Consider the following 114,145-nt stretch of genomic DNA (forward strand, 5'->3'; position numbering starts at 1 on the left):
TTTCGACGGTTTCGAGGCGCGCGCCCGAGGAGTCAGGGCCATGCTTCCGCATGTCGACGAGTTCCGCCCGATCCACAATCTCGAATCCGTCGCCGATCTGGTGAAATCGCTGTCCGGCCGCGGAGCGCGCGATGCCGATCCGCGGCGTTTCCTGAACCATGGACGGCTTGCCGTTGACCGTGCGCCGGCGAATGCGTCACAGTGAAGTGACTTGATCCGATGCAGGATCATTGCCTGAGTGCAGTTTTCGGAGTTGCAGCATGCAGAACGAGCCGAACATCCTCGATCCTTTGGCTGTCGCCCAGACCTGGCATGAGCAAGGTCGTTCCGTGGCCCTTGCGACCGTGATCGAAACCTGGGGCTCGGCGCCACGCTCCGTCGGAAGCCACCTGGTGATCGACGGGGAAGGTAACTTCCAAGGCTCCGTTTCCGGCGGCTGCGTCGAGGGCGCGGTCATCGCGGAGGCTGCCGACGTGATTGCGTCCGGTACCCCGCGGGTTCTCGAATTCGGCGTCGCCGACGAGACTGCGTGGCGCGTCGGGCTTTCCTGCGGTGGCCGGATCCGCGTCTATGTCGAACGAATTGACGGCTGAACGATGGAACTGAGCACACTGCAGATACTCAATGACGCCCGCGCGTCACGCCGCGCCGCCGTCGTCGTCAGCGATCTTTCGGACGGCAGCAGTCAGGCTTTTGTCGAAGGCGATCGCATTCCCCCTGAATGGGCCGCGCCCGTCTCCGAAGTGCTGCACTCGGGCCGGCCCCGCCTTCTGAACCTCGAGGAAAGAGCGCTTTTCTTCAACGTTCATCTGCCGCCCCCTCGTATCGTCGCGATCGGAGCGGTTCACATTTCGCAGGCATTGGCGCGTCTGGCGCCGGTCGCAGGTTTCGACATGGCGGTCATCGACCCGCGCACCGCCTTTGCAACGGCCGAGCGTTTCCATGGCGTCGAGCTTATTGCCGACTGGCCGGAAGACGTTCTGCCCGCTCGACCGCTCGATCGCTATACGGCACTCGCCGCCCTCACGCACGATCCGAAGATCGATGACTATCCGATCAGCGCGGCACTGGAGGCGGGATGCTTCTATGTCGGCGCGCTTGGCAGTCGCAAGACCCATGCGGCTCGGACCGAACGCCTGCAGACGCAAGGAGTGCCGGGGGAGGCGATCACGCGTATCAAGGCCCCCATCGGCCTCGATATAGGTGCCGCGAGCCCGGCGGAGATTGCGGTTGCCGTGTTGGCAGAGATCATCGGGGCCCTGCGGCGTCGCGACGTGAACCTGCCGGCGGAGGGCGCCAAGTGAGGTTCGGGCCCGTACCGCTTGCCGAGGCCGAAGGCGCTCTCCTGGGCCATTCGGTAAAGATCGGCACGATGAAGCTGTCAAAGGGGCATCGCCTGAGCGCCGACGATGTCGCGGCGCTTGCCGAAGCGGATGTCACGGAGGTCATTGTCGCGCGGCTCGAGCCGGACGACCTGCCGGAGGACGAAGCCGCAGCGCGCATAGCTGCGGCAATCGCTCCGGATCACCTGCGGTTCTCGCGGGCCACGACCGGCCGGGTCAACGTCTATGCTACCGCTGCCGGCCTTTTCGTTGCCAATCGCGCCGTCATCGATCGGCTGAACCGTATAGATCCGGCGATCACGCTCGCCTGCCTTGCCGATCATGTTGCCGTCGACGCCGGCGACATGGTGGCGACGATCAAGATCATCCCTCTTGCCGTGCCGCAAGCGCTCGTGGAGCGAGCGCAGGCACTGCTTCGGGCGGATCGGGCCTTCGAGGTCAAGCCGTTCACGCCGCGGCGCGCGGCCCTGGTGGCGACTGAGCTGCCTTCGTTGAAGAGCCAGGTTATGGACAAGACGCGCGCCGTCCTCACCGCAAGGCTCCTGCAATCGGGCAGCCGCCTCGATAGCGAGCAACGCGTGGCTCATACTACCGAAGCGGTCGCCGCCGCGATCTCGGACGCTGCCGATTCGCACGACCTGATCATCGTCTTCGGCGCTTCGGCCGTGGCCGATCCGGACGATGTGATCCCTGCCGCCATCCGGCGCGCGGGCGGCGTCGTAGAGCACGTCGGAATGCCGGTCGATCCGGGCAACCTGCTCGTCCTCGGACGATTAGGGGAAATCCCGGTCCTCGGTGCTCCCGGATGTGCACGAAGCCCGAGGGAAAACGGTTTCGATTGGATTCTCGACCGGTTGATCGCGGGCGAGTGGCCGAGCAAAGCCGACATTACCGGGCTCGGCGTCGGCGGGTTGCTCAAGGAAATCCCGACGCGTCCGCAGCCGCGGGAAGGGAGCGCCGGCAAGCGGCCGGGTCCCGTCGGGATCGTGGTGCTCGCAGCCGGCCAGGCGAGCCGGATGGGGCCGGATGGCCGTCACAAGCTGCTCGCGGAGTTCGGAGGCATGCCGCTCGTGCGCCGGTCGGTGGAGACCGCCATCGCGGCGGCTCCGGGCAGAGTGATCGTGGTAACCGGCCACCGGGAAGCGGAGATCCGGGCCGCACTCGCGGGGCTGCAGACCACATTCGTCTCGAACCCCGACTACCGGAGCGGGATGGCCTCTTCGCTGATTGCCGGTCTCTCCGCCCTGGATGCCGGCGCCGGCGGGATGCTCGTCATGCTTGCCGACATGCCGGGCATTACTTCGGCACACCTGGCAAAGTTGATCGCTGCCTTCGAAACCGAATCCGGCCGTGCTGTGGTGCGCGCCGTCGCCGGCGGTCAGCGCGGCAATCCGGTCATTCTGCCGAAGGAAACTTTCCATGCCGTCCGGCAGCTCGTCGGCGACGTCGGGGCGAGGCACATTGTCGAGCGCTGCGGCTTGCCGGTGATCGACGTCGAACTCGGTGCTGCGGCGCGTCTTGATCTCGACACGCCGGAGGCGATAGTGGCTGCCGGCGGGCTACTGAGGGATTGAGCGATGGACAATGCGGCAATCGAGGAGATCTTCGAAACACTCGGCCCGATCAAGATTCGCCGCATGTTCGGCGGCAAGGGCATCTATTTCGACGGCATCATTCTTGCGTTGGAAGTGAACGGCGAAATTCTTCTGAAGGGGGATGCCGAATCGGCGCCGGCGCTCGAGGAAGCAGGCGCCCGGCAGTGGGCCTATGAAGGCAAGGGCAAGCCGGTGAAAATGCCCTATTGGAGCATCCCTGAGCCGGCCTGGGACGATCCGGATGAAATGGCGCGCTGGGTTGGACTTGCCTACGAGGCCGCGCTCAGGTCCAAAAAGTAGAGATGATCGTCCCGGGTTTCAGGCGAGCGCCCGCACCGCATCTGCCGCAAAGCGGGATAGAGGCTGGGGCAGGGCGGTCAGGTCGAACCAGCGGATGTCGGAGAGCTTGTCCGGCTCGGTGAGACGCGGCTCGCCGGAAAAATTCTCCGTCGCATAGATCAGCGATATCCAATGTTGCCGATCGGCTTCGATCATCTGCTCGCTGACGCACAGAAAGCGGGTCGAGTGGATGGAAAGGCCGCTTTCCTCCTCGGCCTCGCGCCGCGCTGCATCCTGTGCACGCTCCATATGATCGACTTTGCCGCCGACGATGCTCCAGTGGCCGGCTTCCGGCGCCTTCAGGCGTCGGCAAAGGAGGATCTTTCCATCCCGCAGGATTGCCAGACCGCAGCCGAGACCGGGGAAATCGATACCGGGCAGTGCCATGAGCGAAGAATCAGGCCTTGCCGACGATCAGCATGAAGGCCGGAATGTCGTCGCCGAAACCAACCGGCGTCGGGCCGTCGTCATGATCGCGGCGGTTGCGCTGGCGACGGTCGCGATTGTCGTCATTGGCTGCATTTTGCGCGCGGCCGGGACGGTCGCTGCGGCCGTTATGACGATCCTTGCTGTCGGCATTGCGTTCGATCTTCACCGCGTCGACCCTTTCCGGGACTGTTTCGAGTTCTTCTGTATTATTGCCTGAGGCTGTGACAGGTTTGCGATCGGCGTGAACCTTGCCGGGACGCTCCCTCTTCCGGTCCTTGCGCCCGTCGCTGCCGCGGTCGCGACGGCTGTCGTGGCTCTCCATCGGCTCGGGAAGCTCCGAAAGGTCGCCGTTGAACCATTCGACCTTCTGGCCGATCAGCTTCTCGATGGCATCGGAAAACTTCGTCTCGCGCTTTGTGACGATCGTGAAAGCGGCGCCGGAACGCCCAGCACGGCCGGTTCGGCCGATGCGGTGGACATAGTCTTCAGCGTGGATCGGCACGTCGAAATTGAAGACATGGCTGACGTCGGGAATGTCGAGTCCTCGCGCCGCGACGTCGGAGGCGACCAGCAGCTTGATGTTGCCGTCCTTGAAGTTGGCAAGCATGGCCATGCGTGAACGCTGATCCATGTCGCCGTGCAGCGCGCCGACCGAAAAGCCATGGCGATCGAGCGAGCGGAAGAGCTCGGCGACATCCTTCTTGCGATTGCAGAAGATGATCGCGTTCTTCAGGTCCTCCTGGGACCGAATGAGTTCACGAAGCACGGCACGCTTCTCGTAATCCTTGCCGTGTGCGGCTACGAAACGCTGCGTAACGGTTATGGCCGTCGAGGACCGGCGTGCCACCTCGAGCCGCTCCGGATTCTGCAGGAAGCGATCCGCAAGCTTCTGGATTTCGGGCGGCATCGTCGCGGAGAAGAACAAGGTCTGCCGCGTGAAGGGAATGAGCTTCGCGATGCGCTCGATGTCGGGAATGAAGCCCATGTCGAGCATGCGGTCGGCCTCGTCGATGACGAGGATCTCGACCCCCGTCATCAGGAGCTTGCCGCGCTCGCAATGGTCGAGCAGGCGGCCGGGCGTGCAGATCAGCACATCGGCGCCGCGCTCGAGCTTGCGGTCCTGCTCGTCGAAGGAAACGCCACCGATCAGAAGCGCGATGTTGAGCTTATGATTCTTGCCGTATTTGTCGAAGTTCTCGGCAACCTGCGCAGCGAGTTCGCGCGTCGGCTCGAGGATCAGCGTACGCGGCATGCGTGCGCGTGCGCGTCCCTTTTCCAGAAGGGTCAGCATCGGCAACACGAAGGATGCGGTCTTGCCGGTTCCGGTCTGGGCGATGCCGAGAATGTCGCGGCGCTGAAGCGCCGGCGGGATGGCACCAACCTGGATCGGTGTCGGTATCGTGTAGCCCGCATCGGTAACTGCGGAGAGAACTTTCTGGCTCAGGCCAAGGTCAGCGAAATTGGTCAAAGGGGAAACTGTTTCCGTTCCGGTTCTGATGAACTCTGATCGATCGTTGGAAAATGCAGCAGCATGTGGCGGCGCTCATACGACCAAAGGCGCCGAAAGTCAAGAAATCCAGCACGTTGAAACACTGGAAGTTGAATCCGCCCGATTCTCATGCTTTTCGCGTCAGGCGCGGGAGAGGTAGCTGCCCGCAGGCCCATTGTCAATCGAGATAGCCGGCGAGCTCCGTTCCGGCCCTCAGGAAGCGCGCCGGATCGACGGCGTGCCCGTTCAGGCGAACCTCGTAATGAAGATGCGGGCCCGTCGACCGTCCGGTGCTTCCCGACTTGGCAATGACCGCGTCTGCCTTCACCACATCGCCGACATTGACCAGGATGGCGGACAGATGTGCATAGCGGGTCGAGACGCCGTTGCCGTGATCGATCTCGATCATGTTTCCATAGCCGCCCGCAGGACCCGCGGCCGTGACGGTGCCACCCGCGGTCGCGCGGACTCGCGTGCCGGTCGGTGCGCGAAAGTCCGTTCCGGCGTGCAGCGCCGGACGGCCGAGAAATGGATCCAGCCGATTTCCGAAGCCGCTGGAGACATCGGCTGCCGGCGCCGGGCTGGCGAGAGGAAGTCTTTTTGCTGCGTCACGGGTCTGCTCAAGCTCCAGGAGAGCGCTGTCGAGACCGACCAGGAACCGATCGAATACGTCTCCATCCTGCGGTTCGACGAAGGGACCGCCGATTCCGGCTTCCGCGGCCGTATCCGCGTCGAGCGCTTCCCCGGCTTCCGGGAGCGTGAAGCCGGTATCTTCCACGATCGCCCTGATTGTCGCGGACGTCCTTAGCGCGCTGTCCGTCATCTGCCGGAGATGCGCCATCTGTTCGCGCTCCACGCCCTTGAGCGAAAGCGTGACGTTGGAAAACATACGGTCGGCCCGGTCGGAAGCGCTTTCGCCACCCACATTCCCGGAGGAGACGGGTGCATAGCCGAGTACGGCGGGGCGGGGAGGCCGGTCGTCATCCTTGCCGGCGATGCCCATGATCGTCTCGATGGCCTTGACGCCGCCCCGAGCTTCTTCGCGCCCGTCATAGGCCAGCGGTTCCGTCGCAGGAAAAGTGTCTTGCTGCCCGGTATGATTCAAGTCCGCACCGTCTTCCGGGAGTGCGCCGAACCGGCCGCTTCTCGAGGTCAGTGCCAGCTGCCGCTGCAGAAGTTTCTCGACCTTCTGTTCGACAACCTGCTGATCCAGCAATTGCCGGCTCGTGACACGGTCCACCTGCGCTCGCAGTGCAGTGATCCGGTCCTCGTATTCATGCTGCATCCGCGCCTGCCGTGCGATCGTTCCGCCGATCAGGTCGTCGCGAAGCACCAGATATGTGGTTGCGGCAAGATATCCTGTGCCGAACATGCCGACGAAACAGATGGCCAGGGTCGCCATCCATGGGCGGACCGTCATGTGCCGGACCCTGTCGCCGCTCGCCAGGATCAGGACGTGACTTTGCCTGCGCTTCCCGAAGGCGTTTACCGAACCAACAGACACCACACCACCCCCGCCGATGCGCCCCAGTTTGCGCGTCCGGAGGCGCGCTGCGCTGTAGTTCGCGTTGCTCGACGGCAATTACACTTTGTTAGGGTTAATAAAGCGTGTGTGCGAGGCGTTTTCTCAGATGTTGGTGGAGGCGGTCATCGATCGGTAGAAGGAGGGGGTCAATCCCGCCTCCGCCCGGGCAATGTCGTTGAACGGAGGCTTCAGCGGTCCGCGGAAATTCGCCCGCACGAGCGTTTGAAAGGTTGCGGCGGGGTCCTTCTTCTGCCGGGCGCAGAGAAAGCGGAACCATTTCGCTCCGACCGCGACGTGGCCCTTCTCGTCCTCGTAGATGACGTCGAGGACGGCAGCGCTCTCATCGTCGCCGGTCTCCCGCATCTTTGCGCGCAATGCCGGAGTCACATCAAGTCCACGGGCCTCGAGAATCAGCGGAACCACGGCCAGGCGGGCGGTCAGGTCGTTGCGCGTGTCGTGCGCCGCCTGCCAGAGGCCGTCATGGGCGGGAAGATCGCCATAGTCGGCGCCGAGGTCGTTCAGCCTTTGCCGTACCATGCGAAAATGCTTGGCCTCTTCGAAGGCAACCTGCATCCAACCGTCAAAGAAGGAATTCGGCACCGGCTCGGATGCAAAGCGTGCGACGATGTCGAGGGCCAGATCTACGGCGTTCAGTTCGATGTGGGCGATAGCGTGCAGCAGAGCGATCCGCCCTTTCAGCGAGCCGAGCGAGCGCCGCTTGACCTGCGTCGGTGGCGTCAGAACGGGCTTGGCCGGCCGGCCGGGCCGCTCGGGCACGGTGCGGTCCAAAGGCGAGCGCAAGGACAGCGTTCGCGCCTGCCAGCGCCGCGCCGCCTCCTGCGCGACCTCTGTCTTGACGGCAAGATCGGCGGCACGGATCGCTTCGACGGCCGCCCCGCGCAGGCTATGGAATTGCGGAAGTCGCGTCATGGTCTTGCCGTATCTGCTCAAAGCGTCTTTGCGGCGGCCAGAACCTCGTCGGCGTGGCCGGGGACTTTGACCTTTTCCCAGACGCGGCTGATCACGCCCTGCCGGTCGATCAGGAAGGTGGTCCGCTCGACCCCCATGTATTTACGGCCGTACATGCTCTTCTCGACCCAGACACCGTAGGCGTTTGCCGCGGCCTTGTCCTCGTCCGCGCCAAGGGCGACCGTGAGGCCGTGTTTTTTTGTGAAACGATCGTGGCTCTTGGCCGAATCGGGCGACATGCCGACGAGCGCAATCCCGGCTTCCTGGAATTCCTTCGCCAGAGCCGAGAAGGAAATAGCCTCCTCGGTGCAGGCTTTCGTATCGTCCTTCGGGTAGAAGAACAGAACTATCGGCTTTCCGCGCAGCTCAGCGAGCGAGATCGAACCGCCGCCATCACGAGGAAGTTCGAACTCCGGGGCGACATCGCCTTGTCCCAATCCTGCCATGATCAAACCTTTCTTACGTCACGTTTTGTGGGCATTCCGCGGTTAATGCATGTCCCCAAAATCGTGCATCGTCTTCGGGATCGAATGCAACGCGCTTGAGGGCATATCGGAGATCGCCGAAGCCCGTCCAGCAGAGTTGTGATAGATTTGACAGGTGCCGGACGGCTTCGTAGCTACTGTATGATCCTTTAACTCGGATTCGAGCGGAGGTGAAATCGTGCAGGCTCAATGCCATAAGCAATCTTGCGCAAAGGGGAAATGGCGAGCCTTCTCGCTCCCGCGAGAGGCGAAGCATGGTGATTTGGTGAGACGAGTATCGATCTAAATGGGGCGAATGAAAGATCCGGCCATCGCTTGCGTCGCGGCGGCCCGATGGGAAACATGCAATGGGGCAATCAGGTCGGACGCTCGTGCCGATGACTGAAATCCGCGGCGAAAAAGTCGACTTTCGCAGGGAAGACATCGTCGCGCTGCATGCGTTGCCCTCGGCTCAAGCGCATGATCCGGTCATTGTGCACACGCCGCGTCCGGGCGGTGCCTGGCGCTTATGCGCACGGCTTTTCCTGTGCTGCTCGCTCCTCGTCTTCATCGCCGTTGCTTCGCTCGTCGCCATCATAGAAAGCGGGATCGTCGACGGACCGTTGAACGCCCGGGCACGTACGGCACTCAATGCGGCGCTGGGTCAGGGATACAGCGCCGATGTCGAAAGCACGGTCATCCGCTTGACAGGCGGCGGCGCTCTTGCGCTCAAGGCGCGCGGCGTCACGCTGAAGGAGAGTGGCTCGGGCCGGCACCTCGCCAGGCTGGGTGCGATCTCGATCGCGCTCGATCCGTTCGCCCTGGCGACCGGCCGCATCGACGTCTCGAGGCTCGAAGCGGAAGGCGGCGAACTCGACACCGGCCTATTGCCGCGCGGCGAGCCGATCGATCTCACCGCCATCCGCATCGCCGATGTGGGCAACGCGCTTGAAGAGCTGTTCGCGCAGGGCGACCGGATGTCACGGTTGACCGCCGGGCGAGCGACGCAGACCGTCGTGCTCTCGAATTTCAGCCTGAAAGTCAGCGGCGTCCGGGGGCGCGTTGTTCCCGTCGAAATCAAGACGCTGGAGTTCAGCCACGATCCGGACAGTTCGATGCGCGTTGACGGCACGATCGCAGTCGATGGGACAGAATCGCTGCTGACGGCAAAGGCCCTCGGCAACAATGGGCGCATTGCCGCCTTCGAGGCTCGCCTCGACGCGCTCTCGCTCTCGCCGTTCCTCTATCACGGCAAATCGGCCAAGGAGGAGGCCTTCGGCATCGAGGCCGCCGCCGATGTGACGCTCAACGCGGCTCGCGCGACGGACGGCAAGAAGCCGGCACTCACGGCAACCGTCAAGACTTCCAAGGGCGCCTTCCACGCCGGCGGACTCGTCTCGACTCTCAATTCCTCTGACCTCAACCTCTCTTACGATTTCGAGCGGGCCTCTGTCGAAATTTTGTCGTCGATGGTCAGGATCGGCCGTTCGAGCTTCCCCTTTACCGGTGCCCTGATCGACCTCGACAAGGTCGCCGGCGCGGACCGGAAGGGCTTTGCGGTCGACCTCCTGCTCAAGAACGCCAGTTCCGATCCCGAGGACCTGCAGGAGCGCCCGCTTGCCTTCGATGCCAAGGCGAGCGGCCGTTTCGAGTCGGACAGCCACCGGCTGATTTTCGATCAGCTGGCAATATCGAGTCCGCTCGGTTCCATGGCGGGGTCCCTCTCGGTCGATTTCGGCAAGACATCGCCGCGGATCAGTTTCGCCGCACTCAGCGACAGGATGCATTCCAGGGTGGTCAAGCAGTTGTGGCCGTGGTGGCTTGCGAAGGGTGCTCGCCGTTGGGCCCTTGCCAACCTCTACGGCGGCACGGTCACCGATGCCCGCATAGAGGTCTCCATCCCTGAAGGGCGCATCGCCAGCAGCGGCGGTGAGTTGCGGCTGAACGAGCGGGAACTCAACATCAATTTCGCCATCGACGATACGCGCATCAACATCGCGGGCGAGATCCCGCCGTTGCGCGACACGGCCGGGCATTTCAGCCTCAGCGGCGAACGGATGTCCGTCGCGGTCAAGAAGGGTGCCGCGTTCTTCCCCTCCGGCCACTCCGTCGCCTTGAATGGCGGCGATTTCGTCATTGCCGACGTCTATAGCAAGCCGCTCATGGCGGAGATGAAGATCGAGGTCGCGGGCCAGGCGGATGCGATAGCGGAGCTCGTCCGCTACAAGCCGATCCAGGCGCTTCAGAAGACGCCCTTCACTCCGGAGGATTTCACCGGCCCGATGAAGGCGCTGGTCGGTGCGCGATTTGGGCTCATATCCGACCAGAAGCCGCCACCACCGCTGTGGCAGGTGGAAATGCAGCTCGAGAACGTCACGATAAAGCGGCCGATCGCCGGACGTTCGATCGCCAATCTCGACGGTACGATGCGGATCGACAATGAACGTGCCGTACTTCAGGCGAACGCCCTGATCGACGGCGCGAAGATGCGCATCGCGCTCACCGAGCCGGTGGATGCCTCCGCCGATGTGAAGAGAACGCGGGAAATCTCCGGAACGCTCGATGAGGCGGCGCGGGCGAAAATCGCTCCGGCCCTATCCGGTATGGCCAGTGGGCCCGTCGGCATCGACGTATCGCTTGCGGAAGATGGCAGCCAGTCGGTGAAGGCCGATCTCGGTAAAGCCGTCCTCTCGCTGCCCTGGATCGGCTGGAGCAAGGGATCCGGCATCGCCGCAGAGGCGCATTTCACCATTCGGGCTACCGGCGGCATTACGGAAATAAACGACTTTCATCTCACCGGCGAAGGCTTTGGCGGCAATGGCGAATTGCGCGTCGATGAGTCCGGCCTCGTATCGGCCCGCCTGAGGGGCGTGCGCCTGGCCAGCGGCGACGACTTCGCCGTTACGGTGGATCGCAGCAGGGGCGGCTATTCGATAGACCTCACAGGCACGGCAGCGGATATCCGACCGGCGCTTGCCCGGGTGAAGGGCGGGGCCGCTGCTAAGGATGGCGGCAATGTGAAGATCAATGCGCGGCTCGATCGGGTCACCGGTTTCAACGGCGAGGTTCTCTCGAATGTGAACCTGGCCTATTCGAGCCGCGGCCAGCAGATCGACGATGTCGACCTTTCGGCGGTAACGGCAAGCGGTCAGGCCGTCGTCGCCAGATTGGTGAAGGCCGGAGCGGACAATACGCTGGAACTGACAACGAGCGATGCCGGGGCATTTGCGCGCTTCATCGACATCTACCGCAATATGCGCGGCGGTCTCCTCAATCTGCGTCTGCGTGATCGGGGCGCCAATTCCTGGCGCGGAACCGTGGACATCCGCAAGTTCTCGCTCGTCGGCGAACAAAGGCTGCAATCGATGGTCTCGACGCCGGCGGGGCAGGACGGGCGCAGCCTCAATCAGGCGGTTCGGCGCGATATCGATGTGAGTACGGCTCAGTTCGAGCGTGGTTTCGCGCAACTCCTGCTGGATCAGGGCGCGATCCGCGTCGGCAGCGGGGTCGTCCGCGGCGTCGACGTCGGCGCGACGTTCCAGGGTACCGTCCGCGACTCCAATGGCCGCATGGACATGACGGGAACGTTCATGCCGGCCTATGGACTGAACCGCCTCTTCGGCGAGCTGCCGCTGATCGGCGTCCTGCTCGGAAACGGCCGCGACCGCGGTCTGCTCGGCATCACGTTCAAACTCACCGGTCCGTTCAGCCAGCCGAACCTGACCATCAATCCGCTGTCGATCATAGCGCCGGGCGTCTTCCGCAACATTTTCGAGTTTCAATGAAAAGGCCGGCGCTGCGGCCGGCCTCCGGTAACCGAATGTCTCGCCCGCTCACACTGGCCGAACGAGCAGGTGCTTCTTCTTGCCGAGCGAGAGCTTGATGACGCCGTCGCCGGTCACGTCGCCGCTTCCAATGACGCGGCGTTCGTCGCTGACCTGATCGTCATTGATCCGGACGGCGCCGCCCTGAACATGGCGGCGCGCCTCGCCGTTCGAAGCGGCGAGGCCGGCGCGGACCAGAAGCGTCAGCAGGCCAAGCCCCGATTCGAGTTCGGGAGCCGGGACTTCGACCGAGGGCAGGTTCTCGGCAAGCGCACCTTCCTCGAAGGTCTTGCGCGCCGTTTCGGCTGCCTGTTCCGCCGCCGCCCGCCCGTGCAGCATGGCGGTGACCTCGGTTGCCAGAACCTTCTTGACCTCGTTGATCTCGGAACCGCCGAGCTTCGACAGCCGGTTGATTTCAGCCATCGGCAGGGTGGTGTAGAGCTTGAGGAAGCGTGCGACGTCGGCGTCCTCTGTGTTTCGCCAGTACTGCCAGAACTCGTAGGGGCCGAGCATATCCGTATTGAGCCAGACGGCACCGCTCAAGGATTTGCCCATCTTCGCGCCGGAGGCGGTGGTCAGCAGCGGCGAGGTGAGGGCGTAGAGCTGCGGCGTTCCCATCCGGTGGCCGAGATCGATGCCATTGACGATGTTGCCCCACTGGTCCGAACCGCCCATCTGGAGCCGGCATCCGGTGCGCTCGTAAAGCTCGACGAAATCGTAGGCCTGCAGGATCATGTAGTTGAATTCGAGGAAGGACAGCGACTGCTCGCGCTCGAGCCGCATCTTCACGCTGTCGAACGACAGCATGCGGTTCACCGAGAAGTGGCGGCCGACGTCGCGGAGGAATTCGAGATAGTTGATGCCGAGCAGCCAGTCGGCATTGTTGATCATCAGCGCGTCCTTGGGGCCGTCGCCGTATCTCAGGTAGTTCGAAAAGACCGTCTTGATGCTCGCTATGTTGGCGGCGATCGTTTCGGGCGTCATCAGTTGCCGCGCCTCGTCCTTGAATGACGGATCGCCGACCATGCCCGTGCCGCCGCCCATCAGCGAAATGGGTCGGTGTCCGGTCGCCTGCAGCCAGTGCAGCATCATGATCTGAATGAGCCCGCCGGCGTGCAGGCTCGCAGCCGTGGGGTCGAAGCCGATATAGGCAGTCACGGTTTCCGTACGGAACAGCTGGTCGAGACCGGCATCATCCGATGTCTGATGGATGAAACCGCGTTCGCTGAGAGTATGAAGGAAATCGGACTTGAACTCGGACATAACCTGTCTCTTTCGGCTGGGTAGAACGTGTGCGCCGGGCCTTTATCATTGTTTCTTCGAAAGTGCACGTTTTTGCTTGCCGGGTGTTTTGCTATGAACGCAGATGCGGGTCGGAGGCGGCGCGCGTTCGGCGGAGGATAATGCATGGGCAGAGTATTGACGGCGATCGGACTGATGAGCGGCACGAGCATGGACGGCATAGATATCGCAGTCGTGCGAACGGACGGCGACAGCATCGTCGATCGCGGCCCGTCTGCCGGATATGCCTATGATCCGCAGTTCCGGGAGCGCCTGAAACAGGGCCTCGAAGACGCCCGGTCGATTGTCAAACGAGAAGAGCGGCCGGGTACCCTCGCAGACCTCGAGCGCGACCTGACGCTGCGGCACGCACTCGCGGTTCGGATGTTTCTCCAGGAAAACAATATTCTGCCGGATAATGTTGATGTAACAGGTTTTCACGGACAAACCGTCCTGCATCGCCCTGATCAAGCGTTGACGGTACAGCTTGGCGATGGCGATCTGCTGGCGCGGGAAACCGGAATCGACGTGATCTACGACATGCGGGCCAATGACATGGCCCATGGAGGCCAGGGCGCGCCACTCATTCCCGCCTATCACGCCGCCCTGGCGCGCGGTCTCTCCAAAGTCGGGGAGATCGCCACCCCCGTCGTCTTCGTCAATATCGGCGGCATTTCCAATCTCACCTACATAGGCGCAGGCGAAGAAATCGTCGCCTATGACAGCGGACCCGGCAATACGCTGATCGATCAATGGGTGGAGGCTCACGCCGGCATTCCCTACGACCAGGGCGGCATGATCGCGAGCGAGGGCGGCGTCCTGCGGGAACTCGCCGACCGTTATCTTTCTCACCCGTTCTTCAGCGCTGAGAAACGCCGCTCGCTCGACCGTAACGATTTCGCGCCGCCGGCGGCAGGCGATGCCAGCCTCGAGGATGGAGCGCGTACCCTCGCTCATGTAACGGCCGCCGGCATCGTCCGGTCCGCGCGCCATCTTCCGGCAAGTCCGGCAACCTACATTGTCTGCGGCGGCGGCCGCCTCAATTCCGTGATCATGAGCGACCTTCACGCGCTTGCGGAAGCGGAGGGCGCGCGCGTGCTTGCCGCAGAAGCGCTGGATCTGAACGGCGATTCGATGGAGGCCGAGGCCTGGGCCTATCTCGCCGTGAGATCGCGATACGGCCTGCCTTTGACCTATCCCGGAACGACGGGCGTCAGCTGTCCGGTAAGCGGGGGTAGGCAGGCCGCAAAACACGCACAAGCCGAGTCGGCTTAATGAATTCTTCGCGCGCCTTCGCTAACCTACGCCACGACAGCGGAGAGCCGTGGGCTCGTTGACCGCGGAAGGACTTTCGGAACTTCGATGGGTGGTGCACTTTCACTTCTGGCGGTGAATTTCGTCATTGCCCAGATATTCGCGGCGGCTTTTCTCGTCATCGCCGCGAAACGCCGTCCGGGGCGGCCGGCAGCCTGGTGCGCCGCTGGATTTGCCATAGCTTCTCTGGCTGCGATTTGTGAAGCGGTTCTGCCGTTTACGCCTGTACCCAAGTTGTTCGCCGTCGGGGCTTTCGCAAGTGTCCTTGCCGGCTTTTGTCTTCTGCGTTTCGGCCTCGGGCTCTTTTATGGCGTACCGTCAAAGCCGTGGGCGCTTGCCGTTTTCTTCGCCGCTTCGGTAATCCTCGATCTGTTTATCTACTATCTTCCGCGCGGAACGTTGCAGCACGCCTTCTTCTACCAGGCGCCGTTCTTCCTCATCCAGGCCTGGACCGCAGCCGCGGTTATCCGTTCCCGGCGCCGCTCCTACGCGGACTGGATCCTAATTGGCTTCCTCGCGATGAATGCGCTCCATTTCCTCGTCAAGATCTATGCGGCCGTCGCCGCGGGGGCGGGCACCACGGCTTCGGACTATCTTCAGAGCCCCTTCGCCTTGATTTCGCAGGCGTTCGGCGCCGCGCTGATCGTCGGGACCGGCGTCGCGATGTTGGGCGTCATGGTCAAGGACATCGTCGACAAGGCACGCGCCAGCTCCGAGACCGACGCCCTTTCGGGTCTCCTGAACCGGCGCGGCTTCATCGAGCGCGTCGCCCCTTTGCTTCCGACCCGCAACGCCGAGGGTCCGGGCGCGCTGATCCTTACGGATCTCGACCGGTTCAAGGGCGTTAACGACACCTATGGCCACCACACGGGCGACGAGGTAATCCGCCAGTTCGCGCGTGTGCTTCTCGAACTCATGCCCAGCCGTGCTGCGGCGGCACGCCTCGGCGGCGAGGAGTTTGCGGTGTTTCTTCCCGGCGTGGGCCTGAGCGATGCGCGTGTCGTTGCTCAGGGAATGCGTGCCGCCACCGCCTCAACGCCTATCCCCGGGCTCCCGGAGACGGCGACGATCACCGCAAGCTTCGGTGTGGCGGCGATCGAACCGGGAGAGCCGCTGGAAACGGCGCTACAGAGGGCGGATAAGGCGCTGTACGCTGCCAAAGCCGCGGGGCGCAATCGTGTCGAATCCGCAGAGCGGTCCGCGCGTGTCGTGACCCCCGCTGTTTCCCAGTGGATCAGGCATTAGATCGCCACTGCTTACGACGAAGCTTCGCCTAGGGGAAAACGAAAGACCAAGGCATGTTCCTGTCACAGGAATCCAGCCAGACCAAGTCCTTGGGCTGAAAGAACGCTTCCCGCGCCGCAGACGCGGCGCTGCTGGATCCCTGTGACGAGCACAGAGATGAGGGTAGAGAGGGTGCGGCCCCTTGGCGTGTTTCCCTCAACCGTGAAAATAGCGAGGCGACACGGCAGGTCCCGGTCACGCCCGTGTACAGCGTCCCGCTTCGCTTCGATGCGAGAATGTAGACGTGACCTTTCATTGCGTGACAGGTTGACCATTCCCTCGCATATTAGCAAGCTTAAGTTGTGATAGCCGCACATCCCCGATCCTTCATTCCTGTGCTTGTCACAGGAATCCAGCCAGCCCAAGTCCTTGGGCTGAAAGAACGCTCCCCGCGCCGCAGACGCGGCGCTGCTGGATCCCTGTGACGAGCACAGGGATGAGGATGAGAGAGATTGTATGCCGCCGAAAAATTTCCTACAGCGCCGCGCGTCTTATGAGACGCGCAAAGGTCGCTGCAGCACTTTGAGTTGCTGCATGTTTTTGCCATTGATCGGCTACGATCAACGGAAACAGCACGCTCGGTACTCAAGGGAATCAAGCGCATTGCCATGCGTGCCGACAAAACCGACCCGAGCTTCAACGCCATTATCCATCTCGCAGCCTAAACTCAAAATGAATCTCAACAGGCACTAGACGCACGGCAAGCGACAGCCCGGGAAACGTGCAGGATTCCCGGGCTGCCTCATGGAATGGCGCCGTTCAGCGAATGCGCTTCGCTGCCGGCTCAGGTACCAGTTCGCCGTTGAGACGGCGGTCGAGATAGTCTTCGCATTCGGCCATGAGGGTTTCGACCTGGCCATTGAAGAAGTGGTTGGCGCCCGGGACCGTCTTATGGGTGATCAGTATGCCCTTCTGCGCCTTGAGCTTCTCGACGAGCCCATTGACGTCCTTCTCCGGCGCGACCTTGTCGGAATCGCCGTTGATGATCAGGCCGGAGGAGGGGCAGGGCGCCAGGAAGGAGAAGTCGTAGATGTTCGGCTGCGGTGCCACCGCCATGAAGCCCTCGATTTCCGGACGCCGCATCAGCAGCTGCATGCCGATCCAGGCGCCGAACGAGTAGCCGGCGACCCAGCAGCTCTTGGAATCCGGGTGCAGGCTCTGCACCCAGTCGAGCGCGGACGCCGCGTCGGAAAGCTCGCCGGCACCATGGTCGAATTCGCCCTGGCTGCGACCGATGCCCCGGAAGTTGAAGCGCAAGGTGGTAAAGCCGCGCTTCTGAAACATGTAGAAGAGCTGGTATACGATCTGGTTGTTCATCGTGCCGCCGAACTGCGGGTGCGGATGCAGGATGATCGCAATCGGTGCGCTCTTCTGCTTCGAAGGCTGATAGCGGCCCTCGAGGCGACCGGCCGGTCCGTTGAAGATGATTTCGGGCATTGGCTCTCCGGGAGTGCTTTGGTTCAATTCCGTCGTTCTTGGTGCCGATCTGTCTTGACTAAACCAGTCAGCTTTTCTAGAACCTACTTTAGAACCGTTCAAAACTTTGGTGCGGGCGTCCGCATGAGCTTCGTCTCTTAAGGCAAGCGGCGCGGAAAATTCAAGGAAAATGCAACGGGCCGCTCGAAGCGGTCGCAGCAGGCCTAGCGAAGGAATCGATGTCGGGATCGCGCATCTACATGGACTGGAACGCCACGGCGCCGCTTCTGCCGGAAGCGCGCGAGGCGCTCCTGTTCGCGCTCGATCAACTCGGCAATCCCTCTTCGGTCCACGGCGAAGGGCGTGCGGTGCGCGCCCTTGTCGAGAGCGCCCGACGCGATGTTGCCACTCTCTGCGGCGCGCAACCCGCAGCGGTCGTCTTTACCAGCGGCGCGACGGAAGCGGCGAACCTGGTGCTGACGTCTGAGTTCCGCATGGGGCGCACGCCGCTGAAGGCAGGCAAGCTCTATGTTTCGGCCATCGAGCATCCGGCAGTGCGCGAGGGCGGGCGTTTCGCGCGCGAGGATGTTTGCGAGATAGCGGTGACAAACGCCGGGATCGTCGACTGCGCAGCGCTAGAAGATCTGCTTCGGGCCCATGACCGTGAGACCGGTCTGCCGATGGTGGCCGTGATGCTTGCCAATAATGAAACGGGCATCATTCAGCCGGTCGCCGAGGTTGCGGCGCTCGTGCGCGCACATGGCGGCATCCTGGTCGTCGATGCGGTTCAGGCTGCCGGCCGGCTGCCGCTTTCGATCTCATCGCTCGGTGCGGACTTTCTGATCCTGTCGTCGCACAAGATCGGCGGCCCCAAGGGAGCGGGCGCACTCGTCGCCCGCGGCGAGATCATGATGCCTTCTCCGCTGATCCGCGGCGGCGGACAGGAAAAGGGACACCGTTCGGGGACCGAGAATGCGGCGGCGCTTGCGGGCTTTGCGGCTGCGGCCCGAGCCGCGGCCGGGGATATCGACGGGCGCATGGCCGCCATAGCCGCGCTGCGCGACGGCCTCGAGGCGGAAATGCAGTCCTGCGCCCCCGATGTGGTGATCCACGGGCGCGACCAGTCCCGCCTGGCAAATACATGCTTCTTCACGCTTCCGGGGCTGAAGGCCGAGACCGGACAGATCGCTTTCGATCTCGAGGGCGTCGCCTTGTCGGCAGGCTCGGCCTGCTCGTCCGGGAAGGTCGGGCAAAGCCATGTTCTGACCGCCATGGGCTATGATCCGCGCCAGGGTGCGCTGAGGATTTCGATCGGTGAGGCGACCACGCAAGCGGAAATCGAGCGTTGCGCGGCGGTATTCGCGAAAGTGGCGGCGCGGCGACGCTCGGCCGGACAGGCGGCGTGAAGCGGAGAGCATTGAATGAAATTGCGGAAAAGCAATTTTCCGCTTGGCAAATGGGGTGAAAAACGCCTTTTAGCCATTACATAAGCGGTGCGCGAATACTTGCATCGTATTGACAAGCTGCCGGACCTTGGATCCGGCGAGATTGGAGAACGACATGCCTGCCGTGCAGGAAACCATTGATCAGGTCCGCCAGATCGACGTGGACCAGTATAAATACGGCTTCGAGACGACGATCGAGATGGACCTTGCTCCGAAGGGGCTGTCCGAGGATATTATCCGTCTGATCTCGTCCAAGAAGAACGAACCGGAATGGATGCTCGAATGGCGCCTCGAGGCTTATCGCCGCTGGCAGACCATGGAGGAGCCGACCTGGGCGCGCGTCCGCTATCCGAAGATCGACTTCAACGACATCCATTATTACGCGGCGCCGAAGGGCACGACCGGGCCGAAATCGCTCGACGAGGTCGATCCGGAGCTCCTCAAGGTCTATGAGAAGCTCGGCATTCCGCTGAAGGAACAGGAGATTCTCGCCGGCGTCGAGAAGTCGAAGATCGCCGTCGATGCGGTGTTCGATTCGGTCTCCGTCGTCACTACCTTCAAGGAAGAGCTGAAGAAGGCCGGCGTCATCTTCATGTCGATCTCCGAGGCGATGCGGGAACATCCGGATCTCGTGCGGAAGTATCTCGGTACGGTCGTACCGCAGTCGGACAACTTTTATGCGACGCTGAACTCCGCGGTCTTCACCGACGGTTCCTTCGTCTATGTGCCGAAGGGCGTTCGGTGCCCGATGGAGCTCTCGACCTATTTCCGCATCAACGAGAAGAACACGGGCCAGTTCGAGCGTACGCTCATCATCGCCGACGAAGGCGCCTATGTCTCCTATCTCGAAGGCTGCACGGCGCCGCAACGCGACGAGAACCAGCTTCATGCGGCAGTGGTCGAACTGATTGCGCTCGACGATGCCGAGATCAAGTATTCGACGGTGCAGAACTGGTATCCGGGCGACAAGCAGGGCAAGGGCGGCATCTATAATTTCGTGACCAAGCGTGGCGATTGCCGCGGCAAGAACTCGAAGATCTCCTGGACTCAGGTCGAGACCGGATCGGCGATCACCTGGAAGTATCCGTCCTGCATCCTACGCGGCGACGGTTCGCGCGGCGAGTTCTACTCGATCGCGGTTTCCAATGGTCACCAGCAGATCGACTCGGGCACGAAGATGATCCACCTCGGCAAGAACACGTCGAGCCGCATCATCTCCAAGGGCATTGCGGCCGGTGTTTCGGAAAACACCTATCGCGGTCAGGTCTCGGCGCACCGCAAGGCCGAGAACGCCCGCAACTTCACGCAGTGCGATTCGCTTCTGATCGGCGACCGGTGCGGTGCGCACACGGTGCCCTATATCGAGGCGAAGAATTCGACTGCGCAGTTCGAGCACGAGGCGACGACGTCCAAGATTTCCGAGGACCAGCTTTTCTACTGCCTGCAGCGCGGCATTCCGGAAGAGGCGGCGATCGCTCTGATCGTCAACGGCTTCGTCAAGGAAGTCATCCAGGAACTGCCGATGGAATTCGCCGTCGAGGCGCAGAAGCTGATCGGCATCTCGCTCGAAGGCTCCGTGGGCTAAGGCCCGCCCGAATACCGAACCGGCGCACGGAATTCGTGCGCGATAGACGATTTCGTTTCCCAAGAGGACGAACACACATGCTTGAAATCAAGAACCTGCACGCACGCATCGCCGAGGACGGCACCGAGATCATCCGCGGCCTGAACCTGACGGTGAAGGCTGGCGAAGTCGCGGCCATCATGGGGCCGAACGGCTCCGGCAAGTCGACGCTCTCCTACATCCTGTCCGGGCGCGAAGATTATGAAGTGACCGAGGGCGACATTCTTTACAACGGCGAAAGCATCCTGGAGCTCGACGCATCGGAGCGAGCTGCGAAGGGCATCTTCCTCGCCTTCCAGTATCCGGTCGAGATTCCGGGCGTCGCCACCATGCAGTTCCTGAAGGTGGCGTTGAACGAACAGCGCAAGTACCGCGGCGAAGAGGAATTGACGACGCCTGAATTCATGCGCCGCGTCAAGGAAGCTGCCGCCGAGCTGAAGATCGCGCCCGAAATGCTGCGTCGTCCGCTCAATGTCGGCTTCTCGGGCGGCGAAAAGAAGCGCGCGGAAATCCTGCAGATGGCTCTGCTGGAGCCGAAGCTCTGCGTACTCGACGAAACCGACTCCGGCCTCGACATCGACGCGCTGAAGATCGTTGCCGATGGCGTCAACGCGCTGCGCTCGCCCGATCGCGCGGTCGTCGTCATCACGCACTACCAGCGCCTGCTCAACTACATCGTTCCGGACACTGTCCACGTCCTCTACAAGGGCCAGGTCATCAAGTCCGGCGACAAGACGCTGGCGCACGAACTCGAGGCCAACGGCTACGCGGATATCATCGAGGCGGCAGCCTGACGCCTGTCGAAGGAGTGTTCGAATGAATATGCAACAGGCCATCAAGATGACGGCGGCCGAAACGGCGCTCGTCGATGCCTATACGGCGCAGATCGGTGATCTGCCGGGCGACGGGGCCGTGCTGTCGCTTCGCGACACGCTGGTTCACGAGTTGAAGACGGCAGGTCTGCCGACGCGCCGCGTCGAAGCCTGGCACTATACCGACCTGCGCACGCTGCTGCGAGCGGTGCCGGCGGCCGATCCGACCGCCTTCGCCGATCGCGTAGAGCCGGTCGTTCCGGGCTCGTCTGTTCTGTCCGTGCGCAACGGCCAGGCGGATATCAAGAGCGTTCCCGAGCATTTGACGGCGCGCTCCTATACCGAGAGCCTGCTCGATGGTTCGGCGGTAGCCGGGCTCTCCGTCCTCGGCTCGGACGATGCGATCGGCCGGATCAATGGCGGCCTCGTGCGCGGCGGACTGGAAATCACCGTCGCCGCCGGCGCGCAGATCGAAGCTCCGATCGAAATCCAGGTGGTTCAGAGTCATGGTCAGGCGCATACGCGCTTTCCGGTTTCCTTCGGCGCCGGCGCGAAAGCGACCGTGATCGAGCGCCATCTGTCGACGAATGCCGAGCCGAGCTTCGTTTCCTCGGTAAGCGACGTGACGCTCGCCGACGGCGCCGACGTGATCTGGATCATCCTGCAGCAGCAGGGTCCGGCCGATACGCATCTCGGCCAGATCCGCTTCGATCTCGGCAAGGACGCGAAACTGCACCTCTTCGTCATCAATGCCGGCGGTAAGCTGGTCCGTCAGGAGCTGCATGGCCGTGCGAGCGGCGAGGGCTCCGACCTCACCCTGCGCGGGATCAACCTGCTCGGCGGCGACAGCCACACGGATCTGACGTTCACGCTGAGCCATGACGTGCCGCACACGACATCGAGCGAGATCATCCGCAACGTCGTCTTCGATCGGGCGAAGGGCGTGTTCCAGGGTAAGATCCTGGTCGCGCAGGACGCACAGAAGACCGACGCGAAAATGTCGTGCAACACGCTGCTCCTTTCCGACGACGCCGACTTCTCTGCGAAGCCGGAACTCGAAATCTTTGCAGATGACGTGCAGTGCGGTCACGGTGCAACGGTCATCGATATCGATCACACGCAGCTCTTCTACCTTCTCGCTCGCGGCATTCCGGAAAACAAGGCGCGCGCGATGCTCGTCAATGCTTTCGTCGCCGAGATCGTCGAGGAATTGGAAGACGACGAGGCGCTGGTCGAGGCGCTGGAAGATATAGTCGCGGCCTGGCTCGAAAAGCACGCCTGATTGGATAAAGACATGGAACATCCTGCGCCGCCGGTAGCGGCATACGACGTCGAAGCGGTCAGGAAGGATTTCCCGATCCTTTCACGGACGGTCTATGGCAAGCCGCTTGTCTATCTGGACAACGGCGCGTCGGCGCAGAAGCCGCAACTCGTCATCGACGCCGTTGCCCATGCCTATTCCAACGAATACGCCAACGTCCATCGCGGTCTGCATTTCCTGTCGAATGCCGTGACGGAGGCCTATGAACAGGCGCGCGAAAAGGTTCGCCGTTTCCTGAATGCCCCGTCGGTCGACAACATCATCTTCACCAAGTCCTCGACCGAGGCGATCAACACGGTCGCCTACGGCTATGGAATGCCGAAACTCGGTGAGGGGGACGAGATCGTCATCTCGATCATGGAGCATCACTCCAACATCGTTCCCTGGCACTTTATTCGTGAGCGGCAGGGCGCGAAGCTCGTCTGGGCGCCGGTCGACGACGACGGCGCATTCCACATCGAGGACTTCGTCAAGTGCCTGACGGAGCGGACGAAGCTGATCGCCATCACGCACATGTCGAACGCGCTGGGCACGGTGGTTCCGGTCAAGGAGATCTGCCGCATTGCCCGCGAGCGCGGCATTCCGGTGCTTGTCGACGGCAGCCAGGGTGCGGTGCATATGCCCGTCGACGTCCAGGACATCGATTGCGACTGGTATGTGATGACCGGTCACAAGCTCTACGGTCCTTCCGGCATCGGCGTGCTCTATGGCAAGACCGGAAGGCTGAAGGAAATGCGCCCCTTCATGGGTGGCGGCGAGATGATCGAGGAAGTGACCGAGGACCGCGTCACCTACAACGATCCTCCGCATCGCTTCGAGGCCGGCACGCCGCCGATCGTCCAGGCGATCGGGCTCGGCTATGCGCTCGACTACATGGAGAAGGTCGGCCGCGAGGCGATCAGGGCACACGAGGCGAGCCTGACGGCCTATGCCCGCGAACGCCTGTCCTCGGTCAATTCGCTGAGGGTCTTCGGCGACGCGCCCGGCAAGGGGAGTATCTTTTCCTTCGAGATCGCCGGCATACACGCCCATGACGTATCGATGGTCATCGACCGTGCCGGCATTGCGGTGCGCGCCGGAACGCATTGTGCGCAGCCGCTCTTGAAACGGTTCGGCGTCACCTCCACATGCCGGGCGTCCTTCGGTCTTTACAATACCCGGGCCGAGGTCGATGCGCTGGCGGACGCGCTGGAACACGCACGCAAGTTTTTCGCTTAGGGAGACGGACATGGGTCTCGAGCAAACACAAGAAAAAGTCGACGTCCGCGAAGGCATCGTTCATTCGGCCATTCCGCCGGAGGAACTGGCGCGCCTCAGCGACGACATCATCGCGGCGCTCAAAACCGTCTATGACCCGGAAATACCGGCGGACATCTTCGAACTCGGTCTCATCTACAAGATCGATATCGAAGACGACCGGATGGTGAAGATCGACATGACGCTGACCGCGCCGGGCTGCCCCGTGGCTGGTGAGATGCCGGGTTGGGTCGAAAATGCCGTCGGCACCGTCGAGGGCGTTTCGGGCGTCGAAGTGTCGATGACCTTCGATCCGCCGTGGACGCCTGACCGGATGTCGGAAGAGGCGCAGGTTGCGCTCGGCTGGTATTGAGCACCTGCCGATATTGATCCGTTGGCAAGCGGGCATTACATTCAGTCTGGAAAGCGCCGGGCCTTTAACCCGGCGATACGAAGGAGATGGAGCCTATGGGCTTTGCCGTAATGAGCCTGACCGATGCCGCCGCCAGCCGGGTCCGGTCGATCGTGGAAAATGCCGGAGGCGAGGCCAAGGGCATCCGTATCAGCATCAAGAAGGGCGGTTGCGCCGGCATGGAATATGCCGTCGATCTCGTGAGCGAACCCAATTCGAAGGACGACCTGATCGAGCACCAGGGTGCGAAGGTCTGGGTGGCCCCCGAGGCCGTGCTTTACCTTCTGGGCACGCAGATGGATTTCGAGACCACCACGCTGCGCTCTGGCTTCACCTTCAACAACCCGAATCAAACGTCGGCCTGCGGCTGCGGCGAGTCGGTGGAACTGAAGCCGGCGGATCTCGCAGCACTTGCCGAGCGCGGCGACGCGGTGGTCCGCGCCAGCTGATTTCGTAGCCGCTGCGTTTCGAAACGCCCCTCATCCGGCCTGCCGGCCACCTTCTCCCCGTTTTAACGGGGAGAAGGGACAAGCCGCGAGCGCTCGCCCTACATCAAATCGGAGCAAGACAGCAGCCGCGATTCCCCTTCGCCCCGCTTGCGGGGAGAAGGTGCCGGCAGGCGGATGAGGGGCGAGTCTTCGTCTAGGTGTCTAGTCCCGCCGTCACTCCGCCTTGATCTCTCCCATGCGGTTCCAAGCGTCCAGGCCGGCAATCTTGTATGCCTCGGCGAGGGTCGGGTAGTTGAAGGTGTTCTCGACGAAATATTCGACGGTGCCCTTCAGGTTCAGGACGGCCTGGCCGATATGGACGAGTTCGGTCGCACCTTCGCCGATGATATGGACGCCGAGCAGCCGCCGCGTCCTGAGCGAGAAGATCATCTTCAAGAGTCCCGAATCCAGGCCCATGATGTGCCCGCGCGAAGTCTCGCGGAATCGGGCGATGCCGCATTCGTAGGGAATCCCGCGCTCTTTGACCTCTTCCTCGGATAGGCCGCAGGTGGATATTTCCGGCACGGCATAAATGCCGTAGGGGAAATATTTCTGCGGCTCCTTGGCGATTGCGCCGACCGCAACGCGGGCTGCGACGCGGCCCTGTTCCATAGAGGTCGAGGCGAGGCTCGGAAAGCCGACGACATCGCCGGCGGCGTAGATATTCGGAACCGTCGTCTGGAACGTTTCCGGATTGACCTTCAGCCGACCGCGGGCATCGGCCTCGAGACCTGCCGCGGGAAGGTTGAGCGCATCCGTCGCGCCCATCCGGCCGGCGGCGAAAAGCACCATCTCCGTCGTGATCTTGCGGCCGTTGTCGAGGGTAAGCAGCACCTTGCCATTGTCGAGCCGCTCCACTTTCTCCGCCTTTTGGCCCAGGTTCAGTTTCATCGCGCGGTCGCGCAACTGATAGGTGAAGTCCTCGACGATCTCCCGGTCGATGAAATCGAGCATGGTGGTCTTCGGGTCGATGACCGTCACCTGGATGTCGAGGGCGCTGAAGATGGTGGCGTATTCAATGCCGATGACGCCGGCGCCGATCACCACAAGCGAGCGGGGCAGTTCACGGATGTCGAGCAGTTCGTCACTGTCGACGACCGTCCTGCCGTCGAAAGGCATGTAGTCGGGCCGAAAGGGCTTCGTTCCCACGGCAAGCAGGATGCTGGTGCCGGAAACGAGCATGCTCTCGTCGTCGTCCTTGGAGATCTCGAGCGTCGTCGGCCCGACGAAGCTCGCCCTGCCGCGGATGTGCTGCACGCGGTTTCGCGCGAACTGGTGCTCGAGCACCTCCACCTCGTGGTTGAGCGTGATGATGAGACGACGGCGCAGATCTTCGGCGCTGATTTCCTGCTTGACCCGGTAGGAGCGGCCGTAGAAGCCGCGCTCGCGCCAGCCGGTGAGGTTGAGCGCCGTTTCACGCAGCGTTTTCGACGGAATGGTGCCGGTGTGGACGGAAACGCCACCGACCCGTTTTCCCTGTTCGATGACGAGCACCTTCTTGCCAAGCTTCGCGGCCTGGATGGCTCCCCTGCGCCCGGCCGGACCACTGCCGACGACGATGAGATCGTACTGGTTCATGAACGCTTCCCCTGCTCGCGTGAGAATCGTTGTGCGATGCGGCATCTTTCGCGCAGGCACAGCTATATCGTCAATCGCACCGTTTGATGACGTGCAATGCCGTAGCGCCCTGTTCTGGATGCGTCTGCTGCATATTTTCCATCAGAACAATCGAAACCCTTTGAGGCTGACATGGCCGTCCTTGCCGATGATGACGTGATCGTGAAGCGCAATGCCGAGCGGCTTGGCGGCCTCGGCGATGAGCTTGGTCATGTCGATGTCGGCGCGTGACGGCGTCGGGTCGCCGGAGGGATGGTTGTGCACTAAAATCAAGGCGGTAGCGGAAAGCTCCAAGGCGCGCTTGACCACCTCGCGGGGATATACGGGCGTGTGGTCGATCGTTCCTTGCTGCTGCACCTCGTCGGCGATCAGCGTGTTGCGCTTGTCCAGGAAAAGGATGCGGAACTGCTCCTTCGTCTCATGCGCCATCGCTGCGTGGCAATAGTCGATCACGGCGCTCCAGGAGGACAGAACCTGCTTGTTGCGCAATTCGCTCCTGAGCATGCGGTGGCTGGCGGTGGCGACGAGCTTGAGATCGAGCGCAACGGACTCTCCGACGCCTTTGACTTCCTGAAGGAGGTGCAGGGGAGCGCCGAAGACGGCCGCAAGCGTGCCGAAGCGGTCGAGCAGCGCCTTGGCGATCGGCTTGGTGTCGCGGCGGGGGATGAGGCGGAAGAGGATGAGCTCGAGAATTTCGTAATCCGCCAGCGCCGCATCCCCGTGTTCGCGGTAGCGGGCTCTCAGGCGATCCCGATGGCCGTGATAGTGCGTATCGGTTGCCGGCGCCGGCGCGGTTGCGGGGCTGTTGCGGGTCCGCTTCTCAGGGAAGAACCCGCGTTCGTCCGCGGCGTCGAAAAGCTCGTCGGGTTCGCCGGGCGGGATCTTCGTCACGCGTCGCCCGCGACGTGAATGCCGGGCTTGAAGAGACCGGCCGGTGAGAGCGTGAATATTTCACAGCCGTCCGACGTGACGCCCACCGTGTGCTCGTATTGGGCCGACAGGGATCGATCGCGCGTAACCGCCGTCCAGCCGTCCGAGAGGACCTTCACATGCGGGCGGCCAAGATTGATCATCGGTTCGATCGTGAAGATCATGCCTTCCTTGAGCTCCGGCCCGTCATTGGCGCTGCCATAGTGAAGGATGTTGGGCGCGTCGTGAAAGAGCCGGCCGACGCCGTGACCGCAGAAGTCGCGCACCACCGAACAACGCTCGGCTTCGGCATAGGCCTGGATCGCCTCGCCGATTGCCCCCGTGCGCGCGCCGGGGCGAACCGCCGCTATGCCGCGCATCAGGCATTCATGTGTTACGTCCAGCAGGCGCTCGGCGGCACGCTTTATCTCTCCGACCGGATACATCCGGCTTGAATCACCGTGCCAGCCATCGACCACATAGGTCACGTCGATATTGACGATGTCCCCTTCGCGCAGCGGCTTGTCGTTGGGGATGCCGTGACAGACCACGTGATTGATCGAGGTGCAGGAAGATTTCGTGTAGCCGCGATAATTGAGGGTTGCAGGGAGCGCGCCGTGGTCCATGCCGAACTCGAAGACGAAGCGGTCGATCTCGTCCGTCGTCACGCCCGGGCTCACGCGCGCCACGAGCTCGTCCAGGCAGCGTGCCGTCACCTGACAGGCCCTGCGCATGCCTTCAAATCCCTCCGGCCCGTAAAGTCGAATGACACCGGTGTTCTTGTAGGGAGCCGCGTCGGCCTCGATGTAAGTTACCATTCCAGACTTCCGTTGTTTCAGGCGATTTTCATAAAACAGCAGGGACCGGTTCGTCCACTACGATCGGTCCTGCCGCCACGATTTGCGCCGGCGATACCGCGCACTTGACCGCATAGGCCTCGACCCCGCGGGCGCTCGCCCTTTCGAAAGCGCGAGCATAAACCGGGTCGAGCTCGCGGCATATGCGGAAGCGACTGCAATCGCCTCTCTGGACAAGATAGAGCATGATCGCGCGGTGTCCCGCCTCGACCATATCGCCCAGTTCCTCGAGATGTTTCGCGCCGCGTTGTGTCGGGCTGTCCGGGAATTCGGCGAGACCGCGGACGCGGCTGAAATGGACGTTCTTCACCTCGACATAGGCGAGGCCCTTTTCCGCATCGCTGAGCAGAATGTCGATCCTCGAATTGCGGCCGTATCTCTGCTCGCGCCGGAGCGTGCCGTAGGTGTGGAGATTGCCCACCTGTCCGGCCATGATCGCCTCTTCGGCGATCCGGTTCGGCAATCCGGTGTTGATGCCGACCAGCGTGCCGTCCGCCTCGACGATCTCCAGCATGTGGCGATACTTGCGTGTCGGGCTGTCGTGTTCCGAGAGCCAGACCGGCGAGCCCGGTGTGGTCAGGCCACGCATCGAGCCGGTATTCGGGCATGAACCGGTGATTGCCGTTCCATCGGCCAGAATAGCGTCGAACAGGAAGCGCTTGTAACGCTGCACAAGCGTCGCAGGGACGAGCGGGCGAGGGAAATTCAAGGGGATTGCACTCTCTGCGGCCAGTCGTTGCGGTCAGGCGCGCACGCGCACGTAGGAGCCGGGCGCTTCCTCGATGGAATTGAGCGGACCTCCGGCCTTCCGCGCCGGAACCCTGCGTTTGTCGAGCCGTTCGACCCAACCCTGCCAATGCGGCCACCAGGACCCGGCCGTCTCCTTCGCTTTACCCATCCAGGTCTCGATGTCGCCCTTCGGCGCCCCTCCCGTCCAGTATTGATACTTGCTTCGGGCCGGAGGGTTGACGACACCGGCGATGTGCCCGGAGCCGGAGAGCACGAAGGTCACCTTGCCGCCGAAGCTGCTGCTGCCGAGGAACACGGATTTCGCCGGCGCGATGTGGTCCTCCTTCGTAGCGAGATTGTAGATGGGAATCTTGACGTCGCCGAGGGATACGCGGCGGCCGGCAAGCATCATCTCTCCCCTGGAGAGCCGGTTTTCCAGATAGCAGTTGCGCAGATAGAAAGAGTGGTTGGCCGCGGGCATCCGCGTCGAATCGGAGTTCCAGTAAAGCAGGTCGAAGGGCAGGGGATCCTGGCCCTTGAGGTAATTGTTGACGAAATAGGGCCAGATCAGTTCCGAAGCCCGGAGCATGTTGAAGGCCGACGCCATCTTCGAGCCTTCGAGGTAGCCGGTGGCGCTCATATTGGCCTCGAGGTGGCGGATCTGGTCGTCGTCCACGAAAACCTTGAGATCGCCGGCGTGGGTGAAATCCACCTGCGTGGTGAAGAGCGTCGCGGAGCGAATGCGTTCGTCGCCTTCGGCGGCATGGAGCGCCAGGGTGGCGGCAAGCAGCGTCCCGCCGACGCAATAGCCGATGGAATTGACTTCGCGCTCGCCGGTTGCCTGCTCGATGATATCAAGCGCGAAGCCTATGCCTTCGCGTGCATAAGCTTCCCAGTCCTTGGAGGCATGGCGTTCGTCCGGGTTTACCCAGGAGATGACGAAGACCGTCTGACCCTGGTCGACAGCCCATTTGATGAAGGACTTCTCCGGGTTGAGGTCAAGCACGTAGAATTTGTTGATCCAGGGCGGGCAAATGAGCAACGGCCTCTTCAGCACGGTCTCGGTACTCGCCTCGTATTGCAGCACCTGGCAGACATCGTTCTGGGCGATCACCTTGCCCGGAGTGATCGCGATGTTCTCTCCGATGGCGAACTTGCTGGTGTCCGTCTGGCGGAGCCGAAGCTCGCCGCGCCCGGCGGCTATGTCTTCCGCCAGCATCTGCATGCCTTTCACGAGATTGGCGCCGCTCGACGCCACGGTCTCGCGATAGAGCTGCGGATTCGTCGTGATGAAGTTGGTCGGGGAAAGAGCGCTGGCAATCTGGCGAACGTAGAAGGCCGCCTTGTGACGGGTATGATCATCAAGGCCCTCGGCGTCCCTCACCATGCGCTCCGCCCAGTCGGAGGTGACGAAGTAGGCCTGGCGGATGAAATCGAAAAACGGGTTCTTCACCCAGTCTTCGTCGGCGAAGCGCTTGTCGTTGTGCTGAAGGTTGGCCGGGTCCTCCACGGCGTCGCCTGCCATGCGCTGGAGTGTCCGCGACCACATATCGAAGAAGCTGCCGAGAAGATGGGTCTGGGCTTCGAGTGTCCGCCGGGGGTCGGAGAGCCAGTATTCCGAGACCTTGGAGAGGGTCTTGACCATGTCGGAGACCGGCTCGGCGAAACTATCCGTCTTCTCGCCCGCTTCGCGGGGGGCGAGCCATGCGGAAGCGGCTTTTCCGAGCTGCTCTGCCGCGCGAGCCATGTTGATGGCCAGGCTTTCGGGATCCTTGACGATGTAAGGCTCGACCGATTTCGGGTCGAAGCCGGCAAAGCCCGTAGCGCCCTCAGCCTTCTCTGCTGTCACCCGGCGTCCTCCACAGCATCTTGTTTGTTTTGTATTTTTACATTCTGCCCGAAAATGATTACAAGGGCTACTGCATGTTCCCTTGATCGTAGCCGGTCGAAGGACAAAAACATGCAGCAGATCAAAGTGCTACGGCGACCTTTGCGCGTCCCAGGAGACGCGCGGCGCTGTAGCGCATCGTCGCGCCGCAGAAACAGAGGTCATCGCCAGCATGCTTGCCGTCGGAAAACAGCGTTCGCTTTCTTGGATGTCCGCACTGATTCTCGCAGGCGTGCTCGCGGGCTGCAACTCGACGGCGGACCTTGCCACCTATCCCTCTGTTTACGGTCAGAAGCCCGCCGCCATGCAGCAGATGACCAGTGAGGAGGCGCTGAACATGCAGGGCCAGCTGACCGCACTTGCCGGACAGCGCCGGTCCGGCGCGATCTCCGAAGCCGAGTATCAGCGTCGCCTTAAGGAATTGCAGCTTCTGGCCGAGCAGCACGGTGCCGACACGCTGAAACAGATCGAGAATTAGCGCTTGCCTTTCTCGTGATTTGGCCGCAAAGCGTTGAATGGCCGCGATGGCGGCCGTTCACCCCGCGCATGTCGAGCGAAGAGCCCAAGGGCTGGCAAAGACGCGCGCCAAATGAGGTCTGGAGATGGAAGAGTTTCATAAAGTCCGGCGTTTGCCGCCCTACGTTTTCGAACAGGTCAACCGTTTGAAAGCTAGCGCGCGAGCGGCCGGTGCTGACATCATCGACCTCGGCATGGGCAATCCGGATCTTCCGACCCCGCAGTCCATCGTGGACAAGCTGTGCGAAGTCGTCCAGGACCCGCGGACGCATCGTTATTCGTCATCGAAGGGCATTCCCGGGCTGCGCCGTGCGCAGGCCGCCTATTATGCACGCCGCTTCGGCGTCAAGCTCAATCCCGAGACGCAGGTCGTCGCGACCCTCGGCTCCAAGGAAGGCTTCGCCAACATGGCGCAGGCCATCACCGCACCCGGCGACGTGGTCCTTTGCCCGAATCCGACCTATCCGATCCACGCCTTCGGATTCCTGATGGCAGGCGGTGTCATCCGCTCGATTTCGGTCGAGCCGGACGAGAGCTTTTTCCCGCCGCTCGAGCGTGCGGTCCGGCACTCGATCCCGAAGCCGCTGGCGCTGATCCTCAATTACCCGTCCAATCCGACGGCGCAGGTCGCCACGCTCGATTTCTACAAGGATGTCATCGCCTTTGCGAAGAAGCACGACATCATCGTGCTGTCGGATCTCGCCTATTCGGAGATCTACTTCGACGACGCACCGCCGCCTTCGGTTCTGGAAGTGCCGGGTGCGACCGATGTGACCGTCGAATTCACGTCGATGTCGAAGACCTTCTCCATGCCCGGCTGGCGCATGGGCTTTGCCGTCGGCAACGAACGACTGATCGCGGCGTTGACGCGCGTGAAGTCCTATCTGGACTACGGCGCATTCACCCCGATCCAGGTGGCGGCGACGCAGGCACTGAACGGTGACGGCAGCGACATCGCCGAGGTGCGCGCCATCTACAAGCGGCGGCGCGACGTCATGGTGGAAAGCTTCGGCAAGGCCGGTTTCGAGGTGCCGCCGCCGCCGGCGACGATGTTCGCCTGGGCGAAGATCCCCGAGAAGTTCCGCCATCTCGGCTCGCTGGAATTCTCCAAGCTTCTCGTCGAGAAAGCGGATGTCGCCGTTGCTCCGGGTATCGGCTTCGGCGAGCAGGGGGACGACTATGTTCGTCTCGCGCTGGTGGAGAACGAACACCGAATCCGCCAGGCCGCGCGCAACATCAAGCGCTTCCTTTCTTCGGCGGACGAGACGATGCACAACGTCATCTCGCTCAACGCACATCGGTAAGGAGCCGGGCTGTGCCCGTTTCCGCACCCAATTTGCCCCGCCCGGTCTGGCGGGGCGCCTCTACGTGTTAGGAACTTGCTATGGCAGATGCCCTCAAAATCGGCATTGCGGGCTTGGGGACCGTCGGTGCCTCGCTCGTGCGGATTCTCCAGGATCGTCAAGAGACGATGGCGACCACATGCGGCAGGGCGATCGAAATTACGGCGGTAGCGGCAAAGGACCGGTCGAAAGATCGCGGAGTGAAGCTTGCGGGAATTGCCTGGTTCGAGGACGCTGTTTCGCTGGCGTCGGAAGCAGACATCGACGTCTTTGTCGAACTGATGGGCGGTGCCGGAGATCCGGCCTATTCCTGCGTGAAGGCGGCGCTCGCGCGCGGCGTTCATGTGGTGACCGCCAATAAGGCGCTTCTGGCAGCACATGGTATCGAACTGGCGGAAATTGCCGAGCAGCATGGCGCGCTTCTGAATTACGAAGCTGCGGTCGCCGGCGGCATTCCCGTCATCAAGGCGCTTCGCGAGTCGATGACCGGCAACACGATCTCGCGCGTCTACGGGATCATGAACGGCACGTGCAACTACATCCTGACGAAAATGGAGAAGGAGGGGCTCTCCTTCGAGGAGTGCCTCAAGGAGGCTCAGCGTCTCGGCTATGCCGAGGCCGATCCGGCCTTCGACATCGAGGGCAACGACACCGCGCACAAGCTCTCGATCCTGACGAGCCTTGCCTTCGGCACCGCGATTGCTGCCGACGACATCTATCTCGAGGGCATCACCAACATCTCGATCGAAGATATTCAGGCGGCTTCCGACCTCGGTTACCGCATCAAGCTTCTCGGAGTGGCCCAGCGAACCGATAGCGGCATAGAGCAGCGCGTCCATCCGACCATGGTACCCCACGACACCGTCATCGCGCAGGTCGACGGGGTGACAAATGCGGTTGCGATCGAATCCGACATCCTTGGCGAGCTCCTGATGGTGGGCCCGGGCGCCGGCGGGGACGCGACCGCATCGGCCGTGCTTGGCGATATCGCCGACATTGCCAAGAGCCGGCCCGGCGCGCAGCACGTGCCGGCATTCGGCCGTCCGGCGAAGGCGCTGCTGCCCTATAAGCGCGCCCGGATGCAGAGCCATGAGGGCGGCTACTTCATCCGGTTGAAAGTGGTCGACCGCACCGGCGTCTTCGCCAATGTGGCGAAGCACATGGCGGAGAACGACATCTCGCTGGAATCCATCATGCAGCATTCCAAGCACTATGCCGACCCGGCCGAGCCGAAGACGATCATCCTCGTCACGCATGCGACATCAGAGGCTTCCGTGCGCAAGGCGATCGCCTCGATCAAGGGGGAGGGATATCTCGTCGGCGAGCCGCAGGTCATCCGGATCGAGCGTCCGAAGGCCTGGTGACCGCGCGTCCCCATCAAATCTGTTGAGAAGCCGCTTCAACTCGCGACTTGCAGGCCGAACTGCGCCCCCGCCGGTTTTTCAGTGCCGAAATCTTCGTTAAGAACGGAGGGACTTCGGGCGGGTAGACAGATGGACGTTTTGGCGGATCCGATCCAGCGGGCATTTCTCGGCGTTGAACGCTCGGTCAGCGGTCAGCGCTGGGTGTCGCGCCTCGATCAGGCGGGCCAGAACCGTGCGCTGGCCATCAGTCAGGTCCACGGCTATTCCGAACTCATCGCCCGCGTGCTTGCCGGACGCGGCGTCGGACTGGACGACGCGGCGGCATTCCTCGAGCCCACGTTGCGCGCACTGATGCCCGATCCCGACACCCTGACCGACGGCCGCAAGGCGGCCGAGCGACTCGCGGATGCTATTCGTCGCCGCGAGAAGGTGGTGATCTTCGGGGACTACGATGTCGATGGTGCGGCCTCATCCGCGCTCATGGCGCGTTTCCTGCGGCATTTCGATATCACGGCCGAGATCTATATTCCCGACCGCATCTTCGAGGGCTACGGACCGAACCCGCAGGCGATCGATCAATTGATCGATCGGGGCTCCGAACTGATCGTCACGGTCGACTGCGGCTCGACGAGCCATGAAGCGCTGGCGGTGGCGGCTGAGCGCAGGACCGATGTCGTGGTCATCGACCACCATCAGGTCGGCTCAGTGCTGCCGCCGTGTCACGCCCTGGTGAATCCGAACCGGGAGGACGATCTGTCGGGGCAGGGGCATCTCTGCGCCGCGGGCGTCGTCTATCTGGTACTCGTCAATACATTGCGCGTGCTCCGCCTCAGGGGCGACCCGCGCGCGGCATCCTTCGACCTTCTGTCGCTGCTCGATCTGGTGGCGCTTGCGACCGTCTGCGACGTGGTGCCGCTCAAGGGTCTCAACCGGGCCTATGTCGTCAAGGGACTGCTTGCCGCACGGCACATGGGCAATGCGGGCCTTGCCGCACTCTTGCGCAAGGCGGCGATCGGCGGACCCGTGACCCCCTATCATCTCGGCTTCCTGCTTGGCCCGCGGATCAATGCCGGCGGGCGTATCGGCGACGCTGCGCTCGGCAGCCGTCTGCTGACCCTCGACGATGCCGCGGCGGCGGAAGCCATCGCCAGCCAGCTCGATGAACTCAATCGCGATCGCCAGGCGATGGAGGCGGCGATGCTTGCGGAGGCGGAAGCCGAGGTGCTGGCGGAATACGGAACGGGCGAGGGCGCGTCGGTGATCGTCACAGCCAGGCAGAACTGGCACCCCGGCATCGTCGGTCTCATTGCGGCGCGCATAAAGGAGAAATTCCGCCGGCCGGCCTTTGCAATTGCGTTCGATCCGAACGGCCGTGGAACCGGATCCGGCCGTTCGATCAACGGTTTCGACATGGGGCGGCTCGTCCGTGCGGCCGTCGACAACGGCCTGCTGGTCAAAGGCGGTGGGCACGCAATGGCTGCCGGGCTGACGGTCGAGCGCGGTAAGCTCGGCCAGCTTCGGCAATTCTTCGAAGAGCGCGCCGAAACTGCCATTCGCGATCTCGTCGCCGTCCAAACGCTGAAGGTCGATGGCGCGCTGGCCGCCGCCGGGGCGACGCTCGACCTCGTCGATCTTCTCGACCAGGCGGGCCCATATGGCTCCGGCCATCCGCAACCGCTCTTTGCCTTCCCGCAGCATCGGCTGCGGGATAGCCGCCAAGTCGGGGCCAACCACGTGAAGGTGACGCTCGAGGGGCAGGACGGCAGCCGCATGGAAGGCATCGCCTTCCGCGCGGCGGAGACGCCGCTCGGCGATTTCCTGCTAGGCAACCGCGGCGCCACCGTTCATGTTGCGGGTTCCGTGTCAGCGGATCTGTGGCAGGGGACACGCAAGGTTCAACTGCGTGTGACGGACGCGGCGAAGGCTAACTGAGGCGTGATCCGACGCGGCGGTTCCCAGCCGAATCAGCCTCTTATGAAATTCTCTTAAAGACTTTGAAGAGGAATGGCACGCCCAACGGGAATCGAACCCGTGTTTCCGCCGTGAAAGGGCGGCGTCCTAGACCGCTAGACGATGGGCGCCTGCTGCAGCGTTTTGTGCTCCGAAAGGCGCACGCGCTGTAAGACAAGGCGGCTTATAGAGAGCGCTTCGGATTCTCGCAAGAGACCGCGAGCGGTAAATTTCGATTTTCCGTGGAAAAAGATCGGGAGCAAACGCAGGCGCTATTCGGAAGCGAAATGGTGCGCTTTCAGGGTAAGAAATTGGTACGCCCAACGGGACTCGAACCCGTGTTACCGCCGTGAGAGGGCGGCGTCCTAACCGCTAGACGATGGGCGCCTGCTAGTGACGATCAGCACCATACTATGAAAAACATGAAATGGAAAAGAGGTGGAATGGCACGCCCAACGGGAATCGAACCCGTGTTTCCGCCGTGAAAGGGCGGCGTCCTAGACCGCTAGACGATGGGCGCCTGCTGCAGCAACCTTTGTACCTCTGAAAAGGCGCAAGCCGCTGTAAGACAAGGCGGCTTATAGAGACGGCACCGGGTTCATGCAAGTGATGAGAGGCGATTATTTTGTTTTTTCGGCAAGAGATTCGCGCAGGTCACCTCGTTCCTATGGTGACGGAAAGCATAGGCGTCTCATTCGCGCGCAAGGCGAAGTACCCACAAGTATAAGAGGGGGAAGTGGCACGCCCAACGGGAATCGAACCCGTGTTTCCGCCGTGAAAGGGCGGCGTCCTAGACCGCTAGACGATGGGCGCCTGCTGCAGCAACCTTTGTGCCTCCGATAAGACGCAAGTCGCTGTAAGACGAGGCGGCTTATAGAGAGGGCTTCGGATTCCCGCAAGTGGCAGTTTTCATTTTTTCTCGGAAAAATCGCCTCTGACCACGACGGGCCTTGTTTGAATGTAGCGATCGCCGATCAGCCTTTGCGACGGCGACAGCGCCAGTTCCAGTCGCGCTGGGGGCCGATGTCGATATGGACGGAGTTGGTATGGCAGTAGGTGCCGACGCCGCCGCGGCCGGGAACGTTGCGCAGGAAATTCGCGAGCTCCCATTTGCTGACGCCCGCCACCTGGATATCCGCCGCCTCGCAGCGTGTGTGGAGAGACTGGCGCTTGCGGTTGACCTTGATGGCGCGCAGGCCCGAGGTGACCATGACTTTGCGGCCGTAGTGACCCTCCACCGTCTTCAGGATATCGAGAAGCTCCGGTTTGAAACAGCCTGTTTCCACCTTCTCCGTTTGCAGGATGAGTCCGCTCGGCGTGAGTCGGGCAAGGCCGGAGAGGTTCGCCACTTCCACGGGCGCGTCGTCCTCGTCAGCCTCGTGCGCTTCGTGTTCCATGCTGAAAAGCGGGTTCATATTGACGCCGGGCAGTGAGGTATAGGCGAGGGAAGCCACCTGCGGCTGTCCCGCATTGTTTGCGGTAATCGTTTTCTTCTCGCCTGCCGGCACAGCGCGTATCGAGTCGGACCGCGGCTTTTCCCTGCGTTTCGGCGCAAACAGGCTTGCGAGGGTCCAGGTCTTCTTCGTCTCTTGAGTCTCTTTCTCGCCTTGGGTGGGGCCTGCCGGTTGGGTGGCATCCGGCGGCGTCCCCGAGGCGACTTCGACCGGCTGCAGGGCTGCCGCCGTCGCGCCTGATAATGCGGCCTGCGCGCTCAAAGGCAACGGAACGGCCGCGGGCGTATCGCTTTCGCCGGTGGCTGCCGGAGTTGCAGCGGAAATCGCTTCGTTTGCCGCTGGAACGTCGCCTGCCGCGCCCTGTTGCGGTTGAATAACCGGTTGGGCCTCGGATTGCCCGTTGCTGAAGAGGCTATTGGCCTTTGCATTCATGGTCGGTGATGCGCCGGCCGGCGGCGTTGCCGTCGGCTGGCTGCCTGGGTCCGGCTGCGCTGCCCCGGACGGGCCTGCTGGCGATTGCCCGTAGATGCTCGATGATGTCGCGCGCAGCGCAGTGCCCTGCATGGCCAGGCCGGGCTGCATGGCGGCGCTGCTTTGGCCTGGTGCGCCGTCGGGCGCCTGCGCCGTCGTGCCGGCACCAGGCGCAGGCTCTTGCCCGTCTTGCATCGTCTCCTGGGATGCCGCCGGCGCTGCTTCCGCCACCTGTTGGGATTTGAGCTGACCGATTGTCTCGTTGTCGGCGACTGCCGACACACAACCGGCCAGTGCCAGCAGCGATACGGATAGTGCCGCGGCGCGTCCGATCGTCAGGAGACTGTATCCTGGTTCCAGATGTTGCAACGCCTTTTCCCCGCTCTCCGTGCATGCGGGTGGCTTTGCACCGCGCACACAACACGTCCCGGTTCCGAATACTGTCCGGAACGGCACAACAATTTCACGCGGAGGGCACTAGGCTCCCCACGGGAAAGGTCAGGCAAGTATAGGGCTTTCCCCGCAAGTGACGACGAAGCAGAGCCCCGTTTCAACGTCTGCGCGGCAAGGTAATGAACGCCGCGTGTTTTGTAAACCTGCACCAACCTATTTCAGCTTCGCAAAATATAAGCGAAGGCCCGGCAATAGCCGGGCCTGAAGATCATCCGCTGTTCTATTGATCCTCTTGCGCCGGCCAGTGCCGCGCCGCTCGGCAGAGCCGGCGACGGCTGACGATTAGCCGGTGGCAGTTGTGCGAGGCTTACCAGACCCCCGTATTGGCCATCGAAGCCCAGGGTTCCTGGGCCGCCAGGTGTTCGCCTTTCTGCAGGATCTCGATCGAGATGCCGTCCGGCGAGCGGACGAAGGCCATGTGGCCGTCGCGCGGCGGACGATTGATCGTCACGCCGTTGTCCATCAGATGCTTGCAGAATGCGTAGATATCGTCGACCTCGTAGGCGAGGTGGCCGAAGTTCCGCCCGCCGGCATATTCCTCGGGATCCCAATTATAGGTGAGTTCCAGGCAGGGCGCGGCTTCATCCTTGGCGCGGTCGACATCGCCGGGGGCAGCGAGAAAGATGAGCGTGAAGCGGCCTTTCTCGTTCTCGTACCGGCGAATCTCTTGGAGCCCGAAAAGCTTGCAATAGAAATGAAGAGCCTGGTCGAGGTCTTTGACGCGAACCATTGTATGCAGATACCGCATTGGAGAATGTCCCTGTTTCGTGGAAGATGGCGTATAGTGAGGCGACGGCAAGCCAGACGCAAGGCTGCGTGCCTATAAACGTCTCAGGCCAAAATATGTCGAGGGGCTTGCACACGCGCAGCGGGACGATGTTATTCTGGCCCATAAGAATCAGTTAACCGTATCGAAGTGTTGCGCGTAACGAGGGGCTGCGAGAATGGCTGACAGGACATCTTCGAAAGACGTCATCCATAATGGCGAATTTGGCAACGACGCCCTTGATCTCATCGAAATTACCGGCGTTATCAAGTGGTTCGACGTTGCCAAGGGTTTCGGCTTCATCGTTCCGGACAACGGCATGCAGGACGTTTTGCTGCATGTGACTTGCCTCCGGCGCGACGGATATCAGACCGTTCTGGAAGGTGCCCGGGTCGTCGCTCTCATTCAGAAGCGGGATCGTGGCTACCAGGCCTTCCGCATACTCTCGATGGACCAATCGACGGCCGTTCACCCCTCCCAGCTGCCACCGGTCAGAACACATGTTCAAGTCACCCCGACGAGCGGTCTCGAGCGCGTGCTCGTGAAGTGGTTCAACCGAACCAAGGGATTCGGCTTCCTGACGCGCGGGGAGGGCACCGAAGACATTTTCGTGCATATGGAAACGCTGCGCCGCTTCGGCCTGACGGAGCTGAGGCCCGGCCAGGTGGTGCTCTGCCGTTTCGGGGACGGAGAGAAGGGCCTGATGGCTGCGGAGATCCATCCCGACGGACCGACGCCGACCACGCGGTCGCACTGATGTCCGGAGTCGTCGGCATAGCTGCAAGAAGCGCCCTGACGGCGCTTTTTTTGTTGTTGCTGCTCGTTGCCTCAGCCATGGCCGAGGTTTCCTTTGCGAAGGAGCGGGTGCGGCTGATAACGGCGAGCGGACGCACGCATGATCTGACGGTGGAGCTCGCGGTCGACCCGAGTCAGCGCGAGCAGGGGCTGATGTATCGCCGGCAGATGGCGCCGGATCACGGCATGCTGTTCGATTTCGGCGAGACGCGGCCGGTGATGATGTGGATGAAGAACACCTATCTGCCGCTCGACATGCTTTTCATCGCAAGTGACGGCACGATCCGCACCATCCACGAGAACGCGGTTCCGCATTCCGAAGCGATTATCGATTCCAGGGAACCCGTGGCCTATGTGCTCGAGCTTAACGCCGGAACCGTGAAGCGGCTCGGCGTCAGCCCCGGGGACAGGCTCGAAGGCGCGGGACTTCCGGCGACGAAGCGGGCGAACTGAAGCATCCGCCGGCTCCGCGTCAGCCGCGAAATTTGCTGTTGCAGCAGCAGGGCGAAGCGTGTATCTCCGCCTTCGTGGTGCGGAGTGTAGCGCAGTCTGGTAGCGCATCTGGTTTGGGACCAGAGGGTCGGGAGTTCGAATCTCTCCACTCCGACCATCCAATCACGTGAAAACATTGATCTCTTGGTCAACGGGAGCCGTTCGAAACAATGTCCGCGAAGATCTATCGTCCCGCAAAGACAGCAATGCAGTCCGGCAAGGCCAAGACGCATCTGTGGGTGCTGGAGTTCGATCAGGAGAGACCGCGCACGATCGACCCGATCATGGGCTATACGAGTTCCGCCGACACGCGGCAGCAGGTTCGCCTGACCTTCGAGAGTGCTGAGCAGGCGATCGCCTATGCCGAGCGCAACGGCATCGAGTATCGCGTGATCGCGCCCAAGGATGCGGCTCGCAAGAATGTTTCCTATTCGGACAATTTCCGCTTCAACCGGATGCAGCCCTGGACCCATTGAGGCTCACGTGCTGAGACGGCCCCTTAGCTCAGCTGGATAGAGCACCTGCCTTCTAAGCAGGTTGTCGCAGGTTCGAGTCCTGCAGGGGTCGCCAACCATATAGCCCGACTCATCCGTTGATTGAAACGACGATCCTTTGCGATTGATCGAATCAACGGGTGAGAATCGGTCTCTTCGCATAGCGTGACCACCGCCGCAACTGCCGCAAGCGTGGCACCGTCAAAGAACTGCGGTCACTTCACACTCCAGATCATTGCAATCCACATCCTGGCGGTTCTGCTTTCAGACAACTCGTCTTCGCGCTCTTGGCTGTATTAAAACCTGTTTGAGATCGCCTTGCTTGCGGATACTTAGCCCGCATGTCTTTCCACGTTAATCTTGCCGCGAGTTGTTGTGAATGCGGATGAACTAGATAGAGTTTTTTTGACTGATTCTATGCAAGGTTGAGGCGGCGCGGCAGAAAATGCTGAAATATCCCGATAAATTTCTGGCAGTCCGCGCAGACTGTATCAACCTGCCGCCTTTCTCCGCACTATGTGCAGGTTATGACAGCGACCATTGGCGGGCGAAACCGTTTGCTGATCACCTCTTCCAATGGTTGCCGTTTGCGGCGTTAAGCCAGGAAAACCAGCTAGCGTTCGGAGCCAGTAATTTTGTCGAGATGCTCCAGCTCGCCGCTGCACACATCTACAATACGAAGAAGACGGCGAGCCGAGGCGAAATTGGCGAGCTTATTTTCCATTTAGCGTGCATCTTACACTTCGGCACCTCTCCGGTGTTGTGTAAGCTCGTGCTCAAGACCTCTTCCAATGACACGGTGAAGGGGTTTGACGGCGTTCATATCCTGCCGAAAGGCGACGATTTCGAAATCTGGCTCGGAGAATCGAAGTTTTACTCCGATCCCTTGCGCGGAATCCAGGACGCTGTCAAATCAGTCAAAGAGCACCTCCTCCCGGCCTTTCTCGACATGGAAAAGACCATGATTCTAGGTCACGTCGCGGAAGGAGTTCCCAACAGGGAAGCCGTTAAAAAAGCCTTCAAGCCCCAAACATCCAAGGATGAGCTGCTAAAGCGGGCGGTTTTTCCAATTTTGATCGCGTACAACAGCGACACAGTGGCCTCTCATAAGGTTCTTTCGGCGAAATACACCGCTGAACTAAAGGCCGAAGCGGAGAAGCTGCGGGGTTATTTCGCTGACAAAGCAGCGGGCCTGACCGCCCGTTTCGTGCTGATGTTCGTGCCAATGAACGACAAGAAAGCAGTGATCGACAGTTTCGACAAAAAGCTTGAGGCCTTTCTATGACGATTTTGGAACGTTTGCGCACGCTGGAGCCAGCGGCAATGTTAAGTGCCGACGACATTTTCGACGCAATGGCCAGCGCAGGAAGCCTGCTTGCAGATTCCTCGGACCGCGAGGACGACGCAGCACTTGAAATATCGATCCGCCTTCTGGAGGCCCGCCGCCAGGGTCAAATCCCTAAAGACTGCCTCAACGTCGTGGAGATGCTGGCCGAGGAGTGTGGACTGTATCCTTACGTTGACGGCGAGAAGTTCAGCCTATTCGGCCAAGCCGTCATTGAGGCCCATGCTGTCCAACTTGACGAGAAGCTTTACCTGCACTCCAAGCAAATGGAGATTTTGCTCCACCTGCTGGCGGGCGACAATGTCATATTGAGCGCTCCGACAAGCTTTGGCAAAAGCATGCTCGTCGATGCGTTTCTCACGTACAAGTCGCCACACACGGTTGTGATGCTGTTGCCGACAATTGCGCTGATCGATGAAACGCGACGGCGTCTCACCCGGCGCTTTAGCGACAGATATGATATCATCACGACCGTGACTGATGGTTACGATCCCACCGTCCCAACGATTTTCGTTCTTACGCAGGAACGGTTCTTGCAACGAAAAGACGTCAAGAAAATCGATCTGCTTTTCGTCGATGAGTTCTACAAGCTCGATCCCACACGCAAAGATGACAGATACGAGAACCTGAACATCGCGCTCTATCGCGCGCTACCGAAATCAGCGCAGTGCTTTATGGCAGGGCCTCACATCAAAAACATCCTCTTGGGTGATCAGTACAGAGGAAGTTTCCGCTTCGTACAGACAGATTACCGAACCGTATCGGTCAATATCTTTGACCGGTCGGCTCGTGAGGACAAAAAGGATGCGCTCTTGGCTGATTTGGCCGGTGTCGCAGATGAAAGCTCCATCGTCTTTACGGCAACTCCTGGCTCAGCTCAAAATCTTATGAAGGAATTTATTGCAGCGAAGCTAGGGACAGATAGCCGCATTGGAACGCTGCTGAAGACCTGGATTGCTGAGAATTATCATAAGTCCTGGCCAGTGGGAGAGGGTACCGAAAAAGCAATCGCTGTCCACCATGGAAGGCTTCCTCGTTCTCTCGGTCAGCTCTTCATCCAGCTTTTTGACCGTGGCATGATCAAAATCCTCATCTGCACGTCCACGCTGGTGGAAGGTGTGAACACGTCAGCGGCCAACGTTTTCATTTTCGACAAAAAAATCAACCACCGGGCCGATCTAGACTTCTTCTCGTTCGCCAACATTCGCGGACGTGTAGGCCGGATGATGAGACACTTCGTCGGGCGAGCGTTCCTTTACTACACCCCGCCAGAAGTCGTGGAAACCAATGTAGAGATACCGGTTCTTTCCGACCCCGCTTCGTCGTCAGACTACATCCTCATGAACATCGAGAACGACGAGCTGCCGCCTGCGGGTAAAACTAGAAAGGACCAACTGCGCGCCACCACAGGACTGTCAATCGCTGTCCTCAAAGAGCATGGGGCTCTTGGGGTCGACAACCTCGTTGCAGCAAATGACCGCATCCAACAAACTCTAAAGAACGATCCCGCCTTACTGATATGGAAGGGCTTCCCTAATAAGGAGCAAAGGATCGAGGTCGCCGAGATTGCTGTCATAACCGCCAGAGCTAGAGGCGATCAGTTTGGCATGGGCAGTGGGAAGCAGGTTGCTTGGACATGGGCGCAGCTTCAGAAGATTTCAACGTTGCCGAAGTTCCTTCGCTGGTTCGAGCGGACTTTCTCTCCAAATGATAAAGGGAAGGGCGTGGATGACGCTTTCCGCTTCCTCCAGGCATGCGAATTCGCATTTCCCAGGTCGCTCGCCGCGATTGAAGCACTGGTCCTGATGAATGAGCCCCGAGAGGACGCGAACTATGGGCCGTATATCGCGTCATTGGAAAGCTGGTTCCGGCCAGCGTGGATGAAACAAGTCGATGAGGCTGGCATTCCATTGCCCCTAGCAGAGCGGCTGGCAAGGCATCTGAAAGCTCCAGCGGATCGCCACGATGCCCTTCAACAGATAGCGCAACTCGATCTGGACGGACTTGGATTTGACGAGATCGACGAGCTTTTGATTGAGTTGGCTGCCGAAAAGTAACACACGGTCGCAATCTGAGAGGTCTGTTCAACGTGTCAGACCTGGGCCCATCAACTTCACCTGAATGAATGCTTTCAAGCCTTGGTGCCTTCTCAAAGCTCTGACCGATGGTCCTAATCTGCTGCCCACTGGCAAGCAGCTTCAGCCTCCGGGTTCAGGCTTTTTCCTTCGGGGGCCACGCGCAGTGGACAGGTTGTTGCGCAATTTCGTCCAAAGTTTTGAGTCTATACTGGCGATCTCTGTCTCATCCGTTTCCCCAGACCGGTCGTGCTCAACAATCGGAGTACCATACTTGCCTGTTCCACCGATCATCCGGAACCACTTTTTCATCTCGCGTTTTCGGCTCCGATAGGCCTTTGTATCGTAACCCATGGTCTCAACGACGACAGTGGAGTTCAATACTAGTGGTCCTTGGGCACTAACAACGAAGTCGGGAATGCATACCGGCCGCTCTGTCGGGAGACGCGGCCCCATGTCGGATAGCGGCTTCAAGATTTGACTTCGAGGCCGAATGTTTCGAGGTATGTTTTGCAATCAATTACCTGGTCTAAGGTTGCCTTCTCCAGCGCACTGTCAACGAGAGCAAAATGGGTTTTTCCTAGGCAAGGATGTGCATACGCTCTGATTACCCTCGGAGTGTCCTGGGCCAAGACTGTTGCTAAGGATATTTCGCAAATTCACAGTGTTCTGCGTGAGGGAAATTTCGTGCGTAAGGCTCGCGTTGTATTCCGTTCTTTGCATGAGGGTGTAAAATTGGTGGGCGAGCTGTCTCGCCCTGACAGTCGCATGCAAGCCAACGATGTTTCGCGGCGAATTTAGACGCTACCTTCAGACCTCTAGTTTTGGCTTTAGTTTGTCTGAATTTACCAAAAGCTCTTTTCAGACTGAGGTAGTCTCTACAACTGACCGGCCCCAGTTGCTTGAGCGAATTTTTTACAACCACATTTAGCAAATTGGTGTCTTTCAGGCCCAGGTTCGATGCACTCGTAAACTGGGAGACTTAAAAATGCTTTTGCCACCAGGGTATGAATTTTATTCAAACTTTCTTTTCAGCTTTGGACCCTTAGGTATGCAGGAACCGGACCTGACTCTCTCGGTCAGGAATGAGCGACCGCATAAGCCGTACATCATTGGGCAACTCTTTGACGAAGCGCAATCCTTGCGACGGACCACAGACCGGAGTCGCACAACACAGCAACTTCGACTAGGCTTAGCAAAAATTCTAAGAGAGGTGGCTCCAGAAATCGCTGCGACCGCAGAATGTCGATTGGCTTATCTTGGGCTGCAAGCAGGGTTCGTAGAAGCAGTGTTGCAAGAAATCGAACACTACAGGCAATAGGGCTGCTTGTGCAGCAAGGTCGGCTCAACGTCTTCGCCGACATCGCCTGACGGCGTGGCTCAACATCGCTGAACTGGACTCGAACAGGCGACGACAATGACCCCAATGCTCAGTTGGCGAAACGCAGCAGTCCACCAACGGATTAGCGCGCTCCTTCAGGACTACCGCGACATGCCTTAGTGTGGGACGATCTCTTTTAGAGCTGAAGTTCCGTCGTACACGAATGTCACGCTGTAGCGGGCCCTGGTAACTCCGACATACAGCTCGGGTTTGACACCGCTCACAAGCTCATAGTCTCCCGTCTTCAGCCATTTCTGCGCCTTCTTATGCGGGAATATTAGTATTCGGTCGAAAGTCATACCCTTCGACTCTCCAAAGTTCAGGGCTGGAAAACCAGCGCATTCCGTTTTCACAGATAATCGTAGGACCTGCGGCTTAAACTTGTTGATGTACTCGGTAACGTGACCTGTCTTTATCGAAAACACGCCGTCATGACCGGTCATGTCCTTGTTTCGCGACCGTGTCTTTTCGTGGTCGGGATAGAAGCTGTCGGCTAGGTCTGCAATCATTTGGTTGCACCGGTGCGTCTCGACCTGACGCTGCAGTTCAACGAGCTTCTTTTTCTCCCACTCCCGAAATTTCTTGATGATATCGGGTCCGCGAAAGCCTTTGTGACGATTGGCATTGTTGGTCGTGAAGGTGGATTGTCGGGGATCGCCTACAAGAACCACCTCAAGATTGGACCTGAGCAGTAGTTCGAGGATGTCGAGGTCGTATCCAGCGAAATCCTGAATTTCGTCGATATAGACGCGTTCAAAGCGCTGCTCCAACCGACGCACGATCGCGTTGTCGGATATCGCGTTACAGTCGCAGACGAACTCCGCGAGCTTGTTCGAGTAGATGTTCGACGAATTGCCGAAATAATAGCGACCAGCGTCCGATTTGGGAGCAAACCGGTCGACGGTCGTCTCTGTCCAAAAAATCCCGTCGATGCGTTTTCCGTATTTGTGGTTCCTGTACGGCCGAGCCATTTCTCGCAGAAGGAAGGTGTACCAGGGAATTATTTCCACATGGGGCGGGATGGCTTGCCCACGCTGATAGAACGTGGCCTGAATCTCGCGAACGTTGTTTCTGGTGTAGGTGATGATTGCCGACCGGACCGACTTGTCGGCCAGCACCTCGTCAACGATGCGTGTTGTCTTTCCACCACCTGCAGCGGCAATGACGATCCGGTTAGGCGACCGCACGGTTGATATACTCCGGTACGTTCCACGCTTTATCGGTTTCAAAAAGCCGTAGAGCGACCTCGGTTTTGTTATTCTGCATGAACTTCAGCAGGTCTTCATCCGTGGTGTACGTGGTGCCCAGGATATCATTCAACACAGCCCGGTCATTGGCCTTGAGAAGTTGGGGCTCCAATGTCCTCGCATTCTCGTCGGGTCGTACTGAACTGCGATGTGTTTATGCTTGAGATAATCGGCGTATTTTTGCTGCAGCCGAGCCACGTCCCCATCGTTGTCGGTCACCACGTCGACCTTGGTATTCAATATGTCAGCGATTTCCAAAAAGCGTTTGAATGCGAGAGAGCTGACACTGATGACATCGACGCCCGCCTCAATGGGCATCTTTCCGTGCCTTCGATGAAAGGCCTTCTGCACAATTAGCTCATCGGAAGGCCCTTCAACCAAGATCGCGCGCTTTGATAGCACCAGTCGAAGCGTGTCGTAGCCCGGCAGTTTCAGGAAGTAATCCCGGGTATTCGGGTCGAGCGCGGTTAGCTTGGTTGCGATGCCGTTCATGAACATCAAAACCGAATCGACTCCAAGCTTGTTCATCACGTAGCTGCTGTGGGTGGTTATCAGGAGCTGCCGGTCTCCGCGTTTGGCGGCGATATGAGCGATCAAGCTTGCGAGATTTGTAAATGAAAGATGGTTCTCAGCTTCCTCGATCAAGAAAACGTGGGAGCTGTCCGCAACATCCAGGGCTAGCTTGATTTTGACGGAGCTTTGTTCACCTTTGCCAACAAGCGTCATCGGAATCTCATCAAGGTGCGGCATCACACCTGACTCCCAGCTTGCCCGAGCCGAACTGTCGAGCGACACGGTGATCGCCTTGTCAGAAACATGCCCTTTCTTCGCTTCAAGACCTGAATTGATCGCTGCCACCTTAGGGTCGGCGAGGAAGCGATCTTTCATCTGCCGATATGAGAGAGCGAGACTGACCTGCTCCTCACGCGTCAGGCTGTCCTTGACCACATCCAGGACATATCGATTAGCAACACCGTTGTTCCGCAGGGTGCTCGCGTCGATGTAGCTGGGTCGAACCGGAATAGATCGTGCTGTCACATCGTTGTCGGCGAAATCGCGCCACCGGACAATGTAATGCTCTACTGGAACCGTTCGAATGAGCGAGGGATCGGCGATATAGTCCTCATACTCAGCCCGGTAGCCTTCGTTGAATTCGATCAGCATTCTGACGCCTGGAACGTCAAGCTTCAGGGAGTTTATCCGTCCTTTCAGCTTCGTCAGGTCGGGATTGTCCGAGAAATATAGCTCGATCAGAATCGGAGGCGGCGGACCGACATACTTCTTGTGCAAGGCCGCGATGTATTCGGTGACCACCTTGGAATTGAAGAGGTAAGGGTGCAGTTCCCCCTGAATAGCACGGCCGTTGATCTGCCCACTCAAGGCAAGGTGTGTTGCTTCCAGAAGGGTCGATTTCCCGCATTCATTGTCGCCGACAATGACGTTCAGGTTCGGATTGAGATCAATCGTCGAGTCCGGCAAGCACCGGTAGTTTTTGATGACCACTTTTGTAATGTGCACCGAAATCCCCGCGACCCATCCTGAAAGCCGACGAATCGGTTCAGATTCAAATATGGATTCTTACCGTGGGGATCGTGGATGATACAACTGGTGCGTTAAATCTGCGGCTTCAATTTGCCTCGCCGTTCTGCCAGTTCAAGGTATAAACGCGGGATATGGACGGGGTCATCACCCTTAACATGATGACCCCGGTGCTTCTATAGCCGGTCACCGCCCGTAGGTCGCGGCCGTCTCGAACCGAGGCTCTTCCAGTTCAGCAATCGGACTGATGTTGCGCCCGACATGCTTGATCATCGGGAAGCCCTGCTTTGTAAGCTTTTCCATAGCATCGAGATCGCCTTCAGAGGCGGCCACGACTAATGGTCTCGGAGCGTCTATGTACCTGCTGTTGACTGCTCGAGGCTGATAGACTTGATCGCAGTTAAAGGAAGAAATCGTCGACCCTGAGGCTCGTGGCGCCGTTCACCCTTACCTGGAAATCAGCGTAGCCATCGCCATTGACGTCGCCCGAGATGATTCCGGAGCGGAAGTTGAGCTCTCCAGCCTCGCCCGAGAAGGCATTCCCGCCGATATAGGTGAAGCTCTGGTTTCCGCTCCAGGTCGTGTCCGCATCGATTGTGGAAAGATCGATGACGTCGAATTCCGACCGATGGAAATCGGTGATCACATCGCGCCGGCTGCCTACGGCCGATTCGCTGATTGAGTTGAAATCGAAACTGTCGGTGCCGGTTCCGCCGACCAGGTAGTCGAAGCCGGTGCCGCCGCGCAGGATGTCGGCGCCGGAGCCACCATAAAGGTCGTCGTCGCCGCTGCCGCCGTCGAGAACATCATTACCGCCGAGGCCCTCGATAATGTCGTGGCCGCCGAGCCCGCGCAGGGTGTTGGCTACGGCGCTGCCGGTTATATCATCATGGCCGTAATTCGTGCCGGTGGCGTTTTCAATGCTGATGAGGTCCTCACGCCGACCGCTGCCGGTAGTCGCATAGTTATAGCCGAGGTCGATCGTCACGCCCTTGCCGCGCTCCGCGCTCCAATCATCCTGGAACTGGTAGCTGATAGTGTCGGTGCCCGTGCCGCCGTTGAAGTAGTTGTTGAAGCCGACTGAGAAGAAGGTGTCGTTACCGCTTTCGCCGTAATAATCGCTCGCATAGCCTTCGATCTCGAAACGGTCATTGCCGCTGCCGCCATAGACAATGTCGTAGGAGCTGGCATCGCGTGCGCGAATGTCGGCGACATAGATGTCGTTGCCGCCACCAAGGTAAATGTCGTTGCCTCCTTCGTAGGAGTTCACCACGAGATCGTTGCCGTAGCCCGCATCGACGAAATTGTATCCGCCGTAGCTGTCAGTCCGGTTCAGGTAGATGTCGTCGTCGCCATCGTAGGCGTAGATCTCGATCGCGATATAGCCGTTCTGCTTGATGATGTCGGCGTAGTTCGTTCCGTAGATGCGCGTAGCCATTGCTCGACCTTTCGGCAAAACCATTGAAATCTCAGGCTGATCATCGATCAGCATAGCTGAATGGCCGGTGAACTGATTGCGGCGCTTTCGTGATTTTATCGTCCATAGGGCAGGCAGTTCCTCCCAAACGGCAAGGTGGCAAAATTGCTCGGGATACTCTTCCCGTCGCCCCCGATATTCGGGGCCGTGGCTGGACTGAAACGTTCCTTAAGCAGGAGCGTTTCTTAGCTAGGGGCGCACCAAAGGAGGAATGCGATGCGTCCTTCCGAACGCGTCAAGGTTATAGAATGGGTCGCAGCTTTCGCCGCAGTCGCTTATATCGCCGCGCTTCTTGTGGCGGTGCTGCCTTGAGGGCGTCTTTCAAGCAAGCCCCGACAATTGCCGCTGCTTGCGAATGCAAGCGATTGCGGCTGCTTCAAGGCTTTTGCACTCCGTTTCGGACCTGAGCAGGGCCCCTTCGTCTTTCAGGGCTGAGCAGCGAAGGAGGTCGCGCCGCAAACACGCATGCTCGTAAGCCTCGCAGAGCTTCCGAAATGCGGGGCTTTGCATCATCCACGCGCTGCCGCGGAGATCTGGTGCTGCCAAAAACAGCCGTGCCATTCCTGCCTTTTGCACATCCATGTCGGCGCTCGCAAACTTCGTCGAGCTAACCGTTGCAACAGATACTGTTAGGAAAGGTTCCACGCGGCACATCTGCAGCTTCGCCGGCTTTGATTAGGTCGATGCCTCCCACAGGAAGACCGCCAACGCGGTTCCAAGGGCGGTCATGACGGCCAGCTTTAAAGCTTTCATTCTGCGTGTTCTTTTGCCGCTCCAGTCGTAATCCATCTTGGTCACCGTGCCGGCGAGGTTGGCCGCCTCGGCGGCGGCAGGCCTCTGACCGCCTTCGTGTCAGCCCCAGGGCGAGGCCAGCCGCCAGAAGCGCCCGACCTCTAACCGCCTCCTCCCCGTGCGAGACGGCTGAAAGAACCTAGCGCCTCACGCCTGCTGAGGGCCATTAGCCCATCCGTCGTAATCCCACACCCCATGGTCGTAATCAGGAGATACCAAAGAGCGCCATCACCGCGCAGCAGGTTCGCTCTGCCGCAAAGGGCGAAGTGCGCTTGGCGTGACTTTGCTGATGTCGTCAAGCGCGGCCTGGCGATACTTCTTCGGGGAGGGTGACGCCGCGTCCGGCTTATCGAAGTGACAGCCACCTTCTGCCGAGATATTCCAGCGCCTTCAGGCGTCCGGGATCGGCATCGCGGATGACGCCAACCGACTTCCGCCGCTTCGCAATCGTTTTCTTTCCAGTTTCTAGTCCCGTATTCTCTTCGGATGATGCACTTTGCTCCGGCAACGCGTGGTCGTCTCTGTCTTGCATCAATCAATTCCCCAATGCGCTGTAGTTGGTGGAGCCTCAGAGCTGCGGAGAAGGGACAATCTTTACAGCTCTGAGGCCATCACTCACCCAAGCGGCTGGGTCGCCGCTCGAGGGTGACAACTCCAATATGCGTGAAAGGTTTCGCTCGGCGGCGTGCCTCAGACCTTTGTCATTGATCAACCAGACAAAGGTCCGATACTGCCTCTTGAACCCGCTTTCGCCCTCACTATCTCCATAGCAGAAGCGACGTTCGAAGCGGTTCCCTTGGATGGAACGGGGCGAATGGGCCCAGCTAGTTGATGGCAACGTCGTAATCGGAGCTGCAGCGGATCCGGCCAATCCAACTGCAGCTCTGTTTGCGTCAGGCCATCTCGCGATCTTGAGGAGCGGGGCTGCCGCCGTCGTCGTCCCCGCCGTCATCGTCAGGCCACCAGCCCTTCCAATCGTCTCCCGGCGCTTCCTTCGCCTGGCGTCCGTCCAGACGGGCGATGAGCATCTTCACCAGCTCGTGTTCCGAAACTCTCTGGATCATTGATCGAGTAGCAGGCATTGCGAAACTGCACGTCAGTGGGTTCGCCCAAGCACATCGAGGAGCCAAACGAGGCCGCCGTCCATGAGCGCTGCCTTCGGCGCAACCGCCTGAATGGTGGGCGCGCCGAGATCCAGCGGCAGCTTTGCAGTAGCGACTGCGAAACGCTCCGCATGCATCTCGACGAACCGTTTCGGCAGAACGCAGACGAGCTGCGTCTTGGTGAGGAGATCGAGCGCCAGCATGAAATTCGGCACGGCCAAGGCCACGCGACGGGAAAGGCCACGGCTTTCGAGCAACTCGTCGACGATGCCCGATGGGTCGCCTCTCGGCGCGACGAGCAGGTGCTGCATGCGGCAGTAGTTCTCGAGCGTCGGGTTTTTCAGAAAGGGATGGCGGCTCTGCGCGGCGATCACGAAGTCGTCCTCGTACAGCCGTTGGGCGGCGAATCGGGCCGGCAGCTCGTAAAAAGGTGCGATCGCCACATCGATCAGCCGCCCGTCGAGATCGGAAAGCGCCGTCTCCATCTGCATGTGCCGGACGACGAGATCGATGCCCGGCGCAGTGCGGGCGATCTCGTCGAGCAACGGTGGCAGGAAAACCGAAAAGCCGTCGGCCGTGCCGATCGTGAAGCGGCGGCGGGAGCGCGCCGGATCGAAGGGTTCGGCGGTGGAGATGACAGTTCTCACTCGCGCGAGGACATCGCGGATCGGCGCCTCCAGTTCCTTTGCCCGCTCGGTCGGCACCACACCCTTCGGCGTCTTTAGGAATAGCGGATCGTTGAGCAGGCGCCGCAAGCGGCCGAGACCGTGGCTGACGGCGGACGCGGAGAGGTTCAGCCTTTCCGCGGCGCGACCGACATTCCTCTCGTCGAATACCGTTTCGAAGAGCACCAGCAGGTTGAGGTCGGCGCGAGAGAGATCAATTTCGTTCAGCATAATGGTGAAATCATATCAGTTCATTCAGCATCGGCAAAAGCGTAGTCCTTCGGCGTGCCGAGGCCTTGCGGTCTCCAACCAAGCGGAGGAACAAATGAGCGATTTCATCGGCTACATCGAAGCCCTGGCGCTGCGCAACTCGCAGCCTGCAGAGGAGCAAAGCCGCGCGCCAGCACCTGCTGATCGGGCCTTCAACATGCGACTGCGCGAGGCGCTTGCGGGGAGCGACGAGGCAGCGGCCATCATTCGCTTCTGGCGCGAAGCGGGGCCGACGCGGTGGTTCGCCAAGGAGGCCGAATTCGACCGCGCCTTTCGCGAGCGCTTCCTCACAAGCCATAAGGCGGCGGCACGCGGTGAGCTCCTGGACTGGACGGTTTCGCCGGAGAAGACTCTGGCACTCATTCTTCTTCTTGATCAATTCCCCCGCAACGCTTTTCGCGGCACGCCACGCATGTACGAGACCGACGCACTGGCGCTCGGCGTTGCACGGGCGGCGATCAACGCGGGTTACGATCTCAAGGGACCGGCCGACCTGAAGCTCTTCTTCTATCTTCCCTTCGCCCACTCGGAAAGGCTCGCCGATCAGGAACAATCGGTCGAGCTTGCGCGCCGCCTCGGCGAGCCGAGCCTTTCGCACGCCAAAGGCCACCGCGACATCATCCGCCGCTTCGGCCGCTTCCCGCACCGGAACTGGATACTCGCAAGAGCAATGACGGAGGATGAGCAGCGGTTCCTGGACGAGGGCGGGTTTGCGGGCTGAGGTATAGGTGCCGTGACGGACTTGTGGAGGATCCATAAATCCAGGCGAGCATGGAAAGGAAGTGCAGGGCCATGCGCGACGGGTGCCTCCGGATACCTCCCGGAGGACTGCAATCTCACTCACCCTCATCCCTGTGACGAGCACAGGGATGAGGAGATCAAACAAGCGGCGGCGGGTATCTCAACACGCCCAATCATCAGAACACTGCTACTGCTACCCGAATGGGTGGGTTAACTCCCCGGCAATCGGAGCGTATGCTTTGTAAGACGGCATCTTTCCATGCCGCCATCCTTTTGGGGAGGATGCCATGGCCAGACTTCTGACTGCCATGTTCGCCGTGTTCGGTATTTGCCTCTTCTCGCTCGCCTCTGCCAGGGCCGACCCGGGCGACGACGTAAAGGCCGCCTACTCGGCGTGGGACGCAGCATTCAACAATGCGGACGCAAAAGCCATCGCGGCGTTCTACACGGACGACGCTATTTTCTTGCCTGCCACCCATGACGTGATCAAGGGACCTGCCGGGGTTGAGAAATTCTTTGGCGGGATCTTCGGCATGGGCGTGACAGGCCACAAGCTTGAATTGATCGAGGCGCAAGGCGAGGGCAACCTGCTGATCGGCACAGCGAAATGGTCGGCCAAGGGCAAAGACGCCAAAGGTGCCGATCAGCCATGGGCTGGAGTGGCAACCCATGTCTTTGAGAAACAGGCAGACGGCAGCCTGAAACTCAGAGTGCACACGTTCAACTGAGATCCACGCGTCCCGCGAAGCCAAGTGCGACAGTGTACTATCTTGCAAATGGCCTTCGGCTTCTTTGGAGCCGCCGACAGCCATGACGGGTTCGGACGGCTGGGGCGATGATCGACCCGGTGGGCGGCGCCTCCGGTTCTCGCTCGACCGCAAGTATGCTCATCACGATAGAGATGAGCACGAGTATGAGCACCAGAAAGGCGAGTCCCGCTTTATCCATCCCCCATCATGGCAAGGTGAATGCGAGCAAACCGGGGCAAACATCGACGAAGAAGGTCACCGACGCCTGTCACGGTTAATTTTATCTGAATCAACCTGCTCCTGCCGCAACCGGGCATCTCGACGCCGGACGGCACACAGTTTTCCCGCGAATGCTCCGGACGGCTGCGATCCGTTCCGGCCGATCGTTTGCCACGCCCGCGTCAGGAATGCAGCGTCAGTTTTTTCAGTATCTCGATCCTTCGCTCGCCCGATTGATAGATCGAGATCAATCTTGCGGCCAGCGCCTCCGCCTGGTCGCCGCAGTTGGGTACCTGACGCTCTTCCAGCAGTTGCTCGAACACACGGCCGAGTAAATCGATTTCGCCGGGATGAAAGGCTTGGGGAGAGTAGTTCCGGGATGCCGACACAGCGCGCAACTCCTCGGCTTGGGGCGAAAGCGCTATGATCTCCCGGCCATCGGCGCCCGTGCCACATGCCGATGATCGTGAAGCCTACGCTCATTTGCGCAATTGGCGACGCCTCGGCGGTTGCAAAGGATATCGACAAGGCCGAGCCGCGCAAATTCAGCCCCTAGATCACGTCGGGTCGACCTCAAAACATGAACGTGATCGATTCCAAAAAGTTGAGACGCGGGATGCGGGCGGAAAACCGCACACACTTTTCCTCATCCCGCTCTGGCCTTAAGCTGCGGCGCACCGCGCCTCGGTCACTGCCGCCCGAACATGGACGTGGTGGCGCAGAATGAGCACATAGATCGCCGCGTAAATGCCGATCACGATCACGCCCACCCATTCGATCCTGAACGGCGTGAACTGGTAGGCCATGACCAGGCCGAGCTGAAGAAGGAAGTGCAGCGGATAGTATGCTCTCGCTCCGAGCCGCGACTTCGTCCAGCCGAGATTGAGGCCGTAGAGACGGATCAGGGAGTCGAGCGAATTCACGACGAAGATGATGCCGACCGTGACCATGAACCAGTTCAGCCAAGCCGGGATAACGATCTGCTGCTGGAAATAGATGTAAAGCACCGCGAACCACACCGCCAAGGGGATCGAAGGCAGGAGGATCATGGCGACCGCCAGCCGCCATGTCCTCAGCCCTCCGACGAACATGGAAACGAACTGACCGATCATGATGCTCCAGGAGAACCACCAGAAAAGGTAGAACTCGTGATATTCCGTGATCGGGCTGACGAAGCGGTGCAGATTGGCAAAATAGTCCGACAGCAGGCCCATATTCGACGCAAGGCCGCTGATGCCTATATCGCTGTAATAATAGGCGGCTGCCAAAAGCGCCACGACAGCCAGGGTCACGAACATCCATGTCGAGGTGACGGCCAGCCATTTCATGAAGCTGACGTTGCTGCTGGAATAGACGGACGCCGCGATGACGGCGACGACGATAGCCCAGCGCGCCGGCATCGAGATTCCCTCGATATAGCTCGGCAATGCCGTGAGGAAGAGATAGCAGGTGAATGCGCATGTCGCGATGACCGTGAGATTGTAGACCCATTTGACGAGGGCGATCTCGAAGATTCTGAGCCGAGGCTCGAGCACCACGAAGTAGAAGGCCGAGAGGAAGTACATCATCCAGACCAATGGTCCCCACATGCCGAACTCGATTGCGAGGGGATTAGTGAAGCCGTAGGCGCTATCAGCCGCATAGGCCGGAAACTCGGTCAAGGGGAGCATGACCAGGCCCATATCCAGTCCAGCCGTGAACAGCAGCGCCACGAAGGTGTATATGCCGACAGGAGTTTGCCCGCGACAGTGGACATTGCCCCAGCGGACGATGACGAAGATGGCGCTGAGAAGAACCGCCGCATAGGCGGTGCTGATGATATAGCTCACGGCAGATCTCCCCCTCTTGTCGTCCCGCCGCATCCGATCGGACGGGAGCGGCATGAGGCCACAAGCATGCCGATTTCAAACGTCCATGAGCGACGCGGCGCTAATCGTGAACGACGCGCCGCGGCCGTTTCGAGCCGCAAGCGATCGACAATGGCCATGAGAGTGCGCAATTCGAGAGGCTCACCGGAGACGCGTCAAATCCACAGGGCGGTTGTCAATGATCGCTTCCATCGAAAAGAAGCCCGTCACGGTGGCGAGGTCGAAATTTGTGATGAGCTTCTGATAAAAGGCGTCATAGCCGGACATGCCCCTGGTGACGACTTTGATCAGGTAGTCCCATTCCCCGCCGATGCGGTAAAAATCAATGACTTCTGGAAGTTTCTCGACATGCGCCCTGAAGCCGTCGCTCCACTCCTTGGAGTGGTGACGGGTGCGAATCATCACGAACACGATGAGATCGAGGCCCAACGCGCCGATATCTATATCGCTATGGGACCCGCGGATCATTCCGATCGAGTGAAGCCGCTGGAGACGGCGCCAGCAGGCATTTTGCGACAACCCTACCTTCTCGGCCAGTTCGCGCTGCGAGAGGTTCGAATCCTTCTGCAGCGCCGCCAGAATCTTCAGATCGAATCCATCGACTTTAGCTTGAGATTCGATCATGTGACACAAAATCCGGGATGAACTGCAGAAAATAGGTGAACATTTCGACGGTGCGGCAGAATACAATCGATGTCAACATCCAAGCCTCGGAGGTGATCGTGCAAGCTGTCCGCTATGAGCCAAAAGACAACGTCACGCCTCTTGAGCGGTTTCGCCGAGGGCTGGACCGCAGCGGTGTTATAGAATTCCTGCGGGATGATCTCGTCGGGGCCACTTCGCAGATTGAGGGGCCCTACGGCATCAGGAACCTGGTCTATGCCGACTATGTTGCATCCGGCCGGGCGCTTCTAACAGTTGAACGTTTCATCCTGGAAGACGTTCTGCCATTTTACGCCAACAGCCATACCGAGGCTTCCTACTGCGGCGGTTTCATGACCCGCATGCGGCGGGAGGCGCGGGCGTTGATCGCCGAATGCTGCGGAGCGGATGAGAGACATGCGGTCATCTTTACCGGATCCGGCGCGACTTCAGGGCTGAACCGCCTCGTCAAACTGTTCGGCGTCACCGAAGCGATCGCGGCAGGGAAGACCGTACGGGTCATCATTGGTCCGTACGAGCACCACTCCAACATACTTCCCTGGCGCGAAAGCGGGGCGGAAATCGTAGAGCTGACCGAGTCGCCCATGGGCGGGCCGGACCTTTTCCTTCTGGATCAGGCGCTGCGAACCGGATCTCCCGACCTGACCATCTGTACATTGTCCGCGGCCTCGAACATTACGGGAATCACCAGCGACGTCGCGGCGATTACCGACTTGGTGAAATCGGCCGGGGCCAAGATGATCTGGGATTATGCAGGGGCCGGTCCCTATGTACCGATTTCGATGTCGCCGAGCGGCTCTGCGGAGATCGACGCCATCGTTCTCTCGCCACACAAGTTCATTGGCGGCCCGGGCGCTTCCGGCATTTTGATCGTCCGGCGCGGCGGCTTGGCAACGAACAAGCCCTCCTGGCCGGGTGGGGGGACGGTGAAATTCGTCTCGCCGGAGACGCATGACTACAGCGACAGCCTCGAAGCCCGCGAAGAGGCGGGGACGCCGAACGTCGTCGGCGACATCCGGGCGGCGCTCGCCTTTGTCGTCAAGCACGCAATCGGGTTGGAGGAAATGGCGCGGCGCAATCGCCAACTTACCGTTCGTGCCTTTTCCGCGTGGAAGGATGTCCCACAATTGGAGATACTTGGACTTCCTGCGCTGGACCGGCTACCGATTTTTTCCTTCCGCATCCGCAACGGCAAGGGGGGATATATGCACCAGCAACTCGTTACTCGCATGCTGAGCGACCGGTTCGGCATTCAGGCCCGTGGCGGTTGCGCCTGCGCCGGGCCCTATGTTCACAGGCTGCTGTCGATCGATGCGCAGCAGTCGGAGCAGATGCGCCAAGCCATTCTCGCCGGCGACGAAATAAAAAAGCCGGGCTTCACCCGGCTGAATTTCAGCGTTCTGCTCTCGGACGAAAAGGTGAAATTCATCCTCGATTCCGTCGCGAAACTGGCTGCCGACGCTCCGGCGTTCGAACCGGATTACGACTTCGATCCGGCACGTGCGATCTTCTTCCCTCGTGTAGCGGCCGAGAACGGAGGGGCACATGCACAGGCCTGATGTAGCTGCCTTTTACGACGCGGCCACGGGCAGCATTCAGTATGTCGTGGCCGACCCGGAAACGGGAAAATGCGCGATCATCGATCCGGTGCTCGACTTCGATCAGAAGTCGGGTTCTACCGCGACGACGAACGCCGACGCCATCCTCGATCATGTGGCCAAGCAGGGTTTGAGTGTCGAATGGATACTGGACACCCATCCGCATGCGGATCATTTCTCGGCGGCACGCTACCTCAGGGATCGAACGGGGGCGCCGACGGCCATCGGCGAGCACGTGAAAGGCGTGCAGCAGATCTGGAAACAGATCTACAATTGGCCGGATTTCGTGTGTGACGGTTCGCAGTGGGATCGGCTGTTTCGCGACGGCGATATCTTCAATATCGGGAATCTCGCAGTCCGCGTACTGCACTCGCCGGGGCATACACTCGCGTCGATCAGCTACATCGTCGGCGATGCGGCCTTCATTCACGACACGTTGTTCATGCCTGACAGCGGTTCCGCCCGGGCCGACTTTCCCGGCGGCAGCGCCGAGAGCCTGTGGAACTCGATTCAGGCCATTCTTGCCCTTCCGGGCGAGACCCGCCTCTTCACCGGACATGACTATCGGCCAGGCGGCCGTGACGCTCTGTGGGAAAGTACGGTGGCGGAACAGAAAGCCGATAATAAGCATGTCGCCGGAAAAACGCAGACCGATTTCGTCAGCCTGCGGGAGGCGCGCGACAAGACCTTACCGATGCCCAAGCTTATCCTCCATGCCCTGCAGGTAAACATTCGCGGCGGAGAACTGCCTGCCGCCGAGGACAATGGCCGCCGCTACCTCAAGATACCGCTGGACGCCTTTTCCGGTGCCGTCTGGGAATGACGAGGGCAGGGACGATCTTCGTATGGATTCCATGGATCATTAGAGGGGGCACGTATTGTCCCCGCATCGCCGGGGAGCGTTCGCCCCTCATCCGGCTGCCGCCACCTTCTCCCCGCAGGCGGGGAGAAGGGACAAGCGGCGCCAACTGAACCCCGCATTCACCGTCCGCCCGAGGGAGCGAACGGGCGCGGCATATCCCTTCTCCCCGCCTGCGGGGAGAAGGTGGCGGCAGCCGGTTGAGGGGCAACCCCGACCGAGCGGGGTTGAGGCGGTTGGGTTCCCGAGGGATCCCCTTCATGAGCAGTATCCGCCGCACCGGCGCGCAAGAGATATGTGCATGCCGTAGCATCGAAAATGGAGAAGGTGCCGGCAGGCGGATGAGGGGCGGCTTCGAATCCAATGCTGCCCATTGGCCTCTGAGTTAGCGGAGACCGGGTTCGCCGTCCTTGGCGAGACGCAGCCGGCAGCCGAGCTTTTCGAGAAGGGCGCGTGCCGATCGGTCGAACTTCGTTCCTTCCATCCGGATCCAATCGGTAAACAGGCGGACCGGGCGGCGGTTGATGTGCCGGCTCGGACAGACGATCCAGTAGGCGGGAAATTCGACGACCTCGAACGCGGTGGACAGCGGCACAAGGCTGCCGCGCTCCAGTTCCTCTTGCGCCAGCGTTGCCGAATCCAGCACGATCCCGGCGCCGTCGCGCGCAAGCTGGATCGCCATCGAGGAACGATCGAAGCGTAACGGGGCCTGCTCCGTCGGCGGGTCGATGTTATGGACGACAAGCCAGACGTCCCATTGGTAAAGCGCCTTCACCGAATGGATGAGCCGCGCCTGGGCAAACTGCAGCACCGGATCGTCGCTGACCGAACGCAGCCGGTCGCGATAGTCGGGGCTGCACATCGGCAGGACGAAATCGCTGATGATGCACTCGGTACGCAGCCCCTCCCAGGCGCCGGAACCGTAACGCAAGTCGAGGTCGATCACTTCGGTCTCGAAATCGGAAAAATCCGGCGTTGCATCGACACGAACGCCCCAGTCGGGATTGGCATCAAGGAAGCTCTTGAGGCGCGGTGTAAGCCAGCGGACCGCGAAACTGGGGCTGGAGCGCATCGTCAGCTGACGGCTGTTGCGCTGGCGCAGAACTGCCGAGCGGGCGTCGCGAATCATCCGGAAAGCACTCGTCGTCGTCTGGAAAAGCAGCTCGCCGTCGATCGTCAGGCTGAGCCGCCGGTCCTTTCGGCGGAACAGCCGTACGCCCCATTGTTCTTCCAGCTGCTTCAACTGCTGGCTGACGGCCGCTGCCGAGACCCCCAGTTCCGCGGCGGCAAGGGAAACGCGGCCTGTACGGGCGACCGCCTCGAAATAGGCGAGCGAGTTGAGGTTGGGGTTGATCGGCAAGCTTGCCTCCGGGGCGGAGTTCCGCCGCGCTGACGGAAGGATGATGCGCAGCCATCCGTCAATTGCTGCACGCGCGCCGTTTATGTCAAGTGATGCCGTTCAGGCGTCGATAGGCGGCAATCACCTGGCTGTCGTCCTCCAGGCCATTCCCGCTGCCGCTTTCGGCCAGGAACATCTGATGGGCGGCCGCCGCAAGCGGGAGCGCCATGCTGACCGACCGCCCTGTTGCCAGTGCGATGCCGAGATCCTTGACGAAAATATCAACGGCACTGGTTACGGGCGGCGTTTCCGTGATCATGCGAGGTCCACGGTCCTTCAGCATCCAGCTCGAGGCAGCGGAGTTGGAGACGATTTCGAGCAGGGTCGCGGCGTCGACACCTGCCTTTTCGCCGAGCGCCAGGGCCTCAGCCGCGGTGGCGAGGTGCACGCCGCAGAGAAGTTGGTTGATCGCCTTGACGACGGCGCCCTGGCCTTGCTCCGGTCCGCAATGGAAGACCTTGTCGCCCATCGCCCGAAGCACAGGCACAACCGCGTGGTACGCCTCTTCGGGAGCCCCCACCATGATGGTGAGCGCGCCCGCCTTTGCCCCGACCACGCCGCCGGAGACCGGGCAATCGACGAGGACCCTGCCGCTCGCTTCCACTTCGTCAGCCAGTCGCTTGACCTCATCGGGCGGGCAGGTTGCCATGAGGCAGATATGAGCACCTTGGGGCAGAGAGGAAAGAGCGCCGGATTCGAGGAGCACCGAACGCGCCTGTTCCGCATTCACGACCATCAGCACGAGAACGTCTGCTCCCGAGCAGGCTTCTGCGGGGTTTGCAGACCTGATCCCGCCAGTAGCAGCGAGTGTCTCCATAGCCGCGGCCCTAACGTCGAAGCCGCGCACCGTATGACCCGCCCTGATCAGATTCTCGGCCATTGGCAGTCCCATGGAGCCGAGGCCTACGAATGCAACTCTCTTCTTATCATTCATGATCGGTCCTCAGTAGATCGTCAGAGCGGGAACATATGACATCAGCACCAGGACGGCTGCTGCAACGATGTAGAAGGGCCACAACTCCTTGACCACCGCCCCGATCGGCACGCGGGCGATCACGGCGCCAATGAAAAGCGTAATTCCGATCGGCGGCGTAAACAGTCCGATCGAAAGATTGATGCAGATCATCACGCCGAGCTGGATTGGGTCCATGCCGATTGCATGACCGATGGCGACGAAGGTGGGCCCGAGCAGCAGGATTGCCGCGGGCAGGTCGAGAAACATCCCCACCACCAGCATGATGAGATTCATCATGAGGATGATCAGGATGGCGCTTCCGAGCGTTTCCAGTGCCCAGTTGGCCACGATGGTGGGCACACGCTCGGTAATGAGGACGTGGCCGACGAGGCTCGATGCGGCGATGACCAGCATGACGACGCCGGTGGTGATCACGGTTCCGACCAGGGCTGCGTAGATCCGCTCCCAGGTCAGGTCCCGATAGAGCAGCAGGCTCACCAGCAGCGCATAGAAGACGGCGATCACGCTGACTTCGGTCGGCGTTGCGATCCCCGCCCGCAGCAACAGGATGATGAAGAACGGCATGGCCAGTGCCGGCAGTGCCGACAGCATAGATCGGCCGAAGGACTTCAACTGCCCGGCATCCGTCAGGCGGGGGAAGTTCCGAATGCGCCCGGACAGGTAGCAAACGATCATCATCCCGCCGGCGAGCATCAATCCCGGCAGGACTGCAGCCGAAAACAGCGATGCAATCGAGGAATTTGCCACCGTCGAAAAGAGGATCAGGGGAATGGACGGCGGGATCAGGCCGGCGATGGTCGAGGAAGAGGCGGTAACGGCCGCCGCAAAGCCTGCCGGATACCCCTCTTTCTTCTGCCAGGGGATCAGCATCGATCCGAGCGCGGAGGCTTCGGCGACTGCCGAGCCGGAGACACCGCCGAAGATCGTGGATCCGACGACCGTGACCTGACCCATTCCGCCGTGGAACCGCCCGACGAGTGCTGCCGCGAACTGCACGAGTTTCTGGCCAAGCGTGCCTGACATCATGAGTGAGCCGGACAGGATGAAAAAGGGTATCGCGAGCAGCGGAAAGCTCTGGGTCGGCTGGAACAGCTTCACCACCGCCAGCACGGTTGGCGTTCCGCCCTGCCATAGGATCGCTGCGCCCGCAGCGATGATCAGCGCGTAACCGACTGGAACCGAGATGGCCAGCAATGCGGCGAAGAGGCCGGTCATGATCGCGGTCATGTCATATGCTCCGTTTCCGGTTTATCCAGCGTCCTCGGGTCGTCGCAAAATGCGACGCGTATGAGGTTGACCAGGGAGGCGAGCGCGATGCCGCCGAAGCCGAACAGCAAGGAACTATAAGCCCAGGCCTGCCCCAGTCCGGTCATCGGAAAGACCTGCGCCCTGGTGATCGAGATCACCTGAAGCGACAGGTAACCGAGATAGGCAAAGGCCACGGCGACCAGGAGATGGATCAGCATCAGCAGGATGCGCAGCTGCTCGGTGGTGAGCAGGCTTCGGAATGCTTCGGCGGCGATATGAGATCCCCGATGCGCGCCGAGTACGATGCCTCCCATGATGAGCCATGGGAACAGCAGGTTCGGCACTTCGTTGGGCCAACCGAGGCTCGCATGGGTGAGATAGCGCACGACGACCTCGGTCATGAGGGCGAGGAAGATTGCGACTATCGAGGCGACGGCAACGACGATCGCGGCCATGTCCAGAACGAGGCCGACCCGATTGGCGATGCGCAAGGCGGGCAGGTCCGCACTTGCGCCGCTATTGCGGACGTTGTCCATCGCCATCACTGGACGGCCGCTGCTTTGGCGGCCCCGACGAGTTCGTCGACGAGGTCGGGATACTGTGCCCGCCATTTGTCATAGACCGACTGCGTCGCCTGGACGAACGGCGCCGGGTCGACGTCGTTGATCTTCACGCCGGCGGCTTCCAGCTCGCCGCGCAGGCGGGTGGTCTGTTCGCCGACCATCTGCCGGTTCAGTTGACCGGCTTCCCGGGCGGCGTCGCGGATGATCTGCTGATCTTCCGGCGGCAGCGCGTCGAACACGATCTTCGAGGCCAGGAACGGCGTCGATTCATATTTGTGGTTGGTCATGGAGATATAGGGCTGCACCTCGTGCAGCTTGGACGAGTGTATGTTGATCAGCGGGTTTTCCTGTCCGTCGACGACACCCTGCTGCAATGCGATGTAGAGCTCCGAGAAGGCCATCGGCGTCGGCGAGGCGCCGAGCGCGGTGAAGATGTCGACGGTCATCTGATCCGGCGGTGTGCGGATCTTCATTCCGGCGAGATCCGACGGCGCTGTGATCTGCCTCTTCGAGTTGGAGGTTTCGCGAATGCCGTTGTTCCACCAGGCAAGCACGACCAGGCCCTGCTGTTCGGCGGCGGCGGCGATCTTGTCGCCGACGGGTCCGTCCATCACGGCCTCGGCCTGTTTCAGATCCTGGAACAGGAACGGCAGGCCAAGGAGCGCGATTTCCGGCACCACGGCCGATGTCGTGCCCTGGGAGTTGGCGGAGAAGGCAATGGTGCCGAGCCGCATGTTGGTAATCGTCTCGGCGTCGTCGCCGAACTGAGCGCTGCCGCCGACGTCGATCTTGAGACGTCCTTCCGATTTCTGTTCGACGAGCTCGGCGAATTTCAGCGATGCAACGTCCTTGGGGTTGCCCGCGGCGGCATTGTGCGAAAGCTGATAGGTCTGGGCGCCGGCGGGGCCTGCGCAAAGCGACAGCACGGCAGCGGTCAGCAGATGACGAAGGTTCATTTTTTCTCCTCCCTGAGAATTTTCTGTCCCGATCGGCGAAGAGAATCGTCCGCTGCTGCACGAAGCCGGCCCTGTGCTCGACATCCCTGGGAAATCGTTCAGAGGCAACTCGCTTTAGCGGCGCACTGCATGCAGTTGAGCGTCCTCCTCGCTCCGCCTGGGCTTGACCATCGCCGATCTTCGCTGGGGCGTCACCTAAGTTTTGCTTAACAACTTGTTCGATCTGCTTAATTGCCGGCGGCCCCTGCCGCGTTCAGTAATTACAGCGCTGACGTCTTTTGCGCCGACAGGTGAGGGGAGGAACCATGACCAGCCAAAGCCCGGCAGTTCAGCTGTCGAACACGAGCCTTGCGCGTCGCGCCTGGGAAATCCGGCGCAAGGCCGTTCGGATGGGCGAGGTTCAGGGACAAGGATATGTGGGCCAGGCGCTCGGCATCGCCGATGTCCTCGCGGTTTCGTATTTTCATGCGTTGACCTATCGAAGGCAGGACCCGGAATGGGAGGGGCGCGACCGATTTCTACTGTCGATCGGACACTATGCCATTGCGCTTTACGCGGCGCTTATCGAAGCGGGAATCCTTCCTGAACAGGAACTCGAGACCTATGGCACAGATGACAGCCGTCTGCCGATGTCCGGCATGGCAGCCTATACGCCGGGAATGGAAATCACCGGCGGTTCGCTGGGCCAGGGACTTGGCATCGGCGTCGGCATGGCGCTCGGGTTGAAGGCCAAGAAAAATCCGGCCTTCGTCTATAACCTGATGTCGGATGGAGAACTGGGCGAAGGCTCGACCTGGGAAGCGGCGATGTCGGCCGCTCATCACAAACTCGGCAATCTGATCTGCCTCGTCGACTTCAATGACCAGCAGGCGGACGGCAAGTCGACCGAGATGCTATGTTCGGAGCCGCTCGGCGCAAAGTGGGCCGCCTTCGGCTGGCATGTTCAACGGGTCGACGGCAATGACATTCCCGCCCTCGTAGCCGCCTTCGATGCGGCACGTGCGCTCGAAGAGGCCATGCCTCGCGTGATCATCTGCGACACCTTGATGTGCAAGGGCGTGCCGTTCCTCGAACAACGCGAGGTGACGCATTTCGTCCGGGTCGACGCAGACGAATGGCAGAAGGCGCTGGCCGCCCTCGACGCGAACCGGCCGGATTGAGGAGAACAGACCATGAGCGTCAACCGCAACTACGACCCGCACCGCAAATGGGAACCGCGCCCGCCGCCGAAGAGCGGCAAGGGAGGGCGCACCTCCGCGATGATCGCCTCGCTGGCGGCGGAGGGCTATGAGACGGTTTCTGCCCCGTTCGGCCATGCCCTGGTCGCGGAAGCTCGCCGCAATGATCGGATCGTGGGCCTCACGGCCGATCTCGCGAAATACACCGACCTGCATATCTTCGCGGAGGCCTTCCCGGAGCGATTCTACCAGATGGGCATGGCCGAACAGGTGATGATCTCGGCGGCGGCCGGGCTGGCGCGCGAGGGGTTCATGCCTTTTGCCACCACCTATGCGGTCTTCGCCTCGCGCCGGGCCTATGACTTCATCGCCATGGCGATTGCGGAGGAGTATCTGCCCGTCAAGATCGTCTGCGCCCTGCCGGGCCTGACCACCGGCTATGGGCCGAGCCATCAGGCAACCGAGGATATGGCGATCTTCCGCGGCCTGCCCAACCTGACGATCGTCGATCCATGCGATGCCATCGACGTGGCCGAGGCGATACCCGCCATCGCAGCCCATGAGGGTCCCGTCTATATGCGGCTCTTGCGCGGCAAGGTGCCGTCGGTGATCCGCCGGCATTGCCCGGATTACAAGTTCGAGCTGGGCAAGGCGAAGCTTCTGCGCGACGGCACCGATGCGCTGATCATCGCTTCGGGCTTCATGACGATGCGGGCGCTCGATGCGGCGGTCGAACTCGGCGAGCAGGGTATCTCGGCTGCGGTCCTCCATTGCCCGACGATCAAGCCGCTCGATACCGGGACGATCCTTGCCGAGGCTCGGCGGGCGGGCCGGCTGGTCGTCACTGCGGAGAACCACACATGCATTGGCGGACTGGGCGAGGCCGTGGCGGCGACGCTCCTTTCGAACGGCGCGACGCCGGCATTCCGAATGATCAGTCTGCCGGACCAGTTCCTGGATGCCGGAGCGCTGCCGACGCTTCATGAGCGCTACGGAATCTCGACCAAGTCGATGGTGCAGAAAATCCGCAGCTGGCTTTGACGCGCCGTTTCGACGCATTAACCCCTTCGCTCCGGCGATCTGCGCCGGACCTTCCGGAAAACAGGAGAATTTCAATGGGAACCGCTCTACTCGAGGGGAATTTTGCCGTGATCACCGGTGCTGCATCCAGGCGCGGCCTGGGCAAGGCCACCGCCAGGCTTTTCGCCGAACATGGCGCCACGGTCGCCATTCTCGACCTTGACGAGGCCGCTGCCAGGGAGGCGGCCGCCAGCCTCGGTCCCCGGCATGTCGGCATGGCATGTAATGTGACCGACCTCGCGAGCGTTCGCACCGTCATGGATGCCTTGGTTTCGCAATGGGGCCGGATCGACATCCTCGTGAACAATGCGGGGATCACCCAGCCGCTGAAGATCATGGAGATCGCGCCGGAGAACTACGATGCCGTGCTCGACGTGAACCTGCGCGGCACGCTTTACTGCAGCCAGGCGGTGATCCCTCATATGCGATCGCGCAAACAGGGCAAGATCGTCAACCTTTCCTCGGTCTCGGCGCAGCGCGGCGGCGGTATATTCGGCGGTCCACACTATTCCGCCGCCAAGGCGGGCGTCCTCGGCCTGACGAAAGCGATGGCCCGCGAGTTGGCACCCGACAATGTGAGGGTCAACGCGATCTGCCCCGGTTTCATCGCGACCGACATCACGGGCGGCCTGCTGACGCCGGAGAAACTGGAGGAGATCAAGGCGGGCATTCCCATGGGGCGCCCGGGAACCGCGGATGATGTGGCCGGTTGCGCGCTCTTCCTCGCCTCCGACCTTTCGGCTTACGTCACCGGCTCGGAAGTCGACGTGAATGGCGGCTCGCTGATCCATTGATCGGGAAGCGGCGCCTCGGCAGGCACCTTTTAAATTTTGGAGGAGTCCATGAAGCTCGGACTGGGGAGTTATGCCTTCCGCTGGTCGATAGGCATCAAGGATCTGCAGCCTGTCCGGCCGATGACCGCGATGGAGGTGCTGGAGATCGCCCACGCTCACGGCCTGAGCGTGGTCCAGTATGCCGACAATCTGCCGCTCGACCGCCTGACTCCCGCCCAGCAACTGGCGCTCAGGGAGCGCGCCGACAGCTACGGTATGGCGCTGGAGCTTGGTACGCAGAGCTTCGACGCGGAGGAACTCGGCCGCTATATCCCGATCGGCGAGCGGATCGGTTCCGGGATCCTGCGCGTCGCGCTTGATGCCGCCGATGCGCAGATTCCCGTGCACGAACTGGCTGCCCAGATCCGGGAGATACTCCCGGACGGGAAACGGTCAGGCCTGCGCTTCGCCATCGAGAACCACTTCAACTATCCCTCTCCGCGAATGGTGGAGCTGCTGGAGGCTGTTGCGGACGAATCACTCGGGGTCTGCCTGGACGTGGCAAATTCGATCTGTGCCGGCGAGTGGCCCATGACGACGATCCGGATGCTGGCGCCCTACACGATCAACCTGCATCTGAAGGACTACCGGATTACCCCCGATCCCTATGGCGTCGGCTTCCGTATCCATGGCACGCCGCTTGGCGAGGGCCGGGCGGAGATCGAGGAAATCCTCGCGTGCCTGTCGCATTGCCCGGACGACATGAGTTGCATTCTCGAGCACTGGCTGCCGCAGACGGAGGACATGGAGGCAACCCGCAGGCTGGAGCACGAGTGGCTTGGTCGGACCGTTGCGGCCGCAAGGCGACTGATACCCGGTGACCATAGGGCCTAGGCTCGAAGATGAGGCCATGGTTCATATTATGGACCCGTCTTAACAAGAATTACCTCGTGGTTTCAGTGTCTTGTATGAACGTGTTGATTGGTGTTTTCCTTTCACCTACAAAATGGACCTGATCGAAAGTCGCTGTGGAGGGCGGCGGACGATCAGGAATGTCGTTCCGATGCCGCCATTGGTTTCGGTCGACGCCTCTGGGGAGGAGCTTTGACGCCGTTCGATCCGCCGTGATGCGCACGACTTGCGCGCGCAACGCGATCGGACGGTTCAAAAGGGAGGAAAGCCGATGACCACCACGACGGAGGGCGTTTCCGAATTCGCCGTGCTCGCAGAGACGATGGAGGCCCGGCCGGGTTCGCGGCTGATGCGCCCCGTCGAAGCGCTATCCGCCGTTCTGCTTGTGGCGATTATCGCCATGCTGCTCTCCGGCGTGGCTTTTCGCTATGGCCTGTCGAGACCGATCGTCTGGATCGATGAAGCGGCGTCGATCGCCTTCCTGTGGCTTGCCATGCTCGGTTCGGCCATCGCGATCGACCGTTGCGAGCATCTGCGTCTGACAATCCTTCTCAATGCTCTCGGCGAAAGGGCGCGGCAGTTCACCGAAACGCTCGGCATGGTCGCCATCATGTCGTTCCTTCTCGTCCTGCTGCCGGCAGCCTACACCTATGCCGCCGGCGAAATGGACATCACTTCGTCGGCATTGAACATCCCGGCGGGTTATCGCGCCGCGGCCATCGCAGTCGGCATGGTCCTCATGGTGCTGCTGGCCGTCGCTCAATTGCTCAGAACCGCCAAGCCGCTCGACGTGGTGGTTTCAGTGGCGTTCGTGCTCGGGGTTGCTTTGGTGCTCTGGTTGCTGACGCCTGCGCTCAGCTCGTTCGGCAACGGCAACATTCTGATCTTTCTCGTCGGCGGTGCCGCCGTCTGCCTCGCGATGGGTGTTCCGATCGCCTTCTGCTTCGGCATTGCGACGCTTCTGTTTCTCGCCTTCACGACATCGATGCCGCTGGTGGTCATGATCGGCCGCATGGATGAGGGCATGTCCAGCCTCATTCTGCTTTCGGTCCCGGTCTTCGTGCTTCTCGGCTGCATTCTGGACGCGACCGGGATGGGCAAGGCGATCGTCGATTTCCTTGCCTCCATGCTCGGCCATGTCAAGGCCGGCATGTCCTATGTTCTGTTGGGCTCGCTCTTTCTCGTGTCCGGCATTTCCGGGTCGAAAGTCTCGGACATGGCGACGGTTGCCCCGGCGCTGTTTCCGGAAATGAAGCGCCGTGGTCACAAGCCGAAGGAGATGATAGCGCTCCTGGCGACCGGGGCCGCCATGGCCGACACCGTACCGCCGAGCATCGTGCTGATCGTTCTCGGCTCGGTGGCCGGCGTGTCGATCGCGGCGCTGTTCACCAGCGGTTTTGCCATCGCACTCGTGCTGCTGGTCGCGCTTGCCGCGCTTGCACGCATCAAGGCAGCCCGCGAAAATGTCGACGGCGTCGTGCGCCCGTCGCTGAAACGCATCGGCGGCACGGCGCTGATCGCGGCGCCGGCCCTGGTGCTGCCGTTCATCATCCGCAGCGCCGTCGCGAGCGGTGCGGCGACCGCGACCGAGGTCTCGACCATCGCGGTCGTCTACGCCTTCATCATCGGCACTGTCCTTTATGGCGGCATCGGCATGCGGCGAACCTACAGGATGCTGGTCGAGACCGCCGCGATGAGCGGTGCGATCCTCCTGATCCTCGGTACCGCCGCGGCGATGGCCTGGGCGCTCACCCAGACCGGATTCGCCTTCGAGCTCACCGACATGATGAGCGGCCTGCCGGGTGGATGGTTCACCTTCATGCTGGTCTCGATCGCCCTGTTCATGCTGCTCGGCTGCGTGCTCGAAGGCCTCCCTGCGATCGTGCTCCTGGCGCCGATCATGTTTCCGATCGCGCGTGCGATGGGGATCCATGACGTCCACTATTCCATGGTCATCGTCACCGCGATGAACGTCGGACTGATGGCACCGCCGATCGGCATCGGCTTCTACATCGCCTGCAAGATCGGCAAGGTTTCGCCCGACGAGGCCATGGGAGCGATCTGGCCCTATATCGGCGCGATGGTGCTCGGCCTCTTGCTGATCGCCGCCGTGCCCTGGTTCTCGCTCGCATTGCTGTGAGCCCGCCACCCACATTCATCATCGACGATCAGGAGGAGAACAGAGCGATGAAAATAACCCGTAGGACGATGCTGCTCGGCACCGGAGCAGTGGCGCTTGGGGCTTCGATCCGCACCAAGGCCCATGCAGCGGACTTCACCTATAAGCTGGCAAACAACCTGCCGGTCACCCATCCGCTGAACATTCGCCTGAAGGAAGCCGCCGACAAGATCCTGGAGGAGACGGGCGGGCGCCTGAAGATCAACATCTTCCCGAGCAGCCAGCTCGGCAACGATACCGAAACGCTTTCGCAGCTTCGCAACGGCGCAACCGAGTTCTTCTCGCTCTCACCGCTGATCCTCTCGACCCTGGTGCCCAACGCCGCGATCAGCGGCATCGGCTTTGCCTTCCCCGACTACGACACCGTCTGGAAGGCAATGGACGGCGAGCTCGGCGCCTATGCGCGCGGCGAGATCGAGAAGAAGGGTCTCGTGCCCATGGAGAAGATCTGGGACAACGGCTTTCGCCAGATCACCAGTTCGAACAAGCCGATCAACACGCCGGAGGACCTCAAGGGGTTCAAGATCCGCGTTCCGCCGAGCCCGCTCTGGCAATCCATGTTCACCGCCTTCGGCGCTGCACCGACCACGATCAATTTCGCGGAAGTCTACACGGCGCTCAGCACCGGCACCGTCGACGGCCAGGAAAACCCGCTGGCCATCGCCTCGACCGCCAAACTCTATGAGGTGCAGAAGCATTGCGCCATGACCAACCATATGTGGGACGGGTTCTGGATGCTGGCGAACAAGCAGGCCTGGGAAACCCTGCCGGAAGACATAAGGGAGATTGCCGCCAAGCATCTCAACGAGTCGGCCATCGCCCAGCGCACCGATACCGCCAAGGTGAACGACACGGTGCGCGAGCAGCTCACCCAGAGCGGCATGACGTTCACCGACCCGGACAAGGCAGCCTTCCGCGAGACGTTGAGGTCGGCGGGTTTCTACGCCGAATGGAAGGGCAAGTTCGGCGACGAGGCCTGGGCCATTCTCGAGAAGGCCGTAGGCACCAGCCTCGGCTGACCATCTGAGCATGACGAGGCGGGCGGCCGTTCACCCGGCCGTTCGCCGACCGATGCAGCGACGCGGCGCGTACGAGCGTGTGGCGCCTTCCGAGGTTTCGAAGTGGCAGACCGTCTCAAGGGAAAATCGGCAATCGTCTTCGGCGCAGGTTCCTCGGGCCCCGGCTGGGGCAACGGCAAGGCTGCCGCCGTGCTTTATGCGCGTGAGGGCGCCAGGGTCGCCTGTGTCGACGTCGACATGGAGGCAGCCGAGGAAACGGCGGCAATCATCGCGTCGGAAGGTGGGCAAGCCGTAGCCATCGCTGCAGACGTCACCGCTCTCGCATCTGTCGAGGCGGCCGTCGCGGCCGCACGGCAGGCATTCGGCATCATTTCCATTCTGCACAACAATGTGGGCGTCACGCATATGGGCGGACCGGTCGAGTTGTCGGAAGCGCAGTTCCAACAATCCGTGGATCTCAATCTCGGCTCGGTGTTCCGCACCGCCAAGGCTGTCATCCCGCACATGATCGAAGCCGGCGGTGGCGCCGTCGTCAACATCTCGTCGCTCGCCGGCATCCGGTGGACCGGCTATCCCTATTTCGCCTATTACGCGACAAAAGCGGCGGTCAACCAGGCGACGGTCGCGATCGCGGCTCAATATGCGCCGCACGGGATCCGCGCGAACTGTGTCGTCCCCGGCTTGATCGACACGCCTCTGATCTACAAGCAGATCTCCTCGCAATACGCCTCTGCCGAGGAAATGGTGGCAGCCCGCAACGCGGCGCTTCCGGGCGGGCGCATGGGTGATGCCTGGGATGTCGCCAATGCAGCGCTTTTCCTTGCCTCCGACGAAGCGAAATTCATTACCGGCGTTTGTCTGCCGGTCGATGGCGGCCAGAGCTGCACGATCATGGGGGTACACTGAAACATGGGCGACCCGGCCGACAGGGACATGACCGGTTCGCAGAGCGTCGATCGTGCGGCGAAGCTCCTGTCGCTGGTTGGCCGGCAGTTGGACGGCATGTCCCTGAGCGCCGTCGTCGAGAAGAGCGGTCTCAACAAACCCACGGTGCGCCGCCTCCTGCTCGCCCTGATCAGGGCCGGTCTCCTGGAGCAGGACGACCGCGACCGGCGCTACTATATCGGCGAAGAAGCCTATGTGCTCGGAACCCTCGCATCGAGCCGACACGGGCTCCTGCGCCTCGCGACGGAAAGCCTGCATCGCCTGGCGCAGAAGACCAGCGACTCCTGTTTTCTCTCCGTGCGCCGCGGAGCGTCGTCGGTCTGTCTCCACCGCGAGGAGGGGAGCTTTCCGATCCGCACCCACGCGCTCCAGGCGGGCTTCGTGCATCCGCTGGGCGTCGGCGCCGGCTCTCTGGCCATGCTGGCCGCCTTGCCGGACGAGGAGGTTTCGTCCGTGCTGGAGCAGAATGCCGCCGTGCTCGAGGAGCAGTTTCCGATGCTTGCGCCGGACGAGCTGCGCCGGCGCGTCGAACTCACCCGCGCTCAGGGCCATGCGGTCAATCCCGGCCTTATCCTCACCAACTCCTGGGGTGTGGGCGTCGCAATCCGCTATCCTGACGGCGGCGTCGCCGGGGCCATCAGCATTGCCGCCATCGACAGCCGCATGCAGGAGCCGCGGCAGAGCGAGCTGGCAGCTCTTCTCAGGCAGGAAGCGTCACGCATCGAAAGCAAGCTCGCCGAGCAGTTCCGCGACCGCGGGACGCGACACATAGCCTCCATTGCAAGACCTCTCAAAAGGAGATTGTCCAGATGACCAAGGCGCAGATCGTAGGCTGGGCCCACTCCCAGTTCGGCAAGACCGACCACGCGGACACAGAGGCGCTGATGGCCGCGGTTGCGGCGCCGGCACTTGCCCATGCCGGTCTTGCCGCCTCGGATGTCGACGGCATCTTTGTCGGAGTCATGAATGGCGGCTTCTCCAAGCAGGAGTTTCAGGCCTCACTTGTCGGCATGACCGACGAGGCGCTCGCTCATGTCCCGTCCGTGCGCCTCGAAAACGCCTGCGCGACGGGCTCGGCGGCGATCTATACCGCGATGGATTTCATCGAGGCCGGCCGCGGCCGCATCGCGCTCGTCATCGGCGCCGAAAAAATGACCGCCGTTCCGACGGCAGAGGTCGGCGACATCCTTCTGGGCGGCAGCTACAGGAAAGAGGAGGCCGACGTCGAAGGCGGTTTTGCGGGCGTCTTCGGCCGCATTGCACAGCATTACTTCCAGCGTCACGGCGATCGTTCCGAGGAACTTGCGATGATCGCGGCCAAGAACCACGCGAACGGCGTAGCCAACCCTTACGCGCATATGCGCAGGGATTTCGGTTTTGCGTTCTGCAACACCGTTTCCGAGAAGAATCCGATCGTCGCGGCTCCCTTGCGCCGCACCGACTGCTCGCTCGTATCGGACGGGGCGGCAGCCCTCGTGCTCGCCGACGCGGACACGGCTGCGACGCTGCAGCGGGCAATCGCCTTCCGGGCCCGCAGCCACGTCAACGACGTGTTTGCGCTCAGCCGCCGGGACATGCTGGAATTCGACGGGCCACGGCGGGCATGGAAAGCGGCCCTTTCCATGGCCGGCGCCACGCTGGACGATCTCTCCTTCGTCGAGACGCATGACTGCTTCACCATAGCCGAGATGATCGAATACGAGGCGATGGGCCTGACCGCACCCGGCGAAGGCTACCGTGCGATCCGCGACGGAACCACCACCAGGAGCGGAAGCTTGCCGGTCAATCCCTCCGGCGGCTTGAAATCGAAGGGTCATCCGATCGGTGCGACGGGGGTCTCGATGCATGTCATCTCCGCCATGCAGCTTATGGGGGAGGCGGGCGAGATGCAGATCCCCGGCGCCGGTCTCGCCGGCATCTTCAACATGGGCGGCGCTGCCGTCGCAAACTATGTCTCCATCCTGGAACGGGCGAAATGACGAACAACGAACCCAAGGGCGGCGTCACCCCTGTTTCGACGCGGGTCATGAACCTTGCCAATTTCCTTTCGCAGGCAGCGAGACGCAATCCGGACGAAATCGCCCTCGTTCACGGGGACCGCCGGTGGCGCTGGAGCGAGGTGGAGGCGCGGGTCGACGCCATGGCATACGCGCTCGTCCATGAGTTCGGCGTGCGTAAGGGAGATCGGATTCTCGTCCACTCCGCCAACTGCAACCAGATGTTCGAGTCCATGTTCGCGGCTTTCAGAGCAGGTGCGGTCTGGGTTCCCACGAATTTCCGGCAACTGCCGGAGGAGGTTGCCTATCTTGCCGAATCGAGCGGTGCCAGGCTGGTGATATTCCAGGCCGCCTTCGAGGCTCATGCCGAAGCATGTCGGGCGGCGGGCGAGCAGATCGGATCATGCATCCCGATCGGCTCGTCACGGGTCGGCGAAGACTATGACGCGATCGTTGCGCGCAATCTTGGAAGGTCGGTTTCGCCTGTTGCCGTCGATCGCGATGATCCATGCTGGTATTTCTATACGTCCGGTACCACCGGCCGACCCAAGGCTGCCGTGCTGACGCACGGGCAAATGGCCTTCGTCATCAACAACCATATCGGCGATCTCTTTCCGGCTACGACCCATCGCGACCGGTCGATCGTCGTTGCGCCGCTGTCGCACGGCGCCGGGATCCATCAGCTGTGCCAGGTCGCAAGGGGCGCAACCACCATCCTCTTGCCGTCCGAGAAGCTCGACATACCGCAGTTCTGGGCCCTAGTCGAAAAATGGAGGGTCAACAACCTCTTCGCCGTACCGACTATCGTAAAGCTGCTCATCGAGGACCCGTCGGTCGATCGATACGACCACTCGTCGCTGCGCTATGTCATCTATGCCGGCGCACCGATGTACCGTGCCGACCAGAAAAAGGCGCTGGAAAAGCTCGGCGCCGTGCTGGTGCAGTATTTCGGTCTCGGCGAAGTGACGGGAGCGATCACCGTCCTGCCGCCCGCCTTCCACAGCTCGGAGGACGGCCCGGATGCGCGTATCGGCACATGCGGCTTCGAACGGACGGGCATGCAGCTGCAGATCCAGGACGAAGACGGCAACGAAGTCCCGGCGGGCGCAACCGGCGAGATCTGCGTGATCGGCCCGGCGGTGTTTGCCGGCTATTACCGGAACCCGGAGGCCAACGCGAAAGCGTTCCGCAACGGCTGGTTTCGTACAGGCGACCTTGGCCATGTCGATGCGCAGGGCTTCCTCTACATCACCGGCCGCGCCTCCGACATGTTCATCTCCGGCGGGTCCAACGTCTATCCGCGCGAGATCGAGGAAAAGCTCTTGATGCATCCGGATATCAGCGAGGCGGCGATCGTCGGCGTTCCCGATCCGGTCTGGGGAGAGGTCGGCATCGCGGTTTGCGTCGCACGTGGCGGTGCGACGGTCGGCGCGGCGGCTCTGAGGGAATGGCTGGACGGGAAGATTGCCCGCTACAAGCTTCCGAAGAAGATCGTGTTCTGGTCCGAAATGCCAAAATCGGCCTATGGCAAGATCACCAAGAAGTTGATCCGCGAGGAACTCGAACGGCGTGGCGAACTGGATATCGGTTCCGCTGGCATCGGAGAGCGCAGGAGTGCTGCCCCGTGAACGATGGAATGAAATCCGTGCTCATCACGGGAGGCGCATCCGGTATCGGCCTCGAAATAGCGAGGCTTCTGCACGAGCGCGGCTGGAGGGTCTACCTGATGGATCGCAATGCCGATGCGCTGGCGGACGCATGCCGCGCGATCCCGATCGATCCCGCCCAGGCAATCGCCTGCAGCGTGACGGATGAAAAGGAGGTCGAATCGGCCATCGCGACGGCCGCGGCGGCGGGCGCACCGCTGCGGGCGGTCATCAATTCGGCCGGCATCGCGATGGACAGGCCTGCCGTCGAGACCAGCGTCGACGATTTCCGCCGCATTCTGGACGTCAATCTGACCGGCACGTTCATCGTCTGCCGCGAGGCGGCGCGTCATTGGCTGGCGACGGCCACGCCCGGTGCAATCGTCAACATCTCCTCCGTATCGGGCCTTGTCGGCAACAAGGGACGCGCCGCCTACGGCGCCTCCAAAGGCGCGGTCAACCTGCTCACTTACATTCTCGCGACCGAGCTCGGACAGGATGGAATTCGCGTCAACGCCATCGCTCCCGGTGCAATCGACACGCCTTTGTCGCGTGCCGTCCATACGGATGACGTGCGTGCGCAATGGCACGAGCGCATCCCCCAGCGCCGCTACGGTTCATCGCGGGAAATCGCGGCCAGTGCGGCGTTCCTGATCTCGGAGGAGGCGAGCTATATCAACGGCCAGGTCCTGGCGGTCGATGGAGGGTTCGTCAACGCCGGTCTGGCTTTGAAAGGACGATGATGCGGAGTCTCCGCCAACCTGGTGCACCGTTCACGCCGAGGGTAATCTCTCTCGGGTGCCACGCCGAAAAGGCGCGATTGACCTTCAAACCGGGCCGGAGCGTGCTCGAAGCCGTCCATGAGGCGCTCGCGGAAAAAGGCTGCGACAGCGCGATGATAGAGGTCAGGGGCGGTGCGTTTGCGCCGCTTGCCTATGTCACACCGACTCTCTCGGATGACGGCATTCATGCCGCCTGGTACAGCGACATACATGCGCCTGATGGCCGCGCACCCATCGAAGATCTGGTCATGACGTTCGGCCGGCGCGACGGGGAGCCGTTCCTGCACGGCCATGGTGTCTGGCGGCACGAGGACGGGTTGCGCGCAGCCGGGCACGTGATGCCGAAGGACTCGCAATTCGCCGAACCGGTGGAGGCGGAAGCCTGGATCATGTCGGGCGCCATCATGGACCAACTGGAGGACAGCGAGACCCGGTTCCGTCTGTTCACGCCTGTGCCTCATACCGCCGCACCGGCCATCACGACGCGGCGCGCCGTTCTCTGCCGTTTGAAACCGAACGAACCGATCCATCCGGCGATCGAGCGCACCGCAGCCGAGCACGGCATCGAGCGGGCGACTTTGCACGGCATCGGCAGTCTCGTCGGCTGCACTTTCGCCGACGGCCAGGTCATGGAATCGGCCGCTTCGGAATTGCTTATTCGCAAGGGGACGCTTTCACCCGATCGAAGCGGACAGGCTAAAGCGAAACTCGATATCGCGATCGTCGATACGGAATGCACCATATTCGAGGGTGAGATAGCCTACGGCGTTGATGCCGTTTGCATAACGTTCGAGGTGCTGATCGTCGAAGAGTGACGGTCGATGGCAAGCCTCACTCCTTCTTCGCTGTGTTTCGCCGCTCGAGCAATTGCTGGAAAATATCGGCTTGCCGGTCTGCCGCCGAGCGTATGGCGGCAAGGTGGTCGAGCATCGCGCCGAAGGCGACGAGGAGAAGGCCGCCGGCAACCGCCGGAAAGGCCCAGGGGAGGACAGCGACAAGGCTTTTCACGTCGGGAGAGGGGACCAGTGTCATCGCCAGCAAAACCAGCGTTCCGATGACGATCGCACCGCCCAAGAACTCCAGAAATCTTCCCATCCTTCCTCCCCGTAGTGTTTCGACGTGCTGCGGTTACATCCCGTCCCGCTTCCGCAACCCGTCTCCTGATGCCTGCTGCTTTCTCATGTCGGAGCCGATATGGCCTTCAGAAAAAACCCGGCGATTGCCGGGTCCTTGATCGAAACTCCTGCGGCGATCAGAACTTCACGCCGACGCCGACGGTAAACTGGTGTTGGTCGAGGTCGACGTTGACGCCGCCCACATCCTTGTCTCCGAAATCGTTGTAACGATATTCTGCGCGTCCGAAGACGCTGTCGGTGAAGCCGTAGTCGACGCCTCCGCCGATAGTCCAGCCGTTGAAGGTTTCCTTTTCCTTGGGCGCGCCGGCGACATCGACGAAGCCGCGCGTTACTGCCCAACCGCCGGTGGCGTAAATCAGCGTCCGGTCGTTTACGGTGTAGCCGAGGCGGGCGCGCACGGATCCGGAAACATCCGTCCCGGCTTCGGTGTCGGATCCGAAGACGGTGACGGTCTCATCGTTCCAGTTGTAGCTGACATCGCCCTCGACGCCGACGACCCAGTCGCCATGCTGATAGTTGTAGCCGGCGAAGGCGCCGAAGAGGCCGCCGCTGAATTTTTCGGAGGCGCTGCCGCCCGGAACGCTGAGGTCGCTGTTCAACCAGCCGCCTCCGCCCTGCAAGCCGAGATAACCGCCCGTCCATACGAAGCTGGATATCGTCTCGACCGTCGGCGCCGGCTCCGGTGCCTGTGCCAAATCGGCTGCATGGGCCGCTCCCCCGAGCAGCGAAGCCCCGAAGACTGCAACAAGCACATTTCTGATCATCACAGATGCCTCCTGTTGTTGCGGCAGAGATTAGCAACATATCGGGTGCGAGTCTGCGAAAAACAACGCCTTCGAACCGCCCGTTCCGAGGGAAAGAAAGAGGGCCGGCGGTTGTTCCGGCCGGCCCTTCCGAAAGTAGCGGAAAAGGGGAACATCATCTCCGAGCGGGCCTGCAAATGCCCGCAAAAGAGATCGATTGCCGGTCGATAATGCCCTAACGCACGTTTGGGATTTGACATATCGCGCATAAAATTTGACGTTATGCGCATGATTGCGAACCGTTCTGCACAATCGTCGATTGAAGTCGTGGTGGTCGTCCTGCCCGAATCATCGATCATGTCCTTTGCCTCGGTCCTCGATCCGATGCGCGCGGCAAATCGAGTGGCCGGGCACGAGGTCTTCCGCTGGCGGCTGCTGTCTGCCGACGGCCAGGCGGTGATGCTGACCTGCGGTGTGCCGATTGCCGTGGACGGAAGTTTCACCCTGCCTGTCGTGGGAGATCTTCTCCTCATCATCGGCGGGTTCAATCTTCACAGGCACGCCGGCAAGCGGTTTCTCGCGACCCTGCAGGAATGTGCACGACATTTCGACATCGTCGCAGGCGTCGAATCCGGGTGCTGGCTGCTCGGCCGTTCGGGGCTCATCAATGGCCGCAAGGCTACCGCCCATTGGGAGGAGCTCGAAGATTTCAGCCAGGCTTTTCCGGAATTGGAGGTGATCGGCGACCGTTTCGTGATCGACGGTAAATACTGGACCTCAGGCGGCGCGTCGCCGACCTTCGACATGATGCTGCATCTCGTCGCCGAGAGACTGGGGCCTGCATTGGCGCTGGATGTTGCGAGCATTTTCGTCTACGACCAGATGCACGGCCCGACGGATGTCCAGCCTTTCGTTTCGCTCGGCCGTATCGAGGCACGCGACCCGGAGCTTGCCGCGGCCATCAGGCTCATGGAGCGCACGCTCGAGCGTCCGATGACCGTCGCGGCGCTGGCGCGCCGGCTTTCCGTCTCCCAGCGCAAGCTCGAAACGCTCTTCGCCAAAGGCCTCTCGACGAGCCCCGGCGCCTATTACCTGCGCCTCAGGCTGCAGGTCGCCCACCGGCTCGTGCGTGATACCGGAATTCCGATGCGTGACATCGCCCTGCGTTGCGGATTCGACAGTCTCTCGGCCTTTTCGCGCGCCTATCGGCGCGAATACCGGACCAGCGCTTTGAAAATGCGCAGCGCACGTGGCGCAGGCGTTACACCGGACGCGTCAGACAAGCGGTAATTGCGCTGCACTTACGATGACCTGCAACAAGCGGGAGCAACGTGCCGCAGCGACTTGCGCTTCGAACGGTTACCTTCGTGCGTGTCCGGCCGACCCGGCGCAGGCCTCTTCGAATTCCTTGACCGTCTCCGGCTCGTTGTCCTCCGGCAGCACGGCATCAGCCATGTCGGCGCGGTCCGCCGAAGCGGCTGCATCGCCTTCATAGACATAGGACTGGATGTAGTAGGCCAGCTCGCCCTTCCATACATTCCTGCCGTCTATCTGCCGGCAGGCCACGGCAGTTTCGAAATCGGACTGGAGATCATCGACCGTAGCGGTGGCCGAGACGAGACTCGAAGGCGCCGCGAGTGAGGCAATCAACAAGGCGGTAAACATGGTGGCAGCCCTCCGGAAGCGAACCTAGGGGGAAACGGCGGGATGGTTCCTTGGTTCCCCTCGATAGAGGGCGATTCCGACTTGGAAGGAAGCGGCAATTTTACATGAATGAGTTTTTGCTGAAAAGCGATGTGTATGTGCCACACCACGGAAACGAAGGGCGTGAGCATTTCCGCGACTCGAAGAAGCGCGGAAATGCTCTGGACCACGATGATCTCAGGTCGGGTCGACCAAGATCATGAACATGATCTATAAGGTTGAGCGGGATGAGGTCGGAAAAGCGCATAGACTTTTTCCGCACCCCGCTCCAATGCCTCTTACTGAACGACCTGGACGACCGTGTAGGTTCTTGGGTCGACGATCACGCGTTGGTTGTTCACCACGGCGAACGCGTAGGAGGGATTCTCAGGAACGGGCGTCAGAGCCACGGTCCGCGGCAGCGGACGACCGACGGCGATCCGCTCCTGCAGCACGACGGTATCGGCGGGAACCGGCTGCTGTCGCACATAGGTTACGACCTGCTGCGGCGGAGGAGCGATAACCGCGCCGGCGACGAGCCCGACCGCACCGCCGATGGCAGCGCCCACGGGACCGCCAACGATAGCGCCGGTAACGGCTCCACCCGCGGCACCCGTCACCGCACCCTGGTTGGTGTCGTTTGCAATAGCGGGCGCGGCAAAGATGCCCGTTGCGATCGCAGTAACAATGAAGATCTTGGCGTTCATCTGTCGTACTCCCTTGATATACGATGGAAGAACGATGTACTTCGTGATTTGTTCCTGTTTTTACTGTAGGACTATCAATCGGATACAGTAACGTTACGTTACCTGAGTGAAATATACCGTGACGGCAGGCGAGTTGCCGGCTCGACCCAGCGGTTCGGCGAAGCCCCAGAGCGGCGCTGCCCGAAGGGACTACTGGGACGCCGCTCCGGGGCCACTCGCGGGGTCCGCCGTCCAGCGGCGGCTGGCTTCGGACCTCGCGATCTCTCTGCAACAATCGCCGATGGCTTTGCTGCAGCCTTCCATGCGAACAATATCGCAGCCGGCAGCGCAGCGTATCGGACCTTTGGCCAGCCAAGAGCCTTATGACACCGGGACCAAAGTCCGCCAGATCAGTGATAGGTCCGCGTCGACTCCCGCATCGGCCGCAACGCGCATGCATCAAAGCCACGGCGGGACGTGGAGCTATGGCGATAAAAAAGCCCCGCTCGATGGCGGGGCAGGCACGCATCCGCTTGGCAAACGAAATGCGGGGAAAGATGTAGCTCCAACGGAACTACGACGCGGACGCTATCTCTGAGCCGAACTGGTGGGAAGGTCTGAATCCCGGTTTCCGGTACGCCGCAGCGAATAAATCCACGGCGTCCGTGAGGGAAGCTGCGGAAAAGCCGGGTCGGCTTGGCCGCGACGATGAGCGGATCGTCTCGATTCAGCTCAAGCCGAAGAACGACAAGATGGCTATCACGATCACGACGAGGCCGACGAGGTAGATAATCTGGTTCATCGCTCAACTCCTTTCATCACGGGTGAACGGACACGCCGCGGGTAAGTTCCAGGCCGGCGGTAAACGCGGGCCGGCCTGGCGCCCTATGCGAAGCGTGGGGTGGCCGTTCTGACCACCGTGAGGTCAGTTGATGACCTGAACGACTGTGCGCGACTTCGGCTCCACAATGAGACGCTGCTCATTGACCACCGCGTATGCATAGGTGGGATTATCCGGGACCGGAGTCAGCATAACGGTTTCGGGAACGGGCTTGCCGACCGCAATCGGCTGCTGAACGACCACCGATGGCGGTGCCGGCTGCTGCTGAACATACGTGACCACTTCGGGAGGAGGCGGCGTGAGTGCGCCGCCGAGCGTGGCGCCTACCACGGCGCCGACCCCGGCCCCGATCGGGCCGCCGATAATGGCGCCGGTTGCGGCGCCGCCGACCATGCCGGTTGCCGCATTGGTACCGTCGGCTTGCTGCGCGACAGCACCGCTGGCGATGAGCGCGACAGTCGCGGTAATAAATACGAGCTTCTTCATAGCATTTCCTCTCGTTGAACTCGTCACTCAACGGGGAAATAAGCAAGCGGTTCCACTCTTTGGACTTTAGTCCGACTCAATGTCAGACGATTGCCCGATCAAGCGTGCGAACTTCGAGGATATATTTCGTTGATAGTCGATTTTCCTTGGATACGCGCCGTTTCGAGGGCGTTGCGTTGTTCATCAGCGGTTCAGGCATGATGGCTCAAGCTGATAGGCAGCGAGAAGGAGTAGACCATGAAAAAGCTCTTATCCGCCCTCACAGCCGTAGTCTTGGCTGCGTCTTTTTCCCTTCCGGTGAGCGCTGCACCGATATTCGTGCCTATGCCGGAACAAGTGAAGACCGACGCCGTCGAGCAGGTCAATCACCGGCGCCATCGCCATTGGCGCGCGGAGCGCCACTGGAACAGACGGTACGCTTCGCGGTCCTGCCGCTACTACGGCAGGTGCTATCCCCGCCATTACAGGCACTACAGCTATCGTGACTATCACCGCTACCACCGGCGCCCGGGCGTGACGATCTATTTCAACTTCTAGCGACGGTTCACACGGGCGCCAGTCCTTCCTCGAAGCGCTATTCGGGGAGGGATTTCTTTTTGCGGCGGATGGATGTCACCGGTGCCAACGCGCACCACGAGCATTCCTGCGGAACTTTGCCAGCGATCGTCTGAGTTTCGTCATGTTCCGGGCGACTTGCTCTATCGTGATCAAGTGCTTTTCGTTCGCCAACACGATGGCGGTCCCACATCTCCTGCAGGGGAGTTCGTCGTTCGCCTTCACCCAAGCGACAGGCCTGCTGGTCTCATGGCCGCATTCGGGGCAGGGGATGCCGATCTCTTCATTATCGAACATGGCAGCACTCCGGTTGAGTGCGAATTGCAGCACAACCTATTTCGAGGCGCAATGCTTACTCTCTGACTAAAATGGGCTACAAACGGACGTCGCGACCGCATCCTTATGGGCATGAGGGAGAGCGGACGATTCCGTGTCGGGTGCCTCGAATTGGTTGCCCGAGCTGTACCATCGGCCACGAAAAAGCCCCGCACGATGGCGGGGCAAGCCCTCATCCAGTTGCCTTCATTGGATTCGGGGACGCAGCCAGAATGCAGCTGCGCAGAGACGCTATCTGCGGTTTCATCAGCGAGAAAGGTCTGATTCCGCGATTCCGGTACGCCTCTTCAAAAATACATGGGCAGGTAAAGCGCTTTTGCACATTTACATCAAGCGCGATTTTCCGTGTCCTGATCACATCAGCGGCATTGCGGGCGGAACGAGCCTGCCGTCGTGAAGTCGACGGGGCAAATCGGCGCAGATCAGCAGCGTCAATGGACGGTGCGGATCGACTGATCGAGAAAGCTGCGTATTCCGTCGCGATGGACGGTCGCCAGAAATTCCTGGAAAGCATCGCGGTCGGTAGCGAACTGATCATCCCAGACGGTTGAATATCCCTCTTGATCGACGACCTCGAGCGTCCAGTCTGCGTTGCTGCCGGCCGGGCGGTATATGCCGATAGTGACCATGATGTCGTCGTCGACGAATTCGCCGGAGAACTCGGAAAACTCGTACTGCTGTTCGTTTTCGGTCATCGATCTCTTATAGCATGCGGGAGTGCCGAGGGGCAGCCTTCATGACGTCACCCCTGTATGTACGCAGGTATATCTGGTCGGGTCCCAGGTGCCGTCCTGACAGGGGACATCGGCAAATCCGGATACGAGCAGGAACAACAGCAGCACTGCGATCAGAATGGCCGCCAGGGCGAGCAGTCTCATGGCGCGCACGTTACGCTTCAATATCGCTTACTCCAGACCACGTGTTGATGCGAGTGATTTGCTCAATTTTGGTTGTGCAGGGCGATTTGATTTTATTGCTTTTTATATCGTGAGCGGCAGGGATTCGACCCCACGACCTACTGATTAGAAGGAAGAGGTTTTTGCCATGTCACTGTCAACTGGCGTTCTACTTCGAGCAGGCATTAAATCGAACCTGATCTGCCCCGAGAAACTGTCTGAGTTCAGGCTTTCTCACGATAAGATCAGCGACCGTATATTTGTCGAAGACAGCCGCAAACGCGGCTGAGGCCTCCGCGAGAACCGGTGGTACACCGCATGCCGGGGCTATGGGGCAACCTGCGCACTCGATCAGTTCATCAAGGCCCTCGGTGTGGCGTAGTACAGAGCCCAGGTTGATTTGCTCCGGCGGTCGCGCAAGCCTGATGCCACCGTTTCTTCCACGGACCGACTCGATGAAGCCGGCACCCGATAGGTCGTTGACCACTTTCTTGAGGTGGTCTTGAGAAATGTCGAACGCCGCCGCGATCTCCCGGATCGAGCCAAGCTCACCTTCGATTAAACCAAGGTGTATCAAGACCCGAATGCCGTAGTCGGTGTATTTGGTTAGCCTCATTAAACCCTGCGTCAAAACGCCCGATCAGAAAAGATGCATTTCAGTAGCACCTTTTTGCCGAATGGAATAGGTGTATTCAAAATGCATCTTTTGGAGACATCCATGACGCATCAACTAACCGAAGCGGACATTTCCCGGGTATTGGCCCGCTTTTACGACCGAGTGCGTGCTGACGAACAATTAGGCCCGGTATTCCAGGTTGTTGAGGACTGGAATGAGCATCTGACAAGGCTGTCGGAATTCTGGTCTTCGATGATGCTTACAACGGGGCGCTACAAGGGCAATCCTCTATCGATGCACCTTGTGCACGCCGAGAAGATTCAGCCTGCCATGTTCATCCGTTGGCTCGAGCTCTGGCATCAGGCGACCGATGAGCTCCTGCCAACGCAAACAGCCCGTGAGATGCAGGCGAAGGCCAAAACGATCGCTGCCCGTTTTTCTCTGATGATCTGCGGGGAGAAGCTTATCGCCGATGCAGTTCCCCAGCCACCGACTGCGCCCACACCCTACCGGATTTCATCACTTTTCGACGAGACCACGCTGCCGCGAGCGTTGCTGGGAGCTCATGCCCTGAAGGCTGGAACCTGGGGAATAGTGCGCGTCGAAGAGGGGCAGGTGCGTTACCGCGAAGATGGCATCTCCAGTCCCCGGCTGCTCGAGCCCGGCACTCCCGCAATTATTCCCCCCGAAATTTCCCACAACCTCGAACTCGCCGGCCCCGTGAAGCTGCGGGTCGAGTTTTACGACCGCCGTCCGGTCGAAATTTATCAACACTGAGCAAAAAGGGCCGAATATCATGTCACGCCAGTTGTCCGCCGAAACCATCGAGCTCGTAAAACAGAGCGTTCCCGCACTCGAAGCTCATGGTAGCGACATCACAAAGGCCATGTATGCGCGTCTTTTCCGGGACGAGCATATCAAGAGCCTGTTCAATCATGCGAACCAGGGCGAGGGTGGCTCCCAGGTGCATGCTTTGGCGGCTGCCATCCTCGGATATGCCAAGAACATCGAAAACCTGAGCGCCCTCGGTCCCGTCATCGAGCGGATAGCTCATAAGCACATCGGTTATCACATCCTCCCGGAGCACTATCCGTATGTGGCCGAGGCCCTACTCGCCGCCATCCAGGACATCCTCGGCGACGCCGCAACACCTGCGCTGCTCAATGCCTGGGGCGAGGCTTACTGGTTCCTTGCGGATATCCTCAAGGAGCGCGAGAGTGATCTTCGCGCCGATATTGAGAGCCGCAGTGGCGGGTGGAACGGGTGGCGTCGTTTCACGATTGCCGAGAAGATTAGGGAAAGCGACGTTGTGACGTCGTTCATCCTCAGACCCTCGGACGGTGATCGCGTCATCCGTCATCGGCCGGGCCAGTACCTGACATTTAGGCTGCCGCTTTCAGACCGGAGTCTGGTCAAGCGGAATTACTCGATCTCCTGCGGGCCGAATGATGAATACTATCGTATTTCGGTAAAGCGCGAGGCCGCGGGGCAGGGTGGCTCCCTGTATTTCCACGACCATGCCAATGTCGGATCGGAAATCGAGGTGACGCCACCCGCGGGCGACTTCTTCCTTCCTGAAGAACCAAACGCCCCGGTGGTGCTGGTTTCGGGGGGCGTTGGCCTAACCCCGATGGTCAGCATGCTCGAGGCGATTGCGAAGGATTACCCGGACCTCGAAGCCCATTTCATCCACGGGGCTTTGAACAGTAATACGCACGCCATGGACAAGCACGTGAGAAGTCTCGCGTCGGCCCATGACCGTGTTACCGTCAAGACATTCTACAGCAATCCTGCGGCCAACGATGCGGCGGGCCTCTCGCACGACCACGATGGCTTCATCACCGTCGATTGGCTCCGTTCGCAGACCCCGTTCGAGACCTCTCATTTTTATCTCTGCGGTCCCAAATCTTTCCTGCGGGCGCTCGTTCCGGCGCTGTCCAAGGCAGGTGTCTCCCCCGACAGGGTCCACTTCGAATTTTTCGGGCCGGCGGACGAATTGCTCGTCGCCTGACATTTCGATGCAATCGTTATCTCAACGAAGGTGACTTCCATGCGGAAGCAGGCCCAATGGCTCATGCGGGCTCTCCCTGCAACAGCAATCATCACCCTAGCCCCAATCTCTGCATTCGCTCACGTGAAGTGGTTTGCCCCCTACATCGTGGGGGCGCGACCTGAGCCGGCCGGCGACACCTTGCGGGATATCTGGTTCTGGGTGGGTATTGCTCTTGTCCTGGTCTTTTTCATTCTGGCCCGCACCATAGAACGCACGTCTGTGGGCGAAACAGCCATCACCGCCTTGAACTGGGCGACCGATTCCCTCTGGGAGCGTCAGGACGACTACATCCGGTCGATCATCGCCGCGTTCTTCATCGCTATTTTCGCCGTCGGGGGCGTCTATCTGACCCCGGATTTGAAAACCCCGGCCGAGTGGGTTTCCTGGCTTCAGCTCGTGATCGCCTGTTGCATATTCTCCCGCCGTACGATGCCCATCGCCGGAATCGGGATCATCGCACTATGGATGCTCGCGCTGAGGGACTATGAGCTCTTTCACCTCTTCGATTATCTTGCTCTCGGCCTCGGTGTCGCCGGATATCTCGTTCTCGAGCCTCTCAAGAATGAGGAACTGAGGTCGCGCCGTTTCGAAGCGCTTCGCTGGGGCCTCGCGATCGCCCTGATGTGGTCAAGCCTCGAAAAATTTGCCTTTCCAAGCTGGTTCTATCCTCTGGTCGTTGAAAAGCCGTTCCTGACATTTGGCATGCCGAGAGACGTATTCATTCCGATGGCCGGCGTCACCGAATTCACCCTTGGCTTCGGATTGCTCTGGACACCCTTGATCCGGAGACTGTCCGCAATCGCGCTGCTCGTCATCTTCACGGCCGCCGTCTGGCCATTCGGCCGTGTGGACCTGATCGGCCATGGCTTGATCATGGCCATCCTGATTGCCGTCGCGGCGGACCATCGTCGGGGCGTGGACCTGATGACCACCTTTAAACGGAGAGTAACGAACATCCCTCTCGGTCTTTCGGCCGCGCTGATTGTCTTCTGCACCGCTTACTGGGGCCTGCACGTTGTGTTCTATGGCATGAACGGCGATGTCGCCATCGGCGATGCGGCAAAGACGACGCATAGCTACAGCAGCGAGCATCCTCATGGCCCGGGTGGACCGGAGGAACCGCATAGTTATCCATGATGCGGTCGACCGCTGAGGCTCCGTCTCTATTTTCGAGACGGAGCTCCCGCGCCACGGATGTAGTGCTACCAAAGCCACAAAGACCAAATCGACCCGGCGGCGGGCCGACCACCAACGGTGTCGAGCCGCGGGACGGCAGACATGCCAGAGCGAAGACGGCCGACAGGGCATCATCTGCAATGGCGATCTTTACCGGAGCTCGTTGAACGATCCTCGTGAAATTACCTGTGGCGTCAGGACTGCGTGGCCGGATACGCACTATGTATACTGATGGGGCCAGCGCATCTGTCCTATGACACAGCCAGCTTGACGACCGATAGCCGGAGGGTGACATGAGAGATGACAAGCGAATTCTGGCTGGCGTGGTTGTCCCGGACACAGAATTGGTCAGAAGGGCGATCGAATACGCTGAACGGGTCTACGAACCGTATCTTTTCAACCATGTCGTTCGGTCGTGGTTGTTTGCAGTCACCTTGGCCAGGATTCAAGACATAAAGTATGACAGCGAAGTCGTGGCGCTCGGAACATTGCTGCATGACGTGACCCTGAACACGTCCTTCCGAGGTCCCCGCCGATTCGAAGTTGAGGGAGCCGATATCGCTCGTTCGTTTGCATTGGATGCGGGCGTCAGCGATAGCCGTGCCCAGTTGATCTGGGACAGCGTCGCGCTCAACTCGACCCCTTCAATAGGTCTGTATAAGGAGCCTGAAGTCGCCCTCTGTACGGCTGGCGTTTGTCTCGACGTTGTCGGGCTTCAATATGACCGGATACCGGCTGCCGATCGAAAGGCGATTACTGATGCGTATCCGCGGCTAGGCATGAAGAGGAAAATGACAAGCTGCTTCTGCCACATGGTGGAGGCTGCGCCTGAAACGACCTATGACAACTTCCTGCGCGACTTTGGAATGCGATATGTGCCGGGGTATGAGGGGCCGTCTTCCGTCGATTTTGTGATGAATGCTCCATTTGAAAGCTAGCCGCCGGTTGAGGCAGTTGGGGGATTCTTGCCTTCATCTGCGAGTAAGCTGCGACACGCGGCAGTAAATACTTCCTGCGGAATTCTTCACCTAAACCAACGTGTAATACTAAGAGTTCCTACAACAGCGTAGTAATTATTCGTCGATATCGCTTCTTCCTCTCAGCGATGTTGGCTTGATAGCGTCCTCGGCGTTCCCCGCCGGCCGAGGATGGCGGGCATTATGTCCGCCTTGCAAGGGCCGTTTCTCCCGCCGGAAACGGCCCTTCTTTTTGCTCCGGTGCCTGGCACGGCGGGCAGGGGCTACGTGTCGCGGAAATCGACGGATTCGCTTACCGGCCGCCATTTCTCGGCATCGATCGATCTGGCGCGTTCGCCTGCGTCGATGCGTTTCATCGCATCACTTCCGAGGATCAGATGATGTGGTAGCTCGTCCGTCCGGGAAAGATCGAAGATGACTGCGGCGCACTTTTGTGGATCGCCTGGCTCACGGCCAACGATCGTCTTTCCGAACTGGACGTTGGGGCCGAGTATCGGTTCATAGTCCGATTCCAGCGCAGGTGTCGTTGCAAGTGCCGCAGAAGTCCAGTTTGTGCGGAGACTGCCGGGCTCAATTGAGATAACTTTGATGCCCAGCGGCCCGACTTCCTTGGCCAAGGCCTCGGAAAACCCGCTGACAGCAAATTTCGCCGCACAGTATGCCACCGTTCCGGCGGCCGCGATCCGCCCGGCGGACGACGATATATTGATTACATGGCCGGAGCGTTGCTTTCGCAGCAGAGGAAGAGCAGCCCGGGTCGTGTTGACGACGCCGAAGAAATTGACGTCTATTTCGGTCCTAAAGTCGTCTGCAGCTGTCTGTTCGAATGGGCCGACCCTGGCGTAGCCTGAATTGTTGACGAGTATGTCCAATCCACCGAATGTGCTGATGACATGATCGATCGCACCCTGACATGCTTCGGGTGACGTAACGTCAAGTTCATAGAGTTCGACCCGATCTCCGTACTGTTCCTTGAGTTGCTGCAGACGGGAGATGTCGCGGGAGGTGGCGACCAGTCGATCTCCTTTTGCGAGGACTAGTTCCGCCAGCGCGCGCCCCAGACCGCTTGCACATCCTGTTATCATCCACGTCTTGTCCATTGTTGGCGCTCCTCGAGATCCGTGCCTTGCATGCTGGTCGATAGCTAAGTGCAGTTGTCCTGCTCCAAAAGGCATGAATTTCGGACGCTGCGTCCAAATCTACACACCTTGTTTTGAGCCGCTGTTTGGTTTCCGTGGTCGTCGTGAATGCGACGACGTGGGTTGTTTTGCCGGGGCTTCGTGTGGGGGAGGGAGAAAGTTAGTCGAGAATTTTGGTCGTTCGGGCGCCGCGTGATGATGAGAGCTTCAACGGAAAGTGTCCCGCATGCAAGGCAGCGAAATGCGCCGGCGTGCGATCTTCTCCTCAACGGAACGTTGGCGGTGTCGGTGCTCTGCGGAATGGGTTGCCGTCCAGGCGCATGCCGGGAGACGTCCGTGTCCATCCAACAGCGCGGCAACGGTTGGTCCAGGGCTTCCGAAGGGGGAACTCCTGCGCTCCATGCAGCGAAACTTTCGATGAGGCACTATTTCCAATGATGCTCGAGGTCCTGTCCGTCTCGTTAGCCGTTGTGGTTGTTCTGGCTGGCGTCATGATCGCGCAGCTTATGCGCGCGAGATCGCATTTGATCGAGTGCAGCCGGGAGATAAGTGAGCTCACAAAGTTGGTTGAGCTGCTGCCGGTCCACATCATTCGGGTCGCGCCCGATGGGGAGCCCATATACTTCAATAGGCGTCTTTTGGAATTTTGCGGTTTGGAGGGCCTGTCGGAGCTCGATAACCCAGGCAGTACCCGGCTTGCCACGGTTCTCCGCTCTCTGGTGCATCCGGCTGATGTGGGCCTGTTCAAGAAGACGGTGAGGTCTTTGGCAGAAGGCGAATCCTACTCGGTGCGATACCGGCTGCGACGTGGGGATGGACACTATCGTTGGATCAACGCTCGCGGCGAGCCGATCAGGGATCGGTCGGGTGACGTTGTTCAGTGGCTGATCGCCTCCGTTGACGTCGACGACGAAGTGCAGGCACTAAATGCTCTTCACGAGAGAGAAAGCCAGTTACGCCGGCTAGTCGATGCTGTCCCAGCGAATATCTGGTGCTCGAATCCTCGGGGTGTTCCAATGGGCATCAACCAACGGCTGCGCGACTTCGTCGGAACCGAGATAGAGGACTGCGATCTGCCGGAAGGAAGGCGGCTGGATGTGGCCTATCAGAAGCTCGTTCATCCCGATGACCTTGCTAACGTTCGCGAGCGTTTCTCGCATTGCCGACGGACCGGTGAACCCTTTGCAATGAGATATCGTATGCGTCGGGCGGATGGGGTCTACCGATGGTTCGAGGGGCGTTCCGAGCCTTTCCGCGATGAGAGCGGCGAGATCAGACAATGGTACGGCGTACTCTACGATATTGAAGATCAGGTGAAAGCCGAAGAGGCTTTGAAAGAACGGGAGCGCGTCGTTTGGCAACTGGTCGAGACGTTGCCGGTAATGGTCGATTGCGCAGCGCCAAACGGCGAACCGATTTTCCGTGGTCAGCAACTCAGGGAGTTCCTCGGTTACGAGCTTGAAGACCTCGACGGCGGTGAGAAGTCGAGATTGAACGGCACGCTTGACGCAGGTGTCCATCCGGATGACCTGGCGGGTGTAAAGGAGCATTATGCCATATCGCTCCGTAGCGGCGAACCTTACGCGCGCCGGCATCGGCTTCGCCGCTTCGACGGCGAGTATCGTTGGGTGGAGACGAGGGCTAAGCCAATGAGGAATGAGGATGGCGAGATCACCCAATGGAACGTGATTTGTTTGGATATTGACGGAGAGGTTAAAGCCGAAGAGAGCCTAAGGTTGGCCCAGGAAGCGTTGGCAAGGGCCAGTCAGGCCGCCAGCCTGGCCGAACTCTCGGCATCCATTGCGCACGAGGTGAACCAACCGCTGTCTGCAGTCATCAACTCTACGAACGCCTGCCTGCGATGGCTTCAGGCAGATCCGCCCAACCTGTTTCGAGCTACCAAATCGGCGGAACGCATCATTCAGAGCGCAAACTCGGCCGCGGATGTGGTCAGGCGAATTCGTGCGCTCTTTCAGCAGTCGCTCGACGTTCGGGACACGACTACGCTGGACGGAGTCCTAGCTGAGGTCAGGGATTTCGTCGCAGCCGAAGCATTGCGGCACAACACGGCGCTGGAAATCAACGTCGAAGATGACCTCCAGCTGATGCCGTTTGACCGGATTCAAATCCAGCAGGTCTTGATGAATCTGGTTCGCAATGGCTTGGACGCGATGTCCACAATTCCAATTGAACGCCTGCTGAAAATAAGGGTTTTCCGTGTTGGGGGCGAGGTTCACACAGAGGTCAGCGATCGGGGAGCCGGCGTGCAGTTCCCAGAGCGGATATTCGAGCCATTCTTCACTACCAAGGAGAAGGGCATGGGCATGGGACTTGCGATATCGCGCTCTATTGTCGAAGCGCACGGCGGGCAACTTTGGGCTGAGAAAAACGGCCCGATCGGTTCGAGGTTCATATTCTCCCTGCCGGCAGCCAACGCCAAATCCGCTTAGTGTAATGTGCCTGCTTTACCCGGCGCTCACCCGGTTTGGTGACACTCATGCTGTTGCTCGATGTCGAATTGTCATCTGATCAATCGAATCTCCTAGCCGCCGCAGGGGCATCCCGCGACGGCGAGCGGACGACCGGTTCTACGATCGGCGCGAGCGGAGACGTTCGGCGTAACCTGAATCCAGGTGCCCGACGCTGACCGGAAAAATCTTCTCCAAACCATCGTGGAGCTCTGACTCGGAAACCCACCCCTTGCCGTTCGTGTCAAGTTTCGCCCACTTGCTTTCACTGTAGGCGGTATCGTGCGGCTCGCCGTTCATCTCAGCGACGCGGGCCTGTCCATCCATAAACTCGGCCTTGGTAACCTTGCCGTCCTTGTCGGTATCCGCCCAATCGAGCGCTTGCTTCGACATACGGGAATGGAATTCCGCAATGAGTTCCTGATCGCTACGCACGGTGGGCATCGTGGGAGCCTGAGCCTGGCGCGTGTCCATTTTCTCACTGACGGAAGACAGCGCATTCCGGCGGGTCTGGGCAATCAGGGTATAGAGAGAATTGTCAGAACCGATTTTCATGAAAGTGATTTCCCTTGCTGGTTGCAGTTGATGCGCGCGAGGGTGGTTCCGACGCCTTGCTTGAAACTTGCCTTCGAGGCCCTCCAAACGTCCTTGTTACAATTGCAACCACTTCGCGAAGCAACGCCGGGGAGATTCGCCGCCTGCGACTGGCGGGGAGACGCTAGAACGACCGTATAGCTATCCACCTTCCACGGCCGATGGCCTAGTGGGACGGCAAGAATCATCGGTAGAGGCCATGACCAAAGAGAGACTGACGACCGCCGCAGGCGCCCCCGTATCCGACAATTTCAACATCGAGACTGCGGGGCCGAGAGGTCCTGCGCTGCTTCAGGACATCTGGCTTATTGAAAAGCTTGCTCACTTCGATCGTGAAGTGATCCCGGAGCGCAGAATGCATGCCAAGGGCGCCGGTGCGTATGGCAACTTCAAGGTCACTGCCGATATCCGCCAATATTCGAAGGCTGCGGTTTTCGCCGAAGTGGGAAAGAAGACCCCGATTTTCGTTCGCTTTTCGACAGTAGCGGGAGAACGAGGGGCAGCCGATGCGGAGCGCGACATTCGCGGCTTTGCGGTCAAGTTCTACACCGAACAAGGCAACTGGGACCTGGTCGGGAACAACACGCCTGTTTTCTTCTTTCGAGATCCTCTGCGCTTTCCTGATCTCAATCACGCCGTCAAACGTGATCCACGAACAGGAATGCGCAGTGCGCAGAGCAACTGGGATTTCTGGACATTGCTTCCAGAGGCACTTCACCAGGTTACGATTGTCATGTCGGATCGTGGGATACCGCGCTCTTTCCGCCATATGCATGGTTTTGGAAGCCACACCTATAGCATGATCAATGCTGCCAACGCGCGTCATTGGGTGAAGTTTACCCTTAGAAGCCAACAGGGAATATCAAATCTTACAGATGCTGAGGCGGCGGACATAATTGGCCGAGATCGGGAGAGCCATCAGCGTGATCTCTTCGACAATCTCGAGCGCGGCGAATATCCGAAATGGAAAATGTATATCCAGGTCATGTCAGAAGTGGCGGCGATGTCTCACAAGCACAACCCCTTTGATGTGACCAAGGTTTGGCCTCACGCCGACTACCCATTGATCGAAGTCGGCGAACTCGAGCTGGACCGCAACCCTGAAAACTTTTTCGCAGAAGTCGAGCAGGCATCTTTCACACCTGCGAATATCGTTCCGGGGATCGGATTTTCGCCCGACAAGATGCTGCAGGCGCGCCTGTTTTCCTACGGTGATGCCGCACGATATCGGCTCGGTGTCAATCATCACCAGATACCGGTAAACGCGCCTCGTTGTCCCGTTCACGCATACCACCGCGACGGCGCGATGAGGATCGACGGCAACCACGGCGCTACCACGAGTTATGTACCGAACTCTGCAAGCGAATGGGACGAGCAGGCGGATTTCAGGGAGCCAATGCTGAGCCTGAACGGTCCGGCCGGTCGCTTTGATCATCGTGTTGACGAAGATCACTTCGAACAGCCAGGCAATCTCTACCGGTTGATGACCGAGGAACAGAAGACAGCCCTTATTTCCAATACAGTAAGGTCGATGGCAGAGGTGTCCGCGGGCGTGCGATCCCGGCACGTTGCAAATTGTCGCCGTGCGGACCGCGATTATGGAGATCGACTGGCCCGCGCTTTGGGGGTGGCCGAGTAATTCTTATCCCACCTTCATGGTGCCCATCTGATAGTTTGCTACCGTATGGGGATGGGACACATTGGATGGCTGACCTTTGACCAGCCATCCAAACCTTTCCGCGAGATCACCGCAAATTCGAGAACGCTTTTACGAGTTCGGCAGAAAAGAGTTCCGGCTGCTCCCAGGCAGCGAAATGGCCTCCATGCTCGACGGTGTTCCAATAGAACAGGTTCGACCATGCGCGCTCCACCCACGAGCGGGGTGCCTTGAAGAACTCGTGCGCGAAGATTGACGCGGCCATAGGAAGATCGATCGGGCCAGCCGAGTAGTTTCCAAACCCGGTCTGGAAAACCTCCCAGTAATAGCGTGCGGACGAGCCTGCCGTGTTGGTGAACCAATAGAGCGAAATGTTGTCGAGCACAGTGTCGATCGACAGTGCTTCGCTGAAGTTCCCGTTGTTGTCAGACCATGCCTGAATTTTTTCCAAAATCCACATGGCCTGGCCGGCTGGTGAATCCGCAAGACCGTAGGCAAGGGTTTGCGGCCGCGTGCCATGCTGGTGCGCGTAGGCGCCGGCGGGGCCGGAAAGGAACGCCATCGACTGAAGCACCTGCTGCTCTTCCGGGGTAGGATTCGCGAGCTTCTCGGTTTGAAAAACCAGGGGAAGATTGACGTGCGCTGCAATCAACCCTTCAGGCCTGCGTTGCGCCAATCGGTGCGTAACCAGCGACCCCCAGTCTCCACCTTGCGCAACCCACCGATCAAACCCGATGCGCTGCATAAGCACGCCCCAGGCATCGGCCGTGCGCTCTGCATTCCAGCCCAGATCTTTAGGCCGGTCGGAAAAACCATAGCCGGGAATTGAAGGGATAACGACGTGGAATGCATCCTCCGCCTTGCCGCCATGTGCGGTGGGGTTTGTAAGGCGATCGATGGTACCCAGAAATTCGACGATTGAGCCCGGCCAGCCATGGGTCATGATGATCGGCAGGGCATTGTCGTGTTTCGATCGGACATGAATGAAATGGACACCCAGACCGTCAATTTCTGTTCGAAACTGCGGATACGTGTTGATGCGAGCCTCGAATTTACGCCAGTCATATTGGTTGATCCAATAATCAACCAACGCTTTCGCGTCACTCAGGGGAACACCCTGAGCCTGATCTTCGACTGTCTCCTTGTCAGGCCAGCGGATGTTGGTCAGCCTGATTTTAAGGTCCTCGAGTGCCGCTTGGGGTATGTTTACCTGAAAGGGCACGAGTTCAGGAGACGCCTTTCCCTGTGGAACCGCACGGGCGGAGACACCGCTTGCCAAAAGTGTTGCGCTGATTGCGGCTGCGCCTCCTAAAAGCGCTCGCCTAGATTGCGACTGGAGCCCATAGGGTTTCGATGATGTCTCGTCGATCATTATTACTGCCTCTGTGATGAAGAAATCCGGTAGGAGACGCGGACTTTTTCCATCACGCGCTTCTCGTTCCCTCCGACACGTAGGTTGGGCCAACTTCGGCGATTAGACCTGCACCATGCACAACAACTGTTCCGGGAACGATATTCTGCTCTGCGATTTAGCGGATCAAGGAACACAAGTTGTTCCACATCGACCGCTAATATCCGTGCCGCCGAGCGATTATTTGCTCCGTATCGAAACGGAGTTAGAAAAATGAGTGCTTTAGATGGAAAGGTCGCCATCATCACGGGCGGCAACAGCGGAATCGGTAAGGCAACCGCCCGGCTTTTCGTGCGCGAGGGCGCGAACGTCATCATAACCGGACGGAGGCCAGACGTCGTCGACAATGCCGTGCGCGAGATCGGTGCCGGCGCCAGCGGATTTTGTGGAGATGTCGCTGATATCGCGTTCCATAGCCGCCTGGCGGCCGAAGTTCGGAATCGCTTTGGAGCCATCGACATCTATATGGCGAATGCCGGAATCATCAATCTTGCGGGCTCCCATACGGTTAGCCCGGAGGAGTATGATCAGCACTTCGCCGTGAACAGTCGCGGCGTCTTCTTCGGTGTACAAGCGATTGCGCCTTTGATCCGTGACGGAGGCAACATCATCGTCACCAGTTCATTGGCGGCGACGAAAATTCTGCCCCAGCATACGGTCTATGCCGGCTCCAAGGCCGCCCTCGCGGCTTTTGCGCGCAACTGGGCCATTGAGTTCAAGGAAAGGCGTATTCGGGTCAATATATTAAGCCCTGGTCCTGTGGACACCGAAATTCTCGGAAAGCTGGGTGTAAGCGAGGCGGATCGGCCGGCACTCGAGGAGCATATGGCGAATATTATCCCTGCTGGGCGCTACGGTCAGCCGGAAGAACTCGCCCAAGCCGCGTTGCTTCTCGCATCGAATGGCTTTGTAAATGGGGTGGAATTGCACGTCGACGGCGGAATGTCCCTGGCGTAAGCACACCGTTTGGGAGGAGTCGGCCGACGCGCTTGCCGCGTTGGCCGACATTTATACCAGCGCGAAGGGGATGCATTGCGGTATGAAAGCAATGGCGCGATCACGCTGCGTTTCATGCGAGCTTCCAAGTTACCCGCCACTGCTGAACCTTCGCTCACGGCCGTTGTAAAGCGCGCCGATATAGACGGGTGTGCAAACCAATGGTTGGGTTGTTGCCATTGTTTTTGTCATTGAAATTACACCGCGGTCTCTTGGAGAGGCGGTGCCTGTTTTCCTGGAGAGATGATCCTCCAAGTGGCAATGCGGGCCTTTTATTTAAGAATTCCTGGAAGGATGTCCCATGCGTAAACTCATCAAGGTAGCAGCATCCGCAGCGTTCTATACGGTTTCGCTCATGCCCGTTTTTGCTGAAACCTCGAAGCCAACCATAGTCCTTGTGCACGGTGCATTTGCCGACTCCTCCAGCTGGAATGAGGTCGTGTCACGGTTAGAAAACGACGGCTATCCTGTCGTGGCGGTGGCGAATCCGCTCCGAGGTGTGAAGTTCGACGGCGAATATGTCGGGCACGTCTTGAACGGATTGAAGACGCCGGTCGTGCTGGTCGGGCATTCCTACGGAGGTTCGGTTATCAGCGAGGCTGCAGCCGACGCCGACAACGTGAAAGCTCTGGTGTTCGTCGCTGCATTTGCGCCGGAACCCGGGGAGTCTGCTGCGGCGCTTTCCAGCAAGGAACCTGGCAGTACGCTTGCACCGACACTGGCAGAACCCGTTGTTTTGGAGGATGGTGTAAAGGACCTCTACATCGACCAAAGCAAGTTTCCCGAACAGTTCGCGGCTGATGTGCCCTTAGCGGATGCCAGATTGCTGGCTGTAACGCAAAGGCCGATAACCGATGCGGCATTGACGGAACCGGTGCGCAAGGCCGGCTGGAAGAACATCCCCTCCTGGTTCGTCTATGGTGATGCGGATAAGAACATTCCGCCGACTACCCTTCAATGGATGGCCGAGCGGGCAAATTCCAAGGGAACGGTTGCAGTCAAGGGTGCTTCCCACGTCGTTATGATCTCCCATCCCGACGAGGTCACAAAATTAATCGAAACAGCAGCAGAAACAATAAATTGATGGAAGCGCGCTGCTGGTGAGCCTACGAGCGAGCCAAGGGGCGGAGTGACGTCCCTAAACCTTCGTTTGGGAGGTGCCGGCAGATAGGCAATGTTAGCCTTCACGCCATCAAACCTAGGAGATTGACATGCAGGCGATCAAATATCTTGTGCTCGGGATGGTATGGTTCAACGTGGTTTTGGCAGGCTGGTTGTCGATCCACATGCTCTATGATCCGGAGGGATGGTATTATTTTGTGCCTGGCGTCACTGACACGGGATTTTTCAATCAGCACTTCATCCGCGATATCGGTATAATCCAGGGATTTGTGGCAGCCGCGTTCGTTGTCGGCATCTACCGGACGGAAAGGCGGATCGAGCTCTGGGCGGCCGCGACGCTTTGGCTGATAGCACACGGCGCGTTTCATCTGTGGGAGGTCGCCGTCGGAATTTGTTCGGCATCCGTCATCGTTCGCGACTTTCCCGCGGTGAGCCTTCCAGCGATTTTCGGAATAGCGGCGACAGCGTGGGCGTGGAGCCAGCGGCAGAATGCCCCGGCTTCAACTCGAACCGCATCGCTCAGCATCTGAACCGGGACGGCGAGGAGCGCCTTTGCGTACCTCGCGAAGACCCGGCGTCTATCGCGACGTGATGTTCGTTGGGGAAACGCCTCCGGCGGTTCCCACGCACTGGTCGAGGCGGCGATGCAATGATCCCTGAGGTCGGTCGGCGTGATCGGATGCCGTTACAGACGAGGAACGTAAACCAAGGTTTATGGTCTCGACCGACCTAATCGGTGATATCTTGCACCTCACGCCAGGGTAGCGCTGTCACCGCCGTCTCCGACTGCGCCGTCGTGCGACGAGTAATCTCCAAGGCAGCCTGGGCGTCCGGTGTCCGGTTCAAGCGTTTTGACTTTGCCACAATTTTGATCGAGGCGAGACCATGCAACACGTTCAAGCCGAACCGTCCACTGATCCAATCGTTTACGTTGTGGATGATGACGAGGAACTGCGCGAGTCGTTGCTGGACCTGTTCCTGGTCACAAAAAAGCGCGCCTCGGCGTTCTCGAGCGGATCGGAGTTTTTACAACTCGCAGATATGAGCGCCCCAGGATGTGTCGTTGTCGACATGAGAATGCCGGGTGTCACTGGGCTGGATCTGCAAAAGCAGCTCAATTCGATCGGAAGTCGGCTGCCTGTTATCTTCTTGACGGCATTTGCGGATATCCCGACGAGTGTGAGAGCCATGAAAGCCGGTGCAACTGACTTTATCGTCAAGCCTTTCGCCAATCATGATCTGCTGCAGGCAGTAGACCATGCCATCAGATTGAATACGGAACGGCGAAAAACAGATGCGGAGCTCGACCGGATCAAATCTCTCGCCGACACTTTAACTCCGCGCGAGCGAGAAGTTATGCTGGCGGTGGTGAGCGGACTGATGAACAAACAGGTCGCTTACCAACTTGGAATAAGCGAAATGACGGTCAAGATTCACCGAATGAGCGTCATGCGGAAAATGCAAAGCCGATCACTGGCCGATTTGGTCCGAAAGGTCGAGCAGCTTCAAAGAGCTCAACCGTGATAGCAGGCTCGAGGCCTAAATCCGCTTCGGAGATTTGAATTATCCGCCCTCAGCAAGGCCTAAATTCGGAAAGACGATGATATCGGCTTCAGTGGTGGGTCTGTCACCCCGTCACCTGCATTTTGCTGATTAGGAGCAAATCCAGGAAATCGCTCGCTGCCGTTTGTTCAGCCGTTGATTTGCAATGGGATTTCTCGCGACACCGCACCCCAAACCTACGTTTATCTATGCCCCAAATGATATTCGCTTAGGGTCGAGAAAGGCCGTCAACCATCGACGGCCCTTCACCTGAATAGGAATGACACAATGACACAGCGCATTAACTTCGCGACGGAATCCTCGGATATCACAAAGAAATTCGTGGAGTTCGTTGCTGCTACCAAGGTGAACGCAGTCGAAGAGTCCATTCGTGATCTGGTCAACGTGCGTATCGCGCAGCTCAACAACTGCACGTTCTGCCTCGACATGCACGTCAAGCAGGCAAAAATCCACGGTGAGCGCGATCTGCGTCTCTACCACCTGGCATCCTGGCGTGAATCGACGCTTTTTGCGCCTCGGGAGCGTGCCGCACTTGCCTGGGCCGAAGTGCTGACCAAGCTGCCCGAAGTCGGTGTTGCTGACGAGATCTACGAACGCGTACGCACGCAACTGAGCGAGAAGGAAATCTCCGACCTGACATTCGTTGTCATGGCAGCCAATGCCTGGACGCGCGTTAACGCCGGCTTCAAGACCGTTCCCGGTTCCTCGGATGTCATGCTCGGTCTGGACCAGGCCGGTCTGAACTGACGGACGAATGCGTGTCGCGCCTGCCGAGGCAGCTTTCTGCAGTATTTCTCGAAGACAAGGAGCAAGATATGAAAATCGTCGTGATCGGTGGATCCGGACTTATCGGTTCGAAGCTCGTGAAACGCCTCCAGGCCAAGGGGCATGAGGTCATTGCCGCGTCGCCGGCATCAGGCGTGAATACGATTACGGGCGAGGGCCTCGCGGAGGTCCTAACGGGAGCGCAGGTCGTCGTCGACGTCGCCAACTCACCTTCATTCGAAGACAAAGCGGTGATGGAGTTTTTCCAGACGTCGGGGCGCAACCTGCTGGCTGCTGAGGCTGCCGCGGGGGTCCAACACCACGTGGCGCTATCGGTCGTCGGAACGGACCGGCTCCAGGACAGCGGCTATTTTCGGGCGAAGCTCGCTCAGGAGAAGCTTATCAAGGAAGCCAAGATACCGTACACGCTGGTTCATTCGACGCAGTTTTTTGAGTTCATGTTCGGCATCGCTCAGTCCGGCGTTCAGGGCGATAAGGTCCATCTCTCTCCTGCTATGATGCAGCCGATCTTCTCGGACGATGTCGCTGACGCTCTTGCCGATCTGGTCTTGGGGCCACCCATCAACGGCGTCGCTGAAATCGCCGGCCCTGAGCCCATCCGAATTTCGGATGCTGTTGAAAAGTACCTGCGCCAGATCGGCGATCGCCGCGAGATCATTGTCGACAACAAGACGAAGTACTTCGGTGCGTTGCTCGATGACAAGACGCTCATGCCCGGTGCCGGTGTCCGGGTCGGCAAGACGGTATATTCCGAGTGGGTCAAGACGGCGACGCCACCTCCGGCGCGATAAGTCTTTCCAGCGCCTTTGTCCTGCCAGCGGTGAACTGGCATCAAGGAATTTACGTCATGGGAGATCGCAGCACCTGCGATCTCCCATTTTTCGTAGTCGCCACCGTATCGCTCACGGCCTGGCATGGTTGACGGAATGCATTGGCGTTGGTCCTGCCTTCGGGCGAAGCGAGGCGGACAGTTCGAGGCATCGTCGGCGAACGATGATTGCGGAAAGGGAAAAAGGCGCAGTGGCAAAAAACTTCGGAGCTCAAAACAAGGAGGGTGCCCTGTTTGGGCACCCTCAAATTGGAATCAGTCTTCGATGAAGCTGAGTATGTCCGAATTGATCAGATCGGCATGCGTCGTTGCCATGCCGTGTGGCAAACCCTTGTAGATCTTGAGCGTGGAGTTCTTCAGGAGCTTTGCGGAAAGCACCGCGGAATCCGCAACCGGCACGACCTGATCATCATCACCGTGCAGCACGAGAGTCGGCACGTCGATGGACTTCAGGTCTTCGGTGAAGTCGGTCTCGGAGAATGCCTTGATTCCGAGATAATGAGCATTTGCTGCACCGGTCATGCCCTGACGCCACCAATTCTGGATCATTGCATTCGACGCCTCGACGCCGTCGCGATTGAAACCGTAAAATGGGCCACTGGCCACATCATAGTAGAACTGCGACCTGTTTGCCGCGAGCGCGGCACGAAAGCCGTCGAAGACATCAATGGGAAGCCCGCCGGGATTGTCCTCGGTCTTGACCATAATCGGCGGAACTGCGCCGATCAGCACGAGCTTGGAAACCCGTCCCTTGCCATGTTTGGCAGTATAGCGGGTCGCTTCGCCGCCTCCCGTCGAGTGTCCAACGTGGACGGCATTGCGGAGATCGAGATGTTCAACCACTGCAGCAACATCCGAGGCATAGTGATCCATGTCGTGCCCCTCGCTGACCTGGCTTGACCGGCCGTGGCCGCGGCGATCGTGAGCCACGACGCGATAACCTTTCGAAAGAAAGAAAAGCGCCTGGTTGTCCCAGTCATCACTGCTTAAAGGCCACCCGTGATGAAACACGATCGGCTTCCCATTCTTCGGGCCCCAGTCCTTATAGAAGATGACGGTGCCGTCTTTCGCGGTGACGTATCCGGTGCCTTGAGTGGTATCGTTTGTCGCTTTCTTCTTATCTGCGGACTCTGCCTTGACACTCATGGCCGCTGTTGCAGCCGCAAGGGTCAATGTGCCCGCCATAACATTTCGGCGCGTGGCGGCAATGGAGCGTGCATTCATTTCAAATCTCCTGATCGAAAATTGGAAAATTTGCCCAAGTGCGGCCGGAAACTCGGCGGACGCCAGTGGAGCAATTGACGCTAACAACTTGGATTAAAACGCGAAACTATACATTGGTTTCGCCGATTGGAGCTAGCTGGCGGGATTGACGGGCCTGATGCTTCGTGACGTGCATCGGGCAAGGAGGCCACTATCCGCATGCCGTGTGAAGGTCGCCGGCGCGCTGAGAAGCACATATTCGGTCTCGTCCGGCCGCCACTCGAAAAACTGCGAGCCAGGGTTATGGTCATGAACGACAAGGTCGTGATCGGCAGCCAAGAAAAATTCAGCATGGATGCTGTCGGCAAAGCCCGCAAACAACATCCGTTGTCTCCTGGGCCTGCCGTTATGCTCACACACACGCACGTCAAATATGCCGAGAGTCGCATCCCAAGGAGCTCTCGAAAGGGGACTGTTCTGCGCAGTCAGTGCCCGGTCAGAATAAGCATAAATCTCGGGGAGATCGAAAAACCGCTCGGTTTCCGTTTGTCCAAGCCCTTCGTTGTCGGGATGCCAACAGTCGGCATTAAGCCGTCCCGTGCGGCATTCACGGGTCAAGCTTCCATGGCTGAGCAATTGGCGGCTTTTGTAACCATAGCCGTTCCTGCAGATCGCAATCTCAACGACAGCATATCCATACGCCAGCGGGTTGCAGCCAATGCTGTCTATAACGGTTTTGAGATCCCGCAGGTAATCTGTGTAGGACGTAACAGGCATCTCGACATCCACTTTGCTTGGCGTGCCTGGTTGCCCGAGCGCGCCGCGAAGGCGAGATTACGAGGATGCACGAGGCGGTTACAGCTATACGGAGGTTTGCCCCGAGTCCGACTCATTGAATCACTCTATTTCACGACATTAATGACATCGTTTATTGTTATAAATCCGGGGCTCGTATATATGTCCGTGGCATGCCACGGAGGAGCCGATGAAGCACATTGTCGTGTTGGAAAGTGACGACGCTGCGCGCTCTGATCTGGTCGGTTTTCTCGCGCTGCAGACCTTCCGGATAACGCAATTGTCAGAGCGTCCACAGCTTCGGCAAATCCTGTCACGTGAGATTGTCGATGCAGTTTTGATCGATGTGAAGTCGGACGAGGATGTTGAACTCGTGAAGGACGTTTCACTGCTTACCGACGCACCCGTGCTGATCCTGAGTGGCAACCGGATAAACGAAGATGAGAAGGTACGTGGACTCGAGGCAGGTGCGGCAGACTATGTCTGCAGGCCCTTTGGATACCGCGAACTCTCGGCTCGGCTCCATGCCGCATTGCGCAGAACGCCCAATTCGAAAGTCGAGCGCCAACGACGATCATACAAATTCTGCAATTATGAACTGGCGGTACAGCGGCGTATCGTTACGCGGCCGGATGCCGTCGCAGTCAAGCTTACGACCGCCGAGTTCAATTTACTGACAGCATTTTTGAAGTCGCCGCGTCAGGTGCTCACGCGCGAGGAGTTGGTATCCGCAAGCCGGGTCCATTCCGGCGAGATTTATGATCGTAGCCTTGATGCACTGATCTTGCGGCTACGGCGGAAGATCGAAGTAGATCCTGCCTCACCCCAAGTGATTATAACCCGGCGTGGGGTTGGCTATGGGCTGGAGTGTGACGTTCAGTTCGATGAAACGCCGCGGCTGAAGCGGTGACAAAGTCAGTTTCCGACGATGCGCGATGCCTTAATTTTCACTCTGTCGGAAGGCCGTATTTCAAAGCGGCAGGTGAGTTTGCCATCATCCCTGCATGTATCAAAAACATCGTTTCCGCTTGCCGCACTCAGAAAGGATGCGACCGCGCTACAGATTCTTTTGTCAGTCCTGACAAGTCTTCCGATCGGACAGGAATGGCTCACGATCATCTTCTGGCCGTTCTCAATCGTTGTCTCGATTTGGGCACCGTGTTGTTCAAGGAAGCGAAGCGCAGTTGACAGGCCGTGATCCTCGCCAAGGACCGAAGTCTTAAACGCGGTATGCAAGTCCGCACCGAGTTGTTTCATGACATCCGGTACGTCGTCCCCGGCTTTCTTCAAAAGCGCCTCGAGAAGAAGAGGAGCAATTGCTTGATATGCGGCCGACATCTGCTCGACCTGCTCGGGAACGATCTCGTAGGAGAGGGATGGTTTTCCCTTTCGCCCTGTACGAACAATTTCCTGCGGCCGAACCAGTCCACGCATTCTGAGGTCCTTCAGCGGGATCAAGATGGCATTTCTGGTCAAACTCAGGGCTTGGCACAGTTCGGTAATCGTCATGCTGCGATGACGAAGCAAGGACAGGATCGCTTCTTTGGTCGGTTGCGGTAGGCGCATGCCAAAAGCATTTACGCGTGCGACTGGTAGAGGGCAAGCGCTCTGCCCAATACCCCTCAAGGCTTCAGCTCGGTTGGGGCGCCCGATCACGAAGGGCAATGCCGCTTTGAGCGCTGATACTGGAGGCCCTGCGCCCTTTCGATCAGCTATGCTGCCACGACAACGGCCGTCGGCAAGGTGAAAATGAATTTTGCCCCTTTCGGATAGTTGTCTTCAGCCCAAAGTTTCCCCCCATGGGCTTCCACGATGGACCGGGAGATGGCGAGACCCATTCCCATTCCCTTGTTCTTTGTCGTGAAGAAAGGCTCGAATATCTTGTCAGGTTGCAGGACCCCGGCGCCATGGTCGCTGACCTCGGTATAAACCCAGTGGTCTGTCTTATATACGCGGATTCGAAGGAGCCGGTCCTCTGCCTCGGGACCAATCGCGTCGAGACTGTTTCTGACCAGGTTCATAAGCACCTGCTGAATCTGTACGCGGTCGAAAGCCAGCAATTGCAGCTCGCCCTCGATATCAGCCTGTATGGAGACACCATGTTTTGCGGCGTCTGCCGCCACGAGATCACGTACCTCGCCAACAACCCCATCCAATGACGTCGAGTCGCGGATATCCATTGACTGTTGAAACAAGGAACGAATGCGACGGACGACGTCGACCGCGGTATGGGCGCTCTGGATGGTGCGGTCTGCAGATTTCCTTGCGCGCTCGATATTCGGAGGCTCTGCCTGCAGCCAACTCAGGCATGCGGTCGTGGAATTGATCACGGCTGAAAGAGGTTGGTTGACCTCATGGGCGATGGAAGCCGAGAGTTCCGCCATGCTGGCAGCCTGACTCGCTCGTGCCAGGCTCTCTCGTGCCAACCGCAGGTTCTCTTCTGCCTTCACTTCGCCGTCGATGTCCAAGCAAATTACGTTCCACTGAATAATGACGCCCTCGTCGTTTCGCATCGGAGCTGCTCTCGTCTCCACCCAGCGATACTCGCCGTCAAATCGCCTGAAGCGATGCCGCCTCGCATAAGGTTCACCCGTCGCCAGGCAACGTGCATAATGCTGCTTGACGTCCTCGACGTCGTCCGGATGAACGCCCGCGTCAAGGGTGCCCTCCAGGCGGGATTTGCCCGAACTATCCAGTGTATCAAGTTCATAGCCCAGGAATTCGCGAAGGCCTTTGCCACGGAATATCGGCTCACCGTCCGGTGCAGCGCAATCAATCATTGCCGGCAAGGTTTCGACCAGTTGCCACAGGAAACGCTCGCGCTCGCGCAGCGCTTCCTCGGCTTTCATCTGGTCGTCGACGTCGAACAGAACACCATACCATTGAAGGATGGTGCCGTCCTCGTCGCGATACGGCTCCGAACGACCTTCCACCCACCGATACATGCCATCAGCGCGACGCATCCTATACCTCATCAGGAACGGTTCGCCTGTCCTCCGGCACTCGTCCAAGCGATCTCGGACCATCGGCAAATCATCCGGGTGGGTTTGCTTGCGATGTGCGACGGCGCGCCTTGTCTCGCCGGGCTCATCGAAATCTCCGAGTTCCAGTCCGACGAAATTTCGCAGCTGTTGATTGACGTAGATCGGGTCGCCTGCAGGGGTTGAGCACCAGATTTGCGCAGGGACGGCGTCAACGAGCCTTCGAAGCTGCTTCTCGCTCTCGTGCAATTTCTCCTGCGCCCGCACTTCATCGTCGATATCTATCGACACCATCAGCCACTGGATAACTTTACCGTCTTCGTCCCGGAGCGGTTCGCCGCGACCATCCACCCAACGATATGCCCCATCTGCGCGCCTCATTCGATATTTCATCGTATAAGGCTCGTCGGTTGAGAGCGAGCGACGGACCGTTTCCAAGACATTGGCGGCATCATCGGGATGCACGAGAGATCCGATTGCGGCCGCCAAACGGCTCGTTCCAGGCTGGTCGAGTTGGGATATGTCTGTCAGTCCGAAAAAATCCAGCAGGCGCTTGTTGAAAAAGAAGGGTTCACCCTGGGGCGTGACGCGCCTGATCTGAACGGGGACCATGTCCACGAGTTGCGAGAGTTCCCGCTCGCGCTCCTTGAGCGCATTGATACTCTCCTTGAGAGTGGTCAGAGCCTGCTGATGTTGTCGCGAGATCGCGGCCACGATCAACGCCGAAAATGCCGAAATGCCGAGAAAGAGCTGCAGCATGATCTGCTTTTGCCGCTGCGAATCCGGATCGCTGGCAAACTGGTTGGCGCTTGATACCGTCAAGACCGTCGCGACTGCTGCCAGGAGCACCAGGGCAAGGACTGCGCCCTTGAATTCGAATCTCACGGCCGCCCACAGCAAAGGAGGCAACACAATGTAGGCATAGGGCTCATAACCGCTGATCGACAGAACAGCGACTCCGACGAAAATACCTGCCAATGAGCACGCCTCGATCCACCTATTGGTCAAAACTTGAGATTTGGAGTTCCAGTTCTGAAAAACGATGAGTGCCAGGGGAGCGATAATCGCGATGCCGGTCGCATCTCCAATCCACCACAATATCCAAGACTCACCAAACGGCTGAATATCATACGCCGCGAGAGTGAGGCTGCCGCTCGTGGCGCTAATGATCGGACTGATACCTGCGCCTAACACAATCAGCGCCAGAACCTCTGAGTATGTTTCCAGCCTCATGGGCAGCCCGCATGTCCGGCGGAGCAGCCACGCGCCGAAAGATGCCTCGGCCGCGTTTCCGGCGAAAATAAACGTCGCCGCAGGTAACGGATTGTGGAACCAGAGCGTGTTTGCGAGAAGCTCGCTGACCAGACCAAACAGAATCCACCAGGGCCAGGTCTTCAACGGCGCGATAATGAGGGTGGCCAGGAAAAGACCGCTCGGCGGCCAAAGGGATATCCCGGTACCGGGTATGATCGCCAAGGCATGCGCGAACCCCCCGCCCAGGATATATGCAAGGATGAAGAGGCTCGCATGCGATAGTTGCGGACGAGCTGACCAGACGTTCGTCACCATCTGTCCCCTACCATCTTCCTGCAAAAACGAGCTGAGCCTGACACGATTGAGGATGCGATTTAGCCACCGTTATATGGGAAACTCAAGGACGATTGCTGCCCGGGACAGCCATAATACGCTTTTAAAATCATGCTCTTCTCGTCTGGTATAGCAGTGCTTTTTAACAAAGATCTCGTTTTCGCGGCCCGGCCCAGTGTCGCATCAAGCATCGTTTCCCGATCGCTTGCAGCTGGGAGCAGCTACCGTTGGCGGTCCTCGTTTAGGTCTGGCGCGTGGTGAACATCGCTGAAATGAAGGGGTTGTTGAATGAGCTTTTGCCGCCGCGGCTTGATTTGTGGGTCGACCAGGCGCCAAGAACAGTAGACGAGGCTGAGTCCGGGTTCAGCGAGCGTGAAGCTCAGCGTCGATACGCAGGGCATGAACTTCCATCAGATCATCGAAGCCGGGTATCCCGTGTTTCCCAAGGTATTCGGTTCGCGACGCACAATTTGCCGCCTTGACGAAATCTCCCGAGATCAGGACCGGGCGCTGGAGAGTTTTGGTCATCCCTTCCAACCTCGACGCGAGATTGACCGCCGGTCCGATAACGGTGAAATCGAGCCTCCGCGTTGATCCGATATTGCCGTACATCACTTCTCCGACATGCACACCGGTGCCAAATCTTATCTGGTGATCGAGAGGGCTACGTCTGGCTAACGCGTCATAGGCCTCCGTTACCGCCGCCATTAAGCGGTCGCAGGCGTCGGGGCGATCCAGCGGAAAGACGGACAGCAGACCGTCGCCGATAAACTTGAGGATTTCTCCTCCATGTCTCTCAATAGGTTCGGCGATAAGATCAAAGTAGTCGTTCAGGATAGCGATGACTTCATCCCGAGGTCGTCGTGCGGCCATTTGGGTGAAATTTCGCAGATCGCACATCATCACCGCCGCACTCACGGTAACTCCGCTCCCACGGGTCGTCGCACCATCGAGGATCTGCTCGCTCGCGTGCGGTCCGACATATGTCTGAAGCAAGGTGCGGGCGAGCTGGTTCTTCAGCCTGATCTCCGTCACCAGCGAAAACAGCGGGAGGATATCACTGATCAGGGCGATTTCGTCGTCATAAAAGCCTTCGGATCGATCGGTTGCGAAGGTGATAAGATGCCTGCGGCCCTGACTGTGATCGAGGGGCCACGCCGAATAGTCCGTGTGCCCTTGCTCGCGCAGCTCTTCGTAAATTTGAAAAATGTGAGGACCGAAAATTAGGATTCTCTGCCGAACCTGCTTGCCGGTATGGATCACACGGTGAAAAGGACTGCGCTGGAAGACATCGGTCGCTTCAACATCATAGGCGACGGTCTGCTCGTCCGCATGTGGCTGGTCGCGGACCCATATGATTCGTGTGCCGAGCCACTGCGGGTGATGAACGCGCAGATGAAGCGTGGACCTGCTAAGGCAGAAGCCGTAGTCAACGAGGCGATGGCAGAGTTGATGGAAGATGGCAGCCGTGCTTGGCTCTTCGCGAAGGCCTGTGGACAGCCAACCCAAAAGGGAGTTTCGGACATCGTCGTACTTCGGAGACATGCTTTCATCTCTGACCGGCTAATACCGGACCATCTATACAGGTGTCCTCATCGGCAATCCGTAGCCCTTTGGTTTTACCTCCGTTGAAATCGAAAAGGGCACGCGATGGATACGGGATGTAAGCCGTGCGTGCAGAGATTTGGTACGTCGCGTGCGTTTCGGCGCCGAGGCACTCAATGGGCAGTCGGACGAATGCCCTATTTTGGACTCGAAGCCTCGATGAAAGCCAGCAAGTCCGCCGAGCTGATCGGCTTTTCGAGAAAGCCTGCTGCGCCACAAGCTTTGGCTGCGGCCCTGGTTCGGTCATCCGAAAAAGAGGTCATTATGCAGACCGGTGGACCGCCTCGTTTCACCAAGGTCTCCAACAGTTCCAGTCCGTTGGTGCCGGGCATTTTCAAGTCCGCAAGGACGCAATGTGCGAGGTGCAACTCACCTGACATCAAGAAGACATCGGCGGATCTGTAGGTTCTACTCTTAATGCCCATTGCGTCAAAAAAGTCATGCAGGGACTCGAGCAGAAACGGGTCGTCATCGACAATGGCTACCGCCGTTTGTGTTTCAGAGTTCATTTGACCTCAAATATGGCTGCGGGCCACTGTCTTCTTCATGAAGGATCAAGAGTAGTTGGGTATTGCTAGTTTATGAGCTCGAACTGTCTGACCAGTTCGGCCAAAGAGGATGCTTGCATCTTGCGCATCACGCTGCCTCTGTGAAGCTTTACCATGATCTCGCTTATGCCGAGTTCGTATGCGACTTGTTTGTTCATCAAGCCGCTCGTCACCAATCCCAAAACTTGGACCTCGCGCGGAGTTAAGGTTGCTGCGCGCTGTCGTACCAGTTGACGGCGAGCCCGGTGTTTTTGCTGTTCGGTGTCGATGGCGAATGCCGCGCTGATCGCATCGAGGAGTTCATAGGTGCGCAACGGTTTTTGAAGAAAGTCGATTGCGCCGGCCTTCATGGCATTGACGCTGGTGGCAACGTCTCCGTGTGCAGTCATGAAAATTACAGGGAGTTCATACCCCCTTACTTCGAGTTCACTTTGAAACTCGATGCCATTCACATCGGGCAACCTGACATCCAGCAGGATGCAGCCGGCGACGTCCCGCGAGGCGCGCGCAAAAAAATCCGCCGCATTTTCAAAGGCGTCAGATTCGATATCCAATGATTGAAAGAGATCCTGAAGCGAAAGACGAAACTGCTCGTCATCCTCAACGATATGAACAACCTGCCGTAGCGGAAAACTGTTCTCGAGGACGGTGGCAGCAACGGTCATGGTTGTTCCTCCAGCCGGACAACGGCATCATTTCTCGTTGCATTTTACCAGCGTATACGGCCCATGCAAGTAAACCAACGTTTGCTATCTTATTGCAATTGAAAGAAGAAGTTTGTTGGCAGCGCCGCGTCGCTTCAGGAATAATCGCGTACAACAGCTTTCCGTGGATGGCTTTTAAGCCGGTGCATTCGGTCGTGTGCCGGGATGTCTTCTGCTGAATTCCAAGCACGAATAAGCAAGGAGGCTGGCCAGGAGCGAATCCTAGAGCGCGTCATCTTCCCTAAACGCCATCGTCCCTGACAGATGCTGCCTTTATCGACGTCACTGTTCGCCCTCGCATTCAAGGAGGGTCAATAGCTGCCGCATACATTAAGTCCCGCAAACTTCGGTGAAGAGGGTGAGGGCGCCTAATACCTTGTTCAATAGTCATACCGACAGCGAAGACATTAAGGTGCGAGTCGCTTGATGACGACAAGAAAAGGGGCTTGCCATGCTTCGACTCTATGACAGCCGGTTTTCGGGAAATTCATGGAAAGTCAGAATCCTGCTGAATCAGCTCCGGCGGCCGTTCGAGCGTATCACGCTCGATTTGGATGCGGGGGAGACGAAAACGGACTCGTTCATCGAACTCAACCGTTTTGCCCGCATCCCGGTTTTGCAGCTTTCGGATAAACGAACAATCGTGGAGTCGGCTGCAATCCTGCTCTATCTCGCTGAAGGGACGGAATACCTTTCCGAGGACCCCTACCTCAGGTCGCAGATTGTAGGTTGGATGTTCTTCGAACAGGGGGATTTGCAGAGATCGATCGCCTTGGCCCGTGTCTATCAGATCAAGGGTATGGCCGATGAAATGTCTCAGCAGATCGAGCGGCTGCATACAGACGGCTATGCAGGCCTCGAGCCACTTGAACGATGGCTTCACCGAAACGAATGGTTGGTCGGCGACAGCTACACGGTCGCAGATCTTGCGGTGTTCGCCTATGTCTCGCTTGCTCACGAAGGCGGCTACCGCATGGAGCGATTCCGATCCATCAACAGATGGCTGGGGGGAGTGAGGTCGCAGCCGGGTTGGCTGGGCTTCTTCGAGCGGAGCCCCTACCAATACGGTTAATATACGGCGCCTTGCTTCGCAGCTAGGCTGCCATCCGACAGGGCACTTTCAAGGTGGCGTTTCAAAAGGGGACGGCACTTTGACCCGCTGCGCTTGAACAAGGTGGTCCAGGTAGAAAGATATTTATGACGGAACAAGCGTACCCATCGATAATCTTGCTCAATGTCCTCGGAGTTGCCGGCATCGTCGTTTGGCACCTGCAAGGCCGTACGAGGCCGACGGAGCGGCTCATCGCGCAAATCGTGTTTTTTCTCGCCATGAGCGTGACCCTGGTATTTGCCAAGATAAACCCTTTTCGGTTCGACGCTCCACATATAGACAGTGACGGAACTCTTGTTGTGTCCGCGAAAATCCTGTGGTGGACCCATATGGCGTGGGCATCGATCGGGTTCGTCAGACTCTACATGGTGCTGGATGGCCGGCCTCGCGAAGCGAGACTGATCCAGGACCTTCTGGTGGCCGTGGTCTATCTTGGGGTCTTTCTATCGGTAATGGCGTTCGTCTTTGGCGTACCCATAGGCACCCTGCTGGCAACATCCGGTGTCGTTGCGATTATATTGGGTTTGGCCCTTCAGAATACGCTTGGAGACGTTTTTTCGGGCGTCGCGCTTACTTTGGGTCGGCCTTATGTCATCGGCGATTGGATACTGCTTAGCGACGGTACGGAGGGCCGTATTGTCGCGAGCAATTGGCGCTCTACGCATATTCTCACGGCGACTCATAACCTGGTTGTTTTACCAAATAGCGTTCTGGCCAAACAAAGCCTGACCAATGTCAGCAAACCCGACGAAAATCACCAGATCACGCTTTCCATCAGGATCGCTCCACACAAGAGGCCGAAGTTCGTGATCGACATTATGCATGAGGCGCTGAACAACTGTAACGGTATCGTCCACGAACCGCCTCCGACCGCAGCACTGGTGGGAATTAGCGGTGCAGCGATTGAGCTGCAGCTTCAGTTTCGGGTGACAGGCCCTGCACAGCGCATCATCGCGCGAAACGAAGTCATAGATCTGGTTTATCAGCATTGTAATTCGAACGGCCTGACGCTCGCAAAACCCGTTGCTATGCAGATCGTCGAGGGTCTGGACACCTTGGAGCCGCGATCGATATCAACCGAAAGGTTGTTGGACTCAGCTCCGTTGCTGACAGGCTTGACGGCGGAAGAGCGCGCCATCCTCGCAGCTGCCGCGATACGCAGAGACATGGCTGCAGGTTCGACTATCATCGCCAAGGGCGAGAAGGCAAAAAGCCTGCTTGTGATCCGTTCCGGGACCGTCATCCTGAAGGACGACGGCGTAGAGATTACCCGTCTTGCGCCGGGCGACTACTTGGGGGCGCGAAGTCTCCTTAACGGAGAGGCCGAGTTATACGAGGCCGAGGCATTGACGCGCGTCACGTTTTTCCAGATCGAGCAACCGGATCTCGAAAGACTGATTGCGAGCCGGCCTTCGATCGTCGACGACTTGACCCTCCGATTGAGCGAACCACGGAGCATACTGGGTAACCGCGGTGTGCCGGTTGTCTCCACGAAGGCGAGGCGAACTGAGCCACACTATTCCCTGCGCCTTTGATAGCCACTGACCCGAAACATGATCGCGGAGCCGCTGGGGCAGATGTTTGATGATGGCTTGGAAAGCGCAGGGCAGTTTCTGGCGGCAATGTGCGGTATTCGGTCTGACCCTCTACGGCGCGAACACGCTATGGCCGGGGGCGGCGTCAAAAGCTCGGAGATCGGGTCTCGTCGGGAGACGTCACGAGAACAGCCGTCCGGCGCGGGATGGCGCATTAATCCGAAACATGGATAGGTGTCGATGCTTGACCTCAAGGACGTGTACTTCTTTGTTCAAGTCGTTGATCGCGGCGGGTTTACCGCCGCCGGCCGTAGTTTGAGGCTGCCGAAATCTACTCTGAGCTATCGGGTGCGCGAGCTCGAAACGTCCCTTGGT

At 59.8% G+C, this 114,145-nt stretch carries 107 protein-coding genes, 6 tRNA genes and 1 pseudogene (2 of these 114 running past the window's edge); 60 read left to right on the top strand and 54 right to left on the bottom strand.

The annotated features are described in order from the left end of the window. The 5 genes in view from M1D43_RS04345 to M1D43_RS04365 are tightly spaced (at most 55 nt apart) and all read left to right on the top strand, a layout consistent with a single transcriptional unit that may run on beyond the window. Window positions 1–205: the 3' end of a vWA domain-containing protein gene (locus tag M1D43_RS04345; protein ID WP_153314928.1), read on the top strand. It extends 1,058 nt beyond the left edge of the window; the window shows 205 of its 1,263 coding nt (coding positions 1,059–1,263); its start codon lies beyond the left edge, outside the window; it ends in the stop codon at window positions 203–205. 55 nt (window positions 206–260) lie between these two features. Then, a complete protein-coding gene (locus M1D43_RS04350) occupies window positions 261–593 on the top strand; it encodes an XdhC family protein (RefSeq protein ID WP_153314931.1) in 333 nt (110 codons plus the stop codon). 3 nt (window positions 594–596) lie between these two features. Continuing rightward, complete coding sequence (locus tag M1D43_RS04355; protein ID WP_010969440.1) at window positions 597–1,304, top strand: XdhC family protein; 708 nt, start codon at window positions 597–599, stop codon at window positions 1,302–1,304. Then, on the top strand, window positions 1,301–2,917 hold the full coding sequence (locus M1D43_RS04360; protein ID WP_318853867.1) for an NTP transferase domain-containing protein: 1,617 nt from the start codon (window positions 1,301–1,303) through the stop codon (window positions 2,915–2,917). Before M1D43_RS04355 ends, M1D43_RS04360 begins: the two co-directional genes overlap by 4 nt. 3 nt (window positions 2,918–2,920) lie before the next feature. Then, on the top strand, window positions 2,921–3,238 hold the full coding sequence (locus tag M1D43_RS04365) for a TfoX/Sxy family protein (protein WP_003531453.1): 318 nt from the start codon (window positions 2,921–2,923) through the stop codon (window positions 3,236–3,238). 18 nt (window positions 3,239–3,256) lie between these two features. On the opposite strand, the gene M1D43_RS04370 is transcribed toward M1D43_RS04365, so the two are convergent. From M1D43_RS04370 to M1D43_RS04390, 5 genes are all read right to left on the bottom strand, one after another. Then, window positions 3,257–3,664, bottom strand: coding sequence for an NUDIX hydrolase (locus M1D43_RS04370; RefSeq protein WP_153314933.1), 408 nt, complete (start codon window positions 3,662–3,664; stop codon window positions 3,257–3,259). Window positions 3,665–3,674: 10 nt separating this feature from the next. Further along, entirely contained in the window at window positions 3,675–5,174 is a 1,500-nt protein-coding gene (locus tag M1D43_RS04375) for a DEAD/DEAH box helicase (protein ID WP_010969437.1), read from the bottom strand. A 199-nt stretch (window positions 5,175–5,373) separates the two neighbouring features. Beyond that, complete coding sequence (locus M1D43_RS04380) at window positions 5,374–6,777, bottom strand: M23 family metallopeptidase (protein ID WP_027990674.1); 1,404 nt, start codon at window positions 6,775–6,777, stop codon at window positions 5,374–5,376. A gap of 45 nt (window positions 6,778–6,822) precedes the next feature. Then, window positions 6,823–7,650 (bottom strand): ferritin-like domain-containing protein, encoded by an 828-nt coding sequence (locus M1D43_RS04385; RefSeq protein ID WP_015007593.1) that lies wholly within the window; start codon window positions 7,648–7,650, stop codon window positions 6,823–6,825. Window positions 7,651–7,667: 17 nt separating this feature from the next. Beyond that, the gene (locus M1D43_RS04390) at window positions 7,668–8,135 is read right to left on the bottom strand and encodes a peroxiredoxin (RefSeq protein ID WP_153314935.1); all 468 of its coding nucleotides are present in this window, start codon (window positions 8,133–8,135) and stop codon (window positions 7,668–7,670) included. 386 nt (window positions 8,136–8,521) lie between these two features. Here M1D43_RS04390 and M1D43_RS04395 point away from each other — a divergent pair, with 386 nt between their 5' ends. Continuing rightward, window positions 8,522–11,938 (top strand): YhdP family protein, encoded by a 3,417-nt coding sequence (locus tag M1D43_RS04395; RefSeq protein ID WP_498814110.1) that lies wholly within the window; start codon window positions 8,522–8,524, stop codon window positions 11,936–11,938. A gap of 48 nt (window positions 11,939–11,986) precedes the next feature. Here the strand turns inward: M1D43_RS04395 and tyrS are convergent, their stop codons facing one another. Continuing rightward, complete coding sequence (gene tyrS / locus M1D43_RS04400) at window positions 11,987–13,240, bottom strand: tyrosine--tRNA ligase (RefSeq protein WP_153320438.1); 1,254 nt, start codon at window positions 13,238–13,240, stop codon at window positions 11,987–11,989. A 144-nt stretch (window positions 13,241–13,384) separates the two neighbouring features. On the opposite strand from tyrS, the gene M1D43_RS04405 reads away from it, so the two are divergent. Both M1D43_RS04405 and M1D43_RS04410 read left to right on the top strand, forming a co-directional pair. Next, on the top strand, window positions 13,385–14,533 hold the full coding sequence (locus M1D43_RS04405; protein ID WP_153314938.1) for an anhydro-N-acetylmuramic acid kinase: 1,149 nt from the start codon (window positions 13,385–13,387) through the stop codon (window positions 14,531–14,533). 87 nt (window positions 14,534–14,620) lie between these two features. Beyond that, window positions 14,621–15,817, top strand: coding sequence for a GGDEF domain-containing protein (locus M1D43_RS04410; RefSeq protein WP_153314940.1), 1,197 nt, complete (start codon window positions 14,621–14,623; stop codon window positions 15,815–15,817). A gap of 798 nt (window positions 15,818–16,615) precedes the next feature. On the opposite strand, the gene M1D43_RS04415 is transcribed toward M1D43_RS04410, so the two are convergent. Beyond that, entirely contained in the window at window positions 16,616–17,293 is a 678-nt protein-coding gene (locus M1D43_RS04415; RefSeq protein WP_003531477.1) for an alpha/beta hydrolase, read from the bottom strand. A gap of 218 nt (window positions 17,294–17,511) precedes the next feature. Here M1D43_RS04415 and M1D43_RS04420 point away from each other — a divergent pair, with 218 nt between their 5' ends. The 7 genes from M1D43_RS04420 (at window position 17,512) to sufA (ending at window position 24,571) form a co-directional block, all read left to right on the top strand. Beyond that, window positions 17,512–18,678, top strand: a complete 1,167-nt coding sequence (locus M1D43_RS04420; RefSeq protein WP_003531480.1) for a cysteine desulfurase family protein — start codon at window positions 17,512–17,514, stop codon at window positions 18,676–18,678. Between the two features lie 154 nt (window positions 18,679–18,832). Beyond that, the gene (gene sufB / locus M1D43_RS04425; RefSeq protein WP_003531481.1) at window positions 18,833–20,302 is read left to right on the top strand and encodes a Fe-S cluster assembly protein SufB; all 1,470 of its coding nucleotides are present in this window, start codon (window positions 18,833–18,835) and stop codon (window positions 20,300–20,302) included. Window positions 20,303–20,379: 77 nt separating this feature from the next. Then, a complete protein-coding gene (sufC, locus tag M1D43_RS04430) occupies window positions 20,380–21,135 on the top strand; it encodes a Fe-S cluster assembly ATPase SufC (protein ID WP_153314942.1) in 756 nt (251 codons plus the stop codon). A gap of 22 nt (window positions 21,136–21,157) precedes the next feature. After that, window positions 21,158–22,435: a Fe-S cluster assembly protein SufD gene (sufD, locus tag M1D43_RS04435; RefSeq protein ID WP_003531484.1), complete on the top strand. Its 1,278-nt coding sequence runs from the start codon at window positions 21,158–21,160 to the stop codon at window positions 22,433–22,435. Window positions 22,436–22,447: 12 nt separating this feature from the next. Next, the gene (locus tag M1D43_RS04440) at window positions 22,448–23,692 is read left to right on the top strand and encodes a cysteine desulfurase (protein WP_153314944.1); all 1,245 of its coding nucleotides are present in this window, start codon (window positions 22,448–22,450) and stop codon (window positions 23,690–23,692) included. A 10-nt stretch (window positions 23,693–23,702) separates the two neighbouring features. Beyond that, window positions 23,703–24,083 carry an SUF system Fe-S cluster assembly protein gene (locus M1D43_RS04445; protein ID WP_003531488.1) on the top strand — a complete coding sequence of 127 codons (381 nt, stop codon included), beginning with the start codon at window positions 23,703–23,705 and terminating at the stop codon, window positions 24,081–24,083. Window positions 24,084–24,178: 95 nt separating this feature from the next. Continuing rightward, window positions 24,179–24,571 (top strand): Fe-S cluster assembly scaffold SufA, encoded by a 393-nt coding sequence (gene sufA, locus M1D43_RS04450; RefSeq protein ID WP_003531489.1) that lies wholly within the window; start codon window positions 24,179–24,181, stop codon window positions 24,569–24,571. A 213-nt stretch (window positions 24,572–24,784) separates the two neighbouring features. On the opposite strand, the gene sthA is transcribed toward sufA, so the two are convergent. The 5 genes from sthA to phaC all read right to left on the bottom strand — a co-directional run bounded on the left by sthA (window position 24,785) and on the right by phaC (window position 30,571). Next, complete coding sequence (sthA, locus tag M1D43_RS04455) at window positions 24,785–26,188, bottom strand: Si-specific NAD(P)(+) transhydrogenase (protein ID WP_003537057.1); 1,404 nt, start codon at window positions 26,186–26,188, stop codon at window positions 24,785–24,787. A 141-nt stretch (window positions 26,189–26,329) separates the two neighbouring features. Beyond that, window positions 26,330–27,118, bottom strand: a complete 789-nt coding sequence (gene radC / locus M1D43_RS04460) for a RadC family protein (protein ID WP_318853863.1) — start codon at window positions 27,116–27,118, stop codon at window positions 26,330–26,332. Continuing rightward, complete coding sequence (gene map / locus M1D43_RS04465; protein WP_153314946.1) at window positions 27,115–27,954, bottom strand: type I methionyl aminopeptidase; 840 nt, start codon at window positions 27,952–27,954, stop codon at window positions 27,115–27,117. The genes radC and map overlap by 4 nt, the downstream gene beginning before the upstream one ends. Window positions 27,955–27,982: 28 nt before the next feature. After that, a complete protein-coding gene (gene sfsA / locus M1D43_RS04470) occupies window positions 27,983–28,702 on the bottom strand; it encodes a DNA/RNA nuclease SfsA (protein WP_027993260.1) in 720 nt (239 codons plus the stop codon). Between the two features lie 33 nt (window positions 28,703–28,735). Further along, window positions 28,736–30,571, bottom strand: a complete 1,836-nt coding sequence (gene phaC / locus M1D43_RS04475) for a poly(3-hydroxyalkanoate) polymerase subunit PhaC (protein ID WP_318853862.1) — start codon at window positions 30,569–30,571, stop codon at window positions 28,736–28,738. A 211-nt stretch (window positions 30,572–30,782) separates the two neighbouring features. Here phaC and M1D43_RS04480 point away from each other — a divergent pair, with 211 nt between their 5' ends. The 4 genes from M1D43_RS04480 (at window position 30,783) to recJ (ending at window position 35,765) form a co-directional block, all read left to right on the top strand. Continuing rightward, complete coding sequence (locus M1D43_RS04480; RefSeq protein ID WP_003537044.1) at window positions 30,783–31,088, top strand: hypothetical protein; 306 nt, start codon at window positions 30,783–30,785, stop codon at window positions 31,086–31,088. Window positions 31,089–31,212: 124 nt separating this feature from the next. After that, the gene (locus M1D43_RS04485; RefSeq protein ID WP_010969423.1) at window positions 31,213–32,430 is read left to right on the top strand and encodes an LL-diaminopimelate aminotransferase; all 1,218 of its coding nucleotides are present in this window, start codon (window positions 31,213–31,215) and stop codon (window positions 32,428–32,430) included. Between the two features lie 80 nt (window positions 32,431–32,510). Beyond that, window positions 32,511–33,833 (top strand): homoserine dehydrogenase, encoded by a 1,323-nt coding sequence (locus M1D43_RS04490; RefSeq protein ID WP_153314950.1) that lies wholly within the window; start codon window positions 32,511–32,513, stop codon window positions 33,831–33,833. Between the two features lie 129 nt (window positions 33,834–33,962). Next, entirely contained in the window at window positions 33,963–35,765 is a 1,803-nt protein-coding gene (gene recJ, locus M1D43_RS04495; RefSeq protein WP_127541505.1) for a single-stranded-DNA-specific exonuclease RecJ, read from the top strand. Window positions 35,766–35,838: 73 nt separating this feature from the next. On the opposite strand, the gene M1D43_RS04500 is transcribed toward recJ, so the two are convergent. The 6 genes from M1D43_RS04500 to M1D43_RS04525 all read right to left on the bottom strand — a co-directional run bounded on the left by M1D43_RS04500 (window position 35,839) and on the right by M1D43_RS04525 (window position 38,909). Next, a tRNA-Glu gene (locus tag M1D43_RS04500) sits at window positions 35,839–35,914 on the bottom strand. A 181-nt stretch (window positions 35,915–36,095) separates the two neighbouring features. After that, window positions 36,096–36,170, bottom strand: a tRNA-Glu gene (locus M1D43_RS04505). Between the two features lie 57 nt (window positions 36,171–36,227). Next, a tRNA-Glu gene (locus M1D43_RS04510) sits at window positions 36,228–36,303 on the bottom strand. 217 nt (window positions 36,304–36,520) lie between these two features. Further along, a tRNA-Glu gene (locus M1D43_RS04515) sits at window positions 36,521–36,596 on the bottom strand. A gap of 161 nt (window positions 36,597–36,757) precedes the next feature. Further along, the gene (locus M1D43_RS04520) at window positions 36,758–38,077 is read right to left on the bottom strand and encodes a D-Ala-D-Ala carboxypeptidase family metallohydrolase (protein WP_498814114.1); all 1,320 of its coding nucleotides are present in this window, start codon (window positions 38,075–38,077) and stop codon (window positions 36,758–36,760) included. A 391-nt stretch (window positions 38,078–38,468) separates the two neighbouring features. Continuing rightward, window positions 38,469–38,909 carry a VOC family protein gene (locus tag M1D43_RS04525; RefSeq protein WP_153314954.1) on the bottom strand — a complete coding sequence of 147 codons (441 nt, stop codon included), beginning with the start codon at window positions 38,907–38,909 and terminating at the stop codon, window positions 38,469–38,471. A gap of 196 nt (window positions 38,910–39,105) precedes the next feature. Here M1D43_RS04525 and M1D43_RS04530 point away from each other — a divergent pair, with 196 nt between their 5' ends. The 7 genes from M1D43_RS04530 (at window position 39,106) to M1D43_RS04560 (ending at window position 44,110) form a co-directional block, all read left to right on the top strand. Further along, window positions 39,106–39,684: a cold-shock protein gene (locus M1D43_RS04530; RefSeq protein WP_003530922.1), complete on the top strand. Its 579-nt coding sequence runs from the start codon at window positions 39,106–39,108 to the stop codon at window positions 39,682–39,684. Beyond that, on the top strand, window positions 39,684–40,175 hold the full coding sequence (locus M1D43_RS04535) for a DUF192 domain-containing protein (RefSeq protein WP_003530923.1): 492 nt from the start codon (window positions 39,684–39,686) through the stop codon (window positions 40,173–40,175). Before M1D43_RS04530 ends, M1D43_RS04535 begins: the two co-directional genes overlap by 1 nt. Before the next feature lie 80 nt (window positions 40,176–40,255). Next, window positions 40,256–40,332 (top strand) — tRNA-Pro (locus M1D43_RS04540). Window positions 40,333–40,384: 52 nt separating this feature from the next. Beyond that, window positions 40,385–40,690: an ETC complex I subunit gene (locus M1D43_RS04545; RefSeq protein WP_003530925.1), complete on the top strand. Its 306-nt coding sequence runs from the start codon at window positions 40,385–40,387 to the stop codon at window positions 40,688–40,690. A 17-nt stretch (window positions 40,691–40,707) separates the two neighbouring features. Further along, window positions 40,708–40,784, top strand: a tRNA-Arg gene (locus M1D43_RS04550). Window positions 40,785–41,153: 369 nt separating this feature from the next. Beyond that, window positions 41,154–41,993 (top strand): HamA C-terminal domain-containing protein, encoded by an 840-nt coding sequence (locus tag M1D43_RS04555; RefSeq protein WP_153314956.1) that lies wholly within the window; start codon window positions 41,154–41,156, stop codon window positions 41,991–41,993. Next, the gene (locus M1D43_RS04560; RefSeq protein WP_153314958.1) at window positions 41,990–44,110 is read left to right on the top strand and encodes a DEAD/DEAH box helicase; all 2,121 of its coding nucleotides are present in this window, start codon (window positions 41,990–41,992) and stop codon (window positions 44,108–44,110) included. The genes M1D43_RS04555 and M1D43_RS04560 overlap by 4 nt, the downstream gene beginning before the upstream one ends. 141 nt (window positions 44,111–44,251) lie before the next feature. Here the strand turns inward: M1D43_RS04560 and M1D43_RS04565 are convergent, their stop codons facing one another. The 9 genes from M1D43_RS04565 to M1D43_RS04605 all read right to left on the bottom strand — a co-directional run bounded on the left by M1D43_RS04565 (window position 44,252) and on the right by M1D43_RS04605 (window position 52,563). Beyond that, the gene (locus M1D43_RS04565) at window positions 44,252–44,584 is read right to left on the bottom strand and encodes a hypothetical protein (protein WP_498814195.1); all 333 of its coding nucleotides are present in this window, start codon (window positions 44,582–44,584) and stop codon (window positions 44,252–44,254) included. 184 nt (window positions 44,585–44,768) lie between these two features. After that, the gene (locus tag M1D43_RS04570; protein ID WP_488657381.1) at window positions 44,769–45,053 is read right to left on the bottom strand and encodes a DUF8534 domain-containing protein; all 285 of its coding nucleotides are present in this window, start codon (window positions 45,051–45,053) and stop codon (window positions 44,769–44,771) included. Between the two features lie 572 nt (window positions 45,054–45,625). Then, window positions 45,626–46,696, bottom strand: a complete 1,071-nt coding sequence (locus tag M1D43_RS04575; protein ID WP_318853861.1) for a UvrD-helicase domain-containing protein — start codon at window positions 46,694–46,696, stop codon at window positions 45,626–45,628. A 129-nt stretch (window positions 46,697–46,825) separates the two neighbouring features. Next, entirely contained in the window at window positions 46,826–48,274 is a 1,449-nt protein-coding gene (locus tag M1D43_RS04580; RefSeq protein WP_498814116.1) for an ATP-dependent nuclease, read from the bottom strand. Between the two features lie 421 nt (window positions 48,275–48,695). After that, on the bottom strand, window positions 48,696–49,733 hold the full coding sequence (locus M1D43_RS04585; protein ID WP_015007578.1) for a calcium-binding protein: 1,038 nt from the start codon (window positions 49,731–49,733) through the stop codon (window positions 48,696–48,698). A 360-nt stretch (window positions 49,734–50,093) separates the two neighbouring features. Beyond that, window positions 50,094–50,354, bottom strand: coding sequence for a hypothetical protein (locus tag M1D43_RS04590; protein ID WP_234889527.1), 261 nt, complete (start codon window positions 50,352–50,354; stop codon window positions 50,094–50,096). Between the two features lie 556 nt (window positions 50,355–50,910). Beyond that, window positions 50,911–51,096, bottom strand: a complete 186-nt coding sequence (locus M1D43_RS04595) for a hypothetical protein (RefSeq protein ID WP_017273565.1) — start codon at window positions 51,094–51,096, stop codon at window positions 50,911–50,913. 361 nt (window positions 51,097–51,457) lie between these two features. Next, a complete protein-coding gene (locus tag M1D43_RS04600) occupies window positions 51,458–51,646 on the bottom strand; it encodes a hypothetical protein (protein WP_033053202.1) in 189 nt (62 codons plus the stop codon). Between the two features lie 14 nt (window positions 51,647–51,660). Further along, window positions 51,661–52,563, bottom strand: coding sequence for a LysR family transcriptional regulator (locus tag M1D43_RS04605; protein WP_003530936.1), 903 nt, complete (start codon window positions 52,561–52,563; stop codon window positions 51,661–51,663). A 94-nt stretch (window positions 52,564–52,657) separates the two neighbouring features. Here M1D43_RS04605 and M1D43_RS04610 point away from each other — a divergent pair, with 94 nt between their 5' ends. Beyond that, on the top strand, window positions 52,658–53,323 hold the full coding sequence (locus tag M1D43_RS04610) for a DUF924 family protein (protein WP_153314964.1): 666 nt from the start codon (window positions 52,658–52,660) through the stop codon (window positions 53,321–53,323). A gap of 307 nt (window positions 53,324–53,630) precedes the next feature. Further along, complete coding sequence (locus tag M1D43_RS04615; protein WP_010969413.1) at window positions 53,631–54,071, top strand: YybH family protein; 441 nt, start codon at window positions 53,631–53,633, stop codon at window positions 54,069–54,071. 422 nt (window positions 54,072–54,493) lie between these two features. On the opposite strand, the gene M1D43_RS04620 is transcribed toward M1D43_RS04615, so the two are convergent. From M1D43_RS04620 to M1D43_RS04630, 3 genes are all read right to left on the bottom strand, one after another. After that, window positions 54,494–54,700, bottom strand: a complete 207-nt coding sequence (locus tag M1D43_RS04620) for a hypothetical protein (RefSeq protein WP_003530942.1) — start codon at window positions 54,698–54,700, stop codon at window positions 54,494–54,496. Window positions 54,701–54,973: 273 nt separating this feature from the next. After that, the gene (locus M1D43_RS04625; protein WP_127542123.1) at window positions 54,974–56,140 is read right to left on the bottom strand and encodes a BCCT family transporter; all 1,167 of its coding nucleotides are present in this window, start codon (window positions 56,138–56,140) and stop codon (window positions 54,974–54,976) included. A gap of 180 nt (window positions 56,141–56,320) precedes the next feature. Continuing rightward, complete coding sequence (locus M1D43_RS04630; protein WP_003530948.1) at window positions 56,321–56,803, bottom strand: Lrp/AsnC family transcriptional regulator; 483 nt, start codon at window positions 56,801–56,803, stop codon at window positions 56,321–56,323. A gap of 35 nt (window positions 56,804–56,838) precedes the next feature. On the opposite strand from M1D43_RS04630, the gene M1D43_RS04635 reads away from it, so the two are divergent. After that, a complete protein-coding gene (locus M1D43_RS04635) occupies window positions 56,839–58,401 on the top strand; it encodes an aminotransferase class V-fold PLP-dependent enzyme (protein WP_318853666.1) in 1,563 nt (520 codons plus the stop codon). Next, window positions 58,388–59,263 carry an MBL fold metallo-hydrolase gene (locus M1D43_RS04640; RefSeq protein WP_153314970.1) on the top strand — a complete coding sequence of 292 codons (876 nt, stop codon included), beginning with the start codon at window positions 58,388–58,390 and terminating at the stop codon, window positions 59,261–59,263. Before M1D43_RS04635 ends, M1D43_RS04640 begins: the two co-directional genes overlap by 14 nt. A gap of 421 nt (window positions 59,264–59,684) precedes the next feature. Here the strand turns inward: M1D43_RS04640 and M1D43_RS04645 are convergent, their stop codons facing one another. The 5 genes from M1D43_RS04645 to M1D43_RS04665 all read right to left on the bottom strand — a co-directional run bounded on the left by M1D43_RS04645 (window position 59,685) and on the right by M1D43_RS04665 (window position 64,441). After that, window positions 59,685–60,659 carry a LysR substrate-binding domain-containing protein gene (locus tag M1D43_RS04645; RefSeq protein WP_153314183.1) on the bottom strand — a complete coding sequence of 325 codons (975 nt, stop codon included), beginning with the start codon at window positions 60,657–60,659 and terminating at the stop codon, window positions 59,685–59,687. A gap of 85 nt (window positions 60,660–60,744) precedes the next feature. Further along, window positions 60,745–61,632 carry an NAD(P)-dependent oxidoreductase gene (locus M1D43_RS04650; protein WP_153314185.1) on the bottom strand — a complete coding sequence of 296 codons (888 nt, stop codon included), beginning with the start codon at window positions 61,630–61,632 and terminating at the stop codon, window positions 60,745–60,747. 9 nt (window positions 61,633–61,641) lie between these two features. Continuing rightward, entirely contained in the window at window positions 61,642–62,901 is a 1,260-nt protein-coding gene (locus M1D43_RS04655; protein WP_153314187.1) for a TRAP transporter large permease, read from the bottom strand. Beyond that, a complete protein-coding gene (locus tag M1D43_RS04660; protein ID WP_010969405.1) occupies window positions 62,898–63,464 on the bottom strand; it encodes a TRAP transporter small permease in 567 nt (188 codons plus the stop codon). The genes M1D43_RS04655 and M1D43_RS04660 overlap by 4 nt, the downstream gene beginning before the upstream one ends. Continuing rightward, entirely contained in the window at window positions 63,464–64,441 is a 978-nt protein-coding gene (locus M1D43_RS04665; protein ID WP_027990720.1) for a TRAP transporter substrate-binding protein, read from the bottom strand. The genes M1D43_RS04660 and M1D43_RS04665 overlap by 1 nt, the downstream gene beginning before the upstream one ends. 305 nt (window positions 64,442–64,746) lie before the next feature. On the opposite strand from M1D43_RS04665, the gene M1D43_RS04670 reads away from it, so the two are divergent. The 12 genes from M1D43_RS04670 to M1D43_RS04725 all read left to right on the top strand — a co-directional run bounded on the left by M1D43_RS04670 (window position 64,747) and on the right by M1D43_RS04725 (window position 77,767). After that, window positions 64,747–65,601: a transketolase gene (locus M1D43_RS04670; protein ID WP_010969403.1), complete on the top strand. Its 855-nt coding sequence runs from the start codon at window positions 64,747–64,749 to the stop codon at window positions 65,599–65,601. Between the two features lie 12 nt (window positions 65,602–65,613). Beyond that, window positions 65,614–66,660, top strand: coding sequence for a transketolase family protein (locus tag M1D43_RS04675; protein WP_153314189.1), 1,047 nt, complete (start codon window positions 65,614–65,616; stop codon window positions 66,658–66,660). A gap of 74 nt (window positions 66,661–66,734) precedes the next feature. Beyond that, window positions 66,735–67,493, top strand: coding sequence for an SDR family NAD(P)-dependent oxidoreductase (locus tag M1D43_RS04680; RefSeq protein ID WP_153314191.1), 759 nt, complete (start codon window positions 66,735–66,737; stop codon window positions 67,491–67,493). A 48-nt stretch (window positions 67,494–67,541) separates the two neighbouring features. Then, the gene (locus M1D43_RS04685) at window positions 67,542–68,366 is read left to right on the top strand and encodes a sugar phosphate isomerase/epimerase family protein (RefSeq protein ID WP_028010888.1); all 825 of its coding nucleotides are present in this window, start codon (window positions 67,542–67,544) and stop codon (window positions 68,364–68,366) included. A 289-nt stretch (window positions 68,367–68,655) separates the two neighbouring features. Then, complete coding sequence (locus M1D43_RS04690; RefSeq protein WP_153314193.1) at window positions 68,656–70,524, top strand: TRAP transporter large permease; 1,869 nt, start codon at window positions 68,656–68,658, stop codon at window positions 70,522–70,524. 47 nt (window positions 70,525–70,571) lie between these two features. After that, window positions 70,572–71,582 (top strand): TRAP transporter substrate-binding protein, encoded by a 1,011-nt coding sequence (locus M1D43_RS04695; protein ID WP_027993751.1) that lies wholly within the window; start codon window positions 70,572–70,574, stop codon window positions 71,580–71,582. Between the two features lie 102 nt (window positions 71,583–71,684). Next, window positions 71,685–72,488, top strand: a complete 804-nt coding sequence (locus M1D43_RS04700) for an SDR family NAD(P)-dependent oxidoreductase (RefSeq protein ID WP_010969397.1) — start codon at window positions 71,685–71,687, stop codon at window positions 72,486–72,488. Between the two features lie 3 nt (window positions 72,489–72,491). Beyond that, entirely contained in the window at window positions 72,492–73,340 is an 849-nt protein-coding gene (locus tag M1D43_RS04705) for an IclR family transcriptional regulator (RefSeq protein WP_153314195.1), read from the top strand. Further along, entirely contained in the window at window positions 73,337–74,506 is a 1,170-nt protein-coding gene (locus M1D43_RS04710) for an acetyl-CoA acetyltransferase (protein WP_153314197.1), read from the top strand. The genes M1D43_RS04705 and M1D43_RS04710 overlap by 4 nt, the downstream gene beginning before the upstream one ends. Beyond that, the gene (locus tag M1D43_RS04715) at window positions 74,503–76,152 is read left to right on the top strand and encodes an acyl-CoA synthetase (protein WP_028010884.1); all 1,650 of its coding nucleotides are present in this window, start codon (window positions 74,503–74,505) and stop codon (window positions 76,150–76,152) included. The genes M1D43_RS04710 and M1D43_RS04715 overlap by 4 nt, the downstream gene beginning before the upstream one ends. Before the next feature lie 8 nt (window positions 76,153–76,160). Further along, complete coding sequence (locus tag M1D43_RS04720) at window positions 76,161–76,913, top strand: SDR family NAD(P)-dependent oxidoreductase (protein WP_027990713.1); 753 nt, start codon at window positions 76,161–76,163, stop codon at window positions 76,911–76,913. Beyond that, window positions 76,910–77,767 carry a PCC domain-containing protein gene (locus M1D43_RS04725; protein WP_153314199.1) on the top strand — a complete coding sequence of 286 codons (858 nt, stop codon included), beginning with the start codon at window positions 76,910–76,912 and terminating at the stop codon, window positions 77,765–77,767. The genes M1D43_RS04720 and M1D43_RS04725 overlap by 4 nt, the downstream gene beginning before the upstream one ends. Before the next feature lie 16 nt (window positions 77,768–77,783). On the opposite strand, the gene M1D43_RS04730 is transcribed toward M1D43_RS04725, so the two are convergent. After that, window positions 77,784–78,047 carry a hypothetical protein gene (locus M1D43_RS04730; protein WP_003530972.1) on the bottom strand — a complete coding sequence of 88 codons (264 nt, stop codon included), beginning with the start codon at window positions 78,045–78,047 and terminating at the stop codon, window positions 77,784–77,786. 157 nt (window positions 78,048–78,204) lie between these two features. Beyond that, a complete protein-coding gene (locus M1D43_RS04735; RefSeq protein WP_003530975.1) occupies window positions 78,205–78,852 on the bottom strand; it encodes an outer membrane protein in 648 nt (215 codons plus the stop codon). A 261-nt stretch (window positions 78,853–79,113) separates the two neighbouring features. Between M1D43_RS04735 and M1D43_RS04740 the strand changes: the two genes are divergently transcribed. Continuing rightward, a complete protein-coding gene (locus M1D43_RS04740) occupies window positions 79,114–80,121 on the top strand; it encodes a GlxA family transcriptional regulator (RefSeq protein WP_027990711.1) in 1,008 nt (335 codons plus the stop codon). 69 nt (window positions 80,122–80,190) lie between these two features. Here the strand turns inward: M1D43_RS04740 and M1D43_RS04745 are convergent, their stop codons facing one another. From M1D43_RS04745 to M1D43_RS04755, 3 genes are all read right to left on the bottom strand, one after another. Continuing rightward, on the bottom strand, window positions 80,191–80,496 hold the full coding sequence (locus M1D43_RS04745) for a hypothetical protein (protein WP_003530979.1): 306 nt from the start codon (window positions 80,494–80,496) through the stop codon (window positions 80,191–80,193). Between the two features lie 317 nt (window positions 80,497–80,813). Continuing rightward, on the bottom strand, window positions 80,814–81,221 hold the full coding sequence (locus tag M1D43_RS04750) for a DUF1236 domain-containing protein (protein WP_003530981.1): 408 nt from the start codon (window positions 81,219–81,221) through the stop codon (window positions 80,814–80,816). Between the two features lie 904 nt (window positions 81,222–82,125). After that, window positions 82,126–82,527: a DUF1236 domain-containing protein gene (locus M1D43_RS04755; protein WP_003530983.1), complete on the bottom strand. Its 402-nt coding sequence runs from the start codon at window positions 82,525–82,527 to the stop codon at window positions 82,126–82,128. Between the two features lie 237 nt (window positions 82,528–82,764). On the opposite strand from M1D43_RS04755, the gene M1D43_RS04760 reads away from it, so the two are divergent. Beyond that, entirely contained in the window at window positions 82,765–83,064 is a 300-nt protein-coding gene (locus M1D43_RS04760; RefSeq protein ID WP_003530985.1) for a hypothetical protein, read from the top strand. A gap of 75 nt (window positions 83,065–83,139) precedes the next feature. Here M1D43_RS04760 and M1D43_RS04765 read toward each other — a convergent pair whose 3' ends face one another. The 4 genes from M1D43_RS04765 to M1D43_RS04780 all read right to left on the bottom strand — a co-directional run bounded on the left by M1D43_RS04765 (window position 83,140) and on the right by M1D43_RS04780 (window position 84,930). Beyond that, entirely contained in the window at window positions 83,140–83,379 is a 240-nt protein-coding gene (locus M1D43_RS04765; protein WP_003530986.1) for a hypothetical protein, read from the bottom strand. 470 nt (window positions 83,380–83,849) lie between these two features. Next, window positions 83,850–84,113 (bottom strand): hypothetical protein, encoded by a 264-nt coding sequence (locus M1D43_RS04770; protein ID WP_003530987.1) that lies wholly within the window; start codon window positions 84,111–84,113, stop codon window positions 83,850–83,852. A gap of 39 nt (window positions 84,114–84,152) precedes the next feature. Then, window positions 84,153–84,317, bottom strand: a complete 165-nt coding sequence (locus tag M1D43_RS04775; protein WP_080573441.1) for a hypothetical protein — start codon at window positions 84,315–84,317, stop codon at window positions 84,153–84,155. Window positions 84,318–84,483: 166 nt separating this feature from the next. Beyond that, window positions 84,484–84,930 carry an Rrf2 family transcriptional regulator gene (locus tag M1D43_RS04780; protein WP_153314201.1) on the bottom strand — a complete coding sequence of 149 codons (447 nt, stop codon included), beginning with the start codon at window positions 84,928–84,930 and terminating at the stop codon, window positions 84,484–84,486. Window positions 84,931–85,032: 102 nt separating this feature from the next. Here M1D43_RS04780 and M1D43_RS04785 point away from each other — a divergent pair, with 102 nt between their 5' ends. The 4 genes from M1D43_RS04785 to M1D43_RS04800 all read left to right on the top strand — a co-directional run bounded on the left by M1D43_RS04785 (window position 85,033) and on the right by M1D43_RS04800 (window position 89,097). Next, window positions 85,033–85,707 (top strand): TehB-like domain-containing protein, encoded by a 675-nt coding sequence (locus M1D43_RS04785; protein WP_498814119.1) that lies wholly within the window; start codon window positions 85,033–85,035, stop codon window positions 85,705–85,707. Window positions 85,708–85,738: 31 nt separating this feature from the next. Continuing rightward, the gene (hmpA, locus tag M1D43_RS04790; RefSeq protein ID WP_318853671.1) at window positions 85,739–86,941 is read left to right on the top strand and encodes an NO-inducible flavohemoprotein; all 1,203 of its coding nucleotides are present in this window, start codon (window positions 85,739–85,741) and stop codon (window positions 86,939–86,941) included. Between the two features lie 123 nt (window positions 86,942–87,064). Further along, the gene (locus tag M1D43_RS04795; RefSeq protein WP_318853673.1) at window positions 87,065–88,120 is read left to right on the top strand and encodes a hypothetical protein; all 1,056 of its coding nucleotides are present in this window, start codon (window positions 87,065–87,067) and stop codon (window positions 88,118–88,120) included. 332 nt (window positions 88,121–88,452) lie between these two features. Beyond that, window positions 88,453–89,097 (top strand): HD domain-containing protein, encoded by a 645-nt coding sequence (locus tag M1D43_RS04800; protein ID WP_153314207.1) that lies wholly within the window; start codon window positions 88,453–88,455, stop codon window positions 89,095–89,097. A gap of 302 nt (window positions 89,098–89,399) precedes the next feature. Here M1D43_RS04800 and M1D43_RS04805 read toward each other — a convergent pair whose 3' ends face one another. Continuing rightward, window positions 89,400–90,311 (bottom strand): SDR family NAD(P)-dependent oxidoreductase, encoded by a 912-nt coding sequence (locus tag M1D43_RS04805; RefSeq protein WP_318853675.1) that lies wholly within the window; start codon window positions 90,309–90,311, stop codon window positions 89,400–89,402. A 515-nt stretch (window positions 90,312–90,826) separates the two neighbouring features. Here M1D43_RS04805 and M1D43_RS04810 point away from each other — a divergent pair. Continuing rightward, a pseudogene (locus M1D43_RS04810) lies at window positions 90,827–92,725 on the top strand (PAS domain-containing sensor histidine kinase); the annotation flags it as partial. Window positions 92,726–92,863: 138 nt separating this feature from the next. Here M1D43_RS04810 and M1D43_RS04815 read toward each other — a convergent pair. Next, window positions 92,864–93,298 carry an EF-hand domain-containing protein gene (locus M1D43_RS04815; protein ID WP_003530995.1) on the bottom strand — a complete coding sequence of 145 codons (435 nt, stop codon included), beginning with the start codon at window positions 93,296–93,298 and terminating at the stop codon, window positions 92,864–92,866. Window positions 93,299–93,536: 238 nt separating this feature from the next. On the opposite strand from M1D43_RS04815, the gene M1D43_RS04820 reads away from it, so the two are divergent. Then, complete coding sequence (locus M1D43_RS04820) at window positions 93,537–94,976, top strand: catalase (RefSeq protein WP_127541770.1); 1,440 nt, start codon at window positions 93,537–93,539, stop codon at window positions 94,974–94,976. Between the two features lie 106 nt (window positions 94,977–95,082). Here M1D43_RS04820 and M1D43_RS04825 read toward each other — a convergent pair whose 3' ends face one another. Further along, window positions 95,083–96,366: an epoxide hydrolase family protein gene (locus tag M1D43_RS04825; RefSeq protein WP_080573443.1), complete on the bottom strand. Its 1,284-nt coding sequence runs from the start codon at window positions 96,364–96,366 to the stop codon at window positions 95,083–95,085. A gap of 252 nt (window positions 96,367–96,618) precedes the next feature. Between M1D43_RS04825 and M1D43_RS04830 the strand changes: the two genes are divergently transcribed. From M1D43_RS04830 to M1D43_RS04855, 6 genes are all read left to right on the top strand, one after another. Further along, window positions 96,619–97,362, top strand: coding sequence for an SDR family NAD(P)-dependent oxidoreductase (locus M1D43_RS04830; protein WP_003531000.1), 744 nt, complete (start codon window positions 96,619–96,621; stop codon window positions 97,360–97,362). A gap of 394 nt (window positions 97,363–97,756) precedes the next feature. Next, window positions 97,757–98,485: an alpha/beta fold hydrolase gene (locus M1D43_RS04835; RefSeq protein WP_050543914.1), complete on the top strand. Its 729-nt coding sequence runs from the start codon at window positions 97,757–97,759 to the stop codon at window positions 98,483–98,485. A 127-nt stretch (window positions 98,486–98,612) separates the two neighbouring features. Further along, on the top strand, window positions 98,613–99,053 hold the full coding sequence (locus M1D43_RS04840; RefSeq protein WP_003531005.1) for a hypothetical protein: 441 nt from the start codon (window positions 98,613–98,615) through the stop codon (window positions 99,051–99,053). Window positions 99,054–99,408: 355 nt separating this feature from the next. Beyond that, window positions 99,409–100,047 (top strand): response regulator transcription factor, encoded by a 639-nt coding sequence (locus M1D43_RS04845; RefSeq protein WP_003531006.1) that lies wholly within the window; start codon window positions 99,409–99,411, stop codon window positions 100,045–100,047. A 306-nt stretch (window positions 100,048–100,353) separates the two neighbouring features. Further along, window positions 100,354–100,833 (top strand): carboxymuconolactone decarboxylase family protein, encoded by a 480-nt coding sequence (locus M1D43_RS04850; RefSeq protein ID WP_003531008.1) that lies wholly within the window; start codon window positions 100,354–100,356, stop codon window positions 100,831–100,833. Window positions 100,834–100,901: 68 nt separating this feature from the next. Further along, window positions 100,902–101,663 (top strand): SDR family oxidoreductase, encoded by a 762-nt coding sequence (locus M1D43_RS04855; RefSeq protein WP_127542138.1) that lies wholly within the window; start codon window positions 100,902–100,904, stop codon window positions 101,661–101,663. 293 nt (window positions 101,664–101,956) lie between these two features. On the opposite strand, the gene M1D43_RS04860 is transcribed toward M1D43_RS04855, so the two are convergent. Then, window positions 101,957–102,925 carry an alpha/beta fold hydrolase gene (locus tag M1D43_RS04860; RefSeq protein WP_003531013.1) on the bottom strand — a complete coding sequence of 323 codons (969 nt, stop codon included), beginning with the start codon at window positions 102,923–102,925 and terminating at the stop codon, window positions 101,957–101,959. Between the two features lie 132 nt (window positions 102,926–103,057). After that, window positions 103,058–103,681, bottom strand: a complete 624-nt coding sequence (locus M1D43_RS04865; RefSeq protein WP_153314213.1) for a hypothetical protein — start codon at window positions 103,679–103,681, stop codon at window positions 103,058–103,060. A gap of 208 nt (window positions 103,682–103,889) precedes the next feature. On the opposite strand from M1D43_RS04865, the gene M1D43_RS04870 reads away from it, so the two are divergent. Continuing rightward, on the top strand, window positions 103,890–104,609 hold the full coding sequence (locus M1D43_RS04870; RefSeq protein WP_153314215.1) for a winged helix-turn-helix domain-containing protein: 720 nt from the start codon (window positions 103,890–103,892) through the stop codon (window positions 104,607–104,609). Window positions 104,610–104,614: 5 nt separating this feature from the next. Here the strand turns inward: M1D43_RS04870 and M1D43_RS04875 are convergent, their stop codons facing one another. From M1D43_RS04875 to M1D43_RS04895, 5 genes are all read right to left on the bottom strand, one after another. After that, window positions 104,615–105,265, bottom strand: a complete 651-nt coding sequence (locus M1D43_RS04875; protein WP_003531019.1) for an ArsR family transcriptional regulator — start codon at window positions 105,263–105,265, stop codon at window positions 104,615–104,617. 146 nt (window positions 105,266–105,411) lie between these two features. After that, entirely contained in the window at window positions 105,412–108,249 is a 2,838-nt protein-coding gene (locus M1D43_RS04880) for a PAS domain-containing protein (protein WP_153314217.1), read from the bottom strand. A 381-nt stretch (window positions 108,250–108,630) separates the two neighbouring features. Continuing rightward, window positions 108,631–109,812 (bottom strand): adenylate/guanylate cyclase domain-containing protein, encoded by a 1,182-nt coding sequence (locus M1D43_RS04885; RefSeq protein ID WP_153314219.1) that lies wholly within the window; start codon window positions 109,810–109,812, stop codon window positions 108,631–108,633. Between the two features lie 197 nt (window positions 109,813–110,009). After that, window positions 110,010–110,381 (bottom strand): response regulator, encoded by a 372-nt coding sequence (locus M1D43_RS04890; RefSeq protein ID WP_003531026.1) that lies wholly within the window; start codon window positions 110,379–110,381, stop codon window positions 110,010–110,012. A gap of 65 nt (window positions 110,382–110,446) precedes the next feature. Continuing rightward, complete coding sequence (locus tag M1D43_RS04895; RefSeq protein WP_153314221.1) at window positions 110,447–111,085, bottom strand: response regulator transcription factor; 639 nt, start codon at window positions 111,083–111,085, stop codon at window positions 110,447–110,449. A gap of 490 nt (window positions 111,086–111,575) precedes the next feature. Between M1D43_RS04895 and M1D43_RS04900 the strand changes: the two genes are divergently transcribed. The 3 genes from M1D43_RS04900 to M1D43_RS04910 all read left to right on the top strand — a co-directional run. Next, window positions 111,576–112,196 carry a glutathione S-transferase family protein gene (locus M1D43_RS04900; RefSeq protein WP_153314223.1) on the top strand — a complete coding sequence of 207 codons (621 nt, stop codon included), beginning with the start codon at window positions 111,576–111,578 and terminating at the stop codon, window positions 112,194–112,196. A 125-nt stretch (window positions 112,197–112,321) separates the two neighbouring features. Beyond that, window positions 112,322–113,770, top strand: coding sequence for a mechanosensitive ion channel family protein (locus M1D43_RS04905; protein WP_153314225.1), 1,449 nt, complete (start codon window positions 112,322–112,324; stop codon window positions 113,768–113,770). Between the two features lie 240 nt (window positions 113,771–114,010). Then, a protein-coding gene (locus M1D43_RS04910; RefSeq protein ID WP_153314228.1) for a LysR substrate-binding domain-containing protein crosses the window boundary here: on the top strand, window positions 114,011–114,145 show its start. Its footprint extends 801 nt past the window's final position; the window shows 135 of its 936 coding nt (coding positions 1–135); it begins with the start codon at window positions 114,011–114,013; the stop codon falls past the right edge of the window.

This window comes from Ensifer sp. R1-3 (assembly GCF_056739175.1).

Excerpts from the sequence above, each read along its gene's own strand:
- M1D43_RS04350 (WP_153314931.1), top strand. The coding sequence starts at position 261 with ATGCAGAACGAGCCGAACATCCTCGATCCTTTGGCTGTCGCCCAGACC.
- M1D43_RS04355 (WP_010969440.1), top strand. The coding sequence starts at position 597 with ATGGAACTGAGCACACTGCAGATACTCAATGACGCCCGCGCGTCACGC.
- M1D43_RS04365 (WP_003531453.1), top strand. The coding sequence starts at position 2,921 with ATGGACAATGCGGCAATCGAGGAGATCTTCGAAACACTCGGCCCGATC.
- M1D43_RS04370 (WP_153314933.1), bottom strand. The coding sequence starts at position 3,664 with ATGGCACTGCCCGGTATCGATTTCCCCGGTCTCGGCTGCGGTCTGGCA.
- M1D43_RS04385 (WP_015007593.1), bottom strand. The coding sequence starts at position 7,650 with ATGACGCGACTTCCGCAATTCCATAGCCTGCGCGGGGCGGCCGTCGAA.
- M1D43_RS04390 (WP_153314935.1), bottom strand. The coding sequence starts at position 8,135 with ATGGCAGGATTGGGACAAGGCGATGTCGCCCCGGAGTTCGAACTTCCT.
- M1D43_RS04395 (WP_498814110.1), top strand. The coding sequence starts at position 8,522 with ATGGGGCAATCAGGTCGGACGCTCGTGCCGATGACTGAAATCCGCGGC.
- tyrS (WP_153320438.1), bottom strand. The coding sequence starts at position 13,240 with ATGTCCGAGTTCAAGTCCGATTTCCTTCATACTCTCAGCGAACGCGGT.
- M1D43_RS04405 (WP_153314938.1), top strand. The coding sequence starts at position 13,385 with ATGGGCAGAGTATTGACGGCGATCGGACTGATGAGCGGCACGAGCATG.
- M1D43_RS04410 (WP_153314940.1), top strand. The coding sequence starts at position 14,621 with ATGGGTGGTGCACTTTCACTTCTGGCGGTGAATTTCGTCATTGCCCAG.
- M1D43_RS04415 (WP_003531477.1), bottom strand. The coding sequence starts at position 17,293 with ATGCCCGAAATCATCTTCAACGGACCGGCCGGTCGCCTCGAGGGCCGC.
- M1D43_RS04420 (WP_003531480.1), top strand. The coding sequence starts at position 17,512 with ATGTCGGGATCGCGCATCTACATGGACTGGAACGCCACGGCGCCGCTT.
- sufB (WP_003531481.1), top strand. The coding sequence starts at position 18,833 with ATGCCTGCCGTGCAGGAAACCATTGATCAGGTCCGCCAGATCGACGTG.
- sufC (WP_153314942.1), top strand. The coding sequence starts at position 20,380 with ATGCTTGAAATCAAGAACCTGCACGCACGCATCGCCGAGGACGGCACC.
- sufD (WP_003531484.1), top strand. The coding sequence starts at position 21,158 with ATGAATATGCAACAGGCCATCAAGATGACGGCGGCCGAAACGGCGCTC.
- M1D43_RS04440 (WP_153314944.1), top strand. The coding sequence starts at position 22,448 with ATGGAACATCCTGCGCCGCCGGTAGCGGCATACGACGTCGAAGCGGTC.
- M1D43_RS04445 (WP_003531488.1), top strand. The coding sequence starts at position 23,703 with ATGGGTCTCGAGCAAACACAAGAAAAAGTCGACGTCCGCGAAGGCATC.
- sufA (WP_003531489.1), top strand. The coding sequence starts at position 24,179 with ATGGGCTTTGCCGTAATGAGCCTGACCGATGCCGCCGCCAGCCGGGTC.
- sthA (WP_003537057.1), bottom strand. The coding sequence starts at position 26,188 with ATGAACCAGTACGATCTCATCGTCGTCGGCAGTGGTCCGGCCGGGCGC.
- map (WP_153314946.1), bottom strand. The coding sequence starts at position 27,954 with ATGGTAACTTACATCGAGGCCGACGCGGCTCCCTACAAGAACACCGGT.
- M1D43_RS04480 (WP_003537044.1), top strand. The coding sequence starts at position 30,783 with ATGCTTGCCGTCGGAAAACAGCGTTCGCTTTCTTGGATGTCCGCACTG.
- M1D43_RS04485 (WP_010969423.1), top strand. The coding sequence starts at position 31,213 with ATGGAAGAGTTTCATAAAGTCCGGCGTTTGCCGCCCTACGTTTTCGAA.
- M1D43_RS04490 (WP_153314950.1), top strand. The coding sequence starts at position 32,511 with ATGGCAGATGCCCTCAAAATCGGCATTGCGGGCTTGGGGACCGTCGGT.
- recJ (WP_127541505.1), top strand. The coding sequence starts at position 33,963 with ATGGACGTTTTGGCGGATCCGATCCAGCGGGCATTTCTCGGCGTTGAA.
- M1D43_RS04525 (WP_153314954.1), bottom strand. The coding sequence starts at position 38,909 with ATGCGGTATCTGCATACAATGGTTCGCGTCAAAGACCTCGACCAGGCT.
- M1D43_RS04530 (WP_003530922.1), top strand. The coding sequence starts at position 39,106 with ATGGCTGACAGGACATCTTCGAAAGACGTCATCCATAATGGCGAATTT.
- M1D43_RS04535 (WP_003530923.1), top strand. The coding sequence starts at position 39,684 with ATGTCCGGAGTCGTCGGCATAGCTGCAAGAAGCGCCCTGACGGCGCTT.
- M1D43_RS04545 (WP_003530925.1), top strand. The coding sequence starts at position 40,385 with ATGTCCGCGAAGATCTATCGTCCCGCAAAGACAGCAATGCAGTCCGGC.
- M1D43_RS04555 (WP_153314956.1), top strand. The coding sequence starts at position 41,154 with ATGCTGAAATATCCCGATAAATTTCTGGCAGTCCGCGCAGACTGTATC.
- M1D43_RS04560 (WP_153314958.1), top strand. The coding sequence starts at position 41,990 with ATGACGATTTTGGAACGTTTGCGCACGCTGGAGCCAGCGGCAATGTTA.
- M1D43_RS04565 (WP_498814195.1), bottom strand. The coding sequence starts at position 44,584 with ATGGGGCCGCGTCTCCCGACAGAGCGGCCGGTATGCATTCCCGACTTC.
- M1D43_RS04585 (WP_015007578.1), bottom strand. The coding sequence starts at position 49,733 with ATGGCTACGCGCATCTACGGAACGAACTACGCCGACATCATCAAGCAG.
- M1D43_RS04590 (WP_234889527.1), bottom strand. The coding sequence starts at position 50,354 with ATGGATGTGCAAAAGGCAGGAATGGCACGGCTGTTTTTGGCAGCACCA.
- M1D43_RS04595 (WP_017273565.1), bottom strand. The coding sequence starts at position 51,096 with ATGCAAGACAGAGACGACCACGCGTTGCCGGAGCAAAGTGCATCATCC.
- M1D43_RS04600 (WP_033053202.1), bottom strand. The coding sequence starts at position 51,646 with ATGCCTGCTACTCGATCAATGATCCAGAGAGTTTCGGAACACGAGCTG.
- M1D43_RS04605 (WP_003530936.1), bottom strand. The coding sequence starts at position 52,563 with ATGCTGAACGAAATTGATCTCTCTCGCGCCGACCTCAACCTGCTGGTG.
- M1D43_RS04610 (WP_153314964.1), top strand. The coding sequence starts at position 52,658 with ATGAGCGATTTCATCGGCTACATCGAAGCCCTGGCGCTGCGCAACTCG.
- M1D43_RS04615 (WP_010969413.1), top strand. The coding sequence starts at position 53,631 with ATGGCCAGACTTCTGACTGCCATGTTCGCCGTGTTCGGTATTTGCCTC.
- M1D43_RS04630 (WP_003530948.1), bottom strand. The coding sequence starts at position 56,803 with ATGATCGAATCTCAAGCTAAAGTCGATGGATTCGATCTGAAGATTCTG.
- M1D43_RS04640 (WP_153314970.1), top strand. The coding sequence starts at position 58,388 with ATGCACAGGCCTGATGTAGCTGCCTTTTACGACGCGGCCACGGGCAGC.
- M1D43_RS04650 (WP_153314185.1), bottom strand. The coding sequence starts at position 61,632 with ATGAATGATAAGAAGAGAGTTGCATTCGTAGGCCTCGGCTCCATGGGA.
- M1D43_RS04655 (WP_153314187.1), bottom strand. The coding sequence starts at position 62,901 with ATGACCGCGATCATGACCGGCCTCTTCGCCGCATTGCTGGCCATCTCG.
- M1D43_RS04660 (WP_010969405.1), bottom strand. The coding sequence starts at position 63,464 with ATGGCGATGGACAACGTCCGCAATAGCGGCGCAAGTGCGGACCTGCCC.
- M1D43_RS04665 (WP_027990720.1), bottom strand. The coding sequence starts at position 64,441 with ATGAACCTTCGTCATCTGCTGACCGCTGCCGTGCTGTCGCTTTGCGCA.
- M1D43_RS04670 (WP_010969403.1), top strand. The coding sequence starts at position 64,747 with ATGACCAGCCAAAGCCCGGCAGTTCAGCTGTCGAACACGAGCCTTGCG.
- M1D43_RS04675 (WP_153314189.1), top strand. The coding sequence starts at position 65,614 with ATGAGCGTCAACCGCAACTACGACCCGCACCGCAAATGGGAACCGCGC.
- M1D43_RS04680 (WP_153314191.1), top strand. The coding sequence starts at position 66,735 with ATGGGAACCGCTCTACTCGAGGGGAATTTTGCCGTGATCACCGGTGCT.
- M1D43_RS04685 (WP_028010888.1), top strand. The coding sequence starts at position 67,542 with ATGAAGCTCGGACTGGGGAGTTATGCCTTCCGCTGGTCGATAGGCATC.
- M1D43_RS04690 (WP_153314193.1), top strand. The coding sequence starts at position 68,656 with ATGACCACCACGACGGAGGGCGTTTCCGAATTCGCCGTGCTCGCAGAG.
- M1D43_RS04695 (WP_027993751.1), top strand. The coding sequence starts at position 70,572 with ATGAAAATAACCCGTAGGACGATGCTGCTCGGCACCGGAGCAGTGGCG.
- M1D43_RS04705 (WP_153314195.1), top strand. The coding sequence starts at position 72,492 with ATGGGCGACCCGGCCGACAGGGACATGACCGGTTCGCAGAGCGTCGAT.
- M1D43_RS04710 (WP_153314197.1), top strand. The coding sequence starts at position 73,337 with ATGACCAAGGCGCAGATCGTAGGCTGGGCCCACTCCCAGTTCGGCAAG.
- M1D43_RS04715 (WP_028010884.1), top strand. The coding sequence starts at position 74,503 with ATGACGAACAACGAACCCAAGGGCGGCGTCACCCCTGTTTCGACGCGG.
- M1D43_RS04720 (WP_027990713.1), top strand. The coding sequence starts at position 76,161 with ATGAAATCCGTGCTCATCACGGGAGGCGCATCCGGTATCGGCCTCGAA.
- M1D43_RS04725 (WP_153314199.1), top strand. The coding sequence starts at position 76,910 with ATGATGCGGAGTCTCCGCCAACCTGGTGCACCGTTCACGCCGAGGGTA.
- M1D43_RS04730 (WP_003530972.1), bottom strand. The coding sequence starts at position 78,047 with ATGGGAAGATTTCTGGAGTTCTTGGGCGGTGCGATCGTCATCGGAACG.
- M1D43_RS04735 (WP_003530975.1), bottom strand. The coding sequence starts at position 78,852 with ATGATCAGAAATGTGCTTGTTGCAGTCTTCGGGGCTTCGCTGCTCGGG.
- M1D43_RS04740 (WP_027990711.1), top strand. The coding sequence starts at position 79,114 with ATGCGCATGATTGCGAACCGTTCTGCACAATCGTCGATTGAAGTCGTG.
- M1D43_RS04745 (WP_003530979.1), bottom strand. The coding sequence starts at position 80,496 with ATGTTTACCGCCTTGTTGATTGCCTCACTCGCGGCGCCTTCGAGTCTC.
- M1D43_RS04750 (WP_003530981.1), bottom strand. The coding sequence starts at position 81,221 with ATGAACGCCAAGATCTTCATTGTTACTGCGATCGCAACGGGCATCTTT.
- M1D43_RS04755 (WP_003530983.1), bottom strand. The coding sequence starts at position 82,527 with ATGAAGAAGCTCGTATTTATTACCGCGACTGTCGCGCTCATCGCCAGC.
- M1D43_RS04760 (WP_003530985.1), top strand. The coding sequence starts at position 82,765 with ATGAAAAAGCTCTTATCCGCCCTCACAGCCGTAGTCTTGGCTGCGTCT.
- M1D43_RS04765 (WP_003530986.1), bottom strand. The coding sequence starts at position 83,379 with ATGTTCGATAATGAAGAGATCGGCATCCCCTGCCCCGAATGCGGCCAT.
- M1D43_RS04770 (WP_003530987.1), bottom strand. The coding sequence starts at position 84,113 with ATGACCGAAAACGAACAGCAGTACGAGTTTTCCGAGTTCTCCGGCGAA.
- M1D43_RS04780 (WP_153314201.1), bottom strand. The coding sequence starts at position 84,930 with ATGAGGCTAACCAAATACACCGACTACGGCATTCGGGTCTTGATACAC.
- M1D43_RS04785 (WP_498814119.1), top strand. The coding sequence starts at position 85,033 with ATGACGCATCAACTAACCGAAGCGGACATTTCCCGGGTATTGGCCCGC.
- M1D43_RS04800 (WP_153314207.1), top strand. The coding sequence starts at position 88,453 with ATGAGAGATGACAAGCGAATTCTGGCTGGCGTGGTTGTCCCGGACACA.
- M1D43_RS04805 (WP_318853675.1), bottom strand. The coding sequence starts at position 90,311 with ATGCCTTTTGGAGCAGGACAACTGCACTTAGCTATCGACCAGCATGCA.
- M1D43_RS04815 (WP_003530995.1), bottom strand. The coding sequence starts at position 93,298 with ATGAAAATCGGTTCTGACAATTCTCTCTATACCCTGATTGCCCAGACC.
- M1D43_RS04820 (WP_127541770.1), top strand. The coding sequence starts at position 93,537 with ATGACCAAAGAGAGACTGACGACCGCCGCAGGCGCCCCCGTATCCGAC.
- M1D43_RS04825 (WP_080573443.1), bottom strand. The coding sequence starts at position 96,366 with ATGATCGACGAGACATCATCGAAACCCTATGGGCTCCAGTCGCAATCT.
- M1D43_RS04830 (WP_003531000.1), top strand. The coding sequence starts at position 96,619 with ATGAGTGCTTTAGATGGAAAGGTCGCCATCATCACGGGCGGCAACAGC.
- M1D43_RS04835 (WP_050543914.1), top strand. The coding sequence starts at position 97,757 with ATGCCCGTTTTTGCTGAAACCTCGAAGCCAACCATAGTCCTTGTGCAC.
- M1D43_RS04840 (WP_003531005.1), top strand. The coding sequence starts at position 98,613 with ATGCAGGCGATCAAATATCTTGTGCTCGGGATGGTATGGTTCAACGTG.
- M1D43_RS04845 (WP_003531006.1), top strand. The coding sequence starts at position 99,409 with ATGCAACACGTTCAAGCCGAACCGTCCACTGATCCAATCGTTTACGTT.
- M1D43_RS04850 (WP_003531008.1), top strand. The coding sequence starts at position 100,354 with ATGACACAGCGCATTAACTTCGCGACGGAATCCTCGGATATCACAAAG.
- M1D43_RS04855 (WP_127542138.1), top strand. The coding sequence starts at position 100,902 with ATGAAAATCGTCGTGATCGGTGGATCCGGACTTATCGGTTCGAAGCTC.
- M1D43_RS04860 (WP_003531013.1), bottom strand. The coding sequence starts at position 102,925 with ATGAATGCACGCTCCATTGCCGCCACGCGCCGAAATGTTATGGCGGGC.
- M1D43_RS04865 (WP_153314213.1), bottom strand. The coding sequence starts at position 103,681 with ATGCCTGTTACGTCCTACACAGATTACCTGCGGGATCTCAAAACCGTT.
- M1D43_RS04870 (WP_153314215.1), top strand. The coding sequence starts at position 103,890 with ATGAAGCACATTGTCGTGTTGGAAAGTGACGACGCTGCGCGCTCTGAT.
- M1D43_RS04875 (WP_003531019.1), bottom strand. The coding sequence starts at position 105,265 with ATGCGCCTACCGCAACCGACCAAAGAAGCGATCCTGTCCTTGCTTCGT.
- M1D43_RS04880 (WP_153314217.1), bottom strand. The coding sequence starts at position 108,249 with ATGGTGACGAACGTCTGGTCAGCTCGTCCGCAACTATCGCATGCGAGC.
- M1D43_RS04885 (WP_153314219.1), bottom strand. The coding sequence starts at position 109,812 with ATGTCTCCGAAGTACGACGATGTCCGAAACTCCCTTTTGGGTTGGCTG.
- M1D43_RS04890 (WP_003531026.1), bottom strand. The coding sequence starts at position 110,381 with ATGAACTCTGAAACACAAACGGCGGTAGCCATTGTCGATGACGACCCG.
- M1D43_RS04895 (WP_153314221.1), bottom strand. The coding sequence starts at position 111,085 with ATGACCGTTGCTGCCACCGTCCTCGAGAACAGTTTTCCGCTACGGCAG.
- M1D43_RS04900 (WP_153314223.1), top strand. The coding sequence starts at position 111,576 with ATGCTTCGACTCTATGACAGCCGGTTTTCGGGAAATTCATGGAAAGTC.
- M1D43_RS04905 (WP_153314225.1), top strand. The coding sequence starts at position 112,322 with ATGACGGAACAAGCGTACCCATCGATAATCTTGCTCAATGTCCTCGGA.